This window comes from Nocardioides terrae, assembly GCF_900112345.1.
Classification (GTDB): Bacteria; Actinomycetota; Actinomycetes; order Propionibacteriales; family Nocardioidaceae; genus Nocardioides; species Nocardioides terrae.
Window position 1 is genome coordinate 111,771 of the sequence record NZ_FOLB01000002.1, and the last position, 114,451, is coordinate 226,221.

Below are 114,451 nucleotides of genomic sequence, written 5' to 3' on the forward strand. Positions count from 1 at the left end.
GGTCCCTCGGTCGCCAGGGCGAGGGTGCGGAACGCGCCCGCCAGCCCGGTGAGCGACGCGGACAGCACGGGGGCGCCACATCCGTCGACTGCCACCTGCGCCGGCTCACCCGTGAGCGCCTCGAAGCGCCGCTGGATGAGCACCTGCAGCGGGTGGTCGGTCTCGACGTAGCCGGCGAGCTGCCAGTCGCGCACGACGCAGGTCGCGATCATCGCGGCGTGCTTCCCCGAGCAGTTCTGGGCGATCTTGCTCGGACCGCGGCCGTCCCGCAGCCACCGGTCCCGCACGCCCGGGTCGAAGGGGAGGTCCGCGATGTTGCCGAGCGCCTGCTCGGTGAGGCCCGCGGTCCCGAGGATCTCGCGTACGCCGGCCAGGTGGATCTCCTCGCCGGAGTGCGACGCGGCGGCCAGCGCGAGGAGCCGCGGCGGCAGGTCGAGCCCGAGCCCGACCATGGCGACGGCCTGGAGCGGCTTGTTGGTCGAGCGCGGCAGGATCGGCGAGGTCACGTCCCCGACCGACCACGCGACCCGGCCGTCGGCGTCCAGCGCCACGACCGATCCGTGGTGGCGCCCTTCGACGAACCCTGAGCGGACGATCTCGGCGACGGCGACAGACATGGGGGCAAGGCTATGCGGCCCCTGACCGGCCGCTCCGCCTAACCCTGCGCCGAGGCGGAGGTGCGCCCGGGCAGCATCAGCGCGAGCGCGGCGGCGAGGACGCCGAAGCCCGACGCCCACCAGAAGGCGCGGTCGAAGCCCGCGGCCGGGCCCAGGCCGGAGGTGGCGTGCTGCAGGATCACGGCGAGCAGGGCGACGCCGAAGGAGCCGCCGAGCTGCTGGGCCACCCGGGTGATGATGCTGGCGTGCGGAACCTCGGCGCGCTCGAGGCCGACATAGGCCGCCCCCATCATCGGCACCATGACGGCGCCCATCCCCAGGCCGCGCACGAACAGCGCGGCGCCGAGCAGCCAGTAGCTCGTCGAGGCGTCGGAGAAGGCGAACGGGACGGTGGCCGCGGCCACGACGAGGAAGCCCGCGACGGCCACCCAGCGCGGCCCGACCTGGTCGGTCAGCCGCCCGGCCGTCGTCCGTGAGACGAGTGCGCCGACACCCTGAGGGATCAGCAGCAGGCCCGCTGCCAGCGCCGTGCCGCCGCGTAGCTGCTGGTAGTACAGCGGGAGCAGCAGCATGGCGCCGTAGAGCACCGCGCCGGCGAGGAACATCAGCGCCGACGACGCGGCGAGGGGCCGGTGGGAGAACAGCCGTACGTCGACCAGCGCGTCGCCCTGCCGGCGTACGGCCCAGGCAAGGAACGCGAGGAGCAGGGCCGCGCCGGCGACGGCCGGAGCGAGGACCGAGGCCTGGCCGAAGCCACCGTCGGCGACGTTGGACAGGCCGTAGATGATCCCGACGACGGCCGGTGAGATGAGCAGCAGGCCGACCCAGTCGAGCCTGACCCGGCGGACCGGGCCGTCGGGCTCGAGCACGCGATAGGCGGCGAACAGGCCGACCAGGCACAACGGCACGTTGACGAGGAAGAGCCACCGCCAGTCGCCCCAGTGCAGGATCACGCCGCCGACCACCGGGCCGAGGATCGGGCCGAGGGCGGTGGGGAGGCTGACCGCGGCCATCAGCCTGCCGAGGTTCTGGCCGTGCGCGGCCTGCATGATCATCGTGATCATCAGCGGCATCATCACGCCACCGCCGAGACCCTGGACGACCCGGAACGCGATGAGGCTGCCCACGTCCCAGGCGAAGGAGCAGAGCACCGAGCCGAGCAGGAAGAGCGTGAGCGCGGCCAGCCAGAGCCGCTTGCCGCCGAAGCGCTGCTGCGCCCAGCCGGCGACCGGGATGGCGACGAACATCGCGAGCAGGTAGCCGGTGCTGATCCACTGGATCGCGTTGACACCGGCATGCAGGTCGGTGCCCAGCTCGTGGAGGGCGACGCTGACGATGGTGGTGTCGAAGATGACCGCGATCCCGCCGACGATGACCGCCATCGCCGTTCGCAGGACGTGCGGGTCGAGCTTGTCCGGCGCCTGTTCGACGGTGCTGGTCATGGCTGCTCCTGGAAGAAACGTTTTGGTTTCTTAGAACGATAGGCCGCTGCGATAAGATACGCAAATGGATCTTGTTGAGCCGCAACGCCGCCGCCGGGGATCCGAGCTCGAGACGGCGATCCTCGACGCGGCCTGGCAGCTGCTCGCCGAGCACGGCTACGGCGCTTTCACGATCGACGCCGTCGCACAGCGTGCCGGGACCAGCAAGCCGGTGATCTACCGCCGCTGGAAGGACAAGCACGAGCTCGTCCGCGCCGCCGTGCGGCAGGCCTCCCGCATCTCCCGGCGGCCGATGCCGGACACCGGAAGCCTGCGTGGGGACCTGTTGGCGCTGGCGGACCATGCCAACCGGGAGCGACTCCCCCTCGCCGCCATCATCACCGTCCACCTCGGCAGCTACTTCGAGGAGTCGGGCACCAGCCCCGCCGACCTGCGGGACGTCATCCTCGACGGCGGCACGACGGTGATGGACGCGCTGCTCGACCGGGCCGTCCAGCGCGGTGAGATCGATGGCGCACGTCTGACGCCTCGCATCCGCGACCTGCCCTTCTCCCTCTTCCGGCACGAGGTGCTGATGACGCTGCGGCCGGTGCCGCAGAAGGTGATGGAGGAGATCATCGACACGATCTTCCTACCGCTGGTCACCGACGATGACCGACCCTGATCCCCGGGTGGTCGTGGTGGGAGGATGTCCGGCGTGCCCGCGCCGCAGTTCCACCCGACCCAGCCCGAGCTCGACGACCTGGAGCTGATCGCCTCAGGGGCGCTCCCCGGGCCGCTGTCGCTGCAGCTCCCGGCCGAGGTGGAGGCGGCCGCCGTCGACGCCGGCGCGGTCGAGCTGGTCGACCCCGAGGGGCTGCCGCTGGCCTCGGTGGCGTGGCCGTCGGGCGAGGTGAGCGCCCTGGCCCGGCCGGCGTACGGACCCTTCCGCCGGCTCTACCTGACCCCCGCGGAGGCACGCGAGCAGCACCCGGACGGGTTCACGGCGGTCCTCGTCGGCGGCATCGCCGACCGCCCGTCGGTCCTGCGCGCGGCGCTGGCCGAGCACGGGAGCGTCGTGGCGATCCCGGTCGAGCCGAACGACCCGCGGCTGCCGCAGGTGCTCGAGGCGTACGGCGGCCCGGCGATCGCTCCTCCGGTCCTGCTGCCCGGCCCGAAGCCCGCCGAGCAGGGCCTGGTCGTCTTCTTCACCGGCCTGTCGGGCAGCGGCAAGTCGACCCTGGCCCGCGCGCTGGTCGACCTCATCCTCGAGCAGGGCGCCCGATCGGTCACGAGCCTCGACGGAGACGTCGTGCGTCGCAACCTGTCGGCCGGGCTGACCTTCTCCAAGGAGGACCGCGAGACCAACATCCGCCGGATCGGTTGGGTCGCGGCCGAGATCTCGCGCCACGGCGGGGTCGCGATCTGCAGCCCGATCGCGCCCTTCGACGCGACCCGGCAGGACGTGCGCTCCTCCGTCGCCGACGCCGGCGGGGCGTTCTTCCTGGTCCACGTGGCGACGCCCCTGGAGGAGTGCGAGCGGCGCGACCGCAAGGGGCTCTACGCCAAGGCACGGGCCGGCGAGATCCCGGAGTTCACCGGCATCTCCTCCCCCTACGAGGCACCGGCGGACGCCGACGTCGTCGTCGACACCACCGGCCGCTCGGTCGAGGACGCGCTCGGGGACGTGCTCGCCGGGCTGCGCTCGCGGGGCTATCTCGACCTGGCGAACCCGCTGGTTGAGGAGGTGGCGCAGCAACCGTCTCGAAGCCAGCGGTCGAAACCGCTCGAGGTGCTCTTCGTCTGTACCGCCAACATCTGCCGCTCGCCTTTCATGGAGCTGACCGCGCAACGCCTGGTGCCGGACGAGACCGACATGGTGTTCTCGAGCGCCGGGACGCGCGGGTTCGACGCCGCTGGGATGGACCCCGCGATGGCGGCCCGGGTCCAGGGCGACACGACCGCGTTCCGCAGCCGTCCACTGACCCGGGAGCTGCTGGACCGGGCGGACCTGGTGCTGACCGCCGAGGCGAGCCACCGGACGTTCATCCTCGACGAGCAGCCGGGCCTCTTCCGCAAGGTCTTCACCCTCGGTCAGCTCGCGGCGGCGATCCAGCGCCAGGAGACGGGTCTACCTCGGGAGGAGCTGCTGGCCCGGCTGGCTCAGTCCCGCGGCAGCGCCGACCCGGCCCTCGACGTGACCGATCCCTATCGACGGGGCCCCGAGGCTGCGGCGCACGCGGCGGCGCGGATCGAGCGACTGCTCGACGTCATCCTCCCGGCGCTGGCCCGTCAGCGCGAGTGACGCTCGACGTGCGGGCAGCGGTCGGCGTACTTGCGACGGCACCTCGCCGCCCGTCTCCATCGTCTCCATAGGCGCACAGCGGCACGCTAGGACGCCGAGTAAAGAGACGTCGGCGTTACCGGAGGTTTGTGGAGGAACCGTTCACCAGACGGCGCGGCTGGTCTGGACCGGGATGTCCAGCTCCGGCAGCTCGCGCTCGGGAGAGGCCTCGAGGTGACGGTCACCCGCCGCGAAGATGCGACCGACGACGAGCCCGACCACCACGGAGCAGATGCACCACCCCAGCAGCCCGAGGGTCAGCGTCAGCGCAAGTGTCGTCACAGCCCCCCCTTCGGCAGGTCCAGGTCACACCTGAGGAGTCCCGCCTTTCCGCTCCCATTCTTCCCACGATCCGGTCGACACAAACGTTCAGGCGGACCCCTGGCAGGATGGCGCCACCATGCACGACCTCTTCACGACCGACGCGCTCTCGGTGCTCATCGTCAGCTTCGGGGTCGGCATCGTCGTCGGTCTCACCGGGATGGGCGGGGGCGCTCTCATGACGCCGGCGCTCATCTTCCTCGGGATCAACCCGTCCGCTGCGGTCGCCAACGACCTGGTCGCGGCCGCGGTCAACAAGTCGGTCGGCGCCGGCGTCCACTGGCGGCAGGGCTCCCCCAACCTGCGGCTCGCGCTCTACCTCATCGCCGGATCGGTGCCCTTCGCGCTGGCCGGTGGCTTCATCGTGAAGTACCTCGGCGGCGACGACACCGAGACGTTCCTGACCTACGCGATCGGCGTGGCCCTGCTGTTCGCGGCGGCGTCGTACACCCTGCGGATGTACCTCCAGCTGCGGATCATCTCCAGCGGCCGCAAGACCAGCCCGAACATCGAGGTGCGCCCGGTGCCGACGGTGCTCGTGGGCGCGCTCGGCGGATTGCTGGTCGGCATCACGTCGGTGGGCTCCGGCTCGCTGATCATGGTGGCGCTCCTGCTGCTCTACCCGACGCTGTCCGCGGTCAAGCTCGTTGGCACCGACCTCATCCAGGCCGTGCCGCTGGTGCTGGCCGCGGCGATCGGACACGTCGCGACCTCAGGCGTGGACGTCGGCGTCCTGGTGCCGCTCATCATCGGAGGTACGCCGGGCACGTTCCTCGGCGCGCGCGCGGCCCAATGGGTCGGTCAGTCGGTGATCCGCCGCGGCATCGTCATCGTGCTGTCGCTGACCGGGCTGAAGATGCTCGGCGTCTCGCCGACCTGGGTCGGCATCATCGGCGCGGGCCTGCTGCTGCTCGGACCGCTGGCGTGGGGGCTCGTCCGGCAGACGGCCGGCCTTCCTGCCTTCGACCCGAACTCGGGCGCCTGGCAGCTCGGCCGGGACCGGGAGCAGTCGGGGAGCTCCGGGGCCGAGGAGCGCTAGACCGCCCGGTCCGCCGGTACCCCACATTGGGGATGCCGCGATTCTTCACCCACAGCGCCGTCGTCCCGACCGCTGCAATGGCGGCATGCAGAACCACACCATCGAGCCGCACCCCTGCCCCGACTGCGGGCACCTCGTGTATCGGCCGCTGGTGGCCTCGGTGTGCCATCCGCAGCAGACCTGTCGCGCGGTGCTCCACGATCCTGATGACAGCACCCATCGGTGCGACTGCCCGAGTCCGGTCCATCGGGTGCCGACGTCCAGGCCCCGGCACCGGATCACCGACGCGGCCGCCAGCTGACCCGAGGCGTCACTCGATCCCGTGACGCTCGATGAACTCCAGGATCGGGCCGGCCAGCTCGGGACGGCACACGACGACATCGGGCAGGTAGGGGTCGGCGCGGTTGTAGACCAGCGCTGAGCCGTCGACCCGGGACGTGTGCAGCCCGGCGGCGGCCGCCACGGCGACGGGCGCGGCGGAGTCCCACTCGTACTGCCCGCCCGCGTGCACGTAGCCGTCTGCCACGTCCCGCACGACGCTCATCATCTTCACGCCGGCCGAGCCCATGGGGACGAGCTCCGCACCGAGAGAGTCGGCCAGGGCGGTCACGAAGGCCGGCGGCCGGGAGCGGGACACCGCGATCCGCGGTGGCAGGCCGGCGCGGTGCGAGCCCGCTCCGAGGCCGGGTACGACGGGCGGGCGGCCGGTGTGGAAGGTCTCCCCCAGCGCCGGCTGCGCGACCGCCCCGGCCACGAGGGAGCCGGCGGACCACAGCGCGACGTGGACCGCCCAGTCGTCGCGCGGCGGCTCGGAGAACTCGCGGGTGCCGTCGAGGGGGTCGATGATCCACACGCGCGAGGCGGTCAGCCGGCCGGAGTCGCCATGGGTCTCCGCGGACTCCTCGGAGAGCACCGCGTCGTGGGGCCGGTGGATCCCGAGGAGCTCGGCGAGCAGGGCCTGCGCGGCCGCGTCGCCCGCGTCCTTCAGCTCGCGACCCTCGAGCCCGGAGGTCGCCCGGACCTCCAGCAGCCGGGCCCCGGCCTGCTCGGCCAGCCAGGCGGCGAACTCGTGGTCGTCAGTCGGCGCAGTCACGCCGGGCACCCTACCGAGTCTCGATACGCTCGCTGGCGCTCGCTACTCGACCAACGAAAGCTCCGCTGGTCGAGGAGCCGTCGCGAGGAACGGGCGACGGCGTATCGAGACCCAACCCGTCAGTCGCGGCCGTAGATGTCGCGGGTGTAGACCTTCGCGGCCACGTCGTCGAGGACGTCGGTGCGACGGTTGGCGATGATCACGTCGGAGATCTGCTTGAACTCGTCGAGGTCACGGATGACGCGCGAGTTGTAGAACGTGTCCTCCGTCAGCGTCGGCTCGTAGACGACGACCTCGACACCCTTGGCCTTGATGCGCTTCATCACGCCCTGGATGGAGGACATCCGGAAGTTGTCGGAGCCGGCCTTCATGATGAGCCGGTAGACGCCCACCACGGAGGGCGAGCGGCGCAGGATGTCGGTGGCGATGAAGTCCTTGCGCGTCGTGTTGGCCTCGACGATCGCCGAGATGAGGTTCTGCGGGACGGCGCGGTAGTTCGCCTGCAGCTGCTTGGTGTCCTTGGGCAGGCAGTAGCCGCCGTAGCCGAAGGACGGGTTGTTGTAGTGCGTGCCGATCCGCGGGTCGAGGCCGACGCCCTCGATGATCTGGGCGGAGTCGAGGCCGTGCATGGCGGCGTAGGTGTCCAGCTCGTTGAAGTAGGCGACGCGCAGGGCGAGGTAGGTGTTGGCGAACAGCTTGATCGCCTCCGCCTCGGTCGACCCGGTGAAGAGGACCGGCACGTCCTTGTCGAGGGCGCCCTCGACGAGCAGCTCGGCGAACGCCTTGCCCCGCTCGCTCGGGTCGCCGACGACGATGCGCGACGGGTGCAGGTTGTCGTGCAGCGCCCGGCCCTCGCGCAGGAACTCGGGCGAGAACATGATCGACGCCCCCGGGTGCTCCGCCCGCATCCGCCGGGTGAAGCCGACCGGGACGGTGGACTTGATGACCATCGTGGCGGTCGGGCTGACCGCCAGCACGTCGGCGATCACCGCCTCGACCGAGGAGGTGTTGAAGTAGTTGGACCGCTCGTCGTAGTCGGTCGGGGTCGCGATGACGACGAAGTCGGCGCCGTCGTACGCCGCCTGCTTGTCCAGCGTCGCGGTGAGGTTCAGCGGCCGGTTGGCGAGGTAGTCCTCGAGCTCGACGTCCTCGATCGGGGACCTGCGTGCGTTGACCTTGTCGACCTTCGCGGCGTCGAGGTCCAGCGCCCACACCTCGTGGTGCTGCGCCAGGATGACGGCGTTGGAGAGGCCGACGTACCCGGTGCCGACGATCGCGATCTTCATGGCAGCAGCGTACGGGCCATGGACCGCCCACGCTCTGGCGTGGGTTCGGCGGGGGCGGCGCAGCCGTCTACGATGAGGGCTGCCCTCCGGGGCTGGACCCACCGTGAAAGGGAACCATGACCCAGACCCACACCGACTACCGGCTGAGCCAGCTGGATCAGCTGGAGGCGGAGTCGATCCACATCTTCCGTGAGGTCGCCGCCGAGTTCGAGAAGCCGGTGCTGATGTTCTCCGGCGGCAAGGACAGCATCGTGATGATGCGCCTGGCCGAGAAGGCGTTCTACCCCGCGAAGATCCCGTTCCCCGTGCTGCAGGTCGACACGGGCTACGACTTCCCCGAGGTGCTCTCGACCCGCGACAACTGGGTGAGCCGCCTCGGCGTGAAGCTGATCGTGGCGAGCGTCGAGCAGGCCATCGCCGACGGCATCGTCGTGGACGACGGCAAGACCCCGCGCAACCGGCTCCAGATCGGCACCCTGCTCCACGCCCTCGAGGAGGGTGGCTTCACCGCCGCCTTCGGCGGCGGCCGGCGCGACGAGGAGAAGGCCCGCGCCAAGGAGCGCGTCTACTCCCACCGCGACGAGTTCGGCCAGTGGGACCCGAAGAACCAGCGCCCGGAGCTGTGGTCGCTCTACAACGGCCGCCTGCACGAGGGCGAGCACATGCGGATCTTCCCCATCTCCAACTGGACCGAGCTCGACATCTGGGACTACATCGGCCGCGAGGGCATCGAGATCCCGTCGATCTACTTCAGCCACCAGCGCCGCGTCTTCGAGCGCGACGGCATGCTGCTGACGGAGTCGGAGTTCAACCCCTGCCGCAACGGCGAGACCGCGTCCGAGCGCACGGTCCGCTTCCGCACCGTCGGCGACCTGACGCTGACCGGCTGCGTGGAGTCGACCGCGAGCACGGTCGACGAGATCATCGCCGAGGTCGCCATCGCCCGGGTCACCGAGCGCGGCGCCACCCGAGGCGACGACCGCTTCAGCGAAGCCGCCATGGAGGACCGGAAGAAGGAGGGCTACTTCTGATGGCCACGATCTCGACAGGCTTGGTCAGCGAGGGCCGCAAGATGGACCTGCTGCGCTTCGCGACCGCGGGCTCGGTGGACGACGGCAAGTCGACCCTCATCGGGCGACTGCTGCTCGACAGCAAGGCGATCTTCGAGGACCAGCTCGAGGCGGTCGAGCGGACGTCGGAGGCCAAGGGCCACGACTACACCGACCTCTCGCTGCTGACCGACGGCCTGCGCTCCGAGCGCGAGCAGGGCATCACGATCGACGTCGCCTACCGCTACTTCGCGACGCCGAAGCGGAAGTTCATCATCGCCGACACCCCTGGCCACGTGCAGTACACCCGCAACATGGTGACCGGCGCCTCGACCGCCGACCTCGGTCTGGTCCTGGTCGACGCCCGCAACGGTCTCACCGAGCAGTCACGCCGCCACGCGGTGCTGCTGTCGCTGTTGCGCGTGCCCCACCTCGTGCTGGCGATCAACAAGATGGACCTCGTCGACTTCAGCCAGGAGGTCTACGACCGGATCTCGGCCGAGTTCACCCAGTTCGCGACCAAGCTCAACGTGCCGGACCTGGAGATCATCCCGATCTCGGCGCTGCAGGGCGACAACGTGGTCGAGCGCTCGACCAACATGGCGTGGTACTCCGGCCCGACGCTGATGCACCACCTGGAGAACGTCCACGTGGCCTCGGACCGCGACCTCGTCGACGTCCGGTTCCCGGTGCAATACGTCATCCGGCCCAAGTCCGACGACCACCACGACTACCGCGGGTACGCCGGCCAGGTGGCCGGCGGCGTGCTGAAGCCGGGCGACGAGGTCGTCGTACTGCCCTCCGGGATGACGTCGCGGATCGCCGGCATCGACCTCTTCGACCGCGAGGTCACCGAGGCGTTCCCGCCGATGTCGGTGACGGTGCGGCTCGAGGACGACGTCGACGTGTCGCGCGGCGACATGATCGCCCGCGTCAACAACGCCCCGACGCCGAGCCAGGACATCGACGCGATGGTCTGCTGGATGACCACCACGCCCCTGCGGCCGCGTCAGAAGCTGGCGATCAAGCACACCACCCGGTCGGCGCGCGCGCTGGTCAAGGACGTGCAGTACCGCCTCGACGTCAACACGCTGCACCGCGACAACGGGACCAAGGAGCTGGGCCTCAACGAGATCGGCCGCGTCCAGCTGCGCACCACCGTGCCGCTGCTGGTCGATGCCTACTCGAAGAACCGCACCACCGGGTCCTTCGTCCTCATCGACGAGGCCACCGGCGTCACCGTCGGCGCGGGGATGATCAACAGCGCCAGCTGACCTCGCCAGCCCCGAAGCCCCGCTCGACCCACCCGGTCGGGCGGGGCTTCGCCGTGTTGGCCACTCGATCGGAAGCGATAACCCAACGAACTCATTCAGGATCGCCACGCCGGGCCCGAATGTAGAACGTGCGATCCAAGGCGTCCCGGGTACCGGTCAGGATGCTTGCCGCCTTGGCGCTGGCTCTCATCACCACCGTCTCGGACGTCGGCGGCGGTGCGGGGAGCGCCGTCGAGGCGGTCCCCTCCGGGCCCGTCAGGCCCGAGAGCGCGGTGATCGCCGCGGTCGCGGAGCCCCCCGTTCTGGCCGAGGCGCAGCGGTCTTCGCGTCGCGTGGTGAAGACCAAGCACGCGCTCCCGCCGAGCGCTGTGCGACGCCTCTTCAACACGCCGTTCCACAAGTTCAGCCGGCACCACGGCAAGCGTCCGTGGTGGAACACCCGCAGCGGCATCTCGGGCGCCGACTGGGTCTACCCCTACTTCCCGACCGCCTGCTACCAGCGTGACCGCGCGGCGGGCGGCACCAACGCCTCGGCCTGGCAGGTCCTCTGGGTCCACCCCGACGACCAGCCGAGCGCGGCCGCCCGCCACACGCGCGAGGTCCGCCTCATGGTCCGCGGTGGCCAGTCGCTCTTCGCCGCCTCGGCCGGCCGCTACCTCCGCAACCGCCGCCAGCTCTACACGCGCTCGCTGGCGCCACGGTTCGTCACCACCCGCGGCTGCCAGGCCGACGTACACGATGTGGCGGTTCCGGCCGGCGTCTACAACACCGGACACGTCTGGGACGGCTCGACGTCGGCGACGCCCTTCGGCTCGGGCACCCTCACCGAGTGGCTGCAGACGCACGGCTACAACGCCCCGAACCGGAAGTACGTCGTCTTCCTGCAGTCGAGCCCGTTCTACGCCCACGGCTGGACCGGGATCAGCGAGGACCTGGCCAACTCGGCCCAGTCCGGCGCGAACGAGACGCCGACGCTGGACAACCCCGCGAACTTCTCGTCGTTCTCGTACGTCGACCTCTCCTGGTTCCTCGACGGCAGCGGCGACCTCGGCGAGCTGTCGTATCCCACCCAGGTGATGGTCCACGAGATGATCCACGGTCTCGGCGCGATGACGCCATCGGCTCCGCACGAGAGCGCGACGAACCCGCTGCACCCGACCGACTGCTGGGACCTGCTCTGCTACAACCCGCCCACCGGCGGGCAGACCTACACCAACGGCTGCGGCAACGCGTCGGGGTGGAAGGAGTGGCGCCTCGCCCGCGGCTACATGCGGCTCGACTGCAACCGCGACGACTACTGGGCGCCCGCCACCGACACCGGCCTCGCCGCCGCGGCGTGGACGAAGAAGCGCTGGGCGGTGTCCTCGAGCAGCTTCCTCTACGGCAACCCGCAGCCGAGTGAATCGCAACTCGCGACGAACCTGCGGTGACGCAAGACCCTATGCAACCAACGACGACCGGATCGCCTGCAATCGGTGGAACTCGACTTCGGCGTCCCTGAGGCTTGCTCATAGCACGAGCGGTCGAGCCGCAGCGAAGCCATCTTTCGTACTCCGTGCGACACGGCCCCGCGCCTACGGCGAGGAAGACCCTGCCCTAGCGCATCCCTCGTGTCAGAGTGCCGGCGTCAGATGGCGAGACCCCACAAATCACCGAGCTTGCGGTCCCACTCGATCCGCTCGAATGGCTCCATCCCACCGCCGCTAGGCCCACGGGATGCGGCTCCGTGTCTCGGTGAAACCTTACCGCCGAGTCGTAACGACTGCCTTGGTGTTCCGACTGCTCTTGGCGGAAAGGGCAGTGAAGTGCCCGCGCCGGTGGAGCTCTCGATCAGCGTCCGAGCATGACGGTCGCAGGGGCGCGCCGAATCATCCGCTCCGAGCGAGCGAGCAGGGAGCAGGGAGCAGGGAGCGCGTGACTCCAGATCGGAAGCAAGGAGCGGCCCGTCCTCAGGCCCGCGAGGAGAGAAAGTGCGCCGAGATGGCTTCACGGAGCAAGGCGGGGCCCGCGCCGGAAAGGCACGGGGCGCACGTGCAGGGGTAGCTGAACGTCCGTATCCACTCCGACCGCATGCTCGGAGTCCGGTGGTAAACCCGTCGGATTTTACAAGAACGCTGCCCCTGTGGAACGTGGCGACTAGCCTCTGAGGTGGGCTCAACGCTGGCGAGCAGGGCCATCGACTCGGTCGCCCCTAGGAGAAGCAGTTGAGCGCACGGCGCGCCGTCCTGACGACGACGATCGGCAACTTCGTCCCGCCACTCATCAGTCTCGTCTGCGCGCCGATGCTCGCACGAGGTCTAGGCATTGATGGTCGAGGCGCTGTTGCAGCGGCGCAGGCTCCTTTGATTCTTGCGGCCGGCCTTCTAGCGATCGGCCTGCCAGATGCACTGACCTACTACATAGCGCAGCACAGAGTCATCTCGGCTGCAGTAGCGAAATCCTCTGCGTCGGCGATCGTCCTGGTCGGTGCTGTCGGCATGGTGGCGATCATCGCGCTCTCGACACCGATGAGCCATCGAACGCCGTCGATCGCACACTTGATCACCATCGGCTCTCTGCCCCTTATCCCAACACTTTGGCAGTTGCTGGTCAGAGGGGTTGCGGCTGGGATGGGAGAATGGAATCGGCTCGCCGCGGATAACCTTATTGGCGGGATAGCGAAGCTCGTAGCGATTGTCGTAGCTTTGAGCATAGACGCCCTCTCACCACTTGTTGCGACCGTGATCGTCACCACATCCAGCCTCGTGGGTCTTCTGGCCTACTTACCTGGGAAACCCCTCGCTCGAGGCCTTCGGAACGACGACGAAGGGCCGAAATCGAAGGAGGTTCTCAGTTACGGCACGCGCGTTTGGTCCGGATCCATAACGGGAGTTCTCCTCATTTATCTCGACCAAGTGTTGATGACGCCGCTCTCGTCCAGCACGGAACTGGGCATCTATGCGGTCGCCGTGAGCATCAGCCAAGTCCCGCTCGTCTTCAACGCGGCTGTCCGCTCAGTGACGTTCGCTCGCGAATCCACAGCACCCAACCTGCAACGCATGGCTCAGAGCGCTCGTATCTCGACGGCTATCACGGCCGCGGCAGCAGGAGCGGTTTGGCTGGTGTCAGCCCAATTGGTGCCGCTGCTCTTCGGACATGCTTTCGCCCGGTCCGTGGATTGCATTGGCATCCTGGTGGTGGCAGTAGTCGCAGGCAGCCCGGGCGTCATTGCTGGGGCAGGTCTGGGAGCGCTGGGGCGACCGGGACTACGGAGCGCAGCCCTCGCCATTGCTTGCGTAGCGAACGCAGTCGCGATCATCCTCCTGGTACCGCCTTTCGGCGCCATTGGCGCAGCATGGGCGACTGTCATCGGAAACGGCTTGGCGGCGTTCGTCACCATCTTTTGGATGCGCAAGGCTTTTGGCCAGCCAGCGCTGGAATATCTCGGCTTTACGCGTGCTGATCTGTCCCGACTGGCGGACCTCGCTCGAGTCCGGGCTCGTCCTGAGACCGCTGAAGCCTCCTAGACGCTAGCCGCTACCTTGCCGAGATCGCCGCCACCTACGCGCGGACGGCTTCGACGTTGCCGGGCAACTCGGCCCAATACTGAGCGCGCACATAGTCAGGGTCGACCAGTGAACCGAGCCTACGTCGCGCCTCTGAGCCTACCCGCGCAACTGTCTGCGGCTCGGCAGCTAGGGTGCGCAGAAGATCGTCTAACCGCGTCCACGGCGTCTTCCCACCGAGGACCCAGCCGGACACTCCATCGACGATCAGTTCAGCCGCCGCAGCGGAAGAATCTACGACCGCTGGAATACCTAACAGCGCCGCTTCAAACACCGTGCGCCCGAACGCCTCGCCCTGTGCGGGCGTCACGAGAACGTCGCTCCGTGACATGTGCTCCAAGGCCACGTGACGGCCGACCGACCCGAGGAACGAGCCTTTCGGGTGCAAGGCAGCCATCGTCGCACTCATGTTCTCAGTCGCGGTGGACTCTCCAACCACCGTCACGCTCAAGTGGTCGAACCCAACTCTTTCGGCGCTTTGCAGCAATAGATGCACTCGCTTTTCCGGGTCAAGGCGGCCTACGTATATCACCCGTAGCGGTCCTTGGGGAGCGGTAGTCGCCTTGGCCGCGACCAGGCTTTGCGGAACCTCGATTGGGCGGTGAACGACTGGGTGCTTGCTTGGACGTTCGGAACCAATAACGGCTCGCCCATTCGACTGACTCACAAAAATCGACCTGTCGGCTAACTTCACGGACGCCCGCTGGACGAGGCGACCGGGCCCACTAAAAGGACCGTCGTGCATGTCCAATACCAGGGGGGTGGACTTGCCGAAGGCAGCAAGCGCGAGAGCGGGGTTGAGCCACTGGCTGAAGCTGATCACCGCGCGCTTGTCCCAAATTGCCATCGCCCTGAGACGCTGGCTGCCGCGCCAGATGGCTTGACCGACTTCGAGAGGGCTTCGAGATTGGCCGATCTTCTTGAGCGCCAGAATCTCAGCCTCGACGATCTCGCGGGTGTCGAGGCCGGCCGCTGTTGCGTGTTCCAACAGCGGCCCCATCGGCGCCACGATGGAGGCTGGCATGCCCTTGCACAACGACAACAGACTCAACTCTGCCCCGTAGAGCTCAGTGCTCAGAGAGACGAAGGCGACCAAATCACGGTCAGGCGGCATCAGACGCTCCCGCTCCACGCAGACTGGCGCGGACTGGAGAAGTGGCCCGAGTTGGACGGACATCCACGTCCCGAAGGTCGGACGACGACCCAACAGCGGGGCCGGGATGCGCCAGAACGACTCCGTCGCCCTCCGCTCGCCAATGCGTGGCGACAAAGAACAGCAGGGCCACGATCGGTGCGTTCAGAAGGGCCTCAGCGGGCACCAACCAGGCCGCGAGGAGCGCCAAGGTCAACATCGCCGGCGGACGACTTCGGTAGATCGCGTAAGCGGTGGCAACAACGAACACCGACACGCCCGCCAGACCGTACTCCACCATTGCCTTCGCGAACGTCGAGGCCTGAAGGCCAGTGACCGCCAGCTGGTCCAGCAAATCGCTCGCCACACCCGGCCCTAGACCGATTAGCGGGTTCCGGTCTGCGAAGGGAAGCAGGAGGTGATACGGCAGCGCGAGCCTCAGACCGGTGCTTGAAGTGGGCCCGAAGCCCTCAGTCGCCTTCGCGATCAGTCCGTCGAGGGCGCCCATGCGCCAGGCGCCCAGTGCGAGGCAGGCGGTGGCCAGCGTGGTGGCGGGGCGCATCGGCAGTCGACGGAGGGCTGGTATCAATCCGAACGCAAGCACTGGGAGCCCGCTTGTAGACATGCTGACCGTGATCGCAACAGCGAAGGTCAACGCCCAGACGGCATCCCTGTATCGAGGACTGCGTCGCCCGAAGAAAAGCCCGTGGACCAGGCATACAATGCCGAAGCCACAGTAGAGAGATACGAATGACGGTTCCAAAAACAAGATGCCATTGGGCTTGTAATGCAGCCCATACGTGACGTCGACATATTCGAGCGAATAGACCGAGTTGAATCCGTGAACTTGCATGCTCAGCGGGACAAATCGGCCCACGGGATCCCAAAGGCTCGGGGATCCAGCCCATTGGACGGCTGCCTGAAGGATCGCGAGCACGGCCCCACACTTTATTGCGGTGATGGTGCCGACGAGGAATGCGCGACCGACCCCCACGAGGCGTTGTTCTCGGGCCGGAAGTAGCAACCACGGCACATATGTTAGGAGCATAAGCATCAGGCTGGTGACGTGCGCCGCCGGATTGGCGAGCGCCGATAGTCCGCAGGTCGCTCCGAGCGCCAGCCATAACCCCGTCCCGACAAGGCTAAGCCCGCCGCCGGAAACCAAGAGCCGTAAGTAAAACCCGGCCAAGACGATGGTCGAAAGCGGAATGCTTGTATCACCGAGATTGACGCCAATCCGTTGCCCGGCGATGGCGAGAAAGCCTGCTGCCACAAAGATTTTCGGACCCGCAGTCGCGGTCCGAGACGTTGCTCCGCGGGATAGTCTCGACGTCGTCAACGCAACACCGCCCGAAGGGAGTCCACGAGGACCTCTTGATACTTCTCCATGTTGAAGGACTGCGCCATCGGCGAAGGGCGGCGCGCCGACTCGGATCCAATGCGACGTAGTGCTGCAACAATCTCGTCTGAAGAGCCCGGCGTCACGAGCACTCCGACTTCCGGACTATCGATCTCATATGGCAACATCGCTGACTTAGTCGCGACGACCGGCACACCTAGCGCGAAGGCATCGGCCATCTCGGTAAGACCCGCCATGATCCTTGGATTTGAAAGCGGGACGACGACAGCACGCGCTCGCGCCATCGCGTCGATGATCTCCGGGTATTCGACCGGCCTGTCTTCGCGCGCCTTGAGTTTTCCGTTCAGATATTCAAGCCGAGACCGGCCATCGAAGATCACTCCGCTCAGCCCTCCGACGACTACGGCATCACGCAAGGTTGCGTGGTCACGGTTGGTCTTCCCGGCCGAGACAAAGTCGTACTCCAGGCTACGGTCGGTCCGGTACAGCGCCCAATCAAGATCCGGTCCCCAAGGCAGGACCACTGGAAGCGGGCGGGCGAGGGCGGCAGCTGTGCGCTCACCGACAGCCGGGCTCAACACCAGCACGTCATCGGCACCCTTCAAGCAAAGGACATTCCACCAGGAGCTCGGAGCGTGGTGGACTACAGCGACATACGGGCGCCGGACGATGTGGAGACGCCGTAGGAGGCCAACGAGTGAGCCAGACCATTGATCGGCGGCGACGATGACGTCGGCGTCTGACCTCAGAGCGGACGCCTGTTGCAGCGGGTCACCGACACAGCGTAGGACGGCCGCACGCAGGCGACGCGCGATCCTTGACTTAGTGGAAACGTCGTACATTCCGAGCAAGAGACGCCAGTCAAGGTCCGTGTGCTCGGGCACAACGCCCCACAAGTGCTGACCGGGGTACTGCCCGTCGATGTAACGCTTCATCGCCTGTCGGGTCGAGTAGTTGTTCAACAGCGCGACACGCAGCGGCACCTTCCTCCGTGCCATCAGACAGCGTCCCTACAGGCCGCGACGAGCCCGTCGAGCGTCGACGCCCAGCGGAACGGCTCGGCAGCACGTCGGACCGCCTCAGCGTCAGAGGCGCGCGCCAGCAGTGCAAGGACGGCGTCCGCGAAGGCACTCGGATCATCGCGTACAAGCAGTGCGGCCTCGTCCACGTGCTCGAGCCCCAGGGCACCGAGGGTCGTGGCGACGACCGGTGTCCCGCAGGACAGCGCCTCGAGAATCTTCAGCCGGGTGCCGCCAGCCGCGAGGAGCGGTGCGGTGGCCACGGCGGCGCCGGCGACGTACGGGAGAACGGACGGCACGTCGGGGACCACTCTCACCGTGTCGGCCTGCAGTTTGAGGACGCGCTTCGCCGGTGAGCGGCCGACTAGGCTCAGGCGTGCATCAGGGCGCCGGGCGACGACCTCAGGCCACGCCTTTTCGCACAGCCACTCGGCGGCGTCGACGTTCGGCGCCCAGCCGAGGTGTGCGACGAAGACGACCTCCGGCCCCCGCTCCGCTTCGATCCCGAAGCCCGCGTCAGCGACGCCGTTTGGCGCGACGACGAGTCGACGCGGGGGTGCCACCATCGTCTGCTGGAGGATGTGTCGGTCGTGCTCGCTCACCACACCGACCACGTCGGCATGTTTCCCGAGGCGTCTCTCCAGCCAGCGCAGCCGCGCTGCCTCGTAGCGCGCGAGCCAAGCCTTCGCCCGGCCGGATGAAGAGGCGTAGTTCGCCATCAGCTCAGACTCGACGTTGTGCATGTCGAGGACGACGGGTCCCTTGAGAAGGGCACGGTACCCGAGAAGCTGCGAGTACTCGATCACTCGCACGGTCGGCTGCAGCTCCGCCTGGAGCGCGAGAAGTTCGCGTACGACGCGAGGCCGGTACCACCGAGCGGCCGAGAGGCTCCCGATGCGCAGGTAGGCGAGCAGCACCCGCAGGTTGCCGATCAGCTGCGGCAACCAGCCTACCGACGGCACTTCGGCCTGACCGGTTCTCTCCTCGACGCAGACCCAGCGCACGTCCGCTTCGAGCCGACGACGCAGCTCGCTCTCGACTGCCGCGACCCTCAGCGTGCCTCCGTCGCGAGGGTCGGTGAAGTCTGTCTTGGTCAGGAGGAGCACACGATGGCTCATCGCGCGATCTTCTTCCATCCGGGCTGGCCTTCCGAGCCTCGAAACCTCTTGCGCACGATGCGGGCGAGGGCAGCCGGCGGGACGGCCTGCATGCCAACAACCGTGGTCCACGGGAGCAGTGACCGACGCGGGAACAGCGCACCGCGGTAACGGGCGACGCAGTACGCAGTGACGACTCCGAGCAGCGGCAGCAGACCGAGTGGCCGAACCATCGCCGTGCTCAGTAGTCCGGCCCAGAACGCAGAGCAGCCGATCGTCAACCGGTAGAACTTATGCACCGCGAACCGCCGACCCGCCGGAAACCTCAGGAACGTGTGAACGCGGGGCAACTGTTGGCCCAGCACGCCCTCCGCGATCCTTACGCGTCGTTCCCACTGATCGTTGCGTTCGGCTGGAGGCTCGACGGTTGTGATCCTCTCGGCGACCGTCACCCGGAGACCACGAGATGCGAAGTCGACGGCCAACCACAAGTCATCGATGAGTTCACCGCGCGGGATATCGCGGAACTCGGAACGACGGAATGCCACGAACTCACCTACGACGCTCAGTGAGTCACCTCCGTCACCCTGGAAGCGCTTGATCAATCGTTCATAGGCCCAAAACAGGCGCTCAGCACCGCCCGACTCGGACTTGTGGGCAGAGACGACGCTCGCGTCTCGCAGGGCGTCAGCCGCGATTGCCGGCCAAGACACCGGGTGGATCTCACAGTTCGCATCCGAGACTGCGACGATCTCGGCATCGGAGGCCGCGACGCCGACGTTGACGGCCGCAGGCTTGCCGTTCCGACCCGCCTCGATGACGTGGTCGGCTCCGGCGTTCCGCGCGGCCGTGGCGGTTGCGACGTCGCTCGCGACCACGATCACGCGGCCGCCCCCCTCGTAAGCAGCCAACGCGTCATGGACCGACCGGACCTTGTCTCCGACCACCGACGCCTCGAGGTAGGCGGGCACGACAACGTCGATCCGCGCCGCAGCAACGTCGGAAGCGCGAGCCGCCAGGACTGGCGCCGCAACGTCAGGTCGGCGCCTGGTAATCAGACGTCCACCCATACTCATCACCACTGGGAGGACGATTCCTAGCCCGAAGACGGCGAAGAGAGCGATCGCGCTCCACCCCCACGCGCTCATGAGGCCATCCAGTCCGGGGCCGGTGAGCCAGCGGTCAGCATGCGGAACCCGCCTCTACCGTCCTCGTTATCACTTCGACCGACGGCGTCATGGAGATCTGCGCGGTGCTCGTCTGCGCCGGACCCGACCTCATGGCCCAATCCACATCGGCTGACTTCCCTGGCTCCAGCAGCAGCCAGATCTGCCTCAACGGTCGGCCGGAGAGCGTGCCGACCTGCTGCGCGTCGTCGTTCTTGCCGTTCGTCCGAATCGGCCCGACGCTGCCACCTTGAGGACCGTAGATCTGCACGTTGACGATCTGGTTGCCGGCGTCGATGCCGAACTGGCCGCCGCCAGTGACGTAGTCCGGGAGGCTCGCGGCATCCGCTGGCGCGGTCGACTTCACGGTCAGCTTGCCGGCGAACGACTGAACGCCGTCCTTGCAGGAGGTCGACGTCACCTGAACGTCGTAGCGCAGGTAGTAGGACATCTTCGCGCCGGTGGAGTCGTTGAAGTAGATCCCGACCTGCGGAGCCTTGTCGTTCGCTGGAGAGAGCTCGCCGGCGACCGCCGTACCCGCGAAGACCGTTTGGGCGGCGGGGTGGAAGTCGTGGACGAGCAGGCGGTGCTCGTTCGCGCCTTGGCGCAGGGCGGAGAGAAGCTGTGAGCGGTCGCCACCACCGGCGGTGAGCTTCGCGAAGACGGCCGCGGCGACCTGACGGAAGAACACGTCCTGGTCGGAGGGCTCGGGGATGTCGACGTACACGTCGTGCAACAACTCGTCGACGGCGTTGTCGGCGGTGATGGCCACGCCGGCAGCCGTGACGGGTCCAGTGGCACGCAGCAGGTAGGAGAGGGCGACAGGGTCGATCGAGATGACGCCGTCGACGTTGCCCCCCTCGACGTGCTCCCAGCGCGCCTTCATCAGCGCTGCAGTGCGCGGGAAGTCGGGGGTGAAGTTCGCATCCACGAAGTAGGTGCCGAGCTGCTCGCCGAAGAGGTCGGTCTCCTCCTTGCTGAGCGGCAGCACCGGTTCGTCAGCCTCGCCGAGCGCACCACCCGGGACCTGCTTCGTCATGGTGAGCTTGCCGTTCTTGGCGGTGACCAGGGAGACGGCACCGGGAAGACCACCGGTCGCGCGGATCTCGGCGTTGTTCTGCATCACCAGCAGGTAGTGCCGCTCGCCCTCGGCGCCGAGCATCGTGGGCAGGACACGCATCGCCTTGTCGGCGACGTCCAGCGCGTCGGCCGCGTCGCGGACCTGGCGGTGCAGGTCGCGGTACTTCAGCCTCAGCGACTCGACGAAGCCGGACGGGTTCTCGGCGGACAGCTGCTCGTCAGCGCGGGCCAGGGCGGCGTGGCCGTCGGCGACCGGCTTCTGCAGGTGCTGCACCGTCGCCAGGTCGATGCCGCCCTTCGCGGGGAGGAGTGCGTCGAGGTCGCCGGCCTGGTGGGCAAGGTCGGCCAGCCCACCGGACGTGAGGCCGGCGGCGGCACGGCTCACGATGCGCACGCCGCGGGCGTCGTCGCCGAAGCCGGGAACGTGGGTCATGAGCGACCAGACCGGCGAGTCGGTGCTGTCCTTGGCCGTCGACGCCTTGTCCGAGAGGTTGGCGAACGCGGCGTCGATCGCCCGGTCGTCGCCGGCCTCGATCGCCACCCGCAGCGAGCGGGCGTCGTCGGCCGCCGAGCTCAGGCTCCGCGCGGTGCTCCACAGCAGCCAGCCGGCGTACGCGCCGACGGCGAGCAGCAGGACGGCGATGACGCCCGCGAGGAGGCGCCAGGGGTGCTGGAGGCGCAAGGGTTCTGTCTTTCGTGGTGTTCTCGGGGCGTGGCTTCGCGGCGCTCGCTGTGCGAGCTCCTCGACCATCGAGGGTGGGGCAGGCGGCTCGGCCGGCGACGTTGCCGGCCCTGCCGAGGCGTGATCAGGCTAAGTGTCCAGACCGGCGCAGGAGGGCGCTTTGGCGAAGTTCGGCGCACGTGACGTGCGTGGCTCGGACCACCGGCCGCCGGGCATGCGACGGGGCCCCGCGAAGAACGCGGGGCCCCGTCGTGATGCGCCGTGATGGGGACTGTGAAGCTCAGGCGATCACTTGACGCGGATGACCTTCTTCTTCGAGGTCGACGCCTTGAACGCGGTGTTCGGGGCCGGCGTGTAGACGGCCTTGATGAAGTACTTGCCGGACTTGCGAGCGCGGAAGTAGACCCGCGTGCCCGGAGCGACGTGGACGCGCTTGACCAGCGTGCGGCCACGGCGGATCGTCACCGTGACGGTGCCCTTGGCAGCGGAGCTGACGACCGGACGGACCCGGACCCGCTTGCCGTGCTTGACCTTCTTCGGGCCGTTGACCTTGGTGGCAGTGCCGACCGTGTTGGGGTAGACGTGGCTCGTGGCGGCGTTCGCGGAGGTGCCCCCCGACACCGTCACCAGGCCAGCTGCCATCAGGGTGGCCGTGAACAGGCTGGCGATGACCTTCTTCATGTGTGCAACTCCTCCTGCGGGCCGCTCGACAGAAGCCAGCGGTCGTTAAGTCTGTGCGGAGGCGCTAGCGAACCACGGCCGTCGGAGCGCCCGCAGGCAGTTGGTGAAATCCGGCGCGCGTGAAACGCGCACGCTCACACGGCTAGGCGTGATACGGCGCGAATTCGCTCAGAGGGTGGTCTGGATCACAAGAATTGTCTAGTCCACCTGATCGGCCGGGGTCCGGCTGAGCTGAGGAGTTCTGAGCGCTTTTCCAGAGACGACGAAGCCCGCCCGGGTTCCCGGGCGGGCTTCGTGGTGTGTGTGTTGGTCAGAGGGAGATCTCGACCTCGGCGACGCTGCCGACCGCGGCGCGGACCTTGCGGTCGACCGGCTCGGCCTTCGGCGCGAGGGTGCGCAGCGTCCAGTCGCCGTCGCCGGCGAAGAACCGGAAGTGTCCGGTCGCGCTGGTCGGGACCTCGGCGGTGAACTCGCCGGTGCGGTCGAGCAGGCGGACGTACGCGCCGCCCACCGGGTCGCCGCCACGGACGACCTTGCCCTGGATCACGGCCTCCTTGGTGACGTCGACGCCGGCGAGACTCAGACCGCCCTCAGTCGCGCCGCACATCAGGCGCTCTTCCCGTCGGCCTGGCCCGGCTCGTCGCCGAGGGCGATCGGAACGCCGACGAGGGAGCCGTACTCGGTCCACGAGCCGTCGTAGTTCTTCACGTTCTTCTTGCCGAGCAGCTCCTGGAGCACGAACCAGGTGAGCGAGGACCGCTCGCCGATGCGGCACAGCGCGATGGTGTCCTTGGACTCGTCGAAGCCGACCTCGGCGTAGAGCTTCTGCAGCTCCTCGTCGGACTTGAAGGTGCCGTCGTCGTTGGCGTTCTTGCTCCACGGGACGTTGACCGACGTCGGGACGTGGCCGGCGCGCTGCGACTGCTCCTGCGGGAGGTGGGCCGGGGCGAGGAGGCGGCCGGCGTACTCGTCGGGGCTCCGCACGTCGACGAGGTTGTGGCTGCCGATGGCGGCGACGACCTCGTCGCGGAAGGCACGGATGGAGCGGTCCTGCTCCTGGGCGACGTACGTCGTCGCGGCGCGGTCCGGGACCTCGTCGGTCAGCTCGCGGCTGTCGAGCTCCCACTTCTTGCGGCCGCCGTCGAGCAGCTTGACGTCCTGATGGCCGTAGAGCTTGAAGTACCAGTAGGCGTAGGCGGCGAACCAGTTGTTGTTGCCGCCGTAGAGGACCACGGTGTGGTCGTTGCCGACGCCGTGGCTCGACAGCAGGGCCTCGAACTGCTCCTTGTTGAGGAAGTCGCGGCGGACCTGGTCCTGCAGGTCGGTGGTCCAGTCGAGCTTGATGGCGCCCCGGATGTGGCCCTTGTCGTAGGACGAGGTGTCCTCGTCGACCTCGATCAGGACGACGTTCTGGTCGTCGAGGTGCTCCTCCACCCACTGGGCGGAGACGAGGGAGTTCTCGCGGCTCATGTGTCTTACCTTTCTTTTCTCGCCGGCGGCCGGCGAGGGGGTCTGGGACTTGCTGTGCCTTGTTGTCGGGGGCGCGGTCAGCTGGTGGCGCGCTTGATGAGCAGGTAGACCTCGCAGCCGAGGCAGAAGCGGAAGACCGCGTTGAGGGTGGCTGCGACGAGCGCGAGGGCGATCGCGACCGTGCCCACGGTCGTGCCGCCGACGAGGAAGCCGACCAGGGCGACCGCGGCGAACCCGAGGCCCACCGCCTGCGCGAACCGGGGCGGCGCCGGGTCCTCGAGGTGGTCGGGGCTCGCGAGACGGGGGCGGATCAGCGCCTTGAAGACCTTCGCGTGGATCGTCGTCTGGACGCCCCCGATCGCGCCCCACGCGAAGAGCGCCGCTTGCACGGCGGTCAGGACCGTGCCGACGGCCGTGCCCGCGGTCACGAGGATGGCGACGAGTACGACGACCGTGACCGCGGCGTTGAACTGCGGGCCGCGCGGGTCGATGCCGGAGCCGGCCTCGGGCCGGGCGCCGGTGCGCGCGGAAGCAGTGGTGGACATGGCTCTCCTGGGACCGCTGGGCAGCGGTCGGGTCGTCTACTGGGCTGGAACTGGCTCAGGACGACATTCGACACAGCGCCGAGCGCACGCGGCAGTGATCCACTGCGCGGCGCTTGGTGAGCATGGTCGAGGACATGTCAACAACCCTAGGGGCGGTTCGCTCGGGGGGCGAACTCGTGTCTCATCATTCGGACCGTCGTCTCGTCAAGTGAGATCCCGAGCGGGGATCGTGGCCAGGACCTGGTCCTTGCGGGGTGCTCCAGCCGCTCGGGCGATCTCCCGGCCGGTGGGGTCGAGGATCAGCGTGGTCGGCGTGCGCAGGATGCCGAGCCGGCGGGTCGCGTCGAGGTGGTGCTCTGCGTCGACCTCGAGGTGGACGACGCCAGGGGTCGTCTCGGCGACGTCGCTCAGCACGCGGCGGGTGACCCGGCAGGGGGCGCAGAACGCGCTCGAGAATTGCACCAGTGTCGCCCGCTCGCCGAGCTCGGTGCTGGTCGCGGCGGCGCCGAGCTGGGTCCAGGCGGTGGTTTCGAGACGGGCCCGGCGGCCCTCCTCGACCAGCGAAGGGTGCCGGCCCTCCTCGACCAGCGAAGGGTGGCCGGCGGGCTTGTGCGTGCCGCGGAAGCGGCCGTCGGTGAGGGCCCGGAAGGTGCCGAAGACCAGTGCGATGGCGATCGCGGCCAGCGCCACCCAGAGTCCGGTCATGTGATGTTCAACGTCAGACGGGGCGGTGGGGATTCCCAGCGAGCGGACGAGGCCGCCCCGCGGATGCGGGACGGCCTCGCCTGGTGCTGCGGATGCTCGCGGTCAGCCGAGGAGGCCGCCGAGCAGACCGCCGAGGACGCCGTCCAGGCCGGTCTGGATCTGCTCGAGCGCGTCGTCGAGCGGTGCGGCGGGCTCCGGCAGGGCCGACTGGATGCTGTCGATCACGCTGTCGATCAGGCCGGCCGCGTCAGCGGGGTCGCTCGGGAGCCCACCGCTGGCCAAGGTGTCCAGGGCCGCCTGGAGAGCGGCCGCGAACTGGCCGGCGGGGAGGCCGGCGCTCTCGAGCGCGTCGATGATCGGCTGGGCCGCGTCGAAGAACGCGTCGGGCGAGAGACCGGTGCCGGACAGGCTCTCGAGGAACTGCTGGAACTGCTCGGCGAGCGCCGACGGGTCAGCACCGCTCTGCAGCGCGTCGGCGAAGTCCTGGGCGATGGCCGGGAGGTCCTGCGGGTCGGCGGCACCGGACTGGATCGCGTCGGTGAGCGCGCCGACGACGGGCTGCAGGCTGTCCATCGGGACACCGGCGCCGGCGAGGGCCTCGGAGGCCTGCTGGATCGCACCGGTCAGAGCCTGCGCGCCCTGACCGAGTGCGGCCATGAACTGGTCCTGGATCTGGGCCGGAGTGGCGGGCGTGGCGGGCGTGGCGGGAGTGGCCGGGGCGGCGGACGCCTGGCACCTGTTCGCGTTCGCCGCGGCGGTGTTGGCGGTGGCGACGGCGGCGCGGTAGCGGCGGTGGGCCACCCGGCGAGCCCGCTTCGCCTTGCGCACCTTCCGCTTGTTGGCGGTCGTGTGGTGCTGGCGGTAGGCCCTCTGCGCCCTCCGCAGCTTCCGCTTCGCCTTGGTGTAGTCGGTGCCCCGGTTGGCGGCGTCGTTCTGCGCGGCACCGGCAGCCTGGTTCTCCGCAGCGCACGGGGCCGTCGCGGCCTGGACCTCGACGGTCGTCACCAGCGTGACACCGCCGAGGGCGAGGGCCAGACCAGCAACTCCGGCGGACGTCTTCCGAAAAACGTTCATCTACACGCTCCCTGTGGGTGGGCCGGCCAGCGGCCCCGTCGGTTACTGCCCAGTAGAACGAGACAGACGTCACAGGGTCACGGATGCGTCGGAAGAATTTTTTCGGCGCTCGTCAGCCGCCCGCGAACGGCGGCAGGAACTCCACCGACTGGCCCGGCTCGACCAGGACGGTCTCCGGGTCGAGACGCTTCACGGGACGATCGTCGACAAGCGCGGAACACACCTGGAGTACGTCGGCCAGGCGGGTGTCCTGGTGGAGGTCGACCGCTCGCCGTACGACCTCGCTGAGCGTCACCGCCTCGGCGACCTCGAGGACGTCCTGCGCGACACCGGCCGCCGCCTTCGCGGCGGCCCAGTAGTGGATCTCGATCTGTCCCACGTGGACGTTCTCCTCGGCAGATGTCGGCACGGTTTCGCTAGTATGCGCTGACAGCATCACACCGAGGCCCAGCGTTGCGTCTTGGTGCTCCGAACGGCTCCACGTGAACTGGAGGTCGTGCCATGAGCACCCTGCTTCTGCTGACCAGCGCTCTGCAGCCCTCGGTCGAGGTGCTGCCCGGGCTCTCCCTGCTCGGCCACTCGGTCAAGATCCTGCCGGCACAGGGCGCCGCCCTCCTCGAGGCGCCGGACGCCGATCTGCTCCTGGTCGACGGTCGCCAGGACCTCGCCCACGCCCGCGACCTGTGTCGCCTGATCCGGACGACGGGCACCGAGATCCCCGTCCTGCTCATCGTGACCGAGGGCGGCCTCGCTGTCGTCGCCCACGACTGGGGCATGGACGACGTCGTGCTCTACACCTGCGGCCCGGCCGAGCTCGAGGCGCGCATCAAGCTGGCCATCGGCCGGCTCGCCGCCGCCCGCGACGCCGTGGACCCCGATGCCCACGTCATCCGCTCGGGCGAGGTCGTGGTGGATGAGGCGACCTACACCGCCAAGGTCAGCGGCCGTTCGCTCGACCTGACCTTCAAGGAGTTCGAGCTCCTCAAGTTCCTCGCTCAGCACCCCGGCAGGGTCTTCTCCCGGCAGCAGCTGCTGCAGGAGGTCTGGGGCTACGACTACTTCGGCGGCACCCGCACCGTCGACGTGCACGTGCGGCGCTTGCGCGCCAAGCTCGGCCCCGAGAACGAGACGCTCATCGGGACGGTGCGCAACGTGGGCTACCGGTTCGTGCTGCCGACGAAGTCGGCCGAGGCGGACGCCCGGCTCATGACGCCGCAGGCCTGACCCCGCCTCGTCGCGCCTCATCCCGCCTCCTCCTGCTCGGCCGTCGGGTCGCTCACTAGGGTGGCAGGCGTGGACGATGTGCTCGCTCTGGCCGACGACGCCGCCGCTGCCGACGGGGTCGACCCGCTCGACGAGGCGACCCGACTGACCCTGCGGCATCGGCCGGACTCGGTCCGCAGCGTGGTCGATCCGGAGGGGTTCGCGCTGCTGGTCGGGGATCAGGTGTCGGTCGTCGTACGGCCGTCGGCGCGCTCGCACGGTCTCGGCTCGCGACTCCTCTCGCGGCTGCTGGAGCAGACCTCGGGGCCGTTGGTCGGCTGGTCGCATGGCAGCCTCCCGGGTGCGGCGGCGCTGGCGGCCGCCCACGGCTTCCGCCCGGTCCGCGAGCTGTGGGTGATGCGGCGACCGAGCTCGCTCCCGCTCCCGGTGCTGTCCGTCCCGGACGACGTGACGGTCAGGGGGTTCCAGCCCGGCGACGAGCGCTCTTTGCTGCGGGTCAACGCAGCCGCCTTCGCCCACCACCCCGAGCAGGGCTCCCTGTCGGCGGCGGACCTGCGCGAGCGGATGGCCGAGCCGTGGTTCGAGCCCGAGGGCCTCATCGAGGCGTGGTCCGCCGACGGCCAGATGCTCGGCTTCCACTGGACCAAGCGGCACTCCCCCGCCCTCGGAGAGGTGTACGTCGTCGGCATCTCACCGGCCGCGCAGGGCCGTGGCCTCGGGAAGGTCCTCACGGCGCTGGGCCTGGTCCACCTCAGCGACGTGGAGTCGGTGCACCTCTACGTGGAGGCGACCAACACGGCCGCCGTCCGGCTCTACTCCGGGCTCGGGTTCACCCATGAGCCGGCCGACACGCACGTCCAGTTCGCCCGGCCCTGATCCCATGTCGCTGGGCCGGGCCGTCGACGCGCCCGGTCAGGACCGTGCGGCGCGCTCAGAGCCGCGGCCGCACATGCATCCCGACCTCCGGATCCACGATGACCTCCTGGGCCGCCGGCATGCCGTCGACGGTCAGGGTGGCGTCGAGCGGCACGTTGCGCTTCAGGACCGCGAGCGCGATGGGGCCGAGCTCGTAGTGCCGAGCGGAGGAGCCGACGAAGCCGACGCTCTTCCCGTTCTCGGGCTCACCGTGGATGACCGGTGACCCGGCAGCAGGCAGGCGGTTCTCGGAGCCGTCGAGGTGGAGCAGGGTGAGCCGGCGCGGCGGTCGACCGAGGGTGTGCACCCGGGCGACGGTCTCCTGACCGCGGTAGCAGCCCTTGTCGAGGTGGACGGCGGGCAGGAAGCCGACGGCGTCGGACTGGTCCGGCTGGGCCGGGAGCCAGCCGGCCTCGTTGGGAATGGTCCGGTGGTCGGTGTCGACGCCGAACCGCGGCTCGCCGCGAGCGATCCGCAGCGCCTCGAACGCCCACATCCCCGCGGGCGGCCCGGCCGCCTCTGCGAAGGTCGCGAGCTGGTCGCGGGGCACGAACAGATATCCGGACGGCCGCCACGCGACGACCAGGGAGCTCGAGAGGGAGACCGTGACGTCTGACCAGAACTTCATCTTCTCGAGGAACGCGGCGAGCGGCTCGCCGTACCCCGGCTCGGTCCAGGCCGTGAAGGCGGTGCCGTCGTCGACGCCGGCGAAGTGGTGCTCGATGTGGCCCTGCGGCGAGAGGATCAGCGCGGCCGTCCAGACGCCCGGCTCGAGGCCCTCGAAAGCCTGGGAGGTCAGCGAGTGCAGCCAGGTGAGCCGGTCCGGGCCCGAGACGACCACGACGTCGCGGTGGGAGAGGTCGACGAACCCCTCACCCGACTCGAGCAGCCGCTGCTCGTTGTTGAAGGAGCCGTAGTGCGCGGCGACGGCCGCGTCGACGCCGTCGCCGGCGACAGCGCCGGGCAGGCTCAGCAGCGGGCTAGTGGTCGTGGTCATGGGCTTCCTCCGGACTCGGGCACTCGGGCACGTGCGCCCCGAAGATCGTCAGGTGCGCGACGTCGGCCTCGAAGCCGGCGTCCTCGCGCAGCCGCCCGACGAACTCGGCGGCCCTGTCTTCGTCAACCGAGATGACCTGCCCGCAATTCCGGCAGGACAGGTGGAAGTGGGCGGGGCCGGCGTGGACGGAGTGGTACGTCGGCGCGCGGTCGGACAGGTGGAGATGGCGGACCAGCCCGAGCTCCTCGAGGACCTCCAGCGTCCGGTAGACGGTGGAGATGTTGATGGCCGTCGACTGCGTCGAGACCTCGGCGAAGATCTCGTCGGGGGTCGCGTGGTCGAGGCGCTCGACGGCCGCGAGGATCAGCTCGCGCTGGGGGGTGAGGCGGTAGCCCTGGGCCCGCAGCCGGCTGCGCCAGTCGCTGTCCTGCCCGGTGTCCTGCCCGGTGTCCTGCCCGGTGTCGTCGGCCGCCATCGGACTCACGCCCGCTGCAGGCGCGCCCACAGGTGCGGCTGGAGCGCCTGACCCATTGCGGTCATGTCGAAGGCGTAGAGCAGGTCGCCCTCGACGTTGCCGTAGAGACGCTTCCCGCCGGCGTACTCCTTGGCGGTCTCGGTGCGCGCGACCGCGTCGGTGACGATCTCGAGCTTGCCGCCGGCGGCCTGGCCGTACCAGATCTCGGCGAAGCCGGTGTTGTGCGCGAGGACGAGCTCGACCTTGGCCTCGCCCGGCTCCTCGCCCGGCTTGCAGCGCAGGAAGCCGGTCTCGAGCGCGGCGTTGCGGACCACCTCGCCGTTGTCGTCGACGATCCAGGAGCGGGCGAAGTAGTGGAAGAACGGCCGCCCGTCGTGGGTGAAGATCAGCTCCTGGCCGAACTGGAACCCGTCGATCGTCGGGTAGTCCCCGTGGCCGTTGCCGCGCCACGTCCCGAGCATCCAGGCGACGGGGCCGCAGTCGGGGTGCAGGTTGTCGGGGATCTCGAAGGCCACGGTCGGCGAGTCTAGTCGGCGCGCGGTCTAGGGTCGGACGCCGTGAGGTCCCTCGTCGTGAAGTGCACCGCCGGCTCCGAGGAGCCCGAGCGCGCGAACCAGGCGTTCACCATCGCCGCGTCAGCGGCCGCCGCGGGCGCGTCGGTCAGCCTGTGGCTGACCGGAGAGGCTGCGTGGTTCGCCGTCCCCGGCCGGGCGTCCCTCGACCTCGAGCACGCGACACCTGTCGAGGACCTGCTCGCGCTGGTGCTCACCTCGGGCACGGTCACGGTCTGCAGCCAGTGCGCGCTGCGCCGCGGGCTCACCGAGGACGACCTCGTCGACGGCGCGGTGATCAAGGGCGCCGCCGTCTTCGCCGAGGAGATCCTCGGCGAGGGTGTGCAGGCGATCGTCTACTGAGGCACCCGCTGGTCGAGGCGCCGCTGGTCGGCGCCCCCTTCCTGCCCATGCCACCGTGACCGAACGGATAACTGAGCCGGACCGTCCCGGCCGATAGGATCAGCCGGAAATGGACCAGCCCCAGAACCCGTCCGACCGCCGGTGGTTCCGGCGCTCGGGGAGCGACTCGAGCTCATCGACGCAGCAGCCCCCCGCCGACGCGAGCAACCCGCAGACACCGGACAGCCCGACGCCGGCTCGACCGGACCAGGCAGGCAGCGACCAGGCCGCCTCCACACAGGCGGCCGGGCGCTCGCTCGCCGACCTCGAGGCGCGCGCCCGCGACCAGGCCGCGGCCGCGGAGGCCGCAGCACGGCTTCGCGCGCTGGCCGAGCAGGCCGCCGCCGCCCAGGCCGCCGAGCGGCTCGCCGCCGAGGAGAGCGCAGCGGAGGCCCGGCGTACGGCCGAGGAGTCCGACCGCGCCGCCCACGAGCACGCGACCGCCGCAGCGGCCGCTCACGAGGCCCGGGTCACCGCCGAGACCGCCGTCGAGGAGGCCGCGCGTCGGCACGCGGAGGCCGAGGCCTCCGCGGAGGCCGCACAGGCCGCTCGCCGGGAGGCCGAGGAGCGCGCGGAGGCGCAGGCGGCGGCGACGGAGGAGGCGGTACGCCGGCACGCGGAGGCGGTCAAGCTGGCCGCCAGCCGTGAGGCCGACCTCAAGGCCCAGCTGGACGAGCTGACCGAGGCGCGGACCCGCGCCGAGGACGCCGCCCGCGCGCTCGCCGGAGTCGCAGCCGCCGGGGAGCAGGCCCGCAAGGAGGCCGAGGACGCGTCGGCCGAACGGGCCATCGAGGCCGCCGGTGCCCACCAGGCCCGCGAGCAGGCCGAGCAGGCGCTCGCCGCCGCTCACGCCGAGACCGAGCAGCGGCTGCGGACGCAGGCCGAGGAGGCCGCCGCCCACCTGCGCGAGCAGTCCGAGGCGGCCGCCGCCGCCCACCAGGCACGAGTCGCGGCCGAGGCCGCCGCCGCGGAACGGGCCGCCGAGGCCGCCGCCGCCCACGACGCCCGGGCCGCCGCCGAACAGGCGCAGTCCGAGGCCCGGCAGAGGGCCGACGAAGAGCTCGCCGCCGCCCGACGCGAGGCCGACGAGGCCGTCGCCGCCGCGCACGCGCACGCCAGGTCGCTGGTCGACACTGCTCGCCAGCAGACGGAGCAGTCGCTGGAGGCGGCAGCGCGGGAGGCGCGGACCACGGTCACCGCGGCGACCGCGGAGGCCGAGTCGGCCATCGGTGCGTCGAGGGCCCAGGCCGCCGCCGCCGTCGCCGCCGTGAAGGCGGATGCCGAGGCGGCCGTCGCCGCCGCGAAGGCCGAGGCCGAGCAGACCATGGCCGCCGCGCGGGACCACTCCGACCGCGCCCTCGCCGAGGCGCGGCGGATCGTGCAGGCAGCAGCCGCCAGCTCGTCGGCCGCGCACGCCGACGCCGACCGCAAGGTCACCGAGCACACCGAGATCCGCACCCACCTCGAGCAGCTCGCCGCCGAGCAGCTCGAGGCCGCCACCACCGCGCACGAGGCACGCCACGAGGCCGAGGCCGCGGCACGCGCGAAGGCGGAAGAGGCAGCGGCGGCGTACGACGCCCGGACCGCGGCCGAGCAGGTGCTCGCCACGACGCAGGCCGAGGTGGCGGAGCGGCTGCAGGCGCAGGAGGCGGACCACCGCGAGCGGCTGGACCAGCAGGCACAGGCGGCCGCGGCGGCCCACCAGGCGCGCGTCCAGGCCGAGGAGTCGGCGGCGTCGCTCGCCGCTGCTGCCGCGGTCGCCAACCAGGCCCGCAGCGAGGCCGAGGCCACCGCGGCCGCGACAGCGACCGAGCGCGAGCAGGCGGTGGCCCGAGCGACGGCGGAGCGCGAGGACGCGATGGCCGAGGCGCACCGCATCCGCGAGGAGGCGCTCGCCGCGTCGGCGGCCGCCCGCGAGGAGGCCGACCGGCTCGTCGCCGAGCACGCGGCGGCCCGCCAGGAGGCGGAGAGGCAGAGCTACAAGCAGGCCAACGCGGCCCACTCCGCCCACGAGCAGCGTGCGCACGCCGAGGCCGCGGCCCGGACGGCAGCCGAGGCGGCCAAGCTCGCCCATGCCCTGCGGGGCGAGGCCGAGACCGCTGCCCAGCAGCAGGCACTCGCGGCGCAGCAGTCCGCCGAAGCGGCACAGGCGGCGCTGAAGAAGGTGGAGGAGCAGGCCGAGATCGCCCGCGCGGCCCACGAGACCGCCGACCGCGCCCACCAGGGCCGCGCCGAGGCGCTCGCCGACGCCCAGGCCGCGGCCGCCAAGGTGATGGAGGCGCTCGACGCCCGGCTCGAGGCCGAGGAGGCCGCGATCCTGGCCCAGGCGGCCCGCGACGGCGCCGAGCAGGCGGCCAGGGCCCAGGCGGACAAGACCCGCGAGGTGCAGCGCGAGCTGGCCGAGGCCCACCAGCGCACGCAGGACGTCCTGGCCGAGCTCGAGGCGGCTCGTGCCGAGGCGGCCGAGGCCCACCGGCTGCGGGCGCAGGCCGAGGAGGTCGCGGCCCAGCGGGCCATCGACCGGCAGGCGGTCGAGTCCTCGATCCGGCACAACACCGAGCTGGTCGAGACCGCCCTGCAGGAGCGGCTCGCCGCCGAGCGCCGGCTCGCCGAGCTCGCGGCCGAGCTGGTCGCGTTGCGCGAGGGCGTGACCCGGGCGCTGCGGGAGAAGGGGTCCAAGCGCAGCGTCGCAGCGCTGCACGAAGCCGTCGCGGCCCCATCCTCGCTCGACGCCACGGAGGTCCGCGCGCTGGACGAGACGGGGTCGATCCCGGTCGTGTCCTCCGCCTTCGAGCCGCCCTCGGTTGGCGAGGAGGCCCCCCCGCCGGGTGCCGGCGAGACCCAGCGCGCCTGGCTCCGGGACGAGTGGGCCAAGGTCGACGAGGCGCGGCGAGCGGGTGACGCGGACGCGTCCGCCGAGTCCGAGAGCGAGCCGGCCGCGGGGCCGGCCCGCCAGGTCGACGTACGCTCCTTCGCCGCGGCCGGGTCACCCGACGCCGTGACCGTGACCGACGATGGCGTCCTCGCGGTGGAGCGCGGCGGCCGGACGGAGTCGTTCGACCTCTACGACCGGAACACCGACCTGAAGGTGGTCGGCCGCCCCGGTCAGCGTCGCTGGCGGGTCGAGCTGTCCCGCCCCGGCACCTCGGCGGTCGTCCTCGACGCCCGTCAGGTCGACGCCGACGCGCTCACCCGTGAGCTGCTCCGCTGGCGCCCGGAGGTCGGCCGCCGCTGATCCGCGCCGGTCGGCCCTCAGGCGCCGAGACCCTTCCTGAGCGCTACGGCGAGATCGGCCGCTGCGGCGCGCGAGGAGCGGGCGAGCAGGACGTTGAAGAAGCCGTGGATCTGGTCGGGGTAGCGCCAGGTCTCGACCTGGACGCCGGCCGCGGCCAGCTTGGCCGCGTACGCCTCGCCCTCGTCGCGCAGCGGGTCGAACCCTGCGGTGGCGACGAACGCCGGAGCGACCCTTGCGGGCACGTCCGCATGGAGTGGGGAGAGGCGGGGGTCGCGCGGGTCGGTGCCCGCCGGGACGTACGACGACCCGGCGAGGTCGATGAAGTCGGACGTGAGGAAGTAGCCGGTCCGGAAGCGGCGGCGGCTCCCGGTCTGCTCGTCGAACTGCGTCACGGGGTAGATGAGCAGCTGGAACGCGCACGCGTCGGTGACCGCGAGCGCGACGCCGGTGGCCAGGTTGCCGCCAGCGGAGTCGCCACCGACGCCGATCCGGTCGGGGTCGGCGCCGACCGCGCCGGCGTTGTCGCGGACCCACTGGAAGACCTCGACGGCGTCCTCGTAGGCCGCCGGGAACGGCGCCTCGGGAGCGAGCCGGTAGTCGACCGCGAGCACGCGGACGCCGGACTCCTCGGCGAGGAAGCGCACGGCGGCGTCGTGGGAGTCGAGGTCGCCGTAGATGAACCCGCCGCCGTGGAAGAAGACCAACAGCGGCCCCGGCTCGACGGAGGCGCAGACGGCGGTCGGGGTGTAGAGCCGGACGTCATGACCGGCCGCCCGCAGCGTCTCCACCCTGCCGATCGGCTGCTCGCCGCCCGCCATCCGTGACTGGTGCACCAGCACCGTGCGTCCCTTGTCGATCGGCAGCGACTCGATCGCCGGTCCGGCCACCTTCGCCAGTCTGAGCATCAGCTGGGTGTCGGTGGCCAGCGTCTGGCCGTCGACCACGACCGGCCTCCCGGCCAGTCGCCGCTGGACCGGCTCCGGGAGCACCAGCGCGGTGGCCAGAGCGACCCGCTCGGCGGAGCCGACCAGCGACGCGAGGGTCGAGCGGACGAGGGACGAGGGCGTGGACAGGAGGCTCACGGAGGTGAAACTTACCGGTGGGTCACTTACGCCGGCCGGAGCGACCGTCATCTGGAGTTCACCAGTCGGTGGGACACTCGGATCATGACGCTGGAGCCCTTCACCGACAACGATCTCGGTGGAGTCGAGTCCTTCGACGTCGACCCGCCCTACCAGCCGGACCACGAGGCGCTGGCCGCGGTCGAGCAGTTCGAGGACCGGTTCCTCGACCGTGAGCTGTCCTGGCTGCACTTCAACCAGCGTGTGCTCGAGCTCGCCGAGGAACCGACCCTGCCGCTCCTCGAGCGGGCGCGGTTCCTGGCGATCTTCGCCTCCAACCTCGACGAGTTCTTCATGGTCCGGGTGGCCGGTCTGAAGCGGCGGATCGCCGCCGGGCTCGCCGTTCGCGCCGCCTCCGGGCTGATGCCGCGCGAGGTGCTCGAGCTGATCTGGCGCACGACGCGCGAGCTCTCCGAGCGGCACGCCGCTGTCTTCTCCGAGCAGGTCGTGCCCGGCCTGTGGAAGGAGGGCATCGAGCTGGTCCGGTGGGACGACCTGACCGCACCGGAGCAGAAGCAGTGCAAGAAGCTCTTCAAGGAGCGGGTCTTCCCGATCCTGACGCCGCTGGCCGTCGACCCGGCCCACCCGTTCCCCTACATCTCCGGGCTCAGCCTCAACCTGGCCGTCCTCATCCGCGACCCGCGGACCGGCAAGGAGCACTTCGCGCGGGTGAAGGTGCCGCCCAACCTCACCCGCTTCGTCTCGGTCGGCAACGACCGCTTCGTCCCGCTCGAGGACATCATCGGCGAGCACCTCAAGCGGCTCTTCCCGGGCATGGAGGTCCTGGAGGTGCACACCTTCCGGGTCACCCGCAACGAGGACGTCGAGGTCGAGGAGGACGACGCCGAGAACCTGCTCGCCGCGCTCGAGAAGGAGCTGCTCCGACGTCGCTTCGGCCCGCCGGTGCGGCTCGAGGTCGAGTCGTCGATCTCGGACTCGGTGCTCGACCTGCTCGTCTCCGAGCTGGGCGTCTCGTCGTCGGAGGTCTTCCGGCTCCCCGGCCCGCTCGACCTGCGCGGCCTGCACGCGATCGCCGACATCGACCGGGAGGAGCTGAAGTTCGCCGCGTTCCTGCCGACGACCCACCACCGCCTCGCCGACGTCGAGTCCGCCGCGCCCGTCGACGTCTTCAAGGCCGCGCGGCGCCGCGACATCCTGCTGCACCACCCCTACGACTCGTTCGCCACCTCGGTGCAGCGCTTCCTCGAGCAGGCGGCGGCCGACCCGCACGTGCTGGCGATCAAGCAGACGCTCTACCGCACCTCCGGCGACTCCCCCATCATCGACGCCCTGATCGACGCCGCCGAGTCCGGCAAGCAGGTGCTCGTCCTGGTCGAGATCAAGGCTCGCTTCGACGAGTCGGCCAACATCCGCTGGGCGCGCAAGCTCGAGCAGGCCGGCTGCCACGTCGTCTACGGCCTCATCGGCCTCAAGACGCACTGCAAGCTCGCCATGGTCGTGCGCGACGAGGGCGCGTACGGCGGCGGTATCCGTCGCTACACCCACATCGGGACCGGCAACTACAACCCGAAGACGTCGCGGCTGTATGAGGACTACGGCCTGATCACCGCCGACGAGGCCATCGGCGAGGACGTCGCGCACCTGTTCAACAACCTGTCCGGCTGGTCGCGCAACGCGTCCTACGAGCAGCTCCTCGTGGCACCGGCGACGGTCCGCGAGGGGATCGTCGAGCAGATCCACGCCGAGATCGCGCACCACCGCGCGGGCCGTCCCGCCCACATCCGGCTCAAGGCCAACTCGGTCGTCGACGAGGCGGTCATCGACGCGCTCTACCTCGCCTCGCAGGCCGGGGTCAGGGTCGACGTACTCGTCCGCGGCATCTGCTCCCTGCGCCCCGGCGTCCCCGGGCTGTCGGAGACGATCACCGTCCGGTCGATCCTCGGCCGGTTCCTGGAGCACTCACGGCTGTTCTGGTTCGCCAACGGCGGCGAACCGGTCGCGTGGCTCGGCTCGGCCGACCTGATGCACCGCAACCTCGACCGGCGCGTCGAGGTGCTCGTCCGGCTGCCGCTCGAGGACCACGTCACCGGGGTGGCCGACCTCTTCGACCTCGCCTTCGCGCCGAGCACGTCCGCGTGGCTGCTCGACGCCGACGGGGCCTGGATCCGCAACGACGGCACCGTCGACCTGCACGAGACGCTCATCGAGCGGCAGCGGCGCCGGCGGGCGGTCTAGCGGCAGGCCGGACGGTCCAGGCGCCGGCCGGGCGTCAGACGCCGAAGACGAGGCGCAGGACCTCGTACGCCGCCGCGGCGGCGAGGCCGGCCGCCGGGAAGGTGAGCACCCAGGCCGTCACGATGCTGCCCGCGACGCCCCACCGCACGGCGGAGATGCGCTTCGTGGCGCCGGCGCCCATGATCGCGCTGGTGATCGTGTGGGTGGTGGAGATCGGCGCCTGCCAGACGTAGGCCGTCGTGTAGAGCACCGACGCACCGACCGCCTCGGCTGAGAAGCCGCGCGGCGGGTCGAGGTGGATGATCTTGCGGCCGAGCGTGCGCATGATCCGCCAGCCGCCGGAGTAGGTGCCCAGGGAGATGGCGCCGGCCGCGCAGACGATGACCCACAGCGGAAGACCGTCGGACTCGTCGGCGTGCCCGCTGGAGACGAGGGCGAGGAAGATGACGCCCATCGTCTTCTGGGCGTCCTGGAGGCCGTGGCCCAGCGCGAGGGCGGCCGCGGAGACGGTCTGCATGCCGCGGAAGCCGCGGTTGACCTTGGCCGCCGGACGGTTCCGGAAGATCCACATGATCGCGAGCATCACCAGGAACGCGAGGCAGAAGCCGACGATCGGCGAGATCACCATCGGGATGATGACCTTGTCGATGATGGTGTGCCAGCGCACGACCGCGAGGTCGGGGCCGGCGGCGAGCGCCGCTCCGACCAGGCCGCCGATGAGGGCGTGCGTGGAGGAGGAGGGCAGGCCGAAGTACCAGGTGACGAGGTTCCAGACGATCGCGCCGAGCAACGACGCGAGCACGATCACCAGGGCGTTCTTGGCGTCGTCGGCGCTGATGTCGAGGGTGTCGGCGACCGTGTGCGCGACCTTCTGGCCGAGCAGCGCGCCGACGAAGTTCATGACCGCCGCGAGGGTGAGCGCGATCCGCGGGGTGAGCGCTCGCGTCGAGACCGAGGTGGCGATCGCGTTGGCGGCGTCGTGGAAGCCGTTGGTGTAGTCGAAGGCAAGGGCGACGACGACCACCGTGATGACGATGGCGAGTTCCATGGTCGCGCTCAGGACTCCTTGAGGGCGATCTGCTCGACGATGTTCGCGACCCGCTCGAACCCGTCGATCGCCGACTCCAGCGCCTCGACGATGTCCTTGAGCTTCAGGACCTCGACGGCCTTGAACTCTCCGGAGAAGATCGTCGCCAGGATCCGCCGGTGGTTGCGGTCACCCTCGTTCTCGAGGCGGTTGACCTCGATCCAGAACTCCTGCAGCGACTTCATCGACTGCAGGTTGGGCATCGCGGCCGCGGTCAGCTCGGCGCAGCGCTGCAGCACCTCGACCTGGTCGGAGAGGTCCGACGGGAGGACCTTGACCTCGTAGACGAGGATCATGTCCACCACCTCGTCCATCAGGTCCATGATGTCGTCGAGGCCGGACCCGAGCGAGTAGATGTCCTCGCGGTCGAACGGGGTCACGAAGACGGAGTTGACCCGGCGCACGATCGCGTGGGTCGTCTCGTCGGCGGCGTGCTCGGCCTCGCGCATCCGCTTGGCGACGTCGATCTGGTCGGCGCCCTCCGCCAGCATCTCCGCGAGGAGCCGGGCACCCGTCACGAGGTGGCTGGCCGCCTCGGTGAAGAGGTCGTAGAAAGTCGTGTCGACCGGTCGGATGCGGAAACGCACGGAGTACTCCTGGGGAGGCGGAGGCGAACGGGCTCCAATCTAGGGGAGGCCGCTCCCCTGCGCGCAACCGGCGGTCCGGCTCCCGTCTCCCGCGCACCTGACCTTGTGCACTGCGCCGCGGCGGATGCCGTTCGCGGGGTCGGACCGAACGGTCACCGTGAGCAAGACGCCGACTCAGCCGAAGCGGCCGGAGATGTAGGCCTCGGTCGACTCGTTGTCGGGGTTGGTGAACATCTTCTTGGTCGGGTTGAACTCGACCAGGTGGCCGGGCTGGCCGGCGGCCTTGAGGTTGAAGAAGCCGGTGTCGTCGGAGACGCGGGCCGCCTGCTGCATGTTGTGCGTCACGATCACGATCGTGTAGCGGTCCTTGAGGTCGTGGATCAGGTCCTCGATCGCCGCGGTCGAGATCGGGTCGAGCGCCGAGCAGGGCTCGTCCATGAGGAGGATCTGCGGCTCGACGGCGATGGCGCGAGCGATGCAGAGCCGCTGCTGCTGGCCGCCGGAGAGGCCCATGCCGGGCTTGTTGAGCCGGTCCTTGACCTCGTTCCAGAGGTTGGCGCCGCGCAGCGACCGCTCAACGATGTCGTCGGCGTCGGGCCTCTTCAGCTTGCGCGAGTTGAGCCGGTTGCCGGCCAGGACGTTGTCGTAGATCGACATCGTCGGGAACGGGTTGGGCCGCTGGAAGACCATGCCGACCATCCGGCGCACCTCGACCGGGTCGACGGCGGAGTCGTAGAGGTCCTGCCCGGAGACGGCGATCTTGCCCTCGACGCGCGCGCCCGGGATCACCTCGTGCATCCGGTTGAGGGTGCGCAGGAAGGTCGACTTGCCGCAGCCCGACGGGCCGATGAAGGCGGTGACCGCCCGAGCCCGGATCGTCATGTTGACGCCCTCGACGGCCTTGAAGTCGCCGTAGTAGATGTTGACGTCGCTGACGTCGATGCTCTTGGCCACTGGTGCTCCTGACTAGCGCCCGGTCTTGGGGGCGAAGATGAGGCTGATGAGGCGTGCGGTGAGGTTGAGCACCATCACGATGGCGATGAGGAGCAGCGCGCCGGCCCAGGCGCGGTCGTAGCCCTCGGGGGTCGCGGTGCCGTACTGCGTCATGATGAAGACGGGCAGCGTCATCATCCGGCCGTCGAAGAGGTTGCGGTTGACGGCCTCGGCCGCGCCGACGGCGACCAGCAGCGGCGCGGTCTCGCCGATGACACGGGAGATCGCGAGCATCACGCCGGTGACGATGCCGCCCAGCGCGGTCGGGATGACGACCTTGACGATCGTGCGCCACTTCGGCACGCCCAGGGCGTACGACGCCTCGCGCAGGTCGTTCGGGACGAGCCGCATCATCTCCTCGGCCGACCTGACCACCGTCGGGATCATGAGCAGTGACAGCGCGATCGACCCCATGATGCCCATGCGGGTGCCGACGCCGAAGATCAGCGTGAAGAGCGCCAGGCCGAAGAGCCCGGCGACGATCGAGGGGATGCCGGTCATCACGTCGACCAGGAAGGTGATGGTCCGGGCGACGCGGCTGCGGCCGCCGTACTCGACGAGGTAGATCGAGGTGAACAGGCCGATCGGGACCGAGATCGCGACCGCGCCGAGGGTAACGAGCAGGGTGCCGTAGAGCGCGTGCTCGAGGCCTCCGCCGGCCTGCAGCTTGCCGGTCGTCGGGTCGAGCCGCTGGACCATGTCGTGGGTGAGCAGGTTGCCGTCGATCGACGGGAGCCCCTTGCTGACCACGACCCAGAGCAGCCAGACCAGCGGGACGAGGGTGGCGGCGAAGGCGGCCCAGATGACGCCGGTGACGAGCCGGTCGGTCATGGCCCGGCGCCGCCTGAGACTTCCCGTCGTCGTCTCGAACAGGTCGGCGGTGCTCATCGCTGCGCCCTCTCGCCACGGCCGGCGATGTAGCGCGCGGCGAAGTTGACCAGGAAGGTGAACAGGAACAGCACCAGGCCGGTGGCCAGCAGGACCGTCTGGATTCGGTTGTCCTCGGCCTTGTAGTTGGCGGCGATGTTGGAGGCGATCGTCGCCGGGTTGGTCGAGGAGATCAGGTTGAGCGTGACGATCGGCGTCGACGACATCACCATGGCGACCGCCATCGTCTCGCCGAGCGCACGGCCGAGGCCGAGCATGACGGCGGCGACCATGCCGGAGCGCGAGTGCGGGAAGACCGCGTAGCGGACCATCTCCCAGCGGGTCGCGCCGAGCGCGAGCGCCGCCTCCTCGTGCAGCCGCGGGGTCTGCTTGAACACCTCGCGGCTGATCGCGGTGATGATCGGGATGCACATGATCGCGAGCACGATCCCGGCGACCAGGATCGTCCGGCCCGTCGCGGAGACCGGCCCGTGGAAGAACGGCAGGAAGCCGAGGTGGGCGTCGAGCCAGCGCTGCACCGGCTGGGACGTGACGGCCAGGGTGCGCGCGCCCCAGAGGCCGAAGACGACCGACGGTACGGCGGCCAGCAGGTCGATCACGTAGGCGATCGGGGCCGCGAGCCGGCGCGGGGCGTAGTGGGAGGTGAACAGCGCCAGGGCGAATGAGAACGGGACGGCGACGACGAGCGCGATGATCGCGGCCAGCGTGGTGCCGAACAGCAGCCGGCCGACGTACCCCCAGAAGTTGCTGGCGGACGGGCCGTAGACGTCGGGGTCGGCCGAGAATCCGGGGAAGCCCTTGAGGAGGAGGAAGACGAAGACGGCGGCGAGCGTGACCAGGATGGTCAGGCCCGACGCCAACGCGGTGCCGGAGAACAGCCGGTCCCCGCGGCCGTAGCTCGTCGACGACCTCGGGCCGGGGGAGCCGAGGTCCTCGCCCGGCTCGGCCTGTTCGAGCTGTGGTGTGGTGCTCACGGAACTCCTGGGTGGCGCCGGAGGGATCGGCTCTGCGTTGCGCAGCGGCGAGGCCTCGGAAGACCCCGCCGCTGCTCAGCGGTGAACGCCGATCTGGGTTACTTGGCCGCGATCTTGGCGAGGATGGCGTCGGCCTTGCTGGCCACGTCGGTCGGGAGCGGGGCCGAGAGTGCGTTCGTGGCGGCGGCCTTCTGACCGAGCTCCGACACGACGAACTGGCCGAAGCCCTTGACGACGTCAGCGGTGGCCTTGTCGTCGTAGGTCGGGCAGGCGATGAAGTACGACACCAGGAAGACCGGGTAGACCGACGGGTCGGTCGAGGTGCGGTTGATCGCGTAGGCCAGCTGGGTGTCGGCTGCGCCGTCGGCCAGCTTCGATGCGGCCAGACCGGCGGCGGCGCCGTCGGCCGACGGGGCGACGAACTGGTCGCCGACCTTGACGGACACCTTGCCGAGCTCGGTGCTCGCCACGGCGCTGTCGTCGGCGTAGCCGATCGTGCCGTTGCCGTCCTGGATGGCGCCGACGACACCGGAGGTCCCCTCCGCGGCCTCACCGGACTGGACGGGCCAGTCGCTGCTGTGCTCGGTCTTCCACGCACCGCCGCCGGCTTGGAAGAGCCAGTCGGTGAAGTTGTCGGTGGTGCCCGAGGAGTCGGAGCGGTGGACCGGCGAGATCGCCAGGTCGGGCAGTGTCGCGTCGGCGTTGAGCTCGGCGATCGCCGGGTCGTTCCACTTCTTGATGGTGCCGTTGAAGATGTTGGCGACAGTGGTGGCGTCGAGGTCGAGGCTGTCGACACCCTCGACGTTGAAGACGATGTCGATCGGGGAGATGAAGACCGGGACCTCGATGACGTCGCTGCCGCCGCAGGCGGCCGTGGCCTTCTCCATGTCCTCGGCGGGGATCGCCGAGTCCGAGCCGGCGAACTTGAAGGCGCCGGAGTAGAAGTTGTCGCGACCCGTGCCGGAGCCGACCGGGTCGTAGGTGATGGTGACGTCGGGGTTGTCCGCCCCGAATCCGGCGCGCCAGGCCTCCTGGGCCTTCTCCTGCGCGGAGGAGCCACCGGCCGCGACGGTGCCGCTCAGGCCCGACGCACTGCTGCTGCCGCCGACGCTGGTGCTCGCGTCGGCGCTGTCGTCCGACCCGCAGCCGGCGAGCGAAAGGGCCACCGCCGCGGCGGCCACGCCGGGCACGAGGGCCCGACGGATGGAAGTGGTGATCACTTCTGAATCTCCTGTGTTCAGCGAATCTCTGTCTCGCCCAGGAGGCTAGGAAGGTCAGGTGTCCGTCATCGGGGTCGTCGGTGAACGCGGCGTGAACTCGGAACGCCCGGTTGTCGACGAGATGTGACCCACAGGACAGACGCCGAGTGAACGGGGCTGCGGACTCACCGCAGGGCTCGGGTCAGTGGCGCTCGCTGGCGACGACGCGACCCCGGCGCAGGTGGACGACGAGCAGCTCGCCCTTCTCGAGCTTGGGGTCGTCCAGGCCGAGCTCGTCGAAGATGAACGGCAGCACCGGGCGGTGCGTGCAGATCACCGTGGGGCCGGTCTTGCCAAGGGCCTCCACCGTGCGCCGCACCAGCTTGCGCACCTTGCCCCGCCGGGCGTGCTCCTCGCTGAGCCGGTCGATCGGCTCGGGCTCGGTGCCGGTGGTGCGGCAGTACGGCGCCACGGTGTCCGCGCAGCGGACGCTGCTGCTCGTCATGACCCGGCGGACGCCGTACGCCTCGAGGACCGGCACCAGCCGCTCCGCCTGCCGCTGGCCGGTGGCCAGCAGCGGCCGGAGCGCATCCTCGGCATGCCAGGTCCTTCGCGCCCGGGACTGGGCGTGCCGCAGCACGATGACGGTCCGGGTCCGCTTGGGGTGCTGGAGGGCCTCGGCGAGGGTGTCGCGGTCATGGGGGTAGGTCAGCACGCGGGTGGCCTTGCTGACCGGCACCCAGGCGACCTCGTCGATCTCGGCGTTGGGCGCGTAGGCGCTGACGTCGTCGGAGCCCGACGCGCGCGCGATCCAGTAGTGCACCGTCTTGCGGGCGCGACCGACGGAGTAGGTCTGGCTCGACAGCGGCCGGCCGAGCCGGACGCGCACCCCGGTCTCCTCCTCGACCTCGCGGACGGCGGCGGCGGTGACGTGCTCGCCGCGCTCGAGCTTGCCCTTGGGGAAGGACCAGTCGTCGTACTTCGGACGATGGACCAGCAGAACGTCCCGACCGCGGCGCAGGACGACCGCTCCGGCAGAGGTGATCTCAGGTCGGCTCCTGGGCATGGCGCTTAGGGTAGGCGGTCGTGCTGACCCGACACCCTCGCGCGCTCGTCGCCGCGGCCGTCGCGCTGCTGCTGGTGGTGGCCGGGCTGGTCGGGGTCACCTGGTGGCGCCACTCCCGGCGCGACGGCCTGGAGGCCGCCCTCAGGCTGGTCCCGGACGACGCCCAGCGCTACTCGTGGACCGACTGGGCCGGCGTACGGCAGGCGTTGAAGATGGACGACGACGACCCCACCGAGGCGCAGGTGGACCGCTTCCTGCAGCAGGGCTTCTCAGCCGATCTGACCTCCGCGTCGGCGATGGTCACCTCGGCCGGGGCGCTGCAGTCGACCTTCGGCTTCTCCCCCGCGACGGCCGAGTGGGAGCTCTTCGCCCAGTCCGACGACGGCGCGGTCGTGGTCGTCGAGCCGGCCTCGACCGACGGCATCGAGCACCGGCTGTCGCGCGCGGGCTACACGCGAGGCAAGGGCGGCGTGTGGGACGGCAGCGAGGCCGCGACCGACCTCGGGATCACCCCGGAGTTCGGCCATGTGGCCGTGCACGACGGCCGGGTCTACGCCAGCGACTCCGCTGACTACCTGGAGGAGGTCGTCGGCGGCGGGTTCTCCCCCTCCGACCCGGTGGCCGACGTGGTCGGCGCGGTCAGGGGCGTCATCGAGCCGATCTCAGCGGTCGTCTACTCCGGGGACTACGCGTGCGGGCACCTGGCGATGAGCCAGGCCGACGACGTCGACCAGGCGCAAGGGGTGGAGCTGATCCGGCAGGCCGGTGGCGTGGACCCGCTGACGGCGTTCGCGATGGCCGCCGGCCCGGACCGCGACGTGACCGTCGGGCTCGGCTTCGAGAGCCACGACAAGGCCGTCCGCAACGCCGACGCGCGGGCGATCCTGGCGAGCGGGGCCGCGCCAGGGCAGGGCGGGAGCTTCAGCGAACGGTTCCGGCTCGGCCGGGTCGAGGCGAAGGACGACACCGTCACGATGCGGCTGCATCCGGTCGCGGGGGCCTACGTGCTCTCGGACCTGTCGACGGGTCCGGTGCTGTTCGCGTCCTGTTGAGGTGCCCGACTAGTCGTCGTTCGGGGAGACCCCGAGGATCTCGTCGATCTCCTCGGGGCTCAATGGCTCGTCGGACTCGCTCGCCGCGATGATGAGGTTGGTCGTCAGCTCGACCTCGCGCAGCAGTTCGGCGTCCTCCAGCGACACGTCGAACTGGTCGTACATGTCGCCCTCCAGTTCTTCCGCGTCGTCCACCTCTCCGGCGCGGTACGTCTACCCGCTCCAGCCTAGGTCGAAACCATCACGTAATCAGGGAATCCATCGCCGTGCCGCGGATCTTTACCGCAACCGGCGTACGCCGTCGCAGGCCGGTGCAGCGAGCCGAACCGTGGAAAGGCAGAGGCCCCGCCCCGCTGATGCGGGACGGGGCCTCGTGAGACCTTGTCGCCGGCCGGGGCCGGCAGGGTCAGATCAGACCGGACGGACGTTCTCCGCCTGCGGGCCCTTCGGGCCCTGGGTGACGTCGAACTCGACCTTCTGGTTCTCGTCGAGGGACTTGTAGCCGTTGGTCTGGATCGCCGAGTAGTGAACGAAGACGTCGTCGCCGCCGTTCTCCTGCGCGATGAAACCGAAACCCTTCTCGGCGTTGAACCACTTAACGGTGCCCTGAGCCATGTGCTCTTCTACTCCTTAGTCGGGGCGAGCGGTCGCCACTTCGGCGGCCACACATCAGATGCGGTGACACGTCGCTCCGACCTGTGGTGTCCCTCGCGAGAGCGGACTCTCGGTCGAGCACAGAGCAGAAACGCCGTTGGATCACAAACTCCGCAGGCGTCAGACCAGCTGGAACTTGCACCTGTTGCAGTTCAGACACTACCAATCTCGGGCCGGAGTGGAAGAGTCCCGGACGGTCATTTCCCGACATGCGGATGAACCTTGTCCGACGCGCCGGTCTCTCGGGGGCTGTCCGAGGCCTCTCATCTAGGCTCGACAGCGTGTCCGGTCTGCCGCGGTTCGAGGAGGTCGCCCGCCTCCATCCGGTCGATCTGGTGGCGCCGGGCCTCGTCGGTCTCGAGCTCGACGGCCCGGGTGAGGGCCCGCTCCCGCAGCCGGCGCCGTACGCCGCCGTGGTGGCCGAGGATCGCGAGGGATCGGGCATCGGCCGGGCCACGCTGCGGCTGCGTTCGGGCGACGACCGGATCGAGGCCGTGCTGGACGGCCGGTCCACCGAGCTCCGCGTCGGCTGCGGCGGGGTCGAGCAGCGACACCGGAGCAGACGGCACGGCCGGCTCCCCCGCACGGCTGCGCCGGACGGCTTCGCGCTGACCCTCACCGGGACCCAGGTCACCCTGTTCGCCCGCACCGGCTCGGTGTGGACAGCACGCGCGCGGACGAGCCTGACCGCACACGACATCGACCCGCACGACCCCGAGTGGCTGGCCGGGCTGCACGCTGAGGCGGCCGGCGAGGTCGGCCGGGTCCGGGCGGGCGCCTTCGGACAGCTCGGGCTGCGCGACCTGCGACTGGTGAGCAACGCCGACGGGACGGCGTACCGCCCCGCGGGGCTGGCCGAGAGCCACGTGCTGCTCACCGCGACGAGCGCGGGGGCAGGGTTCTTCGCGACCGCGCACGCCAGCGTCTGGGAGCTCGACACCGACGCGCTCACGCTCAGGCATCGAGCTGACCTGTTCTTCCGTCGCGGCGAGGACGTGTACGGCGACCAGGCGGTGCACCTGGTGCGCGACCCCGACGGCGCCGAGGGTCCCGACGGCCTCGGGTCGTGGCTGGTCGCGACGAGCACCTGGGGCGACTTCGTCGATCCGGCCGTCGACCACGTACACGTCGAGCTGGGTCGCTCGACCGCCGACCTGCTCGACGGACGGCACGTCATCGACACCGAGCCGCTGCACCTGCCCACGACCGGGCTGCACAGCGTCGGCGTGTGGGACCCGCACATCGTGGCGGCGCCCCGACAGGACGGCGCGGATGCGGCGCGGGAGTGGCTGGTGGGCTACGTCAGCGCCCGGCGCTACTTCGACTTCCATCCCGTCGTCGCCACCGGGCCGGCGCTCGACGCGCTCACGCTGCGCGCGGCCGCCACCGAGCGTCGGGCGACGGAGGGCACCACGCTGGTCCCGCTGCCGATGGGCGCCGGGTCAGGGCATCCCGGCGAGGCCGCCTGGCGGGTGCTCGCCAGCGACGGGCGCGACAACCGGCGCGCGTACCGGTCGGCGTACCCGGTGTTCGACCTCGACCTGCACCAGGTGGGCACGCTCGACGCGCCCTACCCGACCAACCTGCCCTGGCCGACGATCGTGCCGACGCCCAAGGGCATGCTGCTGATCGGCTTCGACGGGACACCGACCGGTGGTCGGCTACCCGGCTACGGCACCCACGGTGCCGTCGTGATCGCGAGAGAGATCAGGGACTAGCGCGAGTCGCGGTCGGCGTAGTCCGACCACTCGTCGACTTCCTCGGCCTGCTCACCGCTGTCCTCAGCCCCACCATGGAGCTCTCGTGCGAGCGCACTGAGGTCCGTCTCGTGAGTGCGGTACTTCAGGTCGCGGGCGACCTTCGTCTGCTTGGCTTTCGCACGGCCGCGCCCCATAAGGTCAGCCCCCTCGCACTAGGCCGGGGCACTGCGGCTCCCGGGCTGTCTCACATAGTTTTCGTGAGCACAACGCTACCTGTTGCGCGGTCGTTCCCGCGAACCGAGGGGTCGAAAACGTGTTCGCGGGCCGCGAACGACGCTCGCGGCCCGGTCCGACGCTCACCAGCCGGGGTGCTGACCGACCAGTCGGACACGTCCCTCGTCGCCCTCGGCCGCCTTCGTGACGGCGCCGGCGACCCAGGCGTCGATGCCCGACTCGGAGAGCAGCGCGATGGTCCTGTCGACCTCCGCAGCGGGCGTGAGCGCGACCATGCCGACGCCCTGGTTGAGGGTCGCCTCCAGGTCCGGCAGGGGTACGTCGCCCACGCGCTTGACCAGCGAGAAGACCGGGGCCGGGGTCCACGTCTCGCGCTCGATCGTGGCGGTCAGCTCGCGCGGCATCACCCGCGCCAGGTTGGCCGCGAGGCCACCACCGGTGACGTGCGACATCGCGTGGACGCCCGTCTCGCGGGCGACCCGGAGGCACGCCTTGGCGTAGATCCGGGTGGGGACGAGCAGCTCCTCGCCGAGGGTCCGGCCGAGCTCGTCGACGTGGGCCTCCAGGTCGAGGCGACCGGGGCCGTCGGCGTTGAGCAGCACGTGACGGACCAGCGAGTAGCCGTTGGAGTGCAGACCCGAGGAGGCCATCGCCACCACGACGTCGCCGTCCTCCACGAGGTGCGAGCCGAGCAGGTCGTCGGCCTCGACCACGCCCGTCGTCGCGCCGGCGACGTCGTACTCGTCGGGCGCGAGAAGACCGGGATGCTCGGCCGTCTCGCCGCCGACCAGCGCGGCGCCGGCCTCGACGCAGGCGGAGGCGATGCCCTTGACGATCGCCGCGATCTTCTCGGGCACGACCTTGCCGGTCGCGATGTAGTCGGTCATGAAGAGCGGCTCGGCCCCGCAGACGACGAGGTCGTCGACGACCATGCCGACCAGGTCGTAGCCGATGGTGTCGTGGACGTCCATCCGGCGGGCGATCTCGACCTTGGTGCCGACGCCGTCCGTCGACGTGGCCAGCAGCGGCCGCCTGTAGCGCAGCAGCGCGGAGGCGTCGAAGAGGCCGGCGAAGCCGCCCAGACCACCCAGCACCTCGGGGCGGCGGGCCTTCTCGACCCACTCCTTCATGAGGTCGATCGCCCGGTCGGCGGCCTCGATGTCGACGCCGGCGGCGGCGTAGGCGTTGGTCACTGGGAGGACTCCGATCAGGGAGGTCGGGGCTACGGGTTGTTGAGGACGGGGAGCGCCTTGCCGAGCGTCCGGCCCTGCAGCGACACCTCGAGCAGATGCTTGCCGAGCAGGCTCTCGTCGGGCAGGTCGACCGGGTACTCACCGGTGAAGCAGGCGGTGCACAGCGACGACATCGGCTGTCGGGTGGCCTCGACCATGCCCTCGAGCGAGATGTAGCCGAGCGAGTCGGCGCCGACCGAGTTGGCGATCTCGTCGACGTCGAGGCCGTTGGCGATCAGCTCGGCGCGGGTGGCGAAGTCGATGCCGTAGAAGCACGGCCACTTCACCGGCGGACTGGAGATCCGCACGTGCACCTCGAGGGCGCCGGCCTCGCGCAGCATCCGCACCTGGGCGCGCTGGGTGTTGCCACGCACGATGGAGTCGTCGACCACGACGATCCGCTTGCCGCGGATCATGTGCTCGAGCGCGTTGAGCTTGAGCCGGATGCCGAGCTGGCGCAGCGTCTGGGACGGCTGGATGAAGGTGCGGCCGACGTAGGAGTTCTTCACGAAGCCCTGGCCGAAGGGGATGCCGCTCTCCTCGGCGTACCCGGTGGCGGCCGGGGTGCCGGACTCGGGCACCGGCATCACCAGGTCGGCGTCGACCGGGAACTCGCGGGCGAGCTGGCGGCCCATCTCCACGCGCGCCTCGTGGACGCCACGGCCGGCGATGTCGGCGTCGGGGCGGGCGAGATAGACGTACTCGAAGACGCAGCCCTTGCGCTCGGGCTCGGCGAACCTGCGCGACCGCAGGCCGTCGGAGTTGATGACGAGGAGCTCGCCCGGCTCGATCTCGCGCACGACGCTGGCGCCGACGGTGGCCAGCGCGGCGTCCTCGGAGGCGACGACCCAGCCGCGGTCGAGCCGACCGAGGACGAGCGGACGCATGCCCTGCGGATCGCGGGCGGCGTAGAGCGTGTCCTCGTCCATCCAGACCAGGCAGAAGGCGCCGCGCACCGACGGGAGCACCTCGATCGCGCGCTCCTCGAGGCTCTGGTCGGGGTGGTGCGCGAGCAGCTCGGTGAGCAGGCTCGTGTCGTTGGTCGAGACCGGGCCGCTCCCCCGGTGGAGGTCGAGCTCGTCGATCGGGTGGGGCAGGTCGGCCGCCATCTGCCGTAGCTCGAGGGTGTTGACCATGTTGCCGTTGTGGCCGAGCGCGATGGAGCCGTGCGAGGACGGCCGGAAGGTCGGCTGGGCGTTCTGCCAGGTGCTCGCCCCGGTCGTGGAGTAGCGCGCGTGGCCGATGGCGACGTGGCCCTGCAGGGAGTCGAGGGTCGACTCGTCGAAGACCTGGGAGACGAGTCCCATGTCCTTGTAGACGAGGATCTGCCGCCCGTTGCTCACCGCGATGCCGGCCGACTCCTGGCCGCGGTGCTGCAGCGAGTAGAGACCGAAGTACGTGAGCTTGGCAACTTCCTCGCCAGGGGCCCAAACCCCGAAAACGCCGCACACACCGGCTAGTCTAGGGCCGAGTACGACGTACGCCGATTCCGCATCTCGTCGCCGCCGGTCCTGCCGACGCGCGGATGCGTGGTGGGCGGGGTCTCACTGCCGTGCTCTCTCGGGCGATCAACTCCCAGCCCGTTTGACCGATGGTGAAGGTATGTCCGACCCTGCTGTGCTCGCGGAGCCGGCGACCGCATCCGGCCGCTGGCTCGATGACGTGACGCGCTCCGCGCTGCAGCTGATCGCCGACGCGCTGGTCGAGCTGGCCGGGTTCGAGGTCGCCGCCATCGGCGTGGTCCGCGACGACGAGATGTTCCACACGGCCGTGGTCAGCGGCGGCGAGGACGCCCGCGCCCGGATGTCCGGCGCGGCGGCTGCGACCGCCACGATCGACGCCGAGCTCGCGCGCGGCGAGGCCTGGGGACGGTTCACGTTCGTGCCGGCCGACCGCCGGACCCATGCGCGCGAACCCGCCGCGCCTCACCGGCCGGGCACGGAGGACAGCTGGCACCCGGGTGACCTGCTGCTCGCCCGCCTGTACGACAGCGCCGGCGAGCTGCGCGGTGTCCTCGCGATCGACGAGCCGGAGGACGGCCGACGCCCCGGGTCCGAGCGCCGCGTCGTGCTGGAGCGCTTCGCCACCCTGGCCGAGCGGGCCATCGTCAGCGCGCTCGAACGAGCACGCCTCGTCGACCAGGTGCGTCTGCTCGACGCCACCCGCGACGTCATCCGCCAGGCCTCCAGCAGCATCGGCCTGCAGGACGTCCTCGAGCGCACCGGCCAGGCACTGCTGGCGTCGTACGGCTCGACCGGGGTGTGGCTGCGACTGTTCGGCGTCGAGGACGGAGCTGTCATCTCCAGCGCCTTCAGCGGTCCGCGGCTGGACCGTAGCCTCGGCGCCGACGAGATCGCCGAGCGCGCTGCGCACAAGCTGTGGAACCGCCAGCAGGTCGGTGCGCTCTACGCCGACGACGTGGTCAACTTCGACGACACCGAGGACCGACGCACCGTGCAGGCGTCCGTGCGGGAGCTGGGGATCGGCTCGCTCCTCCTCGTGCCGCTCGGGGTCGGCGACGAATGCCTGGGCTCGCTGACGGTGGCGCGGTCGCCTTCGGCGCCACGGTGGACGGCGGTCGAGATGTCCTCCGCGTTCGCGCTCGGCGGCGACCTGGGACAGCTGCTCTTCGACGCCCGGGCCTACGAGCGCGAGCAGCAGGTGGCCCAGGAGCTGCAGGCGCTCGACGCCTACAAGAACCAGCTGATCACCAACGTGACAGGAGAGCTGCGCCGCCCGCTCTCGGCCATCGTCGCCGACCTGGAGGCGATCCGGGGCGGGTCGTTGTCGGCCGACGCCGGCCAGGCGTTGGGCGCGATGGACCGTACGACGGCCAGGATGGTCGGGCTGGTCGAGGACCTCGTGCTGCTCTCCCGTGTCACCGACCCCGACAACAGGCTGCAGCCGGGCCGCGTCGAGCTCGTCCCGATCGTGCACGACGTCGTCGAGCTGTGCGAGGTGGCGACCAGGGAGCGCGGCGTGACCCTCCGCGTCCAGACGCCGGCCACCCTGCCGGTGGCGGTCCTCGGCGACGCCGCCGAGCTCGACCGCCTCGTGGTCAACCTGGTGAGCAACGCCGTGAAGTACAGCCGCGAGGGCGGCACGGTGACGATCACGCTCGCGGCGCGCCGTGAGGACGACCAGGACCTGGTCGAGCTGGTCGTCGCCGACGACGGGATCGGCATCTCCGAGGAGGACCTGGGCCGGCTCTTCACGGAGTTCTTCCGGTCGACGAACCCGGCCGCGCTCGCCCGACCGGGGACGGGGCTGGGTCTCGCGATCGTCGACCGGATCGTGCGGCGCCACGGCGGCCGGATCGCTGTCGACTCGACCGTGGCCGTGGGCACGACCTTCCGCGTCCTCCTCCCGGAGGCGCCATGAGCACGCGCCCCGCCGTGGCCACGGCCGTCGCAGCGAGCCCGCCGGCGGCCGCCCGACCCTTCCACGACGCGCTCCAGATCATCGCCGAGGGGCTCACCGAGCTGGTCGGCTTCGGCATGGCCGTCATCAACGTGCGGCGCGGCGACGACTTCGTCGTGGTCGCCATCGCGGGCATCGACGGCGCCCGCCGGCCCGACGGCACGCGGGAGAGCATGGACGCGCTGCTCGGGAACCGATGGCCGGTCGACAAGCTCGAGCAGCTGCTCGCCGTCGCCGACGACTGGGGCCGGTTCAAGTTCATCCCCCGCGGCCGCATCAGCGGCAGCTGGAGCTGGGAGCACGAGCCGGCCGTCGTCGCGAGCCCCGACGCCTGGCACCCCAACGACGGCGCGGTCGCGCCGATCTACGACGCGGACGGCGTGCTCGTGGGCTCGATCTCGGTCGACAGCCCGCTCACGGGCCGCCTCCCGGACGCCGCGCAGCGGCGGGTCATGGACAACTACGCCGCCGAGGCCGCCAACGTCCTCCTCGCCGCGCTCGACCGTGAGGCGCTCGCCCGACGGCTCGAGCTCACGCAGGGTGCCCGGCAGCTGGTCCGGACCGCATCGCGCAACGTGCCGTTCGAGACGCTCCTGAGCGAAACGGGCCCGGCCTTCCTCGAGGCCTTCGACGCGGCAGGGATGTGGCTGCGGATCCACGGCAGCGAGGAACCGCTGATCGCCACCACCCCCTGGGAGGTCCCCACGCTGCCGACGCCGGAGGTCGCGGCAGCCGTCGCCGCGGCGTCCGACGAGCTCTGGAGGCGACAGCAGTCCGCGGCGGTCTATGCCGACGGTCGCCTGGTCAACTCGGTGCTCCCGCCCGAGGAGTGCGCAGCGATCCGGAGGCTGCTCGCCGACGGCGGCGTCAGCTCGGTGCTGCACGCCCCGGTCGGCGACGACGGCAGCGGGCTGGGCTCGCTGATCCTCGCGCGCAATGCCGGGCAGCCGGACTGGTCGGTGACCGAGCTGGAGGAGGCCCTCGAGGTCGGCCGCGACATCGGCCGGGTGATCCGCAACCGCCGGATCCTGGCCCGCGCCCAGGAGCTGGTCCGCGAGCTGAGCGAGCTCGACTCGCACAAGAGTCGCCTGATCGCGACGGTCTCCCACGAGCTGAGGAACCCGCTCACCGTGCTCCAGGCCAATCGGGACGTGCTCGAGCCGGAGGTCGCCGAGCCCGCCGTCCTGGCGCGCCTCTCCGACGTCGACGCGAACGCCCAGCGGATGGGCCGGGTCGTCGACAACCTCCTCCTCCTCGCCAAGCTGGCCGACCCGGCGACGCCGCACGTCGAGCGCGACGTCGACCTGCACTCGGTGCTCGCCCAGGTCGAGGGCGCCTTCGCCGCGTCGATGCGCCAGCGGCGGATCACGCTGCAGCTCACCACGCCGGAGGAGCCGCTGACCGTCCGCGGCGCCGAGGACGAGCTGCGCATCCTGCTCGCCAACGTGATCGGCAACGGCATCAAGTTCAGCGACGACGGAGGCCACGTCGAGGTGACGGTGTCGACCCGTGGCCGGGCCATCGAGGTCGTGGTCACCGACCACGGAATCGGCATCGCGTCGCAGGACCAGGCCCGGCTCTTCAGCGACTTCTTCCGCTCCGAGGAACCCGCCGCCAGGTCCCGCCCCGGCAGCGGGCTGGGCCTCGCGATCGTCGGCAGGATCCTGCGTCGGCACGGCGGCCGGGCCGAGGTGACCTCGACCCCCGGGCAGGGCAGCACCTTCCGGCTCGTCCTCCCGCGGCGCTGACCGACCCTGGATCGGCGCCGCACCGGCGCGAAGCGACGAACCGCCGGTAGGCGACGGCACGCCCCGCGCAAGCGTTCGAAAGGTGGGGGATCCCCCCACCCCGGGCCTACGCTGGAGTCCCGACGCCCGAGCGGAACCCGCGATGCCGCCTCCCCTCTCCGACCTGCTGCCCTGGAGCACCAGCGACTGGTCCGACGCCTCCATGGGCGAGTGCCTCGCCCTGGGGGCCGAAGCGCTGTGCACCTGGGGTGGCTTCGGGTTCGCCGAGATCCTGGTCCTGCGCGACGACGCGGTCATCCCCGTGGCCCGGGCCGGCTGGAGTGCCGTCACGGCGAGCGGGGCGTCGTCCGGCACGCTCGGCACCCGCCGACCCATGCAGATCCTCGATCGGCTGCTGCCGTCGGGGGCCGGCGGTCTGCAGCACCTGCGCGGCGCCGACGCCGAGGCCGCACGCGCCTGGGCGTCGTACGAGCGGACGGAGGCGGCGGACGGCGACCTGCTCCTGATGCCGGTCCGAGACCGGACCGATCGCCTGGCCGGCCTCGTCCTGATGGGCCGGCCCACCGGACCGTCGGAGGCCCTGGAGGAGCGGCTGCCGGGCCTGGAGCGCTACGCCGCCCAGGCCGGACACGTCCTCCTCGTCGCGCTGGAGCGCGAGGCGGCGAGCGAGCGCCTGCGGCTCGCGGCGGCGGCCCGCCGGGTGCTCGCGCACGCCGCCGACGGCGACTCCCCCGAGGACGTCCTCGCCGACGTGGCCGACGACCTGATCACCGCCTTCCAGCTCGTCGGCCTCCGGATCAGCGTGTTCGAGGGCGACGAGCGGCGCATCCTCTTCGAGACGACGCCGGTCGGTGCGTTCGACGAGGAGGTCCTGCGCATCTCCGGCCGCTCGACCGAGTGGCTCTGGGAGCAGCATCTGGTCGGTGTCGTCGGCCGCGACCAGGTGCTCAACTTCAACGGCTCGACCGCCGACCTGGAGCAGATCCGGGGCGTCGTCCTCGACCTCGACCTCGAGTCGATCCTGCTCGTGCCGCTGGGCGCGGGCAGCGTCTGCCTGGGCGGGATGGCCTTCTTCCGCCCGGTGGCGGCGGCGCGCTGGACGCGGATGGAGTGCGAGGCGGCCCAGGAGATCGGACGTGATCTCGGCCGGCTGCTCAGCATCCGTCGGGCGCTCCTCGTCGAGCAGGACGCGGTCGAGGAGCTGCGCGAGCTGGACGTCTACAAGAGCCGTCTGATCGCCACCGTCGCCCACGAGCTCAGGAACCCGATCGCGGTGACCCGGACCCGGCTCGAGACGCTGGCCGAGCTGGTGGACGGCGCGGACCACGGGGCCGGCGACGCCGGCCAGGCGCTGGACGCGATGAGCCGCGCGGCGGCGAGGATGTCGCGGCTGGTCGAGGACCTCCTCCTGCTCGCCAAGGCCAGCGACCCCACCGCCGAGGACCACGAGCCCACCGACCTCACACCGCACGTCGTCTCGACGGTCCAGCTCGTCCTCGACTCCGCCGACCGGCCGGTAGGCGCGGTCCACCTCGACGTGCCCGACGAACCCGTCGTCGCACCGGTCGACCCGAGCGCGTTCGAGAAGGTCGTCGCCAACCTGGTCGGCAACGCGGTCAAGTACACGCCGCCGGACCGCGGCGTCCGGGTCTCGCTCCTCCGGCAGGACGGACGCGTCGTGCTCCGGGTGCGCGACGAAGGCATCGGCATCGCGCCCGAGGACCAGGCGCGGGTCTTCGGCGAGTTCTTCCGCTCCGCCGACCCCGCCGTGCGCCAGCAGCCCGGCACCGGGCTCGGCCTGGCCATCGTGGAGCGGATCGTCACCAACCACGGCGGGCGCGTCGAGCTCGAGTCCACACCCGGCCGGGGCAGCACCTTCACCGTGGTGCTGCCGGCCGGCTGAGCGCCTCTCAGGCGCCGAGGTTGCGGAGCAGCAGCGTCTCGGCGAGCACCACCTTGGCGAACTCGGCCAGGTGCAGGCCCTCGTTGGGGCCGTGTGCGCGGGTGTCCGGGTCCTCGACGCCGGTCACCAGCACGCTCGCGGCCGGGAACGCCTCCAGGAACTCGGCGATGAAGGGGATCGAACCGCCGACGCCCATGTCGATCGGCGCGGTGCCGTCCCACGCCTCGGTGAAGGCGGCACGCGCGGCGTCGTACGCCGGGCCGCTGGCCTCGAGCGCGATCGGCTCGCCGGTGTCGACGACCGTCGTCGAGAGCTGCGCACCCCACGGGACGTGGGCCCGCAGGTGCTCCTCGAGCCGTGCGACGGCGTTCGCCGAGGTGTCGCCGGGTGCGATCCGGATCGTGACGCGCGCGCGGGCCACGGGGCTCAGGGTGTTGGACGCGCCGGCGACCTTCGGGGCGTCGAAGCCGGTGACGGTGATGGCCGGCTTGGTCCACATCCGCTCGACCATGGAGCCCTCGCCGACCCACTGGACGCCGTCGAGGATGCCGGACTCGGCCGTGAGCCGCTCCTCGGGGTAGTCGACGTCGGTGGCCGGGCCGCCGACCAGGCCTGCGACGGCCGGGCCGCCATCCGCGGTCCACAGCGTGTCGAGCAGACGGATCAGGCCCATGATGGCGTCCGGGGCGAGGCCGCCCCACATGCCGGAGTGGACGGCGTGGTCGAGGGTGCGCAGCTCGACGTCGACGCGGATCAGGCCGCGCAGGCTCGTGGTCAGAGCCGGGACGCCGATGTCCCAGTTGCCGGAGTCGGCGATGACGATGACGTCGGCGCGCAGGTCGTCCTGGAACTGCTCGAGCAGCTGGGGCAGCGTCGCCGAGGCGACCTCCTCCTCGCCCTCGATGAAGAGCCGGACCGTGACCGGCAGGTCGTCACCCAGCGCCCGGAGCGCGCCGAGGTGAGCGGCGATGCCGGCCTTGTCGTCGGCCGCGCCGCGCCCGTAGAGCCGGTCGCCACGGACGGTGGGCTCGAACGGCGCCGTCTCCCAGTCCGCGTGGTCGTTCTCGGGCTGCACGTCGTGGTGGGCGTAGAGCAGCACCGTCGGCGCGCCCTCGGGGCCCTTCTTCTCACCGATCACCGCGGGCGGCGCCCCGTCGAAGGCGCGCACGATCCGGGCGTCGACGCCCTCCGCGACGAAGAGCTCGAGCGTCTTCTCCGCACTCTTCTCGACCTCGCCGAGCCGCTCGGGGTCGGCGCTGACCGACTCGATCCGGACGAGGTCCTTGAGGTCCTCGAGCAGCGTGGGAAGGAGCGCGTCGACGCGACCGCCGAGGTCGGTGGGGTTCGAGGTCATGGCCTCAGATTATTCGGAGCCCTCCCGTCGGCCACATGGCGGCCCTCAGAGAGGCAGGTACGCCGTCAGGTCGGTGCGCTCCCCGCTCGCACTCACCCGCCCGGCAGCCACCGCATCCCGCCAGGCGACCTGCCCGGACGCGACGCTGATCCAGGTCTCGGCGTCGGTCTCGACGACGGCCGGAGGGGTGCCCCGGGTGTGGCGCACCCCCTCGATGCACTGGACCGCGGCGTACGGCGGGACGCGCACCTCGACGCTGCGCCCCGGCGCCTTGGCCTCCAGCAGGGCGAGGTAGTGCTTGGTCAGCAGCCGCAGGTCGGCCTTGTCCGCGCCGCCAGCACGGACGTGGGCGAGAGCGGCCGAGACTTCGGCGGGATCTGCAGGTCTGAGGCGCGCGGGCACCCGACAACCCTAGGCTGGCGCGATGCAGAGCGATCTCTTCGGCCAGGCCAACCTCGAGGTGGAGGGCGGCCGCTTCATGCTCCAGAACCCCCAGCTGCTGCGGGTCTCCCTCGGCCCCGACGTCTTGTCCGTCAAGGGCGCGATGGTGGCCTACCAGGGCCAGATCCGCTTCGACCACGAGAAAGCGGGCAGCGTCGGCAAGCTGCTCAAGAAGATCGTCACCTCTGAGGACGTCCCGCTGATGCGCGTCTCCGGGCAGGGCGAGGTGTTCTTCGCACACGACGCCGGCTTCGTCTACGTGATCGACCTGGCCGGCGACGCGATCAGCGTCAACGGCCGCAACCTGCTCGCCTTCGACGCCGGTCTGACCTGGGACATCAACCGCGTGCAGGGCGCCGGCATGATGGCCGGCGGGCTGTTCAACACCACCGTCTCCGGGACCGGGCCGGTCGCGCTGTGCACCGTCGGCTCGCCGGTCGTCCTGGACTGCACCCAGCAGCCGACGTACGTCGACGTGCAGTCCTGCGTCGCCTGGTCGGCCAACCTCGTCCCGCAGGTCGTGTCGAGCATGAACATGAAGTCACTGCTGCGCGGCGGCTCGGGCGAGGCGTTCCAGTACTCCTTCCACGGCCCCGGCTTCGTCGTCGTGCAGCCCTCGGAGTGGGCGCCGATCACGCAGGGTCAGTCCCGCGGCGGCTCCGGCGGCATCATCGGCGACCTCTTCAGCTGAGCCGAGTCGGCGTCAGGCGTCGGGGGTGAACTCCGCGTTGAGGGCGTCGGGGAGGGTGGCCCGCCAGGCCTCGGCGAGCTCGGCGACCGGGACCTCGAACTGGCCCTCGACCTTGATGAGGTCGCCGCCGGTCACGCCGATCTCGGTCACCACGACGCCGTGCTCGGAGGCGAGGCGCAGCAGCGCGTCGCCGTCGTGCAGGTGGGTGGTGACCAGGACCCGGCCGGCGGACTCGGCGAAGAGCGCGACGAACGGGTCGGCGTAGGCAGGAGCGAGGGCGATCTCGGCACCGATCCCGGACTGGATCGCCGACTCGGCGAGCGCCTGGGAGAGGCCGCCGTCGGACAGGTCGTGGGCCGAGGTGACGACGCCGGCAGCGGCGCGCAGCAGAGCGCCCAGCGCCTTCTCCCCGGCCAGGTCGACCCGCGGCGGGAGGCCACCGAGGTGACCGTGCACGACGTGCGCCCACTCGGACCCGGAGAGCTCCTCACGGGTCTCGCCGAGCACGAAGACGCGCTCGCCGGGAGCGACGAACCGCGAGGGGGTACGCCGGGTGACGTCGTCGATGACACCCAGCACCGCGACGACCGGCGTCGGCAGGATGGCGACGTCGCCGGTCTGGTTGTAGAGCGACACGTTGCCGCCGGTGACCGGGACGCCGAGCTCGAGGCAGGCGTCCTTGAGGCCGCGGCAGGCCTCGGCGAACTGCCACATGACCGCGGGGTCCTCCGGCGAGCCGAAGTTGAGGCAGTCCGAGACCGCGAGCGGGATGGCGCCGACGGTCGCGACGTTGCGGTAGGACTCGGCGAGGGCGAGCTGTGCGCCGGCGTACGGGTCGAGCTTGGCGTAGCGACCGTTGCCGTCGGTGGAGATGGCGACGCCGAGGTTGGTGGACTCGTCGACGCGGATCATGCCGCTGTCGGCGGGTGAGGCGAGCACGGTGTTGCCGCGGACGTAGTGGTCGTACTGCTGGGTGATCCAGGACTTGTCGCAGAGGTTGGGCGACGCGACGAGGGTCAGCCAGGTCGAGCGCAGCTCCTCGGGGGTCGACGGGCGCGCCAGGGCCTCGGCGGCGTCGGCCTGGAGGCCGTCCTGCCAGTCGGGGCGCGCGAGCGGACGCTCGTAGACCGGGCCCTCGTGGGCGACGGTGCGCGGGTCGACGTCGACGATCGTCTCGCCGCTCCAGTCGATGACGAGGCGGCCGTCGCCGGTGACGGTGCCGATGGTCGCGGCCTCGACGTCCCACTTGGCACAGATCGCCATGAACGTCGCCTCGTCCTCGGGCGCGACGACGGCCATCATCCGCTCCTGCGACTCGCTCATGAGGATCTCCTCGGGAGCGAGCGTGGCGTCGCGCAGCGGGACCTTGGTCAGCTCGACGTGCATGCCGCCGTCACCGGCCGCGGCCAGCTCGGAGGTCGCGCACGAGATCCCGGCGGCGCCGAAGTCCTGGATGCCGCGGACGATCCCCGAGGCGAAGAGCTCGAGCGTGCACTCGATGAGGAGCTTCTCCATGAAGGGGTCACCGACCTGGACCGACGGTCGCTTCGCCGGCCCGTCCTCGTCGAACTCGACCGACGCCAGGATGGAGGCGCCGCCGATCCCGTCCCCCCCGGTGCGGGCGCCGTACATGATCACGAGGTTGCCCGCGCCGGACGCCTTGGCCAGGTGGAGGTCCTCGTGCTTGAGAACGCCGACGGCGAGCGCGTTGACGAGCGGGTTGCCGAGGTAGGTCTCGTCGAAGACGGCCTCGCCACCGATGTTGGGCAGGCCGAGGCAGTTGCCGTAGCCGCCGACGCCGGCCACGATCCCGGGCAGCACCCGGTGGGTGTCGGGCTCGGAGAGCGGGCCGAAGCGGAGCGGGTCCATGACGGCCACCGGGCGCGCGCCCATCGCGAGGATGTCGCGGACGATGCCGCCGATGCCCGTCGCGGCGCCCTGGTAGGGCTCGACGTAGGACGGGTGGTTGTGCGACTCGATCTTGAACGTGACCGCGTAGCCCTGACCGACGTCGATCACGCCCGCGTTCTCGCCGATCCCGGCGAGCATCCGGCCGGCGGCACCCGGGTCAGATCGCTGCTGCTGAGCGATCGAGTCCGCCAGCTCGCCGAACTGGCGCAGATGCACCTTGGAGGACTTGTAGGAGCAGTGCTCGCTCCACATGACGGAGTACATCGCCAGCTCGGCGCCGGTCGGGCGGCGGCCGAGGATCTTCCTGATGGCGTCGTACTCGTCCGACTTCAGGCCGAGCTCGGCCCAGGGCTGCGCCCGGTCGGGGTCTTCGCTGGCGGCTGCGACGGTGTCGAGGGCGATGATCGGGGCCGAGGTCACGGACGGCGATCCTACCGGCGCGGGGCGCGTTCCCCGAGTCGCCGACGAGCGGTGGACGCCCCGCCCGGACCGAGAGGCAGCCTCAGCGCAGGACGCCGTCGGCGACGACCTCGAGCATCGGCCGCACGGCCTCGGGCGGCAGGTTGCCCTGGTCGGCGACGCTGGCGATGCCGCCGATGAGCCGGAGCACCTCGAGCGCCTCCACGTTGGGGCGTACGGCGCCCTCGGACCGCAGCGAGTCGATGACCTTCGCGTTGGCGGTCGAGTAGGTCTGACACTTGTTCGCCATCGGGGACGTGGCGTCACCCAGCGCGGCCGTGATCTTGGCGGCCACTCCCTTGTGGACGGTCAGCCGGGCGGCGTACTCCTCGAACCAGGCCATCAGCCGGTCGCGGGCGTCGCCCTCGTGCGCGAGCGCCTTCTCGGCGGACTCGTTGACGCTGGCGATCCAGTTCTGCATCACCGCGTCGATGAGCGCCTCCCGGGTCGGGAAGTGCCGGTAGAGGGTGCCCGGGCCGACGCCCGCCTGCTTGGCGATGTCGTCCAGCGGGGCGTCGTAGCCCTTCGAACGGAAGGTCGCGCCTGCCACCTCGACGATCCTGTCGAAGTTGCGCTTCGCGTCAGCGCGCATGTCGCTCCTTCCGAAGCCGGCCGGTCCTGGCTCTGTCGAGACGTCAGGAAAATACTACTTGCTAAACGGAGACAGTCTCCGTATCGTTGTGAAGGTAACCGGAGTCATCCTCCGGAACAGTCTACGTCGGCCTACCAGGCCAGAACAGGACAAACCCCAGATGTCTTCCACTGTGATCTCGCGCGCCCCGAACGGGGCGCACCTCCCGACCGAGCTGCCGCCGAACGCCGGACGCGCCGCCACCGGCATCGCGATCGTGCTCACCGCCCAGCTCATGCTCATCCTCGACGCCGCCGTCATGAACGTCGCGCTCCCGCGCATCGGCGCCGACCTCTCCTTCGGGCCCGCCTCACTGTCGTGGGTCCTCAACGGCTACACCGTCGCCTTCGGCGGCCTGCTGCTCCTCGGTGGCCGGATCGGCGACGTGTTCGGCCGTCGCCGCACCTTCTGGGGCGGCCTGGCGGTCTTCACGCTCTTCTCCCTGATCGGCGGCTTCGCCACCTCGCCGGAGATGCTCGTGGCCGCCCGCGCACTGCAGGGCGTCGGCGCCGCGATGGCCGCGCCGTCGGTGCTGGCCCTCCTGACGACCAGCGCCCCCGACGAGGCCGCCCGCAACCGGGCGCTCGCTCTGTTCGCCGCCGTCTCCTCGGGCGGTGCCACCATCGGCCTGCTGCTCGGTGGCATCCTCACCGACCTGGGGTCGTGGCGCTGGACGATGTTCATCAACGTCCCCATCGGTATCGCCGTTCTGGCCACCGTCCGTCGCTTCGTCGACGAGACGCCGCGCCGTCCGGGCCGCTTCGACTTCGTCGGGGCGATCGCGGCGACCGGCGCCGCCGTCAGCGTGGTCTGGGCGCTCATCGGCGCTCCCGAGCACGGCTGGGACTCGCTCCGCACCATCGGCGGGCTGCTGGTCGGCGCGCTCCTGGTGGCGCTCCTCGCCGTCACCGAGGCCCGGCACGCCCACCCGCTGCTGCGCCCGTCGCTGCTGCGCAGCCGGCGGCGCGTCACCGGCCTGATCGCGACCGCGACCATGGTCGGCGCCCAGTTCCCGCTGTTCTTCCTCGGTGTGCAGTACCTCGAGGACCAGCGCGGCTTCGGCCCGGTCGAGACCGGCCTGGCGTTCCTGCCCGTGTCGCTCGGGATCTTCGCGGTCTCCCGCCTCGCGCCGCGCCTCGTCGCGCGGTTCGGGCCCGCCCGGCTCGTGATGGTCGGCACCGCCGGCATCGGGCTGAGCTCCTACCTGCTCTCGGGCCTCGACGGGACCGGGTCCTACTGGGCGACGGTGTTCGTGCCGTTCCTGATCAACGGGGTCTCGGCCGGCCTGTCGTTCATGCCGCTGACCGTCCTCATCCTCACCGACGTCGAGCCGGAGCACGCCGGCTCCGCCTCGGGCCTGCTCCAGACGATGCAGCAGCTCGGCGGCTCGGTCGGCCTCGCCGTGGTGGCCTCGGTCTACGCAGCGAACGCCGAGCCGGGGTCGTTCATGCCGGGGGTCCAGGAGGCGTTCCTCGCCTCGGTCGCGATGGCGGCGATCGCCTGCGTCGCGGCGGGCTCGCTCGTCGTACGCCGTCCGCAGACCGTGCCGGTGGCCCAGCTCGACTGACCCCCGACCGACCGACGAGTCGGCAGAAGTTCGCCCACCCTTGCGAACTTCTGCCGACTCGGCGCGTCTGTGGAGCGAGAGCTTCTGCCGGCTCGGCGAATTACAGATCTGTAGTTATCTGTGACCTCTGTGACTGGTGTGAAAACTGTGGTTATGGTGACTCGGCCGCAGCCCCCGAGAAGCACCCCGGAGAACCCAGATGACCGCGCCAGCCACCAGCCCGACGGACCGACCGAGATCCGATCTGCGCCTGCGTGCGCTGGTGATCGCCACCGTCGTCGGGCTCCTGGCCGCCGTACTCCTCGCCCTGCCGCACCGTGACGACGACAGCGCGATCCCGACCGCGAGCAACCCGGTCACCCCGGGCGTCTTCACCGGCCTCGGCTTCGACCAGTGCCTCGCCCCGAGCCAGGCCAAGATGTCGGCGTGGCGCAGGTCCAGCCCGTTCCGGGCGGTGGGCATCTACATCGCCGGCTACTCCCGCGCCTGCCGGAGCCAGCCCAGCCTGACGCCGACCTGGATCGCCGCGCAGCTCGCCGCCGGCTGGCACCTGCTCCCGATCACGCTCGGGCCGCAGGCGTCCTGCCAGCCGCGCTTCCCGCGCTACGGCACCGACTACCGGATCAGCTCGTCCTCCGCCAACGACTACGCGGCGGCGCGGTCGATGGGCGCGAGCGAGGCGTCGAAGACGGTCGCGGTGGCGAAGGCGCTCGGGATCGTCCCGGGAAGCACGATGTTCTACGACCTCGAGGGCTTCGACTACAACAACACCGGTTGCCGCGAGTCCGCGCTGAGGTTCCTCTCGGCGTGGACGGTCCAGATCCACAACCTCGGCTACCGCTCCGGCGTCTACTCGAGCGTCGGCTCGGGCATCAAGGTGCTCGAGCGTCAGCGGCTGGCTCCGCTGCCCAACATCGTGCTGCCCGACCAGCTCTGGCTCGCGCGGTACGACGGCAGGGCGAACACGTCCTCGACCGACTACCTCTCCGACGCCGGCTGGGCGGGCAACCGGGTCAAGCAGTACCAGGGCGGCCACAACGAGACCTGGGGCGGCGTGACGATCAACATCGACCGCAACTACCTCGACCTGCGCACCGCCCCGACCGCCCCTGCCCCGCCGCCCGCTGCCGCCCCTGCGGTGGCTCCGGCCGAGCGGCACTGCGGCGGGGTCCGGGTCGACCTGCGGACCTACGTCGCCGTCAAGAAGCCCACGCGCCACTACACGCCGCCGAAGCGTCAGGTCGTCGCCCTGAAGTGCTTGCTACGCGAGCGCGCCACCTTCCACGGCCGGGTCAACAACGGCTTCGGCGGGTCCCTCGGGAGGGCGATCAGGTCCTGGCGCCGGGCGCACGGGCTGCGGGCCAACGCGTTCTGGACCCGCTCGATGTGGATGACGCTGCTCGCGTCGGGCAACCGGCCCACGCTCAAGCCGGGGGCGGCGTCGAGGGACGTCCGCGACCTGCAGCGCGCGCTCAACGCGGCCAACAACAGCGCTCACCTTCCGGCGAGCGGCATCCTCGACTCGCGCACCATCGCGATCCTCAACCTCTGGAAGGTGCGGGTCGGCCTGCGCCCCGGCAGCCTCGTCTCGCGAAGCGCCTGGCGGCTGCTGGCCGCCGGCCGTTACTGACCCCCCCCCGGGTCAGGTCAGGCGAGTACGCCGGCCAGCGACGTGAAGAACCCGAGGCCGTCGGTCCCGGCGCCGGTCAGCGCCTCGACCGCGTGCTCGGGGTGCGGCATCAGACCGACCACGTTGCCGCGCTCGTTGCTGATGCCGGCGATGTCGTTGACCGAGCCGTTCGGGTTCACGTCGACGTAGCGCGCGACGACGCGGCCGTCGCCCTCGAGACGCGCGACGGTCTCGGCGTCGGCGACGTACTGCCCCTCGCCGTTCTTGAGCGGGACCACGATCTCCTGGCCCTGCGCGAAGGCGCCGGTCCAGGCGGTCGAGGTGTTCTCGATGCGCAGCGTCTGGTCGCGGCAGATGAACTTGCGGTGGTCGTTGCGCAGCAGGCCACCGGGCAGCAGGTGGGCCTCGACGAGGATCTGGAAGCCGTTGCAGATGCCGAGGACCGGCAGCCCGGCCTGCGCGCCGGCGATGACCTCGGTCATGATCGGCGCGAACCGGGAGATCGCCCCGGCGCGCAGGTAGTCACCGTAGGAGAAGCCGCCGGGCAGGATCACCGCATCGACGCCCTGCAGGTCGTGGTCGCCGTGCCAGAGCGCGACGACCTCGTGGCCGGCGACGCGCGCGGCGCGCTGGGCGTCGACGTCGTCGAGGGTGCCCGGGAAGGTGACGACCCCGACCCTCATGCGTCCTGCTCCACGCGCACGGTGTAGTTCTCGATGACCGTGTTGGCCAGCAGGCTGTCGGCCATCTTCGCGATCTCGGCGAGCACCGCCTCGGTGACCTCGGGGACCTCGATCTCGAAGCGCTTGCCCTGGCGGACGTCGGTCACGCCGGTGAACCCGAGGCGGGGCAGCGCACCGAGCACCGCCTTGCCCTGCGGGTCGAGGATCTCGGGCTTGGGCATGACGTCGACGACGACTCGAGGCATGGCCCGGAGTCTAGTTGGAGCGCCGGCGGGCGCCCGCATCGTGACCACGGGGCGGGCGGTGGCGGGCGATGGCGGTCGGCGTGAGGTCGCACCTCGACCCGGGCCGCGCCACACTGGCTCCATGACCACTCCCTTCGGTGCCCCACGCCCGGCCGGCAGCCCGCTCAAGCTGGAGTTCCCCCAGTCGCTCGCGGTGTACGACGACTACGCGACCGCCCAGAAGACCGTCGACTACCTCTCCGACCACGAGTTCCCCGTCCAGAACTGCATGATCGTCGGCACCGACCTCAAGCGGGTCGAGCGCATCACCGGCCGGCTCACCACCGGCCGGGTCGCGCTCGGCGGGCTCCTCACGGGCCTGTGGTTCGGCCTGCTCATCGGCGTGCTGTTCACGCTCTTCACCGACGGCAACGCGCTGGGCCAGATCGTCTCCACGATGCTCTTCGGCGCGCTCTTCGGGGTGATCTGGGCGATGGTCGGCTACGCCGCCACCCGCGGCCAGCGCGACTTCTCCTCGGTGACCCAGGTGGTCGCGACGAAGTACGAGGTCCTGGTCGAGCACAAGGTCGCCGGCCGGGCGCGCGAGCTCCTGGCCGGGCTGCCGGGGGCGCTGCCGAACCCCTTCGCGTGAGCGCGGCGCGGGTGGTCTCGATACGCCCGCACTCGTTCCTCGTGCGGGCTGCTCGACCAGCGAGAGGGGTCAGGAGAGCTCGCGCTTGAGGATCTTCCCTGTCGCCGTCATCGGCAGGGAGGAGACGATCTCCACGATGCGCGGGTACTTGTAGGCCGCCATCTGCTCCTTGCCCCAGGCGACGAGCTCCTCGGGCGTGACCGAGGCTCCGGGTCGAAGGATCACGAACGCCTTGATCTCCTCGCCGTGGGAGTCGTGCGGCACGCCGATCACGGCGGCGAGCGAGACCGCGGGGTGGGTCAGGAGGACCTCTTCGATCTCGCGCGGGTAGACGTTGAACCCGCCGCGGATGATCATCTCCTTGGCTCGGTCGACGATGTAGTACCAGCCGTCCTCGTCGCGGCGAGCGAGGTCGCCGGAGCGGAACCAGCCGTCGGCGTCGATCGCCTCGGCGGTCGCGTCCGGGCGGCCGTGGTAGCCCTTGAAGACGTTGTGGCCGCGGATCGCGATCTCGCCGATCGCCTCGGGGGTCCACTCGATCTCGTCCCAGGTGCCGGGCTGGAGGAGCTTCATCTCGACGCCCGGGATCGGGACGCCGATGGAGCCGACCCGCACCGGCTCGCCGAACACGGAGAAGGACGCGACCGGGGAGGTCTCGGAGAGGCCGTAGCCCTCCAGGATCGTGACACCGAACCGCTTCTCGAACTCGTGGTGGACCTCCACCGGCAGCGCGGAGCCGCCGGCGGTCGCGATGCGGAGGTCGGCCGCGATCGTCGCGACGTCGACGGTGTCGTCCAGCGCGCCGAGCAGACCCCAGTACATCGTCGGCACGCCGGCGAACTGGGTGACCTTCTCCTGCAGCATGGCCGCGAGGGCCGCCCGCGGCTCGAAGCGGGGCAGCATCACGACGGTGCCGCCGAACGCGAACGGGCCGTTCTGGCAGACGGTCTGGCCGAAGGAGTGGAACAGCGGCAGCACGCACAGGGTGGTGTCGGGCTGCTCGGCGCTGGCTCCGAACAGCTCGGCACCCGACAGCGCGTTGTCGCGCATGTTGCGGTGCCGCAGCTCGGCGCCCTTGGGCTGGCCGGTCGTGCCGGAGGTGTAGAGGATGACCGCGGTGTCGTCCTCGTCGGTCGCCACGGTCTCGAACGTCGGGGGCTGGCCGGCGAGCCCTTGGAACAGCGTCTCGGTGCCCTCGATCGGCGACGCGGCGGCGGGGTCCGCGGTGATGACGAAGAAGTGCTCCACGCCCTCGACGGCACCGAAGCCGTCGTACGCCTCCTGCCCGATGGGGAGCTCGGGCGTGCCCTGGAAGGCGAAGAACGCCACCGCGTCGGAGTCCTGCAGGTGGTAGGCGACCTCGCGGCCCTTGAGCAGGACGTTGAGCGGCACGACGGTGGCGCCGGCCTTGAGGATGCCGAAGTAGACGATGGAGAAGTAGGGCAGGTTGGGGCACATCAGCGCGACCTTGTCGCCCGGCTCCACCCCGCGTGAGACGAGCAGGTTGGCGACCTGGTCGGCCGCGCCGTTCACCTGCGCATAGCTCAGCCGCGTGTCCCCCAGCACGATCGCGGTGCGGTCGGGAAAGGCCGAGGCGCTGCCCTCGAGCAGCTCAGCCAGGTTGTACGACGGCATAGCAGTGGCCTCCATCACGTCTCGGATGAAGGAGAACCTACCGGCGGGTCACAACGCTCGCTGCCCTACCCCCGAGCGGGTCAGAACCGCTGGCCGGTGAGCTTCTCGTAGGCCTCGATGTAGCGGGCCCGGGTCCGCTCGACCACGTGGGCCGGCAGCGACGGCGGCGCCTCGCCCGAGCTGCGGTCCCAGCCGGAGTCGGGCGAGAGCAGCCAGTTGCGCACGATCTGCTTGTCGTACGACGGCTGGGCCTGCCCGGGGCGCCACTCGTCGGCCGCCCAGAACCGGCTGGAGTCCGGCGTGAGGACCTCGTCGGCGAGCACGATCGCGCGCACCCCGAGGTCGCTCTGCCGCGCGCCGAACTCGAACTTCGTGTCGGCCACGATCAGACCGACGCCGCGGGCGATCTCGTCGGCGCGGTGGTAGACGGCCAGGGTGAGCCGGCGCAGCTCGGCGGCGTCGTCCGGGCCGATCTCGCGAGCGACGGTCTCATAGCTGACGTTCTCGTCGTGGTCCCCGAGGTCGGCCTTGGTGGCGGGCGTGAAGATCGCGTTGGGGAGCCGGCTGCCGTCGACCAGGCCGTGCGGCAGCGGCACGCCGCACACCTCGCCGGCGGCCTGGTAGTCGAGCAGCCCCGAGCCGGTGAGGTAGCCGCGGGCGACGCACTCGACCGGGAACATGTGCAGCCGCTGCGCGACCACGGCACGGCCACTGACCTGTGCCGGGACATCGGTCGACAGCACGTGGTTGGGGACCAGGTCCTGCAGCTGCTCGAACCACCACAGGCTGATCCGGGTGAGCAGCTCGCCCTTGTCGGGGATCGTGGTGTCGAGCACGTGGTCGAAGGCGGAGATCCGGTCGCTGGCGACCATCAGCAGCTCGCCGGCGTACGGACCGGACTCGAGCTCGTAGAGGTCGCGGACCTTGCCCGAGTGCACGTGCCGCGCACCGTCGATCGCAGGGGCGGGGGGAATGTTGAGCTCAGGCACGGGAACAGCCTAGGAGATCGCCGGAACCACTCACCGACGCCGCCAGGGCGCTGGACGACCGTGCAGGAACCACTCCAGGTTGCGGGTGATCCAGGGCAGGCCGACGTAGGTCATGAACGGGACGGTGAGCACCATCGTCGCGAGCAGGCGCAGCGGCAGCGACCAGCCCGACACCAGGGGCGTGACCAGCCAGTTGGCGAGCAGGCTGACGGGGAAGAAGGTCAGGAAGATCGTCACGGTCTGCCGCCAGCGGGCGGGAGTGGCGGCGACGCCGCTGACCGCCTCGACGTCGTAGGTGTGCGGCGGGTCGAACCAGCCCTCGATGCCGGTACGCCGCTCCACGTGCGTCTGCTCGACGAACGGCGATCCCGCGCCGAGCCACCAGGCCCGCTGCCGGCTGTTGTCCCAGGCGTGCAGGGTCGCGGCGTCGTCGAAGCGGTAGAGCAGGTGCCACTCGTCCGAGTCGGCCGCCGGGCGCACCCACCCGGCGCCGAGGAACCCGCTGAAGTCGCTCGCCAGCCGGATGCCGGCCTGCATCCAGGCGACCATCTCCTGGGCGCGCTCGGGCGCCGCGCGGCGCGCGATGGTGACGGTGATCGGCTCGCTCATCGACGTCCTCCTCCGGTCGCGGGCCGGTGGCCGCTCGGGGCGTTCGGTGCGGGCATGCCACACATCATCCTGGGGCCGACGGGAAGCTGACATGCTGCACGCGTCCACGGGCACGAGCCAGTGGGTGGTCTCGGGCTACGCGCTGGCCCGCTGATGCGGCGACCCGGTCAGAGGATGTCGCCGGGCGAGTAGGCGGCGGCCGCGGGGTGCTGGGCGGCCACGGCCTCGATCCGGCGTACGACGGCCTGGACCTGCGCGACGGCCGCTCCCGTGAACTCGATCGGGTCCGCGACGAGCGTCTCGAGCTGCGCTGCAGTCAGGCCGAGGCGCGGGTCGGCGCCGAGCTTGGCGAACACGTCGTTGTCGGCCTGGCCCTGGCGCATCGCGAGCGCGGTGCCGACCGCAGCCTCCTTGATCGCCTCGTGCGCGGCCTCGCGGCCGACGCCGTTGCGCACCGCCGCCATCAGCACCTTGGTGGTCGCGAGGAACGGCAGGTAGCGGTCGAGCTCGCGCTGGATCACCGCCGGGAAGGCGCCGAACTCGTCGAGGACGGTCAGGAACGTCTCGAAGAGGCCGTCGGCGGCGAAGAACGCGTCCGGCAGGGCGACGCGGCGCACGACGGAGTCTGAGACGTCGCCCTCGTTCCACTGGTCGCCCGCGAGCTCGCCGATCATCGACAGGTGGCCGCGGAGGACGACGGAGAGGCCGTTGACGCGCTCGGCGGAGCGGGAGTTCATCTTGTGCGGCATCGCCGAGGAGCCGACCTGGCCCTCCTTGAAGCCCTCGGTCACCAGCTCGTTGCCGGCCATGAGCCGGATCGTGGTGGCCAGGTTGGACGGGCCGGCCACCAGCTGGACCAGCGAGGAGACGACGTCGAAGTCGAGCGAGCGCGGGTAGACCTGGCCGACCGATGTGAGGACCTGGTCGAAGCCGAGGTGCGCCGCCACGCGGGTCTCCAGCTCGGCCAGCTTCGCGGCGTCGCCGTCGAGCAGGTCAAGCATGTCCTGGGCGGTGCCCATCGGGCCCTTGATGCCGCGCAGCGGGTAGCGGGCGATCAGCTCCTCCACGCGCGCGAGGGCGACGAGCATCTCGTCGGCGACGGTCGCGAACCGCTTGCCGAGCGTGGTCGCCTGCGCCGCCACGTTGTGCGACCGGCCGGCCATGACCGTCGCCTCGTGCTCGGCGGCGAGCCGGCCCAGCCGGGCCAGCGCGGCGACCGCACGGTCGCGGACCAACCTCAGCGAGGACAGGACCTGGAGCTGCTCGACGTTCTCCGTGAGGTCGCGCGAGGTCATGCCCTTGTGGATGTGCTCGTGGCCGGCGAGGGCGGAGAACTCCTCGATGCGGGCCTTCACGTCGTGGCGGGTGACCCGTTCGCGGGCGGCGATGCTGGCCAGGTCCACCCCGGCCTCTCCCAGCTCGACGACCTTCTCGTAGGCCTCCACGACACCGTCGGGAACGTCGATGCCGAGGTCCCGCTGCGCCTTGAGCACGGCGACCCACAGCTGCCGCTCGAGCACGATCTTGTGCTCCGGCGACCAGATGCCGGCGAGCTCGGCGGAGGCGTAGCGGGCGGCGAGAACGTTAGGGACCGTCACGGTGTGCCATTGTCCCCCATTCAGCGGGCTGCTGGTTCATCGAGGTATGCAGCCGGACAGTCGCTCCCCGCGCGGAGTTCCGCACGGGAAGTGCTGGTTGGCCTGCATACCTCGACGAACCAGCAGCGCCCGAGGTCAGTCGCCGAGGACCGACGCACCCTCCACGACACCGAGCGGCTCGGCGGCGATGTCGGAGCGGCGCTGCATGCCGTCGAAGGAGATGAGCCCGGCGGCGGCGTACGCGCGCGCCCGGGCGTCGGAGATGTCGTAGCCGCGGGCGCGGACGGCGAGCACCCGGCCGCCCGCGGTGACGAGGTGGCGGTGGTCGGGGTCGCCGGGCTCGGGCGCGTCGACCAGCGCTGTGCCCGCGTGGATGACGTCGACGTCGTTGAAGCCGTTCGCGGCGCCGACCCCGCGGATGACGTCGCCCTTCGACGACGACTCCGGGTAGCCGGCGGAGGCGAGCACGACGGTGACCGCGGCGCCGTCGGAGAAGACAGGCGCCGGCTCGGCGGCGAGCGTGCCGGTGGCGGCCGCGAGCAGCAGCGAGGAGAGCGAGGACTCGAGCAGCGCGAGCACCGGCTGGATGTCGGGGTCGCCGAAGCGGCAGTTGAACTCGATGACGCGCGGGCCCGCTGCGGTCAGCGCGAGGCCGACGTAGAGGCAGCCGGCGAACGGCGCGCCACGACGCGCCATCTCGTCGAGCGTGGGCTGGACGACCTCGCGCATCACCTGCTCGCGCAGGTCGGCCGGGGCCCACGGGAGCGGGCTGTAGGAGCCCATGCCGCCGGTGTTCGGGCCACGCCCGCCGTCGAGGATCCGCTTGAAGTCCTGGGCCGGCTGCAGCGGGTGGGCGGTGGTCCCGTCGCAGATCGCGAAGAGCGAGACCTCCGGCCCGGCGAGGAACTCCTCGACGACCACCCGCCCGCACGAGGCCGCGTGGGCGAGGGCCTCCTCGCGCGAGTTGGTGACGACGACGCCCTTGCCTGCGGCGAGCGCGTCGTCCTTGACGACGTACGGCGCCCCGAGCTCGTCCAGCGCGGCGGCGACCTCCTCCGCGGTCGTGCAGGTGCGCGACCCCGCGGTCGGCACACCCGCCGCCGCCATGACCTCCTTGGAGAACGCCTTCGACCCCTCCAGCTGCGCAGCGGCGCCCGACGGGCCGAAGACCGGGACGCCGGCCGCGCGGACCGTGTCGGCCACGCCGGCGACCAGCGGCGCCTCCGGGCCGATCACGACGAGGTCGACGGCCAGCTCGGTCGCCAGGGCGGCGATGGCCACTCCGTCCTCGATGTCGGCGAGGTCGTGCAGGGTGGCGACCGCACCGATCCCTGGGTTGCCCGGGGCGGCGTGCACCTCGCTGTCCTTCGCGAGTGCCAGGGCCAGCGCGTGCTCGCGCCCACCGGTGCCGATCACGAGGGTCCTCACGGGCGGCCAGCCTAGAGGACGCCGACGGAAGAGCCGTGCGCCCCGACCACGCCCCACCGTGGAAGCGGGACGCACGGCACACCCCCAGTGACCCAGGACCTCGGCGGCTCAAACCCGCTGTCGGCAATGTCGCCGACCCCGCGTGGGCCGAGGGGTCAGGCGGGCAGGTCGATGACGAACGTCCCCGGCGCCTCGTACGTCGCCTCGCCGCCGTGGCGGCGGGCGATCTCCCTGACGAGGTAGAGCCCCAGGCCGGTTCCGCCGCGAGGTCCGGAGGCGAACCGCTCGAAGAGACGCGACGCGACCACCTCGTCGACGCCGGCTCCCGCGTCCCGAACCGCGATGGTCACCCGCGAGCCGGTCAACCGTCCGGTGAGCGTCACCGGCATCCGGCCGTGGCGGACCGCGTTGTCGAGCAGGTTGTCGACGGCCTGGCCGAGTCGCGCGGGGTCGCCGGTGAACGTCACGTCGTCGGCGTCGGCGGAGATCTCCAGCCCCGGATCGGCGGCCGCCGCCCGCTCGACCGCGGAGCCCAGCAGGCGCTGCAGCGAGACGTCCTCGGAGACGAGGGCGAGCGTGTCGGACTGCAGTCGCGAGGCCGCCCCGAGGTCGGCGGCGAGCCGGTGCAGCCGGTGCGCGCTGGCCGAGATGGCACCCAGCAGGCGGGCCCGGTGCTCGTCGTCGAGGTTCTCCTGGTCGTGGGCGAGCAGCGTCGCGGCACCCTCGATCGCTGCGGCCGGTGAGCGCAGCTCGTGGGCGGTGACCGCCAGCAGGTGCGCGCGCTGCTCGATCGCCTCCTGCTGCGAGGTCTGGTCGCGGGTCACCTTGCTGAACCCGACGTGGCGGCCGCGCTCGTCATGGACCGCCGTGATGACGACGCTGGCCCAGAAGCGGCTGCCGTCCTTGCGGACGCGCCAGCCCTCCTCGGCGTACGACCCGAGCCGCAGGGCCAGCTCGAGGTTGTGCTCGGGATGGCCGCTCGCCTGCTCCTCGGAGGGGTAGAAGACGCGGAAGTGCCGGCCGACGATCTCGGAGGCGGCGTAGCCCTTGATCCGGCGGGCGCCCGCGTTCCAGCTCATCACCTGGCCGTCCGGGTCGAGCATGAAGATCGCGTAGTCGCGCACCGCGGTCACCAGCAGACGGAACCGCTCCTCGCTCTGGCGCAGCTCGTTCTCGACCCGTCGCTGGGCGCTGATGTCCTCGACCTGCGCGAAGACGTAGAGCGGCTGGCCCTGGGAGTCGCGCACGGGGGCGAGCGTCACCCGGACGGTCCCGGGCGCGTCGCCGATGGGCAGGGGGTGCTCGAAGCTGACCAGGTCGCTGCCGAGCTCGATGATCGAGGCGAGCCCGTCGTCGAGGTGGTCGCCGTGCCCGCGCATCAGGACGCCGTAGTCGACCCCGACCAGGTCGGAGGGGGCGCAGCCCATCAGCTGGGCGAGCGCGGCGTTGCCGCGGACGACGCTGCCGTTGAGCGTCAGCGTCGCCATGCCGATCGCGGCCTGCTCGAAGACCTCGCGGAACCTCTCGAGGTGCTCGTCGAGGACCTCCTGGTCGGCGGCCGCCCGGTGGTCCGGCTCGGCGCCCTGCTTCACCACCCGCAGACCTGCCGCGGGAGCCGGAGCGGCTCCGTCCATCACCTGCCACAGCCGCTGGGGCAGCTCGCGGATCGGGAGGGACTTCTCGATGAAGTCCACGGCGCCCTCGGCGCGCGCCCGGTCGGCCAGGCCGCGCTCCTCGAAGCCGGTGTAGATGACGACCCGGGTCTCGGGCGACAGGGTGAGGATCGCCGGCAGCGCCTCGAGACCGTCCATCGTGGGCATCGAGGTGTCCAGCAGCATCACCGTCGGCTGCAGCCGGTAGGCGAGCGTGATCGCCTCGGCTCCGTCGGCGGCCTCCCCCACGATCTCGAAGAGGCCGGAGGAGTCCAGGGAGCTGCGGGTGATGAGCCGGACCTCGTCGGAGTCGTCGACGATCACCAGTGTCGGGCGGCCGGTCGGGCGCGCGTCGCCACCCCCTTGCTCGCTCCCGGTCACAACTGGGTGGAGTAACCCGGACGGCGCCCGTGCATGCGCCGGGCCGGGATCCGTCTAGACAAGTGGGTGGACGACGACGCTCTGGTCGCGGGCCGGTCCGACGCCGATCACGGAGATCCGCGCGCCGGAGAGCTCCTCCACCCGGGTGACGTAGGCCTGCGCGTTGGCCGGCAGGTCCTCGAGGGTGCGCGCCTTCGAGATGTCCTCGGTCCAGCCGGGGAGGTACTCGAAGACCGGCACGGCGTGGTGGAAGTCGGTCTGGTTGACCGGCATCTCGTCGTGGCGCACACCGTCGACCTCGTAGGCCGCGCACACCGGGATCTGCTCGAGGCCGGTCAGCACGTCGAGCTTGGTGAGCACGAAGTCGGTGACGCCGTTGACGCGGGCGGCGTAGCGGGCGATGACGGCGTCGTACCAGCCGCAGCGGCGGGGACGGCCGGTCGTGGTGCCGAACTCGAAGCCCTGGGTGCGGAGGTAGTCGCCCTTGTCGTCGAAGAGCTCGGTCGGGAACGGCCCCTCACCGACGCGGGTGGTGTAGGCCTTGACGATGCCGATGACCTGCGTCAGCCGGGCCGGCGCGATGCCCGAGCCGGTGCAGGCGCCGCCGGCGGTCGCGCTGCTCGACGTGACGAACGGGTAGGTGCCGTGGTCCACGTCGAGCAGGGTGGCCTGGCCGGCCTCCAGCAGGACCGTCTCGCCCCGCACGAGCGCGTCGTGCAGCAGCAGGCCGGTGTCGCAGACGTACGGCGCCAGCCGGTCGGCGTACTGCAGGAGGTCCTCGACGATGCTGTCGACGGTGAACCCGCGCCGGTTGTAGACCTTGCTGAGGATCTGGTTCTTCAGCTCGAGCGCGCCCTCGACCTTGTGGCGCAGGATCTTCTCGTCGAAGAGGTCCTGGATGCGGATGCCGATCCGGTTCATCTTGTCGGCGTACGTCGGCCCGATGCCGCGGCCGGTGGTGCCGATGCGTCGCGAGCCGAGGAAGCGCTCGGTCACCTTGTCGAGCTGCCGGTTGTAGTCGGCGATCACGTGGGCGCTGGCGCTGACCTTGAGGGCCGAGGTGTCCACGCCGCGGGCCTCGAGGGCGTCGATCTCCTCGAACAGCACGGCGAGGTCGACGACAACGCCGTTGCCGATCACGGGGGTGCACCCGGGCGTGAGGATGCCCGAGGGGAGCAGGTGGAGGGCGTACTTCTCGCTGCTGCCGTCGTCCTGCGTGATGACGACGGTGTGGCCGGCGTTGTTGCCGCCGTTGAACTTGACGACGTAGTCGACCTCGGAGCCGAGCAGGTCGGTCGCCTTGCCCTTCCCCTCGTCGCCCCACTGGGCACCGATGATGGCGATTGCGGGCATGTTCACTCCTTCGCGACGGACGGAGTCCCTCCGCCGGCCGGCGGCTGCTCAACGCACCAGTGTGATGTCTCTGCCGAATGCGAGAAGCCCCGGCAAGACCGGGGCTCTTGCGACGACACGTTAACGGACGCGGGCGCGTCAGAGCCAGCCGCGGCGGGCGGCCTCGACCCCCGCCTGGAACCGCGACGTCGCGCCGAGCTCGCTCATCACCTCGGCGACACGGCGTCGCACGGTGCGCAGGGAGAGGCCGAGCCGGCGGGCGATCTGCTCGTCCTGGGCACCCGAGGAGAGCTGCTCGACCAGGAACCGGCGGACCTCCCCGAGCTCGGTGCCGGGCTGCTCGAGCGGCGCCGCCTGCGCCCAGAGTGCCTCGAAGTAGAGCGTCGCCAGCTCGACGAGGCCGCTCTGCCGGGCCACGAGCAGCGGCGAGCCGGCGAGGCCCAGCGGCTCGGGCATGACCACGTGGGTCGGCTCGAGGATGAGCAGCCGGGTCGGGAGCTCGGGCAGCACCCGGACCTCCTCGCCGATCGCGGCACGCTGCTCGAGCACGTGCGGCGCCTCGATCAGGGCACGGACCGGATAGATCGCCCGGCAACGGCGACCCTCACGGACCGCCTGCGCGACCGGCTGGGACAGCTCGTCGCCGTAGGGCAGCATCCACTGGTCCGGGCGCAGGAACATGATCTGCCCGACGCCCTGGGTCAGGAGCGCGCGGAACTGCTCGGTCCCGAAGGCGCGGAGCACCAGGTCGCCGTCGATCGGCTCCACATCGTCGTGCGCGAGCGTCTCGGTCACGCGCACGGTGGTGCCGGCGAGGTAGGGCAGCGCCGCGGCGATCTCCTCCAGCCGCTGGTGGGCCGCAGAGGCCCCGGCAGCCGTCTCGCTGATCAGCCGGGCGACCGCCTCGGCCGGCGGGATCACGACCACCGTGCCGTCCCTGCCGAGCGTGACGACCCCGCTCTCCACCAGCGGCTGCATCCGCTGGACGAGCGCGCCCTCGGTCACCGTGAAGCCGGCCGCGATCTCGGCGAGCGTGTGGCCCGACTGGTGCACCAGCCGGCCGTAGAGCCGGCCTGCGGAGCGGTCGAGACCCAGCGCGCTCATCAGGGTGTCGTCAACGGGCACGGTGGCACCCTAGTGCCAGCGGCAGGTGGCTGCCGCCGGCCGCGACGGCGACCCTCGTCCGGGGGTCCACTAGCCTGGGGCGCCGGCACTCCACACCGTTCCCGTCCCAGGAGAAGCATGTCCACCGAACCCACCGACTGGGTGACCCGAGCCGCCGACGACGCCGTCCGCCACTGGGAGCAGTCCGGGAGCGGAGACCTCGTCACGGTGGCGTCCGGGGCGAGCCCGTCGGGACCGATCCACCTGGGCAACCTGCGCGAGTTCCTGACGCCGCACTTCGTCGCCGAGGAGCTGCGCAAGCGTGGCGTACCGGTGCGGCACCTGCACAGCTGGGACGACTACGACCGCTTCCGCAAGGTGCCGGCCGGGGTGCCGGCCGAGTGGGCCGAGCACATCGGCCGCCCGCTGACGGCCGTCCCCGACCCGTGGGGCTGCCACGACTCGTGGGCGGCCCACTACAAGGCCCCCCTGCGGGCCGCGCTCGCCGAGCTGGGCGTGGAGATCGTCGAGGTGAGCCAGACCGAGCACTACCGCGCGGGCGTCTACCGCGAGCAGGTGCTGCACGCGGTCCGCAACCGCGACCGGATCGAGGCGGTGCTCGCGCGCTATCGCACCAAGGCCGCGCCCGCCTCCGACAACGCCCAGGAGGCCGAGGAGCTGGCCGACTCGGTCGCCGGCGAGGACGAGGACGTCGCAACAGGCGGCTCCGCCAGTCCTTGGGGGCGGTTCCCCTTCAAGCCCTACTGCCGCGACTGCGGCCGCGACACGACCACCATCACGTCGTACGACGACGAGACGACCGACCTGGCCTACCACTGCAACGCCTGCTCCTTCGACGGCGTGACCAACCTGGCCACCCAGGACGAGGGCAAGCTGGTCTGGAAGGTCGACTGGCCGATGCGATGGGCCTACGAGGGCGTGGACTTCGAGCCCGGCGGCCTCGACCACTCCACCCCCGGCTCGTCCTACACGGTCGGCAAGGAGCTGGTGAAGGAGATCTTCGGCGGCCGCGCGCCGTCCTACGTCGCCTACGCGTTCGTCGGCTTCGCGGGCATGCAGAAGATGTCGTCGTCCGCGGGCGGCGTCCCGACCGCTGCCGACGCGCTCCGCGTCCTCGAGGCCCCGATGCTGCGGTGGCTCTACGTCCGCCGTCAGCCGAAGCAGGCCTTCAACATCGACTTCGGCCCGGAGGTGGTCCGGCTCTACGACGAGTGGGACTCGCTCACCCGGAAGGCGGCCGATCCGGCCAAGCGCGACGCGCAGGTGCTCGCGCACGAGCGGGCCGTGTCGACGGCGTCGGCCGGCGTCCTGCCGCGGCCGGCGGTGACCGTGCCGTTCCGGCTGCTGTCGTCGGTCGCCGACGTGACGGCCGGGTCGCACGAGCTGATCTCCCGCGTGGTCACCGAGTCGGGCTACGAGCACGACGGCGTCGCCGACCTCGAGCCGCGGCTGTCCAAGGCGGCCACGTGGATGACCGACTACGTGCCGGCCGAGGACCGCACGACGGTGCGGACGACTCCCTCGGAGCGGCTCTCGTCGCTCTCCGAGGAGGAGTCGCAGTGGCTGGCGACGCTGCTCGAGAACCTGCCTTCGCCGTTCGAGCTCGACGCCGTGACCTCGGTGATCTACGGCGTCCCGAAGCTGGTCCGCGGGCTCGCGCTCGACGACGCGCCGACCGACGAGGTGAAGGCCGACCAGAAGGCGCTCTTCAAGCTGCTCTACAACCTGCTCGTCGACGCCGACCGCGGCCCGCGGCTCCCCACGCTCTTCCTCGCGCTGGGACCGGAGACGGTCCGAGGCCTACTGACCCCGGCCTGAGGTCTCGGTACGCTCGCTACTCGAGCAGCGACTTCGCAGGTCGAGTAGCCCGAGCCGCTGGGCGAGGGCGTCTCGAGACCACCTCAGCCCTCGGGGAAGAGCGCCTCGAAGCCGGTGGGGCTGCTGTCGCGCAGGAACGTGCGGCACCGGTCCCACTCGTCGCCCTCGCCGATCTCCTTGGCGGACTGGGCGAGCAGGGCCAGGCACATGAGGAAGCCACGGTTGGGCTCGTGCTCCCACGGGACCGGGCCGTGCCCCTTCCAGCCGTTGCGGCGCAGCATGTCGAGGCTGCGGTGGTAGCCGACGCGCGCGTAGGCGTAGACGGTGACGACGTCCGCGTCGTGCTGCGTCGCGAGTGCTCCGAGGGTCGCCCAGGCGATCGGCGACGCCGGATGGCGGCGTACGACGTCCGCGACCGTGCCGGGGTCGGTCACCGCCGTGAGCTCGGCCGCGGCGGGGTCCTCGGGGAGCAGTGTCGGCGGCGGTCCGGCCATCAGGTCCTCGTGGATACTCATGCGAGCATTGTCCCCGGCTTGGTGTTCACTAGATAGGTGACCTCAGCAACTGCTTCGGCGCCGGTTCCCACCGACGTCAGGCCGTGGCCGGCGCTCTTCGCGCTCGTCCTCGGCTTCTTCATGATCCTCGTCGACCTGACGATCGTGACGGTGGCGACACCGACGATCATCGGCGAGCTCGACGCGAGCGTGAACCAGGTCGTCTGGGTCTCCAGCGCCTACATGCTCGCCTACGCCGTCCCGATCCTCATCACGGGTCGGCTCGGCGACCGCTTCGGGTCGAAGTACCTCTACCTCATCGGCCTCACGGTCTTCACGCTCGCGTCGCTGTGGTGCGGGCTGACCTCGACCATCGAGATGCTCATCGTCGCGCGCATCGTCCAGGGGCTCGGCGCCTCGATGATGACGCCGCAGACGCTCGCGATCATCACCCGGATCTTCCCGGCGTCCGACCGCGGCAAGGCGATGGCGGTGTGGGGCGCGACCGCCGGTGTCGCGATGGTCGTCGGCCCGGTCCTCGGCGGCGTGCTGACCGACGGCCTGGGCTGGGAGTGGATCTTCTTCATCAACATCCCGGTCGGCATCCTCGGCTTCGTCATGGCCTGGCGGCTGGTGCCGGCGCTGGAGACCCACGAGCACAGCTTCGACTGGCTGGGCGTCGCGCTGTCCGGTGTCGGCCTGTTCCTGCTCGCCTTCGGCATCCAGGAGGGCCACGACAAGCACTGGGCCGGCTGGATCATCGCGATGATCGTCGGCGGTGTCGTGGTGCTCGGTCTCTTCGTGCTGTGGCAGGCGCGCAACAAGCGTGAACCGCTCGTGCCGCTCACGCTCTTCCGCGACCGCAACTTCTCGGTGTCCAACGTCGCCATCACCGTGATGGGCGGGGTCGGGGCGTCGATGGGCTACCCGATCATGCTCTACGCCCAGGCGGTGCGCGGTGACAGCCCGACCGAGGCCGCGCTGCTGATGGTCCCGATGGCGATGATGTCGATCCTCCTGGCGCGCACCGTGGGCGGCCTGACAGACCGACTGCACCCGCGCGCGATCATGGGCTTCGGCTTCGCCGCCAGCTTCGTCGGCATGCTCAGCCTGGCGATCGACCTCGACCCCGACACCCCGATCTGGGCGCTCTGGATCTCGATGGTCATCATCGGCGTCGGCAACGCCTTCATCTGGGCGCCGACCGCCGCGACCGCCACCCGCAACCTGCCGATGCAGTTCGCGGGCGCGGGCTCGGGCGTCTACAACGCCACCCGCCAGGTCGGCTCGGTGATCGGTTCGGCGGCCATCGCGGTGATCATGGCCTCGCGGCTCTCCGCACTGATCCCGGGCGCCAGCGCCCAGGGCGAGGCCGGGGCCGACAAGATCCCCGACCCGCACGTGGCCGCGCTGTTCTCGGACGCCATGGCCGACTCGCTCTACCTCCCGGTCGCGCTCTTCGTCGTCGGCTTCATCGCCGTGCTCTTCTACGAGGCGCCCAAGCACGCCGGCTTCGGCGCGACGCAGGGCGCGCCCGCTGCCACGGTGTCCGCCACCGACTGACCTGGCCGGTCACACCCCGCGGGCTCGGCCCGCAACGTCCGACGTCCTGGTCGCTCCGGCGGCCAGGACGTCGGACGTTCTGCCGACTCTCCGTGGGGCTCAGCCGATCGACTGGCCCGCGGAGCCCAGGTGCTGCGCACCCTCGACGACCCGGGCGGCCATGCCGGCCTCGGCGGCCTTGCCCCAGGCGCGCGGGTCGTAGGACTTCTTGTCGCCGACCTCGCCGTCGACCTTGAGCACGCCGTCGTAGTTGCGCAGCATGTGGTCGGCGACCGGTCGGGTGAACGCGTACTGGGTGTCGGTGTCGATGTTCATCTTCACGACGCCGTAAGACACCGCCGCCGCGATCTCCTCCGCCGACGAGCCGGACCCGCCGTGGAAGACCAGGTTGAACGGCTTGGACCCCTCGGGCTGACCGAGCTTCGCGGCCACCGCCGCCTGCGCCTCGCGGAGGATCTCGGGCCGGAGCCTGACGTTGCCCGGCTTGTAGACGCCATGCACGTTGCCGAAGGTGAGCGCGGTCAGGTAGACGCCGTTCTCACCGCCGCCGAGGGCGTCGTAGGTCGCCAACGCGTCCTCGGGCGTGGAGTAGAGCTTCTCGTCGATCGCCCCGACGATGCCGTCCTCCTCGCCGCCGACGACGCCGACCTCGATCTCGAGCACGACCTTGGCCTGCGCCGCCTTGGCGAGCAGCTCCTCGGCGATCTGCAGGTTCTCCTCGAGCGGCACCGCCGAGCCGTCCCACATGTGCGACTGGAAGAGCGGCTGCTCACCCCGCGCCACCCGCTCGATCGAGAGCTCGAGGAGCGGTCGGACGAAGCCGTCCAGCTTGTCCTGGGGGCAGTGGTCGGTGTGCAGCGCGATGTTGACCGGGTAGGACCTGGCCACCTCGGCGGCGTACGCCGCGAAGGCGACAGAGCCGGCGACCATGTTCTTGATCGTGGGGCCGGACAGGTAGTCGGCCCCGCCGGTGGAGATCTGCACGATGCCGTCCGAGCCGGCCTCGGCGAAGCCGGCGAGCGCGGCGTTGAGCGTCTGGGAGGAGGTCACGTTGATGGCCGGGAAGGCGAAGCCGTTCTGCTTGGCGGTCGCCAGCATCTCGGCGTACTTCTCAGGGGTGGCGATGGGCATGCGACGGATCTCCTCACGCGGGGTGTGCGGGTCGGCTCCGGCCAATCTAGGGCGGTGAGCGGCGCCCGGTAACCGCCCGTCTCGATTGGCACGATCCAAGGCTCGTGAGAACTGCCACGGCGCCCTCTTAGGCGCACGCCGAGAACCGTCCCTGACGGCCCAGCATCGCCGGACTGGCTACTGTCGCCGCATGCGCTACCTGGTGGTGGCCTCGCCCGCGGCGGGGAACACGGACGGATCGAGCCTGGACGACGCACTCGCCGAGCTGCGCCGGGCAGGTGAGGCCGACCTCGTCGAGACGGGGTCGCCCGACGACCTCGACAAGGCGCTGGCCGGGCTCGACGGGCGCACCCTCGTCATCGCGGGCGGCGACGGCAGCCTGCACGCGGTGATCCAGAGGCTGCACGCCCGCGGCGAGCTCGCCTCGACGACCCTCGGCCTGGTCCCGCTCGGGACGGGGAACGACTTCGCCCGCACGCTGGAGATCCCGGTCGACCCTGCCGCTGCGGCGCAGGCCGTCGTCGAGGGCTCGCCGCAGCGCCTCGACCTGCTGGTCGACGAGGAGGGCGGTGTCGTGGTCAACAGCGTCCACGCGGGCGCAGGGGCCGCAGCCGCACGGGCGGCCGAGAGCTGGAAGAAGCGCCTCGGCCGAGCCGGGTACGCCGTCGGTGCGCTGATCACCGCGGTGAACCCGCCGTCGGTGCGCGCCCGGATCTCCGTCGACGGCCGCGTCGTGCACGACGGCCGCATCCTCCAGGTGGCGGTCGGCAACGGCATCTACGTCGGCGGCGGGACGGCGCTGACGCCGGACGCCGACCCGACCGACGGCGAGGCCGACATCCTGGTCGCCAGACCGGTGACCGGCTGGGCGCACGTGGCCTATGCCGCGCGCCTGGTCGTCGGCCGCCACCACCTCCACGACGACGTGAGCACCTGCCGCGGGACCGAGATCGACGTCGTCGGCGAGCGGTTCTGGTGCAGCGTCGACGGCGAGCTCACCGGGCCGCACCGCTCCCGCAGGTGGCGGGTCGAGCCGGCGGCGTACGCCCTGCTGCGCTGACCAGGGCTCGTCGGGGGCTCGATCGGGGACTCGATCGGGGACTCGATCAGGGGCCGTAGGTCGGCTGGATGCCCATCCGGTGCGTCGCGCGGCCGTGGTACATCGAGCGCCACCGCTTGAGGTAGGCCCGGTAGACGTGCGCGTCGTTGATGGTGAAGACGACCTCCTCGTTGGCGAACGAGATCGCCGACCAGTTCTCCGATCCGGTCCACACCGTCCGGGTCGGGTGACCGCGGTAGAGGCCGTTGACCATCATCATCTTGTGGTGGGAGTAGAACCGCGGACCCCAGCCGGAGATCCCGTCCTCCTTCTCCGCCACGCGGTCGGCGAAGAGCCAGTCGGCGCTACGGAGCGGGATGTGCGCGCGCTGCATCATCTTGTAGGTATGGCCGCCAGGGACGCTCATCACGATGGCGATGTCGCAGCCCTGCTTCTTCTTGCGCACCAGCGTCTTGGCCAGAGCTTCGCCACGGGTCTGGAACATCGCGTAGGCGGCGATGCGGACGACGGTGCGCCCGTTGCGGCCGTAGCCGGCCGGGGCGTTGCACCCGATCCCCCTGATCCGGTGGACCACCGGGTCCGCGGACGGCCGGTAGCGGGCCAGCGACGTCGAGGCGGGCGGCGCGTGCTGGGGCAGGCTGCGCTCGAACCAGGCGCTGTAGCCACGGCTGCTCGAGGTGTAGGTGAGCCGGCGCGGGCCGGTGCGGTGCTGGTGGGCCATCTGGGTGAACAGCTTCTGCCAGGTCGCGTAGAGCCCGGCGTCCTCGGCGACGGTGATGGCGTCGTTCCACTGCCGGTAGATCGCCTTCGAGGTCATGTTGCCCGAGCTGGAGATGACGACGTCGTGAGCCGCGCCGGTCTGGCTGAAGGCGAAGATCTTGACGTGCATGTTGCCGCCGTCGCCCTTCTTGCGGCAGGCGCCGGGGCAGGCGACGACGAAGCTCGCCCTGTGGGGGTTCTTGCCGAAACGCGCGCGCAGGGTGCGGGCGACGCCTGACATCACCGCCTTGTTGACCACGATCTGCACGTGCACGCCGCGCGCGTGGGCCTTGCGCAGGGCATGGGCCAGGTCGCCCCGGTCGAAGGAGTAGACCGCCATCTGGATGGTGGCGCCGCGACGCGTGTGGCGCACCGCGGCCAGCACCTGACGGAGGATCGCCTGCTGCTTGGCCTTCTTGCCGAGCGGGTTGTTGAACACCGGTCCCACGACCGGGCGCCAGGTCGGCGTACCGCCGCGCTCGGCCGTCGACAGGGCCCGCTGGGCCGTCCCGGATCTGTCCGCCGCCGACGCAGGGTCGGGACTCGCGGCGAGCAGCCCACCGAGCATGAGTACGGCGACGAGAAGTCGCACCCTACGGTCCATCTGTGCAGCCCCCGAGAGGATCGACGTCAGTTGCGGACCACCGTGAGGATCGGCTCGGCGGCCCTCAACAAAGTAAACCTTTGCTCTCGGATGCGGGAGGCCGCCCCTGGGATCTCCCTGGTTCAGCGACTCGGGAGCGCCCTGGGTGTCACCGGTAGAGCCTGAGGTCGGCGACGCTCCACCAGCTCCCCGAGGAGCCGGTCTGCGTCACCCGGACGAACCGTGCGCGGGTGGGGTGGACGTCGGCGTCGACGAGCTGCCCGGTCCCGGCGCCGCTCGCCACGTCACGCCACGTGACGCCGTCGTCGCTCACCGCGACCGCCCAGCCGCGCGGGTAGTCGCCGAGGTTGTCGCCCGCGTCGATCGCGACCCGGCGGAAGAGCGTGCGCCGCCCGAGGTCCACCGTGATCGACTGGCCGGGTGACTGGGCCGCGCCGCTCGACCAGCGGGTGGAGCCGTCCGCGTCGACGGCGAGGCCGGCCTCTGCCGCATCGGAGGTCGCGGTGGCGGTGGCGCTGTCGAGCGGGACCGGTCGCAGCGTCCGGCCGTGCCCGGCCGCGGACGCCGGCCAGGTGAAGGTCGCCAGGGCACCGCCGGGGAGGGTGTAGCCGAAGGACCGGTCGCCGCCGCGGCCGTCGACGCTGACGGCGAACGAGCGCGGGTCGTCGTTCTCGTTGTGGACGACGAGCACGGTGCTGCCGTCCGGGTTGCGGAACGCGACGTCCATGATCTGGCCGTTCCACCCGGTCGTCCCGAACGACGTCGAGCCGATCCGGACCGCGCCCTTGTCGACGAACTTCGACAGGTGACCGATCGTGTAGTACTCGGCGTTGCGGGACACCGACCCGTCGGGCGCCACGTCGAGCAGCCCCGTGCAGGTTTCGCAGCCGCCGAGGTGGGGACCGCCGTCGTGGTGCAGCACGAGGTTCCAGTCACTGATCGTCCGCGCCCAGTTGCGAGTGACGCCGACCGTGATGGTCCGGGCGTGCCAGGTCAGCGTGCCGCGGAAGTACTGCTCCGGCGTGTCCGTCGCCCCGTGCGACCCGGAGCACTCGGTGAAGAAGACGTCCTTGCGCGGGAAGGCGTCGTGCAGCGCCGTCTGGGCGCTGGGGTCGCCGGCATAGCAGTGGTACGCCGTCCCGGCGACCCACCTCGCCGCCGGCGACCGCAGCAGCCGGTAGGGGTAGTCGGTCTCCGGGTCCTCCCCCGGCGGGGTGTCCGCGACGTCGTCCGGGTGCTCGGACCAGTTGTGGTCGTAGCCGAGGATCTTCGTGCGCGGGCTGACCCGCTGCAGCAACGGGCCGAGGCGCTCGATGACGGCCGCCTCCTGGCGCACCGGCATGTCGGTGCCGGGGTAACCGCTCGGCGTACGGTTCTGCGGCTCGTTCTGCACCGTCAGGTAGTCGATCGGCACGCCGGCCCGGGTGTAGGCCCGCACGAACCGGGCCAGGTAGCGGGCGTAGGCGCGGTAGATGCGCGGGTCGTCGATCAGCCGGCCGCCGACCAGGGAGTCGCCCGTCTTCATCCAGGCGGGCGGGCTCCAGGGGCTGGCGACGATCGACAGCGTCGGGTTGAGCCGCCGGGCCAGCCGCAGCAGGGGCAGGATCTGCGCCTCGTCATGCCCGATCGAGAAGTGCCGCAGCGCGAAGTCGGTCTCTCCCGCCGGCACGTCGTCGTAGGTGTAGTGCTCGCCTGCAGCGGTGAAGTCCGAGGACCCGATCGGCTGGCGCAGGAAGCTCACGCCGATGCCGTCGTCGCGGCTGAAGAGCGACCGCATCGCCTCCGCCCGGGCCGCCGGGGTCAGCTCGTCGAGGACGGCCGCCGAGGAGTCGGTGAGGGCACCGCCGAACCCGACCATCCGCTGGTAGGTCTGCGTCGACTCGACGGTGATCGTGGTCAGCGCCGAGTCACCGTCCTCGAACGTGATCGGGTCCTGCGGGGCCAATCGCTGGGCTCCGTCAGGGGTCGTCATCCAGACGGAGACGGAGCCCGATGGCCGGCCGCCGTGGCCGCCGTGGCGGGCGTGGCCGGTGTGCGCGGCGCCGGCCTGTGCCGTGGATGTCGCCGTCGCCGGCGTCAGTGCCGCGAGTGTCGTGAGTGCCGTCGTGGTCGCGAGCGCCGCGCCCACGGCCGCGATCCGCCGCGTCCTGGAGTTCATCCCGAGTCCTCCTCGCCGAGCCGTTCCCAGGAACGTAGCGCGGGGAGGTGACGACCGCCACAGGTCGGTCGCGGCAGGATGTCGGTCCATGAGCGATGCCGCGCCCGACGTCGTGTCCGGCCTCGACGCCGCGGTCGCCCGCGCCCACTCGCTCGCCGGCCCACGGCGGGTCCTGCTGGGCGTCGCAGGTGCGCCGGGGGCGGGCAAGACCACGTTGGTCGAGGCTCTGCTCGAGCGGCTGGGTGCGGGGCCGCCGTACGGTCCGGACACCGTCGCGCACCTGCCCATGGACGGCTTCCACCTCGCCGACGCGCAGCTCGAGCGTCTGGGACTGCTCGACCGCAAGGGCGCGCCGGAGACGTTCGACGTGGACGGGTACGTCGCCACCCTCGCCCGGCTCCGGGCCGAGCCGGACCGCCCGGTCTACGCACCGGGGTTCGAGCGCACCCTCGAGCAGCCGATCGCGGCGGCGGTCGCCGTCGAGCCGACGGCGCGGCTGGTGATCACCGAGGGCAACTACCTGCTGCTCGGCGAGGGCGGCTGGGAGCGGGTCGCGGGAATGCTCGACGAGGTCTGGTTCGTCGATCCGCCGGCCGACCGGGTGCGGCGCCTGGTGGCGCGCCACGAGCAGTTCGGGAAGAGTCCCGACGCCGCCCGGGCGTGGGTGGAGACCGTCGACGAGCCCAACGCGGCCCTGGTCGAGGCGACCAGGACCGTGGCGGACGCGGTCGTCCGGCTCTGACTCCGCCTACTTCCGCCGGCGTCGGTTGCGCCGAGAGCCGCGACGTCCTGCGCAGTGGCTGCCCGGGCCGCCGGATCGTCGGACGTCCTAGCTCGCGCCGGGGCGCGACATCGACCTCCTCGTCGCCAGCCACCCGAGCACCGCGGTCACGACGAGCAGCACCAGGCCGCCGGTCGCGGCGACGTGAAGCCCGTGGACGTACGCCGACCGGGCGGCCGCGACCACCGCCTCGGCGACCGGCGCGGGCAACTCCCGGGCGGCCGCCAGCGCACCCGGCAGCGACTCGCGCGCGGCCGTCCCCAAGACGCCCGCGGGCAGGCCGGAGCCGGCGGACACCCGGTAGGCGGCAGCCCCGAGGCTGCCGAGGACGGCGATACCCAGCGCACCGCCGAGCTCGGTGGCCGCCTCGGAGACCGCCGACCCGACGCCGGCCTGCTCCGGCTCGAGCGCGCCGAGCAGCCGTTCCCCCGCGACCGCCATCACGCTGACCATCCCGACGGCGAGCACGGCCGCGCCGGCGAGGACGAGCCAGAGGCTGTCGGTGCCCGCGCGGGTCAGGATCAGGAAGCCACCGGCCCCGACCAGCAGGCCGCCGGTGGCGACACGACGAGCGCCGAGACGTCCGGCCAGGGCGGTGGCGGTCGGAGCGGCCGCCCCGACGAGCACCGTCGGCGCGAGCGCCCACAGCGCGGCCTCCAGCGCCGACTTGCCCAGCACCAGCTGGAGGTAGGCGGTCATGAACACCGCGTTGCCCACGATCGCGAAGGTGGCGACCGCGTTCGCGGCGACGGCCGCGGTGTAGCGGCGGTTGCGCAGCAGACCGGGCGGCAGCAGCGGGTGTCGGTGGGTCAGCTGCCGGCGGACGAAGAGAGCGCCGACGACGAGCCCGGCGCCGATGAGGAGCGGCCAGCGCACGGCGAGGCCGTGCGCCGCCCACTCCTTCACGCCGTAGACCGTCGGCAGCACCGCGGCCAGCGACATCACCACGCTGGTGACGTCGAACGGCACGCCGCGACGGGCGGGCGTGGCCGGCAGCAGCACCGGCCCGACGAGGAGCAGCAGCGCCATCGCGGGGAGGTTGACCAGGAACACCGAGCCCCACCAGAAGTGGTCGAGCAGGAAGCCGCCGAGCACCGGGCCGAGGCCGATCCCGCCGGTCATCACGGCCGTCCACACCGCGACGGCCCGCGCGCGCTCGCGCTCGTGGTGAAACATCGTCCGGACCATCGCCAGCGTCGACGGCATCAGCGTCGCGCCGGCGATTCCGAGGACGGCGCGGGCCGCGATCAGGGCACCGGCGCTGCCGGCGTACGCCGCGGCCAGCGACGTCGCGCTGAAGCAGGCCGCACCGATCAGCAGCACCCGCTTGGCGCCGAGCCGGTCGGCCACCGCGCCCATCGTGATCAGCAGGCCGGCGAGCACGAACCCGTAGATGTCGAAGATCCAGAGCTGCTGCGCCGCCGAGGCGTGCAGCTCGGCGGTGATCGCAGGGACCGCGAAGTAGAGCACCGAGACGTCCATCGAGACCAGCAGCAGCGGCAGCGCCAGGACGGCCAGCGCCATCCACTCCCGTCGTCCGGCTCCCACCTGCGGGGCGATCGTGGTCATGTCCACTCCTCTGCATATGCAATAAACTGTTTTCGAACTAAACAGAAGGTAGAGCGGAACTGTGTACGATGCAAGCGGTTTTGGCTGGACGAGATCGAGGGAGGACGATGAGCGAGCTGGAGGCGCCACGCGCCGTACGCGCTCTGTGGGCCGGGAGCAGCGACGCTCCCCGTCGCGGCCCCAAGCCGGCCATGTCGGTCCCGGCCATCGCCGAGGCCGCCGTCACGCTGGCCGACGAGCAGGGTCTCGACGCCGTGTCCATGTCGTCGGTCGCGAAGCGGCTGGGCTTCACGGCGATGTCCCTCTACCGGTACGTCGACACGAAGGACGACCTGCTGCAGGTGATGCTCGACCGCGCCTATGGTCCGGTGACCGTCGCCACCGATCCCGATGCCGACTGGCGGGCGGCGGCGGGCGACTGGGCACGGGCGCTCCTCGGCCGCTGCCAGGCGCATCCCTGGGTGGTCGACGTGCGGATGTCGTCGCCGCCGCTCACACCCAACAGCGTCGCCTGGATGGACGCGGGCCTGCGGGCGCTGAGCGGCACTGGCCTGCCGCCGCAGCAGGTCGCCTCGTCACTGCTGATGGTCGACAGCTATGTGCGCAGCCACGTGCGGCTCCTGAAGGAGTACAGCCCGGACGGCCTGGCGGCCTGGTCGACCCGGCTCCGCGGCGTCATCGACCCCGGCGCCACGCCGGCCGTCTGGGAGGCGCTCCAGGCCGAGGTCTTCGACGACGCACCCGCCGACGAGCCGTGGCCGTCGGACGACTTCACGTTCGGGCTCGAGATCGTGCTCGGCGGCATCCAGCAGCTGGTCGACCCCTAGCCCCGCCAGGTCTCGTCGGACGAGAGGTCCGCGTGCTCGCGGACCCAGGCGTGCATCGCGATCGCGGCGGCCGCAGAGGCGTTGATCGACCGGGTGGAGCCGAACTGCGCGATCGAGAACGTCGCGTCGCAGGCCTCCCGGGCGGCCTCGGAGAGGCCGGGGCCCTCCTGCCCGAAGAGGAAGCAGACGTCCCGCGGGACCGCCATGGTCTCGAGGTGCAGCGAGCCCGGCAGGTTGTCGATCCCGAGCAGCCGCACCCCGCGCTCGTGCAGGTGGGCGGCGAGCGCCGGGACGTCGAGATGGTGCCGGATGTGCTGGTAGCGGTCGGTCACCATCGCGCCGCGACGGTTCCAGCGGCGGTTGCCGACGATGTGCACCTCGGCCGCCAGGAACGCGTTCGCGGTCCGCACGATCGTCCCGATGTTGAAGTCGTGCTGCCAGTTCTCGATCGCGACGTGGAAGCCGTGCCGCCGGGTGTCGAGGTCGGCGACGATCGCCTCCATCGACCAGTAGCGGTAGCGGTCGACGACGTTGCGCCGGTCGCCGTGCTCGAGCAGGTCGGGGTCGTAGCGGGGGTCGTCCGGCCACTCCTCGCGGCCGCCCGGCCAAGGCCCGACACCGACCTCGGCGGGACCGTGCGGCATCGGGTCGTACGGCGCCCGGGCGGTGTCCGGATCGGCCGCACCGGGCGGGTCGTCGTACTCGCGCACGCGCACGAGGGTAGAGGTCTTTGCGTGAACAGTCCGTAACGATGGAGCGGCAGTCGTCCCCGGCAGGTACCGTGAGCACGTGCTCCTCGACCTGATCCAGCCGCTTCTGCTCGGCATGAAGTGGATGGACCCCGACTGGCTGCTCAGCACCTTCGGCTCCGCGCTGTTCTGGCTCAGCCTCGCCATCATCTTCGTCGAGTGCGGACTGTTCTTCCCGTTCCTGCCCGGCGACACCCTGCTCTTCGCGATGGGGCTCTTCATCGGGACCGACCGGGTGGACATCGTCCCGGGCGGCCACGGCGTCGACCTCGTGGTCGCGCTGCTGCTCTTCGTCGCCGCAGCGTTCGCGGGCAACGTCGCGGGCTACGAGATCGGTCGCCGGATCGGGCCGCGCATCTACGAGCACGACGGCAGGCTCCTCAAGCGCAAATACCTCGAGCAGACCTCGACCTTCTTCGACGAGCACGGCTCGAAGGCGCTGGTCATCGGAAGGTTCGTACCGTTCGTGCGGACGTTCATCACGCTCGTGGCCGGCGTGACTCGGATGGACCGCACCAAGTTCTTCGTCTGGAGCGCCGTCGGCGCGGCGCTCTGGACCGCCAGCATCACGCTGCTCGGCTACTTCCTCGGCCGCTCGGTCCCGTGGCTCGGCGACAACATCGACTACGTGACGATCGGGCTGCTGCTCCTCACCGTCGTCCCGATCGCCATCGAGCTGCGCCGCCGCAAGAAGCGCGAGCGTCACGCGAAGAGGCAGCCCCAGCAGGTCCCCTGACCGGCGAGCTCCGCTCAGGAGCTGACCGCGTCGAGCTCTGCTCGGGTGAGCACCGAACGGATCTCGAGGTCCACGTCGCGCAGCGACTCCCCCGGCTGCGGCGAGCGGTCGATCGCGCAGACGACCGTGTCGATGACCGCGCCGGCCGGCCGCAGCGCGTGGACGGCGTCCCGCACGGCTCCGCCCGAGGTGATCACGTCCTCGATCAGCGTCACGCGGCGGCCGTCGACGTCAGGACCCTCGGCCAGCTTCGCGGTGCCGTACTCCTTGGCCTTCTTGCGGATGAAGACCACCGGGATGCCCGTTCTGGCCGAGACCATCGTCGCGATCGGGATGCCGCCCATCTCCAGGGCGCCGAGCAGCTCGGTGCCCTCGGGCAGCAGCGCGACCATCTGCGCGGCGACCCGGTCGAGCAGCGCCGGCTGGGCCTCGAAGAGGTACTTGTCGAAGTAGGTGTCGCTCACCTGGCCGGAGCGGAGCGTGAACTCCCCGTGCAGGCGGCAGGTGGCGTCGATGTCGGCGGCGAGGGTCGCGTCCGTGGTCACGGCCCCAGGCTAGTGACATCGGCGGCGCACTAGGTTGGGTGGGTGATCGCCTCCCGCCTGCAGGGCATCCCGCCCACGATCTTCACGACGATGTCCGCGCTCGCGGTGCGGACCGGAGCGGTCAACCTCGGGCAGGGGTTCCCGGACGTCGACGGCCCGCCCGACGTGGTCGCGCAGGCGGTCGCGGCGCTCGAGGGCGGCGCCAACCAGTACGCCCCCGGGCCCGGCGTACCTTCCCTGCGGCAGGCGGTCGCCGAGCACCAGCGGCGTCACTACGGGCTCGACTGGGACCCCGACGGCGAGGTCGTGGTGACGACCGGCGCCACCGAGGCGATCGCGGGAGCGACCCTCGGCCTGGTCGAGCCGGGTGACGAGGTGGTCGTGCTCGAGCCCTACTACGACTCCTACGTCGCGATGCTCCAGATGGCGGGAGCCGTACGCCGTCCGGTGACCCTGCACGCGCCGGACTTCCGTCTCGACGCCGACGCACTGCGTGCCGCTGTGACCCCTCGGACGAGGTTCGTGCTGCTCAACTCCCCGCACAACCCGACCGGGACGGTGCTCTCCCGCGCCGAGCTGTCCGCGGTCGCCGAGCTGGCCGTCGAGCACGACCTGACCGTGATCACCGACGAGGTCTACGAGCACCTCACCTTCGACGTCGAGCACGTGCCGATCGCGACCCTGCCCGGGATGGCGACGCGGACGCTCACGATCTCCTCGATCGGGAAGTCCTACTCCTTCACCGGCTGGAAGATCGGTTGGGCGACCGGCCCTGCGCACCTGGTCGGTGCCCTCCTGGCCGCCAAGCAGTGGCTGACGTTCACCTCCGGGGCGCCGCTGCAACCGGCGGCGGCCTACGCGCTGACCTCCGCCGCCGACTTCCCGAAGCAGCTGGCCGCGTCGCTGCACGAACGGCGCGACCTGCTCCTCACCGGGCTGGCCGAGGCGGGCCTGCCGACCCCCACCCCGGACGGCACCTACTTCGCGGTCAGCGACATCACCCACCTGGGTTGGGCCGACGCGACGGAGTTCTGCCTCGCCCTGCCCGAGCGGGCCGGCGTGGTCGGCATCCCCGTGCAGGCGTTCTACACCGACCACCCCGATGCCGGCCGGCAGCTGGTGCGGTGGACCTTCTGCAAGCGGCCCGAGGTGCTGGCCGAGGCGGTCGGCCGGCTGACCGCGGCCGACCTCAGCGCCCGCTGAACCAGGCGCTCACGTCGCGTCGGAGCAGGAGCGCGAACACCGCCACGGCGGCGATCAACGGCACCAGCATCGCCTGGTTGAGCACGGTCCCGATGAGGAGCCCCAGCCCGGCGACGGCCGTCGAGACGAGCAGCAGGACCCGCGCCCATCCCTTCCCGCGCAGCACCAGGAGGGCGAGCACGCAGGCGGCCAGCACCCACAGCAGCACCCCGCCGGCCATCACCGCGACCATGCCGCGCAGCAGCCCGACGGTGACGTTGTCGTCGCGCATGAGCTCGGGGTTCTGACGCGCCATCTCGTCCATGAGCCGGTCCGGCGAGGCGATCAGCCACACCGCCCCGGCCACGAAGAGACCGCCCAGGAGCAGCGAGCAGACCCAGGTCAGCACGACCGCCGCGAGGACCGCCCGCGGGCGGGTCCGGGACGGCAGCGACGTCCGGGCCTGGGTCTGGGCCGGCGTCTGGGCCGGCGCCTGAGGGGGTGCCGAGGGCGAGCCGGGCCATGGTCCCAGGGGCGGGACCGCCTGCCCCGGCGGCGCCGGCCAGCCGGCGTACGGCGGGGGCTGCTGCGGCTGGGCGGGCGGTGGCGTCGGCTGCTGGGCCGGCCACTGGCCCTGCGGTCGGGCCGGCTGCTCCCGGTCACGCTCGACCTCACGCCCGGACTGCGCCGTGACCGGCGGCTCGGGCTTCCACGTGCCGTCGAACCAGTCCCGCGCGGGCCGCAACCAGAGCACGCCGACCGCGGCGGCGACAGCCGTGGAGAGGATCGCGCCGGTGCCGAACCCGGTGACGAAGAGCGGGACGGCGAGGATGCTGAGCGCGATCCGCGCCGGCCGCGAGCGCTGGAGCACCTGCCACCCCAGAATCGCCGTCGCCGTCGCACACGCTCCGGCGATCATCGACAGCACCCGGACCAGGCCGAGGACGTCGTCGGCGGTCATCCCCAGGCCGTCGAACGGCGGCTCGCCCAGGACGTTCTCGATCGAGTCGCGGGTGTCGATGCTGTTGAGGGCCGCGATCTGCTCGAAGACCGCCAGCACGACCGCCGCCGAGCCGGCCATGATCACCCAGCCGGCGATCGAGACCTGTCGTGGTCGGGGAAGCGCTGATGCCATGGGGGACATTGTGCCGGTCGCCCCTGGAGGGTCGGGCCGGCGGTCACATCTCCTCGTGGGTGTCCGGGTCGCCCCCGAAGAGCCGCCCGTCAGAACGACCCAGCGCGGTGATGGCGGCGACCTCGTCGGCGGTCAACGAGAAGTCGAAGACCGAGATGTTCTCGACCTGGCGCGAAGGCGTGGCCGACTTCGGGATCGGCACCGAGCCCAGCTCGACGTGCCAGCGAAGGATCACCTGGCCCGGCGTGACGCCCAGACGGGATGCCGCGGCACGGACCGGCTCGGCGTCGTACTGCGCCTGCCGCTTGCCCATCGGGCTCCACGCCTCGGTGCGGATCCCGAGCCGCTCGTGCACCGCGCGCATCTCGGCCTGGGGGAAGAGCGGGTGCAGCTCGATCTGGTTGACCGCCGGCGTCACGCCGGTCCCGGCGATGACGCGCTGCAGGTGCGCCTCGGTGAAGTTGGAGACGCCGATCGTCGTGACCAGCCCCTCCTTCTGGAGGTCGACGAGCGCCTGCCACGCCTCCACGAACAGGCCCTGGCTCGGGTTGGGCCAGTGGATGAGGTGGAGGTCGAGGTGGTCGAGACGCAGCCGCTGCAGTGACTCCTTGGTCGACGACACCGCCAGGTCGTAGGCGTGGTGCCGGCCGGGGATCTTGCTCGTCACCCGGATCTCGTCACGCGGCACGCCCGAGCGACGGACCGCCTCGCCGACCTCCGCCTCGTTGCCGTAGTTCACCGCGGTGTCGAGGAGGCGGTAGCCGGCGTCGACCGCGCTGACGATGGCCGAGACGGCGTCCTCATCGCGCATCGGGTAGGTGCCGAAACCGATGGCGGGGAGGGTGGTGCCGTCGCTGAGGGAGTACGTCGGGACGCTCATGTCTCCGACGCTAGCCGCTCCCCCGCTGGCAGCCGGGGTCAGACCGTCAGCGTCAGACCGTTCTCGGACCGGTCGACCGTGACCGCACCGCCGTCGGTGACCTCGCCGGCGATCAGCATCTTGGCCAGCGAGTCGCCGATCGCGGACTGGATCAGCCGGCGCAGCGGGCGGGCGCCGTACGCCGGGTCGTAGCCGGTCTCGGCGAGCCACTGCTTGGCCGCGTCGGTGACCGTGACCGTGATCCGGCGGACCGCCAGCCGCCGCTCCAGCGAGGCCAGCTGGATGTCGACGATGCTGGTCAGCTCGTCCTTGGTCAGGGCGTCGAACATGACGACCTCATCGAGCCGGTTGAGGAACTCCGGCTTGAAGGACGACCTCACCACCGCCATCACCGAGTCGTGCTTCTCCGCCGGGTCCAGCAGCGGGTCGACGAGGAACTGCGACCCGAGGTTGGAGGTCAGGATCAGCAGGGTGTTGCGGAAGTCGACGGTGCGGCCCTGGCCGTCGGTCAGCCGGCCGTCGTCGAGCACCTGGAGCAGGATGTCGAAGACCTCCGGGTGCGCCTTCTCGACCTCGTCGAGCAGGACGACGGAGTAGGGCCGGCGGCGGACCGCCTCGGTGAGCTGGCCGCCCTCGTCGTAGCCGACGTAGCCCGGAGGCGCTCCGACCAGCCGCGCCACCGAGTGCTTCTCGGAGTACTCCGACATGTCGATGCGCACGATGGCGCGCTCGTCGTCGAAGAGGAAGTCGGCGAGCGACTTGGCCAGCTCGGTCTTGCCGGTGCCGGTCGGGCCGAGGAAGAGGAACGAGCCGGTCGGCCGGTTGGGGTCCGAGATCCCGGCACGCGAGCGGCGTACGGCGTCCGAGACGGCCTGCACGGCGGCCCGCTGCCCGATCAGGCGCTGGCCGATGACCTCCTCCATCCGGAGCAGCTTCGCGGTCTCGCCCTCGAGCATCCGGCCGGTCGGGATGCCGGTCCACGCCTCGACGACATCGGCGATCTGCTGGGCGCCGACCTCCTCGCCGACGAGCTTCTCATCGCCGGTCGGGCTCGTCGAGTCGGTGTTGGCCGCCTCCTCGATGCGCCGCTCGAGCTCCTTGATGCGGGTCTCGGTCTGGTAGCGCTGCTCGAGCAGCTTGTAGCGCTCGGGGCCCTCGGGGGCGAGCATCGAGTCGCGGGTGAGCCGGTCGAGCTCGACACGGAGGCCGTCGACCTGGCGGCGCAGCTCGCCCTCGCCCTCGAGGGAGGCCTTCTCGCGCTCCCAGCGGGCCTCGAGGCCGCGCAGCTCCTCCTCCTTGTCGGCGAGCTCGCGCCGGAGCACCTCGAGGCGTGCGATCGACCCCTCGTCGGTCTCCCTCTCGAGCGCGAACTCCTCCATCTTGAGCCGGTCGACCTGGCGGCGGAGCTGGTCGACCTCCTCCGGGCTCGACTCGATCTCCATCCGCAGGCGTGACGCGGCCTCGTCGATGAGGTCGATCGCCTTGTCGGGCAGCTGACGGCCGCTGATGTAGCGGTCCGACAGCGTCGCGGCGGCGACGAGCGCGGCGTCGGTGATGCGGACGCCGTGGTGGGCCTCGTACTTCTCCTGGATGCCGCGCAGGATCTGGATGGTGTCCTCGACGGACGGCTCGCCGACGTAGACCTGCTGGAAGCGGCGCTCGAGGGCCGGGTCCTTCTCGATCGACTCGCGATACTCGTCGAGCGTCGTCGCGCCGATCATGTGCAGCTCGCCGCGGGCCAGCATCGGCTTGAGCATGTTGCCCGCGTCCATCTGGCTGTCGCCGCCGGCCCCGGCGCCGACGACGGTGTGCAGCTCGTCGATGAAGGTGATGACCTGGCCCTCGGCCTGCTTGATCTCGTCGAGGACGGCCTTGAGCCGCTCCTCGAACTCGCCGCGGTACTTCGCGCCGGCGACCATCGCGGCCAGATCGAGCGACAGGACGCGTCGGCCCTTGAGCGAGTCGGGCACGTCGCCGGCGACGACGCGCTGGGCGAGGCCCTCGACGACGGCTGTCTTGCCGACGCCGGGATCGCCGATGAGGACGGGGTTGTTCTTGGTCCGGCGGGAGAGGACCTGGATGACCCGGCGGATCTCGGCGTCGCGGCCGATGACCGGGTCCAGCCGGCCCTCCTCCGCGGACCTGGTCAGGTCGACGGAGTACTTCTCCAGCGCCTCGTACGTCGACTCGGCGTCCTGGCTGGTGACGTGCCGGTTCCCGCGGACGGCGGTGAGCGACTCGCGCAGGCCGTCGGCCGAGAGGCCCGCCTCGGTGAGCACCCGCTTGGCGCTCGAGTCGACGGTGGCCAGGGCGATCAGCAGGTGCTCGGTCGCGACGTAGTCGTCCTTCATCGTCGGCGCCAGGTCGAGCGCCGTCGCGAGGACGCGGGTCAGCGCTGCCGACGCGCCGGGCTGCTGGACCGTGCTGCCGCTGGCTCGGGGAAGCTTGTCGCGCTCGGCGCTGGCCGCCCGGACGACCGCGGCGGCGTCCGCCCCGGACTTGGTGACCAGGTTGGCCGCGGTGCCGTCCGGCTGCAGCAGCAGGGCGACGAGCAGGTGGATGGGCTCGGTGGAGGTGTTCCCCGCGGTGGTGGCGGAGAGCTGGGCAGCCTCGATCGCCTCGCGGCTGCGGTTGGTGAACTTCTCGACGCCGAACTGGCTCATCGTGGTGGTGACTCCTGTGTGTCGTGCGACTCATTGCTCAGCCCGAAGTGTGCTGGTCACCTTTGCAACACACCAGAAGTTGAGTCCATTCCACTCAACTTTGGCCCTGTGACGTCCCGGCCTTCGGTGTCTCCGGGTCAGAGGGTCGGCGGCGTCGCCGCCTCGGCGTCACCCGGGTCAGCATGCTCGGGGAAGGCCTCGGTGGCGGCCTCGACCTCGGTCACCAGGCAGGTGCGACAGAACCCCTCGCCGAACGGCGTCAGGTGGAAGGATCGCCGCACCACCTTCGCGAACTTCACCGAGTGCAGCGCGGCCAGCACGTCGGGCTGCGCCTCGAGCACCTGGTACTCCTGCGGGTCCCGCAACGGCTCCTTGGAGAACCACACGAGCCCGAGGCGGAAGAGGTTGTTGAGGTAGGACGGCACCTGGTCGGCGTACCGCACCCCCGCGCGCATGCCGATCATCGACAGCCCCGGCGCGATGAGCTGGCTGTTGACCATGCCGATCGGCCCGCCGGTGCGCACGTCGATCGAGGGCTGCGGCCCGCCCTGCAGCAGGAGCAGCAGGATCCGGCCCTCGTCGGGCGCGAGCTCGTCGAGGATCCGGGCGTACGCCGGGTGGCCCTGCTCGTTGGACCAGACGTCGCGCGATCGCTCCAGCAGGTCGGCTCCCCGCTCGCGCAGACTGCGGGCGGCGTCCGGCGGCGGCTCGGACTGGTGCTCGAGCGCTGCGCCGAGCGACTCACCGGCAGTCATCAGGGCACGGCCGACCGGCACGCCGGAGGCGACCGAACGGGCGAGCTCGCTGACGGCGGACGTTGCGGCGCTCGCCTCCCGGACGAGCTCGGCCGCCTCCTCAGGGTCGTGCACGGCTCGGACCAGCCGCCGGCCCGTGCTGACCGATGTGCGCACGCCCCACTCGGCGGCGTTGACGTAGGCCGACCCGGCGACGCGGGCGAGCCCCGGCAGAGCGCGGAGCGCGCCGCGTCGGTCGAGCGACATGTTCATGCCACCGTCCTGAAGATGAAGTAGTGGAGGAGTCCACCGGCCGCCCCCATGATCGCCCCGTGGGCGTAGAGCATCCACTCGTCCTCCTTGATGGCGGCCCGCATCATCTCGACGAAGTCCTTCGGCGGGAGCTCCTTGGTGCGCAGCGAGATGAGCGACTGGATCCGGGCCGCCTGCTGGCGGCTGAACTCGGCGTCACGGAACGGCGTCAGCGTCCGCCCGACCGCCTGCTGGGCGACCGACTCGCGGATGGTGTCGAACCGCCGGGTCCCGACGGCCACCCGGACGGCTCCACGGACCGGGCCGGCCGCCTGGTCGATGGCGGGCCGCAGCGCCGCGGCCAGCATGGCGCGGGTGCGGTCGCCCGACGGCCCGTCGAGGAGGTGGTCGCCGATCCGCTCGAGCGTGATGACGTCGGCAGCGATGATCCGCGCGTAGACCTCGGCCGCCTCGCTCTGGCGACGGGGGAAGAGACCCTGGACGCGGATGCCGAGGACCCGACGCGGAGTGGGCGGCTCGAAGATGAGCCACATCCCGAGCGCGTTGGTGGCCCAGCCGACGAAGACGCCCAGCATTGGCAGCAGCCACCAGTGGTGCCAGACGGTGTTGACCACCGCGACCGGGATGCCGAGCAGGAAGCCGAAGATGAAGCCGAACGCGACCATCAGGTTCAGCTCGCGCTGGCCGAAGTCGCGGAAGATCCGGACGACGAGCTCGGGCGTCTTCCGGAAGTGCTCGATGACCATGAACTTCGGGTCGAGCAGCTGGTCGATGTGGACGCCGATCTCCCCGGTGACCCGCGCGACGATGGTCGGCAGCTGTGCCTGCACCCGCGCGATGACACCGTCGCGGACCGGCAGCGGCAGGTCGCGCCAGAGCTTCGGGTGCTCGGCGCGCATCACGCCGTCGACGAGCTCGGGCACCTCGGGGCTGAACATGGTCACGATGTGCTCGGCGATCCGGTCCGGCTCGAGTTGCTGGTAGAACTCGGCCGGCGTACCGAGCTTCGCGATCGCCTTGTCCACGGCGATCGAGCCCATCTTGGCCGCGCGGGCCGGGATGATCCCCTGCCAGCCGACGCCGCCCTGCAGGATGCCGGGTACCTCCTGGAGCTTGCGCGGCAGCAGGGTGGCGAGCTCGCGCATGCCGGGGACCGCGACACCGCGGAAGCGGAGCGGGTTGAAGAGCATCCACAGGCCCGACCAGTTGATCAGCCAGCCGATGATCCCGGTGAACATGGGGATGGTGACGAACTCCACCCAGCGGACGTCGGACGCCCACTCCTGCAGCCAGTCCAAGCCGGGCCCCTTCGTCGCCGGTCAGCCTCCCCCTGCGTCCGGGACGAAGGCTAGCGCCACAACGAGCGAGGCGGCCCGGGGTGATGCCGGCCGACGGTCAGCGGCCCCGGCGCCACACGACGACGGACATGTCGGGGTCGGGCCGACGGAGGACGGGGAGCTTGTTGGAGGGCTTCGCGATCGGGCTCGCCGTACGACGACCCGCCACTGCCTCGCGCAGGGCCGCCCGCATCTTCTCGAGCTCCTCGACCAGCTCCTCGTTGCGGGTGGAGAGCGCCTGGACGCGGTTCTCGAGCTGGAGGATGCGGCGGACGCCCTCGATGCCGATGCCGGCCGAGGTGAGCTCGGCGATCTGGCGGAGCAGCTCGATGTCGCGGTGGGAGTAGCGCCGGCCGCCACCGCCGGTGCGGCCGGGCGTGATCAGCCCCAGCCGCTCGTAGGTGCGCAGCGTCTGCGGGTGGAGCCCGGTCAGCTCGGCCGCCACCGAGATGACGTAGACGGCCGCCTTCGGGTCCGGGGACACGACCTACGCTCCGGCCTGCTCGAAGAGGTTGGCGCGCAGCCTGTTGCCGGCGGTCGCGGCCCGATAGGCCTCGAGTGCCTCGCGCGCCTCGGCACCGAGGACGGCCGGGACCTGCACCTCGACGGTGGCGAGCAGGTCGCCCTTGGTCCCGTCGGGCTTCTGCGCCCCCTTGCCGCGGATGCGGAAGGTGCGTCCCGACGGCGTGCCGGCGGGGACCTTCAGCGTGACCGGCGCACCGCCCAGCGTCGGCACCTTGATGTCGGCGCCGAGCGCGGCCTCGTCGAACGAGATCGGCACCTCGACGGTGAGGTTGTCGCCCTTGCGCCCGAAGATGCGGTGGGGCGTCACCTTGACGGTGACGAAGAGGTCACCGTGGGGGCCGCCCGCCTCGCCGGCGGCGCCCTTGCCGCGCAGCCGGATCCGCTGGCCGTCCTTGACACCGGCCGGGATCCGCGCCGAGATCGTCCGACCGGACAGACCGCGGCCGGAGCCGCCGCAGGTCGGGCACGGCTCGTCGTAGATCAGTTGGCGGCCGCCGCAGCGCGGGCAGGTCTCGTTGACCGAGAAGCCGCCGAGATCGTTGACGGTGAACCCGGCGCCCTCGCAGACGGGGCAGACGTGCGGCCGGGTGCCCGGTTTGCCGCCGGTCCCGTTGCAGTCCGGACAGGGGGCGTCCGACGTCAGCCGCAGCTGGATGGTGACGCCCTCGAGCGAGTCCAGGAAGCCGATCGTCGCAGTCGTCTCGACGTCGGCGCCCTTCGTGGCGCGCGGTCGCGACTGCCGCCGCTGGGTCCGGCCGCCGAAGAGGTCGCCGAACATGTCGCCGAGCCCGCCGGAGCCGGCACCACCCGCGTTGCCGAACAGGTCCTCGAAGTTGTAGCCGCGCTGCCCGCCGGGCGCCCCGCCGCCGAAGCCGAAGGGGTTGCCGCCGCCCGCGTAGAGCGAGCGCATCTCGTCGTACTTCTTGCGCTTGTCGGCGTCGCCCACCACGTCGTAGGCCTCGGCGACCTTCTTGAACTTGTCGTGCTTGGCAGTGTCGCCGGGGTTGGAGTCGGGGTGGTTGGCCCGCGCGAGCTTGCGGTAGGCCTTCTTGATCTCGTCCGCCGTGGCGTCCTTCTTCACGCCGAGCTCGGCGTAGAAGTCCTTGTTGGCCCAGTCCGCCCGGAAGCCGTTGTTGTCCTCAGCCATCCCTCCTCCTTCCGCCTGTCGTTGTGAGTGTCAGAGTGACCCGGGGGTCACTCTGACACTCACAAGGGTCACTCCGGGTCGACGACCAGCACCTGCGCGGCGCGTACGACGCGCTCGCCGATGCGGTAGCCCGACTTGGCGATCACCTTGACGGTCGTCTCGGTGACGTCCGCGTCGGTGCCGAGGTGCGACAGCGCCTCGTGCAGCGTCGGGTCGAACACCTCGCCGGGCTCGCCGAACTTCGTCAGGCCGAGGCCGGAGACGACCCGCTCGAGCTGGTCGGCGACCGCCTTGAAGCCGCCCTCCAGCGGGCCGTGCTCGCGGGCCCGGTCGATGTTGTCGAGGACGTCGACGATCGGGGCCAGCGCGGAGTAGGTCGCGTTCTCCTTGACCAGCTCGCGGTCCCGGTCGACCCGGCGCTTGTAGTTGAGGTACTCCGCCTGCAGCCGCTGCAGGTCGCCGGTCAGCTCGTCGATCCGACGCTGCGGCTGGGCCTGCGGGTCCTCGTCGACCAGCTCGGTGTCGACGTTCTCCGCGGCCTCCGCGACGTCGTCGCGGGAGTCGGCCGCCTCCGCCCCGTCGACCGAGCCGGCGTCCGGCTCGGTCGACGGCTGCGCGGCGTCCTCGGTGACCTGGTGCTCGCGCTCCTCGGTCACTTGTCAGCACCCTCGGGGTTCTCGGGGCCCTCGTCCACGATCTCGGCGTCGACGACGTCCTCGTCGGCCTCGCCGGTCGCGCCGGTGGTCCCACCGGCCGCGGCCGAGTCGGCCTCGGCGGCGGCGTACATCGCCGCGCCCATCTTCTGCGAGGACTCGCCGAGCTTGGTGATCGCGGCCTGGATCGCGTCCTTGTCCGCGGTCTCCTCGGCCAGGACGCCCTTGAGGGACTCCAGGTCGGCGGACACCTCGGTCTTGACGTCGTCCGGGATCTTCTCGGCGTTGTCGGCCAGGAACTTCTCGGTCGTGTAGACGAGCTGGTCGCCCTGGTTGCGGGTCTCGACCGCCTCGCGGCGGGCCGCGTCCTCGGCGGCGTACTGCTCCGCCTCCTTGACCATCCGGTCGATGTCGTCCTTGGACAGCGCCGAGCCGCCGGAGATCGTCATCGACTGCTCGCGACCGGACGCCTGGTCCTTCGCGGAGACGTGCACGATGCCGTTGGCGTCGATGTCGAAGGTGACCTCGATCTTCGGCACGCCACGCGGCGCCGGCGGGAGGCCGGTGAGCTCGAAGTTGCCGAGCGGCTGGTTCTCCGCCCAGATCGTCCGCTCGCCCTGGGCGACCTTGATCTCGACCGACGGCTGGTTGTCGTCGGCGGTCGTGAAGATCTCCGAGCGCTTGGTCGGGATGGTGGTGTTGCGCTCGATGAGGGTGGTGAAGACGCCGCCCTTGGTCTCGATGCCCAGGCTCAGCGGGGTCACGTCGAGCAGCAGCACGTCCTTGACCTCGCCCTTGAGGACACCGGCCTGGAGGGCGGCGCCGACGGCGACGACCTCGTCCGGGTTGACGCCCTTGTTGGGCTCCTTGCCGCCGAGCAGCTCCTTGACCAGGTCGGTCACGGCCGGCATGCGGGTCGAGCCGCCGACCAGGACGACGTGGTCGATGTCCTTGACCGCGACGCCGCCGTCACGCAGGACGCTCTGGAACGGCACCTTGGTCCGCTCGAGCAGGTCGGCGGAGATCCGCTGGAACTCGCTGCGGCTGAGCTTCTCCTCGAAGTGCAGCGGGCCCGCCTCGCCGTGGGTGATGTAGGGCAGGTGGATCGTGGTCTCGCTGGAGGACGAGAGCTCGATCTTCGCCTTCTCCGCGGCCTCCTGGAGGCGCTGGGCGGCGATCTTGTCGGCGGCCAGGTCGACGCCGTTGTTGTCCTTGAACTTCTTGACCATCCACTCGACGATCCGGTTGTCCCAGTCGTCGCCACCGAGGTGGTTGTCACCGCTGGTCGCCTTCACCTCGACGACGCCCTCGCCGATCTCGAGGAGGGACACGTCGAACGTGCCGCCACCGAGGTCGAAGACGAGGATGGTCTGGTCGTCACCCTTGTCGAGGCCGTAGGCCAGCGCGGCCGCGGTCGGCTCGTTGACGATGCGGCTGACGTTGAGGCCCGCGATCTCGCCGGCCTCCTTGGTGGCCTGGCGCTGCGCGTCGGAGAAGTACGCCGGGACGGTGATGACCGCGTCGGTCACCGTCTCACCGAGGTAGGCCTCGGCGTCGCGCTTGAGCTTCTGCAGGATGAACGCGCTGATCTGCTGGGGGGTGAAGTCCTTGTCGTCGACCGTCGTCTTCCAGTCGGTGCCCATGTGGCGCTTGACGGACTTGATGGTCCGGTCGACGTTGGTGACCGCCTGACGCTTGGCGACCTCACCGACGAGCACCTCCCCCGACTTGGCGAACGCGACGACGGACGGCGTGGTGCGCGCGCCCTCAGCGTTCGCGATGACGGTGGGCTCCCCACCCTCAAGGACGGCGACGACGCTGTTCGTCGTGCCGAGGTCGATACCGACCGCACGTGCCATGGTGTAGCTCCTGTCGTTGCTGCAGTTCTGCCTGTCGGCCGCCCATCTTGGCCGCCGCGGCGAGTCTGACAAAATACTTGAGTCCGATCAACTCAAGTTCGTTCATGCGTTGCAACGAAGGTCGGGCGGGGATCATTCCCTCCTGGCCCACCGGGATCCGTGCGGAGCGTCGTGCGCACCTGGTGCGCACGACGCTCCGCGATCTTGGAGACGATCTCGGGCGAGAGCAGCGGAATCGGAATAGACCGCCGCCGGCGCGGTTATCGACAGACATGACCGTTCCTTCGCTGCCCTTGAACGACTCCACGACCATCCCCCAGTTCGGCCTCGGCGTCTGGCAGGTGCCGGCGGAGGACACCGAGCGCGTCGTGAGCGACGCCCTCGAGATCGGCTACCGCCACATCGACACCGCGCAGATGTACGGCAACGAGGCCGGCGTCGGCGCCGCGATCAAGGCATCCGGCCTGAACCGCGACGACCTCTACGTGACGACGAAGCTCAACAACGGCTTCCACCGCCCCGACGACGCCAAGCGCTCGCTCCCCGAGTCGCTCGAGCGCCTCGAGCTCGACAAGGTCGACCTGTTCCTCATCCACTGGCCGCTCCCGACGCGGTACGACGGCGACTTCGTGTCCACCTGGCAGGCGCTGATCGACCTGCAGGCCGAGGGGCTGACCACCTCGATCGGCGTCTCGAACTTCCAGCCGGCACACCTCGACCGGATCGTGGCCGAGACGGGCGTCGTACCCGTGGTGAACCAGATCGAGGTGCACCCCTACTTCGGCAACGAGGAGGCCCGCGCCGCGAGCCAGCGGCACGGAGCGCTGGTGCAGGCGTGGTCGCCGCTGGGCCAGGGCGGCGGTGAGCTGACCGACCCGGTCATCACGGGGATCGCCGACGAGGTCGGTGCGACCCCTGCCCAGGTCATCCTGCGGTGGCACCTCGAGCGCGGCGACATCGTGTTCCCGCGATCGGTGCGTCGGCAGCGGCTGCAGGAGAACTTCGAGGCGATCGGGCTCAGCCTCACCGCCGACCAGGTGGCGGCGATCAGCGCCCTCGACAAGGGCGAGGCCGGTCGGGCCGGCACGAACCCTGACGTCATGGACTGGATCCCCGGCGCCTGACCCGGGTCAGCCGACGGTGACCGAGACGACGTTGGAGACCACTCCCGAGTCGGAGTCGCGCACCCGGAACCGCTGCACGCCCGCGCGCCCGGTCTGCACGTAGGTCGAGAACGTCCCGCCCGTCACCGCCGCCGTCACCGGGAAGTTCTCCCAGCCACTTCCGTCGCCCTTCCGCTGGACCTGGAGCACGGCCCCTTCGCCTGCGGGGTAGACGCCGGACAGGTCGATGCGCTCCATCGGCCCGACCGACGCCGCCCCGCTCTGCAGGGTGATCTGGGCGGCGGGCGCGCTGCTCGCCGGAGGAGCGGCGGCCGGCGACGAGGCCGCAGCCGCGGAGCCGGTCGTCGTGTCGGTGGGCTCCGGACTGGGCAGGTAGAGGGACGGTCCGCCGTCGGTGGCGTTGGGGCCGTCGTCGTCGCCGAGCCCCGCGACGTGGGTGAAGACGACGGTGAAGATGCCGAGCATCAGGCCCACGGCGAGACCGACGGCGATCAGCGCGACGAGGCCGGCAGCGATCGGGTGCTTCTCGTCCGAGGTCACCTCATCGTCCTTCCGAGTCCGGCTCCGGGTGGCTCCCATTGTGCGCAGGCCCGTCAAACGGTCCGGAAAGACGGATGCGGGGTCGACGGTCGATGATGGACGATCAGGTGGTGCCGTCGCTCAGCCAGTTCGCAGCGTTCCTGGTGGCCTCGATCCTCTTCATCCAGGTGCCGGGTCCCAGCCTGCTCTTCACCCTGGGCCGGGCGCTGACCGTCGGTCGGCGTGACGCCCTGCTCTCCGTCGTCGGCAACGCGGCCGGCCTGCTCGTCCAGGTCGTCGGCGTCGCCGTCGGGCTCGGTGCGGTCGTCGCGGCCTCGGCGCAGGCGTTCACGGCCCTCAAGCTCGCCGGTGCCGCCTACGTCGTCTACCTCGGTGTGCAGGCGATCCGGCATCGCGGCGACGCCCGGCTCGCCCTCGAGGCCACCGCCGACGCCCGTCGTACGACGGCCTGGGTGTCGGTCCGCACCGGACTGGTCGTGGGTGCCACGAACCCGAAGACGATCGTCTTCTTCGCCGCCTTCCTCCCCCAGTTCGTCGGTCACGACGGCGCGACGGCCCCGCAGCTGCTGCTGCTCGGTCTGATCTTCGGCGCGCTGGCCTGCGCCTCCGACTCCTGCTGGGCGCTGGCCGCCGGGCGGGCCCGCGACTGGTTCGCCCGCGAGCCCAAGCGGCTCGACCACCTGGGCGCGACCGGAGGCGTCATGATGATCGGCCTCGGAGCGACGCTCGCCACCACTCAGGCCTGACCGCCCCGGAGGATCGACCCCTCGCACCTGAGGGATCGACCCCTCGCACCTGAAGGATCGACCCCTCGGCGGTCAGAGCAGGCCGCGGCGGCGGGCGATGGCGGCGGCCTCGGTGCGGCCGGCCGCGCCGAGCTTGGCCAGGATGTTGGAGACGTGCACCGAGACGGTCTTGGTGCTGATGAACAGCCGCTTGCCGATCTCACCGTTGGTGCGGCCGTCGGCGACCAGCGCCAGGATCTCGGCCTCGCGGGGCGTGAGCGACTCGCTGTCCGGGGACGCCCGACCGGCCGACGGCGAGGCGAGCGCGTCGAGCAGCGGCCGCGCGCCGAGGCTGCGGGCGGCGGACCGTGCGAGGTCGGCGACCCGGGCGGAGCCGGCGGTGTCGCCGGTGGCCCGGAGGATCCCGGCGAGCGCCACCCGTACGGTCGCCGTCTCGAGGACGTGCCCGAACGCCGCGAAGCACCGCTCCGCGGTCCGCCAGGCCTCGACCAGCTCGACCGGGTCGACCTCGGCCCCGGTCAGCCACCGGGCCCGCAGCGCCTCGGCGGTCAACCGCGCCTCCCAGGCGTGGCCCTCCGGACCCCAGCCGCGGGCCGGGTCCCAGTTGCTGATCGTCGCCGCACCCTCGGACGCGAGCCGCTCCACGTCCGCCAGCAGGGCGGTGCGCTCGGCGGCCGCGAGGCCGGGCATCGCGTCCGCGAGCACGCCGAGGGCGACGGCGGCGAGCCGCAGCCGGGCGATGAACCACGGGTGCCAGACCCGGGTCAGCAGGGCCACCGCCTCGTCGTAGACGACGACGGCGTCACGCGCATCGCCGGCGCGGCCGGCCTCGATCATCTCCACGGCGGCGGTGAAGACCGGGACGATGCCGTCACTCGGCCAGGTCTCGCGGTGCAGGCGGCGCGGGACCCTCTCGCCCCGACCCTGGCGGATCGCCTGGCGCAGGCCGTCGAGGGCGGCGTACGGCACGGGCGGCGAGCCCGGCCGGGCGATCCGCAGCAGCTCCAGCGCCTCGTCCCATCGTCCGACGACGTAGAGCACCCAGACGAGCTGGTGCCGCGGCTCGAAGCCGTACGGCGCCCACGGCTGTCCGGCCTGCTCCGCCCGTTCGACGCCGACGCGGAAGGCGGCCTCCGCGGCCGGCCACTCGCCCCAGTCCTGGTAGGACCTGGCCAGCAGGTAGCGGCCCTGCAGCTCGGCGGACAGGGCACCGCTGGCCTGCGCCCGGTCGATGACCGACTGCAGCGCGGTCCGCAGCTCCGCGGGGTCGCCGAGCTTGCCGAGCGCGGTCAGCGTGGTCGCCGCGGCAGAGGCGGTCGCGGGCAGGTCGTGCCGCTCGGCGAGTGCGAGCGCCTCGGTGCCGGCCGCCTGCGCCTCGTCCGTCATGCCGCGCCAGTGCAGCAGCAGGGCCCGGTCGGCGAGCACGCGTGCCCGCAGCGCCGGGTCGTCGTCGGGGACGAGCGCGAGCGCCTCGTCGGAGGGGGCGAGGGGGTCGAGCTCGGCGTTGTCGATGATGCCCACGGCCATCGCCTGGGCGGCGAGGACCCTGGCGCGCGCGGCCGCCGACGTCCGGGCCGGGAGGCGGTCCAGCTGCTCCCGCGCGATCCGGGCCGCGCGGTCGGGGCGACCGGCCGTCGTCAGCGCGACCACGCAGGACTCCACGACGGCGGCCGGATCGATGTCGTCGGGCGTCGGCAGCTCGCCGAGCATGGCCAGCGCGCGCTCGTAGTGCTGGGCGGCCTCGTCGGGACCACCGACCGCTGCCGCCTCGTCACCGGCACGGACGCTCGCGACCAGGGCGGTCGGGAGGTCGTGCGCGTGTCGGGCGTGCCGGGCGAGCTCCGCGGCGGAGCCGAGCGACGTCGCCCGGCCGTCGCAGTCGGCCAGCACCTCGACGTAGCGGCCGTGCAGCCGCACCCGCTCGCCGGGCAGCAGGTCGTCGTACACGGCCTCGCCGAGCAGCGCATGCCGGAACCAGTAGGCCCCCTCACCGGCGACGAGGACGTGCTCCTCCACCGCGTGGCGCAGCGCCTCGTCGAGGGTGTTCGGCGGCAGGTCGGTGACGGCGGCGAGCAGGTCGTGGCGGACCCGCCGACCCGACACGGCCGCGGTGCGGACGACGGTCCGGGCCGCCTCGCCGAGCCGGTCGAGGCGGACGAGGAGGACGTCGGCGAGCTCGTCGGGGATCCAGTGGTCCGGACCGCCGGCGGCACCGACGAGCTCCTCGACGAAGAACGCGTTCCCCTCGGCGCGGGCCACGATGTTCTCCCGCTCCTGCCCCCGCACGGCGGGGTCGATGGTCGCGACGAGGTGGCGGACGTCGTCGTCGCCGAGCGGGTCGAGGGACACGCGGCCGACGCCGGGCACGCGGGCCCACTCGGCAACCTGGCGGCGCAGCGGGTGCCGGCGGTGCAGGTCGTCGGCGCGGTAGGAGGCGACGATCGCGACCGGACCGACGAAGGGGCGGCTGAAGAGGTAGGTGAGCAGGTCGCGGGTGGACTGGTCGGCCCAGTGGGCGTCCTCGACCACGACCAGCGCCGGCGCCTTGTCGGCGACGGCCTCGAGCAGGCCGTGGACGGCCGCGAAGAGCTGGCTGCGGTCGACGGCCTCGACGCGCTCGTCGGGGGCGCCCTGTCGCCCGGCCGGGAGCAGGCGGGCGAGGGCGGGGTGGAGCTGGGTGACACGCTCGACCACGTCGGGGAGCTGCGTCACGAGACGGTCGAGCATCTCGGAGAAGGGCAGGTAGGGCAGCGCGCTGTCCCCGAAGTCGAGGCAGTGGCCGGCGTACGCCTGCCAGCCGCGCGCACCGGCCAGGGCGGCGAGCTCCTGGAGCAGCCGGGTCTTCCCGACGCCCGCGTCGCCGGCGAGCAGGACGTGCTGGCGCGGGGAGGTCTCGACGACCCGCCCGTCGACGGAGGAGACGCCGAGCAGCGAGGACAACTCCTCGAGCTCGGCGTCTCGTCCGATCAGGATCCGTTCTGCCACGGGGTCCATGATCCCCTGTCCGGCGGGGATGGCGCCGATCATTTCGGCGACCATCACAGAACCTCGATCGAGATTCCCCTCCGCCGCGGCCGCGACCTGCGCAGACGGGCCCTCTCCCGGCGGACCGCGATGTCCGCGCGGATCCGCTCGGCCTTGTAGGCCGACTCGGCCCGGACGTACCCGGTGTCGTAGCTACTCATCTCTGCCTCCTCGGTGTCGCCGGTCCCTGGTGGGCCAGCGATACCCAGGTTCGTCGCCTGAGGTAGGCACGGACATCGGTAGTGCACCCCCACCTTGTGCGCGCCGCTACCTCAGAGGGCGTCGCCCGGCCCCTCAGAGGCCGGTCGGGCATGCTGCGCACCATGGAGTTCACCGAGGTCGTACGCCGACGCAGGATGGTCCGCAGCTATACGTCGGACCCCGTGGACCGCACGGTCGTCGACCGGGCGCTCGCCAACGCGGTGCGCGCTCCGTCGGCGGGCTTCTCCCAGGGCTGGGCCTTCGTCGTGCTCGACACCCCGGCGGACACCGAGCGGTTCTGGCGGGCGGCGTCGGACGACGTCGACGACCCGGACACCTGGCTGGCCGGGATGATGAAGGCGCCGGTGGTGGTCGTCCCGTGCTCGTCCAAGGCGGTCTACCTCGAGCGCTACGCCGAGGACGACAAGGGCTGGACCGACCGCGCCGAGGAGCGCTGGCCGGTCCCGTTCTGGCACATGGACGCCGCGATGGCGTCCCTGCTGATGCTGCTGACGGCGACCGACGAGGGGCTGGGCTCCTGCTTCATCGGCATCCCGCCGGAGTTCGAGCAGCGTGTCCGTGCCGAGCTCGCGATCCCCGCGGACTGGGACCCGGTCGGCGTGGTCACCCTCGGTCACGCCGCGGCCGGTGGCGCGAAGGGGTCGCCCGCGCGGCGTGCCCGCAAGTCGCTCGAGGACCTGGTCCACCGCGGCGGCTGGTGAGCTACCGCCGGTCGAAGGTCAGGTGCGTGACGCCGCTGGGCGTGGTGGTGGACTCGATGTCGTAGTCCTTCTCGAGCCCTTCGAGGCCGTCCCAGAGCCGGACGCCGCGGCCGAGCAGGATCGGCACGATCACGACGTGGAGGTGGTCGACGAGACCTTCGGCCAGGAAGTCGCGGACGACGGTCGGGCCACCGCCGATGCGCACGTCGAGGCCTCCCGCCGCGTCACGAGCGGCCGCGAGCGCGTCGGCGGGCGAGGCGTCGAGGAAGTGGAACGTCGTGCCGCCCTCCATCTCGACCGGTCCGCGCGGCCGATGGGTCAGCACGAACGTCGGCGTGTGGAAGGGCGGGTTCGGCCCCCACCAGCCGCGCCAGTCCGGGTCGTCCTGCCAGCCGGGCGGGCCGAACTTGTTGGCACCCATGATCTCGGCGCCGATCCGGTCGCCCCAGCGCGACGCGAACGCATCGTCCGGCGCCGCGGCCGGGTCGCCCTCACCGCCGGCCATCGCACGGAACGTCGCGGTCGGGAAGAACCACTCGTGCAGCCGCTCCCCGGCGTGGCCGAACGGCGCCTCCAGGCTCTGCGGCTCGCCGGTCGCGAAGCCGTCGAGCGAGACCGCCAGGTTGTGCACTCGGGTTTCCGACATGGGCCCACGGTAGATCCGGCGACCCCTATCCTGCGACCGTGAAGGACCCCGTCGAGCGGCTGGCCGCGCTGATCCGCATCCCGACCGTCTCCCACCGCGACGCCGGCCTCGTCGACACCGACGCCTTCGACCGACTGCTCGAGACGATGCGCGAGCAGTGGCCGCTGCTGCACGCGCTGGAGGTCACCCGGGTCGGCACGCACGGCCTGCTGGTCCACTGGCCCGGCCGCTCGGCCGAGCGGCCGGTCGTGCTGATGGCCCACCTGGACGTCGTACCCGTCGTGGCCGAGGACTGGAGCCGTGACCCGTTCGGCGGCGAGGTCGTGGACGGCGAGAACGGCCCCGAGATCTGGGGCCGGGGCACGCTCGACGACAAGGGGTGCGTGGCCGCGATCTGCGAGGCGGTCGAGTCGCTCCTCGCCGACGGCCGTACGCCGGCCCAGGACGTCTGGCTCTCCTTCGGCTGCGACGAGGAGGTCTCGGGCACGGCCGCCCGGGCGGCCGTCGAGACGCTGCGGGACCGTGGCGTCGAGCCGTGGTTCGTGCTCGACGAGGGCGGCGCGATCGCCCACGAGGCGTTCCCGGGTGTCGTGGCGCCGGTCGGCGTCGTCGGCGTGGCCGAGAAGGGAACGACCTCGCTCTCGCTGACCGTGACCGGTGGCGGCGGCCATGCCTCCACCCCGGTCCGCAACGGCCCGACCGCGCGGCTCGCCCGGGCGATCACCCGCCTCGACGCCGCCTCGATGCCGGCCCGCCTCTCCGCGCCGACGATCGAGCTCTTCCGGAGGCTGGCGCCGCACTCGTCGATCGCCCTGCGGCCGCTGCTCGCCAACGCCGAGCGGCTGTCGCCCGCGGTCGCCCGCGCGCTCACGCTGGCAGGCGCGGAGCCCGCCGCCATGGTGCGGACGACCTTCGCGGTCACCACGCTCGAGGGCTCGCCGGCGCTCAACGTCATCGCCGCGTCGGCGCGGGCCGGCGTCAACATCAGGGTCATGGTCGGCGACACCGTCGGTTCGGTCCTCGAGCACGTGCGCAAGGTGGTCCGCGACGAGGCGGTGTCCGTCGACGTCGTCGAGGCCGGCGAGCCCAGCCCCGTGTCGCCGTACTCCTCCCCCGACGGCGCCGACGAGGCCTTCGACCTGATCACCTCGACGATCGAGGCGGTGTTCCCGGACGCGGTGCCCGCCCCCTACGTCATGATGGCGGCCACCGACTCCCGGTTCTTCACCGCGATCTGCGACCGCGTCTACCGGTTCGCCCCGTTCCGGATGACCAAGGCGCAGCGCGCGGCGATCCACGCGGCGGACGAGCGGCTCGGGACGGGCGCCTACCTCGACGGGGTGCAGTGGTACCGCCGACTCATCGAAAGGCTCCCGTGACCCGCCTCGACATGCAGCTGAGCCCGCACGCGCGCAGCCTGGCCACCATCGTCGGCTTCCTCGTCTGCGTCGAGATCGCCAGCGGCGTGCTGCAGGGCTACTACACGCCGATCTACAGCGACATCGCCGACCACCTCTCGATCAAGGACGCCGACGTCAACTGGTTCGAGGCGGCGCAGCTCATCGTCTCGGCGCTGCTGGTGCCCCCGCTCGCGCGGCTGGGCGACCTGGTCGGCCACAAGAAGGTGCTGCTGCTCTCGACCGCCGTGACCGCGATCGGCTCCTGGGGGCTGGCCCTCGCCCCGACGTTCGGCACCTTCCTCGTCGCCTGGGCCGTGCAGGGCGCGTACGTCGTCTGGCTGCCGCTCGAGATCTCGATCATCCACCGGCGGACGGCCGACACCGGCCGCCAGGCGCTGCTCACCCGGCGCGGAGCCGCGATCCTCGTCGGGGCGCTGGAGCTGTCCGTCATCGTCGCGGCGCTGACGTCCGGCGCGCTGGTCGAGTCGGTGGGGATGAGCACGCTGCTGGCATTGCCGGCCATCGTCGTGACGCTGTGCCTCGGCCTGGTCTGGTTCGGCGTCGAGGACGTGCCGGGCACCGGCTCGGGCACGTTCGACTGGCGCGGCCTCGGGCTGCTCACCGTCGTGCTCGGCCTGGTGATGGGTGGTCTCATCGCGATCCGGGTCGCCGGCCCGTCCTCGGTGCTCGGCTGGGCCCTGGTCGCGCTGGGGCTGCTGGCGCTCGTCCCCTTCGCACGCGCCGAGGGCCGGGTGGAGGAGCCGCTGGTCGACGTACGCCTGCTGTTGTCGCCCGGCCAGTGGCCGATCCAGCTCACCGCGTTCCTCTTCGGCATGTCGGTGCTCGGCGCGCAGATCCCGCTGTCGACCTTCACCCGGACCGATCCGGAGACCGCCGGCTACGGGCTGGGCGCGTCGGCGTCCTTCGTCTCGACCCTGATCGGCGTCTACGTCATCTTCCTCGCGATCGGCGCCTTCACCCTGCCGCTGTGGGTGCGAGCCCTGGGCGAGCGGCGTTCGCTGGCCGCCGCGGCCTTCCTGGTGGCGGCTGGCTACGCGCTCTGGTTGCCGTTCCACGACCACACCTGGCAGGCGCTGATCAACATGGCGGTCGTCGGCGTCGGCTCCGGAGCACTGGTCGCCTCGCTGCCGGCCGCGGCCGCAGGCGCCGCCCCGCCGTCGCGGACCGGCTTCGCCACCGGGATGACCAACGCCACCAAGACCGTCGGCGGGGCGTTCGCCTCGGCCGTCTTCGCGATCGCACTCGCCTCCGCGGGGTCGATCGCCGACCCGCGCTACGGCCACGCACCGCTCTCCGGCTACTACGTCGTCTGGTCGGTCTGCGCCGTCGCCGCCCTGCTGGCCGGGCTCGCGCTGTCGGTCCGCCGGCGCTCCTGACCGACCCTCCGGGCCGCCTCGGACAGCGGCTTACGCTGGAGGCATGTCCGAGAGCGAGGACTGGCCGGAGGGCCGTCCCGAACGCCCGCCTCGTCCCGAACGCGAGGGATCCGCGGCGGCCGCGGCACGCATCCGCCAGCAGCAGACCTGGGTCGACCTGCAGGTCCGCGCGGCCATGGAGCGCGGCGAGTTCGACGACCTGCCCGGCGCCGGCAAGCCGATCGAGGGCCTCGGCACCGAGCACGACCCGGAGTGGTGGGTCAAGAAGCTCGTCGAGCGCGAACGGCTCGTCGTGCTGCCGCTCTCGGTCCAGCTGCGCAAGGAGGACGCGTCGCTGGACGGCGAGCTGGACCGGCTGAGCACCGAGAAGGCCGTCCGCGCCAAGGTCGAGGACTTCAACGAGCGCGTCATCAAGGCGCGCTACGCGCTGCCCGAGGGGCCGCCGCTCATCACGATGCCGCGCGACGTCGACGCGACGGTCACCGGCTGGGCGGCCCGCCGTGCCGAGCGGCTGGCCGCCCGGCGTACGACGCATGAGGAGACGCCGCCGCGCCGCTGGTGGCGCCGGCGCTGAGGTCCCTCGCGGACTAGCGACCCTGTCCG

Annotated in this window: 102 protein-coding genes (1 of these 102 running past the window's edge); 34 read left to right on the top strand and 68 right to left on the bottom strand. The window is 71.2% G+C overall.

The window, feature by feature from the left end; all coding sequences use genetic code 11:
• A protein-coding gene (locus tag BM236_RS03390; protein WP_091120235.1) for an asparaginase crosses the window boundary here: on the bottom strand, positions 1–617 show its 5' portion. It extends 316 nt beyond the left edge of the window; the window shows 617 of its 933 coding nt (coding positions 1–617); it begins with the start codon at positions 615–617; its stop codon lies off the left edge, out of view.
• Positions 618–655: 38 nt separating this feature from the next.
• Entirely contained in the window at positions 656–2,059 is a 1,404-nt protein-coding gene (locus BM236_RS03395) for an MDR family MFS transporter (protein WP_091120238.1), read from the bottom strand.
• 64 nt (positions 2,060–2,123) lie between these two features.
• Here BM236_RS03395 and BM236_RS03400 point away from each other — a divergent pair, with 64 nt between their 5' ends.
• Together BM236_RS03400 and cysC are read left to right on the top strand one after the other, a co-directional pair.
• Positions 2,124–2,723: a TetR/AcrR family transcriptional regulator gene (locus BM236_RS03400; RefSeq protein WP_091120240.1), complete on the top strand. Its 600-nt coding sequence runs from the start codon at positions 2,124–2,126 to the stop codon at positions 2,721–2,723.
• Between the two features lie 24 nt (positions 2,724–2,747).
• On the top strand, positions 2,748–4,343 hold the full coding sequence (gene cysC, locus BM236_RS03405) for an adenylyl-sulfate kinase (RefSeq protein WP_091120242.1): 1,596 nt from the start codon (positions 2,748–2,750) through the stop codon (positions 4,341–4,343).
• 141 nt (positions 4,344–4,484) lie between these two features.
• On the opposite strand, the gene BM236_RS03410 is transcribed toward cysC, so the two are convergent.
• Positions 4,485–4,664, bottom strand: coding sequence for a hypothetical protein (locus tag BM236_RS03410; RefSeq protein WP_091120245.1), 180 nt, complete (start codon positions 4,662–4,664; stop codon positions 4,485–4,487).
• A 118-nt stretch (positions 4,665–4,782) separates the two neighbouring features.
• Between BM236_RS03410 and BM236_RS03415 the strand changes: the two genes are divergently transcribed.
• The gene (locus BM236_RS03415) at positions 4,783–5,742 is read left to right on the top strand and encodes a sulfite exporter TauE/SafE family protein (protein ID WP_091120247.1); all 960 of its coding nucleotides are present in this window, start codon (positions 4,783–4,785) and stop codon (positions 5,740–5,742) included.
• A 310-nt stretch (positions 5,743–6,052) separates the two neighbouring features.
• Here the strand turns inward: BM236_RS03415 and BM236_RS03420 are convergent, their stop codons facing one another.
• A complete protein-coding gene (locus BM236_RS03420) occupies positions 6,053–6,835 on the bottom strand; it encodes a 3'(2'),5'-bisphosphate nucleotidase CysQ (protein WP_245750107.1) in 783 nt (260 codons plus the stop codon).
• 119 nt (positions 6,836–6,954) lie between these two features.
• Entirely contained in the window at positions 6,955–8,121 is a 1,167-nt protein-coding gene (locus BM236_RS03425; RefSeq protein ID WP_091120251.1) for a nucleotide sugar dehydrogenase, read from the bottom strand.
• Between the two features lie 116 nt (positions 8,122–8,237).
• On the opposite strand from BM236_RS03425, the gene cysD reads away from it, so the two are divergent.
• From cysD to BM236_RS03445, 4 genes are all read left to right on the top strand, one after another.
• Complete coding sequence (gene cysD / locus BM236_RS03430; protein ID WP_091120252.1) at positions 8,238–9,152, top strand: sulfate adenylyltransferase subunit CysD; 915 nt, start codon at positions 8,238–8,240, stop codon at positions 9,150–9,152.
• Positions 9,152–10,444 carry a sulfate adenylyltransferase subunit 1 gene (locus tag BM236_RS03435; protein ID WP_245750108.1) on the top strand — a complete coding sequence of 431 codons (1,293 nt, stop codon included), beginning with the start codon at positions 9,152–9,154 and terminating at the stop codon, positions 10,442–10,444. Before cysD ends, BM236_RS03435 begins: the two co-directional genes overlap by 1 nt.
• A 173-nt stretch (positions 10,445–10,617) precedes the next feature.
• Positions 10,618–11,874, top strand: a complete 1,257-nt coding sequence (locus tag BM236_RS03440; RefSeq protein WP_091120255.1) for a hypothetical protein — start codon at positions 10,618–10,620, stop codon at positions 11,872–11,874.
• Positions 11,875–12,648: 774 nt separating this feature from the next.
• Positions 12,649–13,950, top strand: a complete 1,302-nt coding sequence (locus BM236_RS03445) for an oligosaccharide flippase family protein (protein ID WP_091120256.1) — start codon at positions 12,649–12,651, stop codon at positions 13,948–13,950.
• A gap of 34 nt (positions 13,951–13,984) precedes the next feature.
• On the opposite strand, the gene BM236_RS03450 is transcribed toward BM236_RS03445, so the two are convergent.
• The 13 genes from BM236_RS03450 to BM236_RS03515 form a co-directional block, all read right to left on the bottom strand.
• On the bottom strand, positions 13,985–15,103 hold the full coding sequence (locus tag BM236_RS03450; RefSeq protein WP_175507530.1) for a glycosyltransferase family 4 protein: 1,119 nt from the start codon (positions 15,101–15,103) through the stop codon (positions 13,985–13,987).
• On the bottom strand, positions 15,093–16,394 hold the full coding sequence (locus BM236_RS03455) for a hypothetical protein (RefSeq protein WP_091120261.1): 1,302 nt from the start codon (positions 16,392–16,394) through the stop codon (positions 15,093–15,095). The genes BM236_RS03450 and BM236_RS03455 overlap by 11 nt, the downstream gene beginning before the upstream one ends.
• A 62-nt stretch (positions 16,395–16,456) precedes the next feature.
• The gene (locus BM236_RS03460) at positions 16,457–17,479 is read right to left on the bottom strand and encodes a glycosyltransferase (protein WP_091120264.1); all 1,023 of its coding nucleotides are present in this window, start codon (positions 17,477–17,479) and stop codon (positions 16,457–16,459) included.
• On the bottom strand, positions 17,479–18,606 hold the full coding sequence (locus BM236_RS03465) for a glycosyltransferase (RefSeq protein WP_175507531.1): 1,128 nt from the start codon (positions 18,604–18,606) through the stop codon (positions 17,479–17,481). The genes BM236_RS03460 and BM236_RS03465 overlap by 1 nt, the downstream gene beginning before the upstream one ends.
• Before the next feature lie 8 nt (positions 18,607–18,614).
• On the bottom strand, positions 18,615–19,568 hold the full coding sequence (locus BM236_RS03470) for a glycosyltransferase (protein WP_175507532.1): 954 nt from the start codon (positions 19,566–19,568) through the stop codon (positions 18,615–18,617).
• Between the two features lie 211 nt (positions 19,569–19,779).
• The gene (locus BM236_RS03475) at positions 19,780–21,525 is read right to left on the bottom strand and encodes a DUF4012 domain-containing protein (protein WP_175507533.1); all 1,746 of its coding nucleotides are present in this window, start codon (positions 21,523–21,525) and stop codon (positions 19,780–19,782) included.
• A gap of 288 nt (positions 21,526–21,813) precedes the next feature.
• A complete protein-coding gene (locus tag BM236_RS03480) occupies positions 21,814–22,206 on the bottom strand; it encodes a hypothetical protein (protein ID WP_091120272.1) in 393 nt (130 codons plus the stop codon).
• Positions 22,207–22,516: 310 nt separating this feature from the next.
• Positions 22,517–22,813, bottom strand: a complete 297-nt coding sequence (locus BM236_RS03485) for a DUF1416 domain-containing protein (RefSeq protein ID WP_091120274.1) — start codon at positions 22,811–22,813, stop codon at positions 22,517–22,519.
• The gene (locus BM236_RS03490; RefSeq protein WP_091120276.1) at positions 22,813–23,676 is read right to left on the bottom strand and encodes a sulfurtransferase; all 864 of its coding nucleotides are present in this window, start codon (positions 23,674–23,676) and stop codon (positions 22,813–22,815) included. The genes BM236_RS03485 and BM236_RS03490 overlap by 1 nt, the downstream gene beginning before the upstream one ends.
• Positions 23,677–23,753: 77 nt before the next feature.
• Positions 23,754–24,221, bottom strand: a complete 468-nt coding sequence (locus tag BM236_RS03495) for a DUF4395 domain-containing protein (RefSeq protein WP_091120279.1) — start codon at positions 24,219–24,221, stop codon at positions 23,754–23,756.
• 204 nt (positions 24,222–24,425) lie between these two features.
• Complete coding sequence (locus BM236_RS03500) at positions 24,426–24,926, bottom strand: TlpA family protein disulfide reductase (protein ID WP_091120280.1); 501 nt, start codon at positions 24,924–24,926, stop codon at positions 24,426–24,428.
• Positions 24,927–25,028: 102 nt separating this feature from the next.
• Positions 25,029–26,000: a hypothetical protein gene (locus tag BM236_RS18845; RefSeq protein WP_175507534.1), complete on the bottom strand. Its 972-nt coding sequence runs from the start codon at positions 25,998–26,000 to the stop codon at positions 25,029–25,031.
• Positions 26,001–26,112: 112 nt separating this feature from the next.
• Positions 26,113–26,409 carry a MoaD/ThiS family protein gene (locus BM236_RS03515; protein ID WP_245750109.1) on the bottom strand — a complete coding sequence of 99 codons (297 nt, stop codon included), beginning with the start codon at positions 26,407–26,409 and terminating at the stop codon, positions 26,113–26,115.
• Positions 26,410–26,501: 92 nt separating this feature from the next.
• Between BM236_RS03515 and BM236_RS03520 the strand changes: the two genes are divergently transcribed.
• The gene (locus tag BM236_RS03520) at positions 26,502–27,224 is read left to right on the top strand and encodes a response regulator transcription factor (protein WP_091120289.1); all 723 of its coding nucleotides are present in this window, start codon (positions 26,502–26,504) and stop codon (positions 27,222–27,224) included.
• Positions 27,225–27,293: 69 nt separating this feature from the next.
• The gene (gene mshD / locus BM236_RS03525; protein WP_091120290.1) at positions 27,294–28,100 is read left to right on the top strand and encodes a mycothiol synthase; all 807 of its coding nucleotides are present in this window, start codon (positions 27,294–27,296) and stop codon (positions 28,098–28,100) included.
• A 55-nt stretch (positions 28,101–28,155) separates the two neighbouring features.
• On the opposite strand, the gene ygfZ is transcribed toward mshD, so the two are convergent.
• The 3 genes from ygfZ to BM236_RS03540 are packed head-to-tail and all read right to left on the bottom strand — an operon-like array spanning position 28,156 to position 30,126.
• The gene (gene ygfZ / locus BM236_RS03530) at positions 28,156–29,136 is read right to left on the bottom strand and encodes a CAF17-like 4Fe-4S cluster assembly/insertion protein YgfZ (RefSeq protein WP_091120293.1); all 981 of its coding nucleotides are present in this window, start codon (positions 29,134–29,136) and stop codon (positions 28,156–28,158) included.
• On the bottom strand, positions 29,120–29,611 hold the full coding sequence (locus BM236_RS03535; protein ID WP_091120783.1) for a Fur family transcriptional regulator: 492 nt from the start codon (positions 29,609–29,611) through the stop codon (positions 29,120–29,122). Before BM236_RS03535 ends, ygfZ begins: the two co-directional genes overlap by 17 nt.
• 5 nt (positions 29,612–29,616) lie before the next feature.
• The gene (locus tag BM236_RS03540; protein ID WP_091120294.1) at positions 29,617–30,126 is read right to left on the bottom strand and encodes a heme-binding beta-barrel domain-containing protein; all 510 of its coding nucleotides are present in this window, start codon (positions 30,124–30,126) and stop codon (positions 29,617–29,619) included.
• A 42-nt stretch (positions 30,127–30,168) separates the two neighbouring features.
• On the opposite strand from BM236_RS03540, the gene BM236_RS03545 reads away from it, so the two are divergent.
• Positions 30,169–30,525 carry a DsrE family protein gene (locus tag BM236_RS03545; RefSeq protein WP_091120297.1) on the top strand — a complete coding sequence of 119 codons (357 nt, stop codon included), beginning with the start codon at positions 30,169–30,171 and terminating at the stop codon, positions 30,523–30,525.
• A 109-nt stretch (positions 30,526–30,634) separates the two neighbouring features.
• Positions 30,635–33,799, top strand: a complete 3,165-nt coding sequence (locus BM236_RS03550) for a coiled-coil domain-containing protein (RefSeq protein WP_091120298.1) — start codon at positions 30,635–30,637, stop codon at positions 33,797–33,799.
• Between the two features lie 17 nt (positions 33,800–33,816).
• Here BM236_RS03550 and BM236_RS03555 read toward each other — a convergent pair whose 3' ends face one another.
• Positions 33,817–34,881, bottom strand: a complete 1,065-nt coding sequence (locus tag BM236_RS03555; protein WP_245750110.1) for an alpha/beta hydrolase — start codon at positions 34,879–34,881, stop codon at positions 33,817–33,819.
• Positions 34,882–34,965: 84 nt separating this feature from the next.
• On the opposite strand from BM236_RS03555, the gene BM236_RS03560 reads away from it, so the two are divergent.
• On the top strand, positions 34,966–37,116 hold the full coding sequence (locus BM236_RS03560) for an RNA degradosome polyphosphate kinase (RefSeq protein WP_091120302.1): 2,151 nt from the start codon (positions 34,966–34,968) through the stop codon (positions 37,114–37,116).
• A 34-nt stretch (positions 37,117–37,150) separates the two neighbouring features.
• Here BM236_RS03560 and BM236_RS03565 read toward each other — a convergent pair whose 3' ends face one another.
• From BM236_RS03565 to BM236_RS03595, 7 genes are all read right to left on the bottom strand, one after another.
• Positions 37,151–38,164 carry an inorganic phosphate transporter gene (locus BM236_RS03565; RefSeq protein ID WP_091120305.1) on the bottom strand — a complete coding sequence of 338 codons (1,014 nt, stop codon included), beginning with the start codon at positions 38,162–38,164 and terminating at the stop codon, positions 37,151–37,153.
• 8 nt (positions 38,165–38,172) lie between these two features.
• A complete protein-coding gene (locus BM236_RS03570; RefSeq protein ID WP_091120308.1) occupies positions 38,173–38,790 on the bottom strand; it encodes a DUF47 domain-containing protein in 618 nt (205 codons plus the stop codon).
• A gap of 174 nt (positions 38,791–38,964) precedes the next feature.
• Positions 38,965–39,744, bottom strand: a complete 780-nt coding sequence (pstB, locus tag BM236_RS03575; protein ID WP_091120309.1) for a phosphate ABC transporter ATP-binding protein PstB — start codon at positions 39,742–39,744, stop codon at positions 38,965–38,967.
• A 12-nt stretch (positions 39,745–39,756) separates the two neighbouring features.
• On the bottom strand, positions 39,757–40,671 hold the full coding sequence (gene pstA / locus BM236_RS03580; RefSeq protein ID WP_091120312.1) for a phosphate ABC transporter permease PstA: 915 nt from the start codon (positions 40,669–40,671) through the stop codon (positions 39,757–39,759).
• Positions 40,668–41,645, bottom strand: a complete 978-nt coding sequence (gene pstC / locus BM236_RS03585; RefSeq protein WP_091120314.1) for a phosphate ABC transporter permease subunit PstC — start codon at positions 41,643–41,645, stop codon at positions 40,668–40,670. The genes pstA and pstC overlap by 4 nt, the downstream gene beginning before the upstream one ends.
• 98 nt (positions 41,646–41,743) lie before the next feature.
• Positions 41,744–42,865: a phosphate ABC transporter substrate-binding protein PstS gene (locus BM236_RS03590; protein WP_175507535.1), complete on the bottom strand. Its 1,122-nt coding sequence runs from the start codon at positions 42,863–42,865 to the stop codon at positions 41,744–41,746.
• A 181-nt stretch (positions 42,866–43,046) separates the two neighbouring features.
• A complete protein-coding gene (locus BM236_RS03595) occupies positions 43,047–43,910 on the bottom strand; it encodes an NUDIX hydrolase (protein ID WP_091120317.1) in 864 nt (287 codons plus the stop codon).
• A 20-nt stretch (positions 43,911–43,930) separates the two neighbouring features.
• Between BM236_RS03595 and BM236_RS03600 the strand changes: the two genes are divergently transcribed.
• Positions 43,931–44,962, top strand: a complete 1,032-nt coding sequence (locus BM236_RS03600) for a hypothetical protein (protein WP_091120319.1) — start codon at positions 43,931–43,933, stop codon at positions 44,960–44,962.
• A 9-nt stretch (positions 44,963–44,971) separates the two neighbouring features.
• Here BM236_RS03600 and BM236_RS18850 read toward each other — a convergent pair whose 3' ends face one another.
• Positions 44,972–45,127: a hypothetical protein gene (locus tag BM236_RS18850; RefSeq protein WP_175507536.1), complete on the bottom strand. Its 156-nt coding sequence runs from the start codon at positions 45,125–45,127 to the stop codon at positions 44,972–44,974.
• Positions 45,128–45,373: 246 nt separating this feature from the next.
• Entirely contained in the window at positions 45,374–45,577 is a 204-nt protein-coding gene (locus tag BM236_RS03605) for a cold-shock protein (protein ID WP_091120321.1), read from the bottom strand.
• Between the two features lie 320 nt (positions 45,578–45,897).
• On the opposite strand from BM236_RS03605, the gene BM236_RS03610 reads away from it, so the two are divergent.
• Positions 45,898–47,334: a hypothetical protein gene (locus BM236_RS03610; RefSeq protein ID WP_245750111.1), complete on the top strand. Its 1,437-nt coding sequence runs from the start codon at positions 45,898–45,900 to the stop codon at positions 47,332–47,334.
• Here the strand turns inward: BM236_RS03610 and BM236_RS03615 are convergent.
• From BM236_RS03615 to purF, 3 genes are all read right to left on the bottom strand, one after another.
• Positions 47,331–47,510: a DUF3073 domain-containing protein gene (locus tag BM236_RS03615; protein WP_091120324.1), complete on the bottom strand. Its 180-nt coding sequence runs from the start codon at positions 47,508–47,510 to the stop codon at positions 47,331–47,333. The genes BM236_RS03610 and BM236_RS03615 overlap by 4 nt on opposite strands.
• Positions 47,511–47,672: 162 nt before the next feature.
• Entirely contained in the window at positions 47,673–48,743 is a 1,071-nt protein-coding gene (gene purM, locus BM236_RS03620; protein WP_245750112.1) for a phosphoribosylformylglycinamidine cyclo-ligase, read from the bottom strand.
• A 29-nt stretch (positions 48,744–48,772) separates the two neighbouring features.
• Positions 48,773–50,233, bottom strand: coding sequence for an amidophosphoribosyltransferase (gene purF / locus BM236_RS03625; RefSeq protein WP_091120328.1), 1,461 nt, complete (start codon positions 50,231–50,233; stop codon positions 48,773–48,775).
• A 151-nt stretch (positions 50,234–50,384) separates the two neighbouring features.
• On the opposite strand from purF, the gene BM236_RS03630 reads away from it, so the two are divergent.
• From BM236_RS03630 to BM236_RS03640, 3 genes are all read left to right on the top strand, one after another.
• The gene (locus BM236_RS03630; RefSeq protein ID WP_091120331.1) at positions 50,385–52,163 is read left to right on the top strand and encodes a sensor histidine kinase; all 1,779 of its coding nucleotides are present in this window, start codon (positions 50,385–50,387) and stop codon (positions 52,161–52,163) included.
• Positions 52,160–53,950, top strand: coding sequence for a sensor histidine kinase (locus tag BM236_RS03635; protein ID WP_091120333.1), 1,791 nt, complete (start codon positions 52,160–52,162; stop codon positions 53,948–53,950). Before BM236_RS03630 ends, BM236_RS03635 begins: the two co-directional genes overlap by 4 nt.
• Before the next feature lie 142 nt (positions 53,951–54,092).
• Positions 54,093–55,853: a sensor histidine kinase gene (locus BM236_RS03640; protein WP_091120336.1), complete on the top strand. Its 1,761-nt coding sequence runs from the start codon at positions 54,093–54,095 to the stop codon at positions 55,851–55,853.
• A gap of 7 nt (positions 55,854–55,860) precedes the next feature.
• Here the strand turns inward: BM236_RS03640 and BM236_RS03645 are convergent, their stop codons facing one another.
• Both BM236_RS03645 and BM236_RS03650 read right to left on the bottom strand, forming a co-directional pair.
• On the bottom strand, positions 55,861–57,207 hold the full coding sequence (locus tag BM236_RS03645; RefSeq protein ID WP_091120339.1) for a dipeptidase: 1,347 nt from the start codon (positions 57,205–57,207) through the stop codon (positions 55,861–55,863).
• Between the two features lie 45 nt (positions 57,208–57,252).
• The gene (locus BM236_RS03650) at positions 57,253–57,609 is read right to left on the bottom strand and encodes a sterol carrier family protein (RefSeq protein WP_091120342.1); all 357 of its coding nucleotides are present in this window, start codon (positions 57,607–57,609) and stop codon (positions 57,253–57,255) included.
• 22 nt (positions 57,610–57,631) lie between these two features.
• Between BM236_RS03650 and BM236_RS03655 the strand changes: the two genes are divergently transcribed.
• Entirely contained in the window at positions 57,632–58,339 is a 708-nt protein-coding gene (locus tag BM236_RS03655; protein ID WP_091120344.1) for an AIM24 family protein, read from the top strand.
• Positions 58,340–58,351: 12 nt separating this feature from the next.
• On the opposite strand, the gene purL is transcribed toward BM236_RS03655, so the two are convergent.
• Together purL and BM236_RS03665 are read right to left on the bottom strand one after the other, a co-directional pair.
• Positions 58,352–60,670: a phosphoribosylformylglycinamidine synthase subunit PurL gene (gene purL, locus BM236_RS03660; RefSeq protein ID WP_425434181.1), complete on the bottom strand. Its 2,319-nt coding sequence runs from the start codon at positions 60,668–60,670 to the stop codon at positions 58,352–58,354.
• Positions 60,671–60,752: 82 nt separating this feature from the next.
• Positions 60,753–61,301, bottom strand: coding sequence for a TetR/AcrR family transcriptional regulator (locus tag BM236_RS03665; RefSeq protein WP_091120346.1), 549 nt, complete (start codon positions 61,299–61,301; stop codon positions 60,753–60,755).
• A 160-nt stretch (positions 61,302–61,461) separates the two neighbouring features.
• Between BM236_RS03665 and BM236_RS03670 the strand changes: the two genes are divergently transcribed.
• Together BM236_RS03670 and BM236_RS03675 are read left to right on the top strand one after the other, a co-directional pair.
• Positions 61,462–62,907, top strand: a complete 1,446-nt coding sequence (locus tag BM236_RS03670) for an MFS transporter (protein WP_091120349.1) — start codon at positions 61,462–61,464, stop codon at positions 62,905–62,907.
• 199 nt (positions 62,908–63,106) lie between these two features.
• Positions 63,107–64,537, top strand: a complete 1,431-nt coding sequence (locus BM236_RS03675) for a glycoside hydrolase domain-containing protein (RefSeq protein ID WP_091120351.1) — start codon at positions 63,107–63,109, stop codon at positions 64,535–64,537.
• Positions 64,538–64,554: 17 nt separating this feature from the next.
• On the opposite strand, the gene purQ is transcribed toward BM236_RS03675, so the two are convergent.
• Both purQ and purS read right to left on the bottom strand, forming a co-directional pair.
• Entirely contained in the window at positions 64,555–65,220 is a 666-nt protein-coding gene (purQ, locus tag BM236_RS03680) for a phosphoribosylformylglycinamidine synthase subunit PurQ (RefSeq protein WP_091120354.1), read from the bottom strand.
• Positions 65,217–65,465, bottom strand: coding sequence for a phosphoribosylformylglycinamidine synthase subunit PurS (gene purS / locus BM236_RS03685; RefSeq protein WP_091120357.1), 249 nt, complete (start codon positions 65,463–65,465; stop codon positions 65,217–65,219). Before purS ends, purQ begins: the two co-directional genes overlap by 4 nt.
• A 121-nt stretch (positions 65,466–65,586) precedes the next feature.
• Here purS and BM236_RS03690 point away from each other — a divergent pair, with 121 nt between their 5' ends.
• Positions 65,587–66,096: a YflT domain-containing protein gene (locus tag BM236_RS03690; protein WP_091120359.1), complete on the top strand. Its 510-nt coding sequence runs from the start codon at positions 65,587–65,589 to the stop codon at positions 66,094–66,096.
• Between the two features lie 69 nt (positions 66,097–66,165).
• Here the strand turns inward: BM236_RS03690 and BM236_RS03695 are convergent, their stop codons facing one another.
• The 8 genes from BM236_RS03695 to BM236_RS03730 form a co-directional block, all read right to left on the bottom strand.
• On the bottom strand, positions 66,166–67,731 hold the full coding sequence (locus BM236_RS03695) for a long-chain-fatty-acid--CoA ligase (RefSeq protein WP_091120361.1): 1,566 nt from the start codon (positions 67,729–67,731) through the stop codon (positions 66,166–66,168).
• An 80-nt stretch (positions 67,732–67,811) separates the two neighbouring features.
• A complete protein-coding gene (locus BM236_RS03700) occupies positions 67,812–68,720 on the bottom strand; it encodes a phosphoribosylaminoimidazolesuccinocarboxamide synthase (RefSeq protein ID WP_091120363.1) in 909 nt (302 codons plus the stop codon).
• 30 nt (positions 68,721–68,750) lie between these two features.
• Positions 68,751–69,329 (bottom strand): ComEC/Rec2 family competence protein, encoded by a 579-nt coding sequence (locus tag BM236_RS03705; protein ID WP_091120365.1) that lies wholly within the window; start codon positions 69,327–69,329, stop codon positions 68,751–68,753.
• A gap of 167 nt (positions 69,330–69,496) precedes the next feature.
• Entirely contained in the window at positions 69,497–70,927 is a 1,431-nt protein-coding gene (purB, locus tag BM236_RS03710) for an adenylosuccinate lyase (RefSeq protein ID WP_091120368.1), read from the bottom strand.
• Between the two features lie 135 nt (positions 70,928–71,062).
• Positions 71,063–72,355: a phosphoribosylamine--glycine ligase gene (gene purD / locus BM236_RS03715; RefSeq protein ID WP_091120369.1), complete on the bottom strand. Its 1,293-nt coding sequence runs from the start codon at positions 72,353–72,355 to the stop codon at positions 71,063–71,065.
• Positions 72,356–72,510: 155 nt separating this feature from the next.
• Positions 72,511–74,388 carry a PAS domain S-box protein gene (locus BM236_RS03720; protein ID WP_091120372.1) on the bottom strand — a complete coding sequence of 626 codons (1,878 nt, stop codon included), beginning with the start codon at positions 74,386–74,388 and terminating at the stop codon, positions 72,511–72,513.
• 54 nt (positions 74,389–74,442) lie between these two features.
• The gene (locus BM236_RS03725) at positions 74,443–75,741 is read right to left on the bottom strand and encodes an adenylosuccinate synthase (RefSeq protein WP_091120373.1); all 1,299 of its coding nucleotides are present in this window, start codon (positions 75,739–75,741) and stop codon (positions 74,443–74,445) included.
• Positions 75,742–75,879: 138 nt separating this feature from the next.
• The gene (locus BM236_RS03730; RefSeq protein ID WP_139230018.1) at positions 75,880–76,866 is read right to left on the bottom strand and encodes a helix-turn-helix domain-containing protein; all 987 of its coding nucleotides are present in this window, start codon (positions 76,864–76,866) and stop codon (positions 75,880–75,882) included.
• A 117-nt stretch (positions 76,867–76,983) separates the two neighbouring features.
• On the opposite strand from BM236_RS03730, the gene lysS reads away from it, so the two are divergent.
• Entirely contained in the window at positions 76,984–78,684 is a 1,701-nt protein-coding gene (gene lysS / locus BM236_RS03735) for a lysine--tRNA ligase (RefSeq protein ID WP_091120378.1), read from the top strand.
• Between the two features lie 83 nt (positions 78,685–78,767).
• Here the strand turns inward: lysS and BM236_RS03740 are convergent, their stop codons facing one another.
• The gene (locus BM236_RS03740) at positions 78,768–79,199 is read right to left on the bottom strand and encodes a DUF3151 domain-containing protein (protein ID WP_091120380.1); all 432 of its coding nucleotides are present in this window, start codon (positions 79,197–79,199) and stop codon (positions 78,768–78,770) included.
• A gap of 36 nt (positions 79,200–79,235) precedes the next feature.
• Between BM236_RS03740 and BM236_RS03745 the strand changes: the two genes are divergently transcribed.
• On the top strand, positions 79,236–80,741 hold the full coding sequence (locus tag BM236_RS03745) for a DHA2 family efflux MFS transporter permease subunit (protein WP_091120383.1): 1,506 nt from the start codon (positions 79,236–79,238) through the stop codon (positions 80,739–80,741).
• A 99-nt stretch (positions 80,742–80,840) separates the two neighbouring features.
• Here the strand turns inward: BM236_RS03745 and fbaA are convergent, their stop codons facing one another.
• A complete protein-coding gene (fbaA, locus tag BM236_RS03750) occupies positions 80,841–81,872 on the bottom strand; it encodes a class II fructose-bisphosphate aldolase (protein WP_091120385.1) in 1,032 nt (343 codons plus the stop codon).
• 190 nt (positions 81,873–82,062) lie between these two features.
• Here fbaA and BM236_RS03755 point away from each other — a divergent pair, with 190 nt between their 5' ends.
• Positions 82,063–82,932, top strand: a complete 870-nt coding sequence (locus BM236_RS03755; RefSeq protein WP_091120387.1) for a diacylglycerol/lipid kinase family protein — start codon at positions 82,063–82,065, stop codon at positions 82,930–82,932.
• A gap of 46 nt (positions 82,933–82,978) precedes the next feature.
• On the opposite strand, the gene BM236_RS03760 is transcribed toward BM236_RS03755, so the two are convergent.
• Both BM236_RS03760 and BM236_RS03765 read right to left on the bottom strand, forming a co-directional pair.
• Entirely contained in the window at positions 82,979–84,295 is a 1,317-nt protein-coding gene (locus BM236_RS03760; RefSeq protein WP_091120390.1) for a phospholipase D-like domain-containing protein, read from the bottom strand.
• Between the two features lie 148 nt (positions 84,296–84,443).
• Positions 84,444–86,453 (bottom strand): discoidin domain-containing protein, encoded by a 2,010-nt coding sequence (locus tag BM236_RS03765; protein WP_091120391.1) that lies wholly within the window; start codon positions 86,451–86,453, stop codon positions 84,444–84,446.
• An 88-nt stretch (positions 86,454–86,541) separates the two neighbouring features.
• Here BM236_RS03765 and BM236_RS03770 point away from each other — a divergent pair, with 88 nt between their 5' ends.
• Complete coding sequence (locus tag BM236_RS03770) at positions 86,542–87,195, top strand: nucleoside/nucleotide kinase family protein (RefSeq protein ID WP_091120393.1); 654 nt, start codon at positions 86,542–86,544, stop codon at positions 87,193–87,195.
• 87 nt (positions 87,196–87,282) lie between these two features.
• Here the strand turns inward: BM236_RS03770 and BM236_RS03775 are convergent, their stop codons facing one another.
• On the bottom strand, positions 87,283–88,803 hold the full coding sequence (locus tag BM236_RS03775) for an MFS transporter (RefSeq protein WP_091120395.1): 1,521 nt from the start codon (positions 88,801–88,803) through the stop codon (positions 87,283–87,285).
• A gap of 107 nt (positions 88,804–88,910) precedes the next feature.
• Here BM236_RS03775 and BM236_RS03780 point away from each other — a divergent pair, with 107 nt between their 5' ends.
• A complete protein-coding gene (locus BM236_RS03780; RefSeq protein ID WP_175507538.1) occupies positions 88,911–89,630 on the top strand; it encodes a TetR/AcrR family transcriptional regulator in 720 nt (239 codons plus the stop codon).
• Here BM236_RS03780 and BM236_RS03785 read toward each other — a convergent pair.
• Entirely contained in the window at positions 89,627–90,274 is a 648-nt protein-coding gene (locus BM236_RS03785; protein ID WP_091120792.1) for a TrmH family RNA methyltransferase, read from the bottom strand. The genes BM236_RS03780 and BM236_RS03785 overlap by 4 nt on opposite strands.
• Positions 90,275–90,419: 145 nt before the next feature.
• Here BM236_RS03785 and BM236_RS03790 point away from each other — a divergent pair, with 145 nt between their 5' ends.
• The gene (locus tag BM236_RS03790) at positions 90,420–91,115 is read left to right on the top strand and encodes a DedA family protein (RefSeq protein ID WP_245750113.1); all 696 of its coding nucleotides are present in this window, start codon (positions 90,420–90,422) and stop codon (positions 91,113–91,115) included.
• A 14-nt stretch (positions 91,116–91,129) separates the two neighbouring features.
• Here the strand turns inward: BM236_RS03790 and pyrE are convergent, their stop codons facing one another.
• The gene (pyrE, locus tag BM236_RS03795) at positions 91,130–91,660 is read right to left on the bottom strand and encodes an orotate phosphoribosyltransferase (RefSeq protein WP_091120399.1); all 531 of its coding nucleotides are present in this window, start codon (positions 91,658–91,660) and stop codon (positions 91,130–91,132) included.
• A gap of 42 nt (positions 91,661–91,702) precedes the next feature.
• On the opposite strand from pyrE, the gene BM236_RS03800 reads away from it, so the two are divergent.
• A complete protein-coding gene (locus BM236_RS03800; protein ID WP_091120402.1) occupies positions 91,703–92,863 on the top strand; it encodes a pyridoxal phosphate-dependent aminotransferase in 1,161 nt (386 codons plus the stop codon).
• Here the strand turns inward: BM236_RS03800 and BM236_RS03805 are convergent.
• The 9 genes from BM236_RS03805 to dnaK all read right to left on the bottom strand — a co-directional run bounded on the left by BM236_RS03805 (position 92,850) and on the right by dnaK (position 104,048).
• Positions 92,850–93,977, bottom strand: a complete 1,128-nt coding sequence (locus BM236_RS03805; RefSeq protein WP_139230019.1) for a hypothetical protein — start codon at positions 93,975–93,977, stop codon at positions 92,850–92,852. The two genes, BM236_RS03800 and BM236_RS03805, sit on opposite strands and share 14 nt — an antisense overlap.
• Before the next feature lie 43 nt (positions 93,978–94,020).
• Positions 94,021–94,857, bottom strand: coding sequence for an aldo/keto reductase (locus BM236_RS03810; protein WP_091120406.1), 837 nt, complete (start codon positions 94,855–94,857; stop codon positions 94,021–94,023).
• Between the two features lie 38 nt (positions 94,858–94,895).
• Positions 94,896–97,520, bottom strand: coding sequence for an ATP-dependent chaperone ClpB (gene clpB / locus BM236_RS03815; protein WP_091120408.1), 2,625 nt, complete (start codon positions 97,518–97,520; stop codon positions 94,896–94,898).
• A 137-nt stretch (positions 97,521–97,657) separates the two neighbouring features.
• On the bottom strand, positions 97,658–98,527 hold the full coding sequence (locus BM236_RS19200; protein ID WP_091120411.1) for an Abi-alpha family protein: 870 nt from the start codon (positions 98,525–98,527) through the stop codon (positions 97,658–97,660).
• Positions 98,524–99,825 (bottom strand): DUF445 domain-containing protein, encoded by a 1,302-nt coding sequence (locus BM236_RS03825; RefSeq protein WP_091120412.1) that lies wholly within the window; start codon positions 99,823–99,825, stop codon positions 98,524–98,526. Before BM236_RS03825 ends, BM236_RS19200 begins: the two co-directional genes overlap by 4 nt.
• A gap of 97 nt (positions 99,826–99,922) precedes the next feature.
• On the bottom strand, positions 99,923–100,348 hold the full coding sequence (locus tag BM236_RS03830) for a heat shock protein transcriptional repressor HspR (protein WP_091120415.1): 426 nt from the start codon (positions 100,346–100,348) through the stop codon (positions 99,923–99,925).
• 3 nt (positions 100,349–100,351) lie between these two features.
• Complete coding sequence (dnaJ, locus tag BM236_RS03835) at positions 100,352–101,536, bottom strand: molecular chaperone DnaJ (protein WP_091120418.1); 1,185 nt, start codon at positions 101,534–101,536, stop codon at positions 100,352–100,354.
• 68 nt (positions 101,537–101,604) lie between these two features.
• Positions 101,605–102,192 (bottom strand): nucleotide exchange factor GrpE, encoded by a 588-nt coding sequence (gene grpE / locus BM236_RS03840; protein ID WP_091120420.1) that lies wholly within the window; start codon positions 102,190–102,192, stop codon positions 101,605–101,607.
• Positions 102,189–104,048, bottom strand: coding sequence for a molecular chaperone DnaK (dnaK, locus tag BM236_RS03845; protein WP_091120422.1), 1,860 nt, complete (start codon positions 104,046–104,048; stop codon positions 102,189–102,191). Before dnaK ends, grpE begins: the two co-directional genes overlap by 4 nt.
• A 272-nt stretch (positions 104,049–104,320) precedes the next feature.
• On the opposite strand from dnaK, the gene BM236_RS03850 reads away from it, so the two are divergent.
• Complete coding sequence (locus tag BM236_RS03850; protein WP_091120424.1) at positions 104,321–105,172, top strand: aldo/keto reductase; 852 nt, start codon at positions 104,321–104,323, stop codon at positions 105,170–105,172.
• A gap of 6 nt (positions 105,173–105,178) precedes the next feature.
• Here the strand turns inward: BM236_RS03850 and BM236_RS03855 are convergent, their stop codons facing one another.
• Positions 105,179–105,712, bottom strand: coding sequence for a hypothetical protein (locus BM236_RS03855; protein WP_091120426.1), 534 nt, complete (start codon positions 105,710–105,712; stop codon positions 105,179–105,181).
• Positions 105,713–105,822: 110 nt separating this feature from the next.
• Here BM236_RS03855 and BM236_RS03860 point away from each other — a divergent pair, with 110 nt between their 5' ends.
• The gene (locus BM236_RS03860) at positions 105,823–106,458 is read left to right on the top strand and encodes a LysE family translocator (RefSeq protein ID WP_091120796.1); all 636 of its coding nucleotides are present in this window, start codon (positions 105,823–105,825) and stop codon (positions 106,456–106,458) included.
• Positions 106,459–106,530: 72 nt separating this feature from the next.
• Here the strand turns inward: BM236_RS03860 and BM236_RS03865 are convergent, their stop codons facing one another.
• Positions 106,531–109,497, bottom strand: a complete 2,967-nt coding sequence (locus BM236_RS03865) for a helix-turn-helix transcriptional regulator (RefSeq protein WP_091120428.1) — start codon at positions 109,495–109,497, stop codon at positions 106,531–106,533.
• Entirely contained in the window at positions 109,497–109,643 is a 147-nt protein-coding gene (locus BM236_RS18860; protein ID WP_175507540.1) for a hypothetical protein, read from the bottom strand. The genes BM236_RS03865 and BM236_RS18860 overlap by 1 nt, the downstream gene beginning before the upstream one ends.
• A gap of 162 nt (positions 109,644–109,805) precedes the next feature.
• Between BM236_RS18860 and BM236_RS03870 the strand changes: the two genes are divergently transcribed.
• Complete coding sequence (locus tag BM236_RS03870; protein ID WP_091120798.1) at positions 109,806–110,405, top strand: nitroreductase family protein; 600 nt, start codon at positions 109,806–109,808, stop codon at positions 110,403–110,405.
• Between the two features lies 1 nt (position 110,406).
• Here BM236_RS03870 and BM236_RS03875 read toward each other — a convergent pair whose 3' ends face one another.
• On the bottom strand, positions 110,407–111,051 hold the full coding sequence (locus tag BM236_RS03875) for a dihydrofolate reductase family protein (protein ID WP_091120431.1): 645 nt from the start codon (positions 111,049–111,051) through the stop codon (positions 110,407–110,409).
• A gap of 38 nt (positions 111,052–111,089) precedes the next feature.
• On the opposite strand from BM236_RS03875, the gene BM236_RS03880 reads away from it, so the two are divergent.
• The 3 genes from BM236_RS03880 to BM236_RS03890 are packed head-to-tail and all read left to right on the top strand — an operon-like array spanning position 111,090 to position 114,422.
• Entirely contained in the window at positions 111,090–112,430 is a 1,341-nt protein-coding gene (locus tag BM236_RS03880; RefSeq protein ID WP_091120434.1) for a M20/M25/M40 family metallo-hydrolase, read from the top strand.
• Positions 112,427–113,848, top strand: coding sequence for an MFS transporter (locus BM236_RS03885; protein WP_245750114.1), 1,422 nt, complete (start codon positions 112,427–112,429; stop codon positions 113,846–113,848). Before BM236_RS03880 ends, BM236_RS03885 begins: the two co-directional genes overlap by 4 nt.
• 43 nt (positions 113,849–113,891) lie before the next feature.
• Positions 113,892–114,422: a DnaJ family domain-containing protein gene (locus tag BM236_RS03890; protein WP_091120436.1), complete on the top strand. Its 531-nt coding sequence runs from the start codon at positions 113,892–113,894 to the stop codon at positions 114,420–114,422.
• Positions 114,423–114,451 lie beyond the last annotated feature (29 nt).

What these genes read in the sequence shown, in the direction of transcription:
- BM236_RS03395 (WP_091120238.1), bottom strand. Translation starts at nt 2,059, where the DNA reads ATGACCAGCACCGTCGAACAGGCGCCGGACAAGCTCGACCCGCACGTC.
- BM236_RS03400 (WP_091120240.1), top strand. Translation starts at nt 2,124, where the DNA reads ATGGATCTTGTTGAGCCGCAACGCCGCCGCCGGGGATCCGAGCTCGAG.
- cysC (WP_091120242.1), top strand. Translation starts at nt 2,748, where the DNA reads ATGTCCGGCGTGCCCGCGCCGCAGTTCCACCCGACCCAGCCCGAGCTC.
- BM236_RS03415 (WP_091120247.1), top strand. Translation starts at nt 4,783, where the DNA reads ATGCACGACCTCTTCACGACCGACGCGCTCTCGGTGCTCATCGTCAGC.
- BM236_RS03425 (WP_091120251.1), bottom strand. Translation starts at nt 8,121, where the DNA reads ATGAAGATCGCGATCGTCGGCACCGGGTACGTCGGCCTCTCCAACGCC.
- cysD (WP_091120252.1), top strand. Translation starts at nt 8,238, where the DNA reads ATGACCCAGACCCACACCGACTACCGGCTGAGCCAGCTGGATCAGCTG.
- BM236_RS03435 (WP_245750108.1), top strand. Translation starts at nt 9,152, where the DNA reads ATGGCCACGATCTCGACAGGCTTGGTCAGCGAGGGCCGCAAGATGGAC.
- BM236_RS03450 (WP_175507530.1), bottom strand. Translation starts at nt 15,103, where the DNA reads ATGCCGCCTGACCGTGATTTGGTCGCCTTCGTCTCTCTGAGCACTGAG.
- BM236_RS03460 (WP_091120264.1), bottom strand. Translation starts at nt 17,479, where the DNA reads ATGGCACGGAGGAAGGTGCCGCTGCGTGTCGCGCTGTTGAACAACTAC.
- BM236_RS03480 (WP_091120272.1), bottom strand. Translation starts at nt 22,206, where the DNA reads ATGAAGAAGGTCATCGCCAGCCTGTTCACGGCCACCCTGATGGCAGCT.
- BM236_RS03485 (WP_091120274.1), bottom strand. Translation starts at nt 22,813, where the DNA reads ATGTGCGGCGCGACTGAGGGCGGTCTGAGTCTCGCCGGCGTCGACGTC.
- BM236_RS03490 (WP_091120276.1), bottom strand. Translation starts at nt 23,676, where the DNA reads ATGAGCCGCGAGAACTCCCTCGTCTCCGCCCAGTGGGTGGAGGAGCAC.
- BM236_RS03495 (WP_091120279.1), bottom strand. Translation starts at nt 24,221, where the DNA reads ATGTCCACCACTGCTTCCGCGCGCACCGGCGCCCGGCCCGAGGCCGGC.
- BM236_RS03500 (WP_091120280.1), bottom strand. Translation starts at nt 24,926, where the DNA reads ATGACCGGACTCTGGGTGGCGCTGGCCGCGATCGCCATCGCACTGGTC.
- BM236_RS18845 (WP_175507534.1), bottom strand. Translation starts at nt 26,000, where the DNA reads ATGAACGTTTTTCGGAAGACGTCCGCCGGAGTTGCTGGTCTGGCCCTC.
- BM236_RS03520 (WP_091120289.1), top strand. Translation starts at nt 26,502, where the DNA reads ATGAGCACCCTGCTTCTGCTGACCAGCGCTCTGCAGCCCTCGGTCGAG.
- ygfZ (WP_091120293.1), bottom strand. Translation starts at nt 29,136, where the DNA reads ATGACCACGACCACTAGCCCGCTGCTGAGCCTGCCCGGCGCTGTCGCC.
- BM236_RS03535 (WP_091120783.1), bottom strand. Translation starts at nt 29,611, where the DNA reads ATGGCGGCCGACGACACCGGGCAGGACACCGGGCAGGACACCGGGCAG.
- BM236_RS03550 (WP_091120298.1), top strand. Translation starts at nt 30,635, where the DNA reads ATGGACCAGCCCCAGAACCCGTCCGACCGCCGGTGGTTCCGGCGCTCG.
- BM236_RS03560 (WP_091120302.1), top strand. Translation starts at nt 34,966, where the DNA reads ATGACGCTGGAGCCCTTCACCGACAACGATCTCGGTGGAGTCGAGTCC.
- BM236_RS03565 (WP_091120305.1), bottom strand. Translation starts at nt 38,164, where the DNA reads ATGGAACTCGCCATCGTCATCACGGTGGTCGTCGTCGCCCTTGCCTTC.
- pstA (WP_091120312.1), bottom strand. Translation starts at nt 40,671, where the DNA reads ATGAGCACCGCCGACCTGTTCGAGACGACGACGGGAAGTCTCAGGCGG.
- BM236_RS03595 (WP_091120317.1), bottom strand. Translation starts at nt 43,910, where the DNA reads ATGCCCAGGAGCCGACCTGAGATCACCTCTGCCGGAGCGGTCGTCCTG.
- BM236_RS18850 (WP_175507536.1), bottom strand. Translation starts at nt 45,127, where the DNA reads ATGTACGACCAGTTCGACGTGTCGCTGGAGGACGCCGAACTGCTGCGC.
- BM236_RS03605 (WP_091120321.1), bottom strand. Translation starts at nt 45,577, where the DNA reads ATGGCTCAGGGCACCGTTAAGTGGTTCAACGCCGAGAAGGGTTTCGGT.
- BM236_RS03615 (WP_091120324.1), bottom strand. Translation starts at nt 47,510, where the DNA reads ATGGGGCGCGGCCGTGCGAAAGCCAAGCAGACGAAGGTCGCCCGCGAC.
- BM236_RS03630 (WP_091120331.1), top strand. Translation starts at nt 50,385, where the DNA reads ATGTCCGACCCTGCTGTGCTCGCGGAGCCGGCGACCGCATCCGGCCGC.
- BM236_RS03635 (WP_091120333.1), top strand. Translation starts at nt 52,160, where the DNA reads ATGAGCACGCGCCCCGCCGTGGCCACGGCCGTCGCAGCGAGCCCGCCG.
- BM236_RS03640 (WP_091120336.1), top strand. Translation starts at nt 54,093, where the DNA reads ATGCCGCCTCCCCTCTCCGACCTGCTGCCCTGGAGCACCAGCGACTGG.
- BM236_RS03645 (WP_091120339.1), bottom strand. Translation starts at nt 57,207, where the DNA reads ATGACCTCGAACCCCACCGACCTCGGCGGTCGCGTCGACGCGCTCCTT.
- BM236_RS03655 (WP_091120344.1), top strand. Translation starts at nt 57,632, where the DNA reads ATGCAGAGCGATCTCTTCGGCCAGGCCAACCTCGAGGTGGAGGGCGGC.
- BM236_RS03665 (WP_091120346.1), bottom strand. Translation starts at nt 61,301, where the DNA reads ATGCGCGCTGACGCGAAGCGCAACTTCGACAGGATCGTCGAGGTGGCA.
- BM236_RS03670 (WP_091120349.1), top strand. Translation starts at nt 61,462, where the DNA reads ATGTCTTCCACTGTGATCTCGCGCGCCCCGAACGGGGCGCACCTCCCG.
- BM236_RS03675 (WP_091120351.1), top strand. Translation starts at nt 63,107, where the DNA reads ATGACCGCGCCAGCCACCAGCCCGACGGACCGACCGAGATCCGATCTG.
- purQ (WP_091120354.1), bottom strand. Translation starts at nt 65,220, where the DNA reads ATGAGGGTCGGGGTCGTCACCTTCCCGGGCACCCTCGACGACGTCGAC.
- purS (WP_091120357.1), bottom strand. Translation starts at nt 65,465, where the DNA reads ATGCCTCGAGTCGTCGTCGACGTCATGCCCAAGCCCGAGATCCTCGAC.
- BM236_RS03690 (WP_091120359.1), top strand. Translation starts at nt 65,587, where the DNA reads ATGACCACTCCCTTCGGTGCCCCACGCCCGGCCGGCAGCCCGCTCAAG.
- BM236_RS03695 (WP_091120361.1), bottom strand. Translation starts at nt 67,731, where the DNA reads ATGCCGTCGTACAACCTGGCTGAGCTGCTCGAGGGCAGCGCCTCGGCC.
- BM236_RS03705 (WP_091120365.1), bottom strand. Translation starts at nt 69,329, where the DNA reads ATGAGCGAGCCGATCACCGTCACCATCGCGCGCCGCGCGGCGCCCGAG.
- BM236_RS03725 (WP_091120373.1), bottom strand. Translation starts at nt 75,741, where the DNA reads ATGCCCGCAATCGCCATCATCGGTGCCCAGTGGGGCGACGAGGGGAAG.
- lysS (WP_091120378.1), top strand. Translation starts at nt 76,984, where the DNA reads ATGTCCACCGAACCCACCGACTGGGTGACCCGAGCCGCCGACGACGCC.
- BM236_RS03740 (WP_091120380.1), bottom strand. Translation starts at nt 79,199, where the DNA reads ATGAGTATCCACGAGGACCTGATGGCCGGACCGCCGCCGACACTGCTC.
- fbaA (WP_091120385.1), bottom strand. Translation starts at nt 81,872, where the DNA reads ATGCCCATCGCCACCCCTGAGAAGTACGCCGAGATGCTGGCGACCGCC.
- BM236_RS03755 (WP_091120387.1), top strand. Translation starts at nt 82,063, where the DNA reads ATGCGCTACCTGGTGGTGGCCTCGCCCGCGGCGGGGAACACGGACGGA.
- BM236_RS03760 (WP_091120390.1), bottom strand. Translation starts at nt 84,295, where the DNA reads ATGGACCGTAGGGTGCGACTTCTCGTCGCCGTACTCATGCTCGGTGGG.
- BM236_RS03765 (WP_091120391.1), bottom strand. Translation starts at nt 86,453, where the DNA reads ATGAACTCCAGGACGCGGCGGATCGCGGCCGTGGGCGCGGCGCTCGCG.
- BM236_RS03770 (WP_091120393.1), top strand. Translation starts at nt 86,542, where the DNA reads ATGAGCGATGCCGCGCCCGACGTCGTGTCCGGCCTCGACGCCGCGGTC.
- BM236_RS03775 (WP_091120395.1), bottom strand. Translation starts at nt 88,803, where the DNA reads ATGACCACGATCGCCCCGCAGGTGGGAGCCGGACGACGGGAGTGGATG.
- BM236_RS03780 (WP_175507538.1), top strand. Translation starts at nt 88,911, where the DNA reads ATGAGCGAGCTGGAGGCGCCACGCGCCGTACGCGCTCTGTGGGCCGGG.
- BM236_RS03785 (WP_091120792.1), bottom strand. Translation starts at nt 90,274, where the DNA reads ATGCCGCACGGTCCCGCCGAGGTCGGTGTCGGGCCTTGGCCGGGCGGC.
- BM236_RS03805 (WP_139230019.1), bottom strand. Translation starts at nt 93,977, where the DNA reads ATGGCATCAGCGCTTCCCCGACCACGACAGGTCTCGATCGCCGGCTGG.
- BM236_RS03810 (WP_091120406.1), bottom strand. Translation starts at nt 94,857, where the DNA reads ATGAGCGTCCCGACGTACTCCCTCAGCGACGGCACCACCCTCCCCGCC.
- clpB (WP_091120408.1), bottom strand. Translation starts at nt 97,520, where the DNA reads ATGAGCCAGTTCGGCGTCGAGAAGTTCACCAACCGCAGCCGCGAGGCG.
- BM236_RS19200 (WP_091120411.1), bottom strand. Translation starts at nt 98,527, where the DNA reads ATGAACATGTCGCTCGACCGACGCGGCGCGCTCCGCGCTCTGCCGGGG.
- dnaJ (WP_091120418.1), bottom strand. Translation starts at nt 101,536, where the DNA reads ATGGCTGAGGACAACAACGGCTTCCGGGCGGACTGGGCCAACAAGGAC.
- dnaK (WP_091120422.1), bottom strand. Translation starts at nt 104,048, where the DNA reads ATGGCACGTGCGGTCGGTATCGACCTCGGCACGACGAACAGCGTCGTC.
- BM236_RS03850 (WP_091120424.1), top strand. Translation starts at nt 104,321, where the DNA reads ATGACCGTTCCTTCGCTGCCCTTGAACGACTCCACGACCATCCCCCAG.
- BM236_RS03865 (WP_091120428.1), bottom strand. Translation starts at nt 109,497, where the DNA reads ATGGTCGCCGAAATGATCGGCGCCATCCCCGCCGGACAGGGGATCATG.
- BM236_RS18860 (WP_175507540.1), bottom strand. Translation starts at nt 109,643, where the DNA reads ATGAGTAGCTACGACACCGGGTACGTCCGGGCCGAGTCGGCCTACAAG.
- BM236_RS03870 (WP_091120798.1), top strand. Translation starts at nt 109,806, where the DNA reads ATGGAGTTCACCGAGGTCGTACGCCGACGCAGGATGGTCCGCAGCTAT.
- BM236_RS03875 (WP_091120431.1), bottom strand. Translation starts at nt 111,051, where the DNA reads ATGTCGGAAACCCGAGTGCACAACCTGGCGGTCTCGCTCGACGGCTTC.
- BM236_RS03890 (WP_091120436.1), top strand. Translation starts at nt 113,892, where the DNA reads ATGTCCGAGAGCGAGGACTGGCCGGAGGGCCGTCCCGAACGCCCGCCT.